This window comes from Pedobacter sp. GQ55 (assembly GCF_059758925.1).
In genome coordinates this window covers 1-115343 of the sequence record NZ_JCAXEI010000014.1, presented here as the reverse complement: position 1 = coordinate 115343, position 115343 = coordinate 1, and the positions used below count along the sequence as shown (strand labels likewise).

78 protein-coding genes and 2 pseudogenes (1 of these 80 running past the window's edge) are annotated in these 115343 nt (G+C 41.3%); 7 read left to right on the top strand and 73 right to left on the bottom strand.

The window, feature by feature from the left end; all coding sequences use genetic code 11:
- The 20 genes from AC6CH7_RS24245 to AC6CH7_RS24150 form a co-directional block, all read right to left on the bottom strand.
- Window positions 1-1547, bottom strand: partial view of a beta-glucosidase family protein gene (locus AC6CH7_RS24245; RefSeq protein WP_498265166.1) — the 5' portion only. Its footprint begins 652 nt before the window's first position; the window shows 1547 of its 2199 coding nt (coding positions 1-1547); it begins with the start codon at window positions 1545-1547; the stop codon falls past the left edge of the window.
- A gap of 251 nt (window positions 1548-1798) precedes the next feature.
- On the bottom strand, window positions 1799-5977 hold the full coding sequence (locus AC6CH7_RS24240; RefSeq protein WP_498265165.1) for a two-component regulator propeller domain-containing protein: 4179 nt from the start codon (window positions 5975-5977) through the stop codon (window positions 1799-1801).
- A 265-nt stretch (window positions 5978-6242) separates the two neighbouring features.
- Window positions 6243-7808 (bottom strand): carboxylesterase/lipase family protein, encoded by a 1566-nt coding sequence (locus tag AC6CH7_RS24235; protein ID WP_498265164.1) that lies wholly within the window; start codon window positions 7806-7808, stop codon window positions 6243-6245.
- Window positions 7809-7815: 7 nt separating this feature from the next.
- Entirely contained in the window at window positions 7816-9330 is a 1515-nt protein-coding gene (locus tag AC6CH7_RS24230) for a family 43 glycosylhydrolase (RefSeq protein WP_498265163.1), read from the bottom strand.
- 112 nt (window positions 9331-9442) lie between these two features.
- Entirely contained in the window at window positions 9443-10921 is a 1479-nt protein-coding gene (locus AC6CH7_RS24225) for a cellulase family glycosylhydrolase (RefSeq protein ID WP_498265162.1), read from the bottom strand.
- Between the two features lie 218 nt (window positions 10922-11139).
- Window positions 11140-13266, bottom strand: a complete 2127-nt coding sequence (locus tag AC6CH7_RS24220) for a beta-galactosidase (RefSeq protein ID WP_498265161.1) — start codon at window positions 13264-13266, stop codon at window positions 11140-11142.
- A 118-nt stretch (window positions 13267-13384) separates the two neighbouring features.
- The gene (locus tag AC6CH7_RS24215) at window positions 13385-14833 is read right to left on the bottom strand and encodes a glycan-binding surface protein (RefSeq protein WP_498265160.1); all 1449 of its coding nucleotides are present in this window, start codon (window positions 14831-14833) and stop codon (window positions 13385-13387) included.
- A gap of 24 nt (window positions 14834-14857) precedes the next feature.
- Window positions 14858-16447 (bottom strand): RagB/SusD family nutrient uptake outer membrane protein, encoded by a 1590-nt coding sequence (locus tag AC6CH7_RS24210; RefSeq protein ID WP_498265159.1) that lies wholly within the window; start codon window positions 16445-16447, stop codon window positions 14858-14860.
- A gap of 31 nt (window positions 16448-16478) precedes the next feature.
- The gene (locus tag AC6CH7_RS24205) at window positions 16479-19673 is read right to left on the bottom strand and encodes a SusC/RagA family TonB-linked outer membrane protein (protein ID WP_498265158.1); all 3195 of its coding nucleotides are present in this window, start codon (window positions 19671-19673) and stop codon (window positions 16479-16481) included.
- Window positions 19674-20278: 605 nt separating this feature from the next.
- On the bottom strand, window positions 20279-21298 hold the full coding sequence (locus tag AC6CH7_RS24200) for a DUF5627 domain-containing protein (RefSeq protein WP_498265157.1): 1020 nt from the start codon (window positions 21296-21298) through the stop codon (window positions 20279-20281).
- A 28-nt stretch (window positions 21299-21326) separates the two neighbouring features.
- A complete protein-coding gene (locus AC6CH7_RS24195; protein WP_498265156.1) occupies window positions 21327-23081 on the bottom strand; it encodes a RagB/SusD family nutrient uptake outer membrane protein in 1755 nt (584 codons plus the stop codon).
- Window positions 23082-23107: 26 nt separating this feature from the next.
- Complete coding sequence (locus AC6CH7_RS24190; protein WP_498265155.1) at window positions 23108-25906, bottom strand: SusC/RagA family TonB-linked outer membrane protein; 2799 nt, start codon at window positions 25904-25906, stop codon at window positions 23108-23110.
- A gap of 34 nt (window positions 25907-25940) precedes the next feature.
- Entirely contained in the window at window positions 25941-27758 is a 1818-nt protein-coding gene (locus tag AC6CH7_RS24185; protein WP_498265154.1) for a RagB/SusD family nutrient uptake outer membrane protein, read from the bottom strand.
- An 11-nt stretch (window positions 27759-27769) separates the two neighbouring features.
- Window positions 27770-30913 (bottom strand): SusC/RagA family TonB-linked outer membrane protein, encoded by a 3144-nt coding sequence (locus tag AC6CH7_RS24180; RefSeq protein WP_498265153.1) that lies wholly within the window; start codon window positions 30911-30913, stop codon window positions 27770-27772.
- Window positions 30914-31568: 655 nt separating this feature from the next.
- Window positions 31569-33980 (bottom strand): family 43 glycosylhydrolase, encoded by a 2412-nt coding sequence (locus AC6CH7_RS24175; RefSeq protein WP_498265152.1) that lies wholly within the window; start codon window positions 33978-33980, stop codon window positions 31569-31571.
- Window positions 33981-34023: 43 nt separating this feature from the next.
- Window positions 34024-34368 (bottom strand): sialate O-acetylesterase, encoded by a 345-nt coding sequence (locus AC6CH7_RS24170; RefSeq protein WP_498265151.1) that lies wholly within the window; start codon window positions 34366-34368, stop codon window positions 34024-34026.
- 5 nt (window positions 34369-34373) lie between these two features.
- On the bottom strand, window positions 34374-34913 hold the full coding sequence (locus AC6CH7_RS24165) for a sialate O-acetylesterase (RefSeq protein ID WP_498265150.1): 540 nt from the start codon (window positions 34911-34913) through the stop codon (window positions 34374-34376).
- A gap of 174 nt (window positions 34914-35087) precedes the next feature.
- A complete protein-coding gene (locus AC6CH7_RS24160; protein ID WP_498265149.1) occupies window positions 35088-39158 on the bottom strand; it encodes a hybrid sensor histidine kinase/response regulator transcription factor in 4071 nt (1356 codons plus the stop codon).
- A gap of 341 nt (window positions 39159-39499) precedes the next feature.
- Window positions 39500-40603, bottom strand: a complete 1104-nt coding sequence (locus AC6CH7_RS24155) for an endo-1,4-beta-xylanase (RefSeq protein ID WP_498265148.1) — start codon at window positions 40601-40603, stop codon at window positions 39500-39502.
- 181 nt (window positions 40604-40784) lie between these two features.
- Complete coding sequence (locus AC6CH7_RS24150) at window positions 40785-42464, bottom strand: glycoside hydrolase family 43 protein (RefSeq protein ID WP_498265147.1); 1680 nt, start codon at window positions 42462-42464, stop codon at window positions 40785-40787.
- A 735-nt stretch (window positions 42465-43199) separates the two neighbouring features.
- Here AC6CH7_RS24150 and AC6CH7_RS24145 point away from each other — a divergent pair.
- The gene (locus AC6CH7_RS24145) at window positions 43200-45278 is read left to right on the top strand and encodes a discoidin domain-containing protein (protein WP_498265146.1); all 2079 of its coding nucleotides are present in this window, start codon (window positions 43200-43202) and stop codon (window positions 45276-45278) included.
- Between the two features lie 130 nt (window positions 45279-45408).
- Here the strand turns inward: AC6CH7_RS24145 and AC6CH7_RS24140 are convergent, their stop codons facing one another.
- The 37 genes and pseudogenes from AC6CH7_RS24140 to AC6CH7_RS23960 form a co-directional block, all read right to left on the bottom strand.
- Entirely contained in the window at window positions 45409-45663 is a 255-nt protein-coding gene (locus AC6CH7_RS24140; protein WP_498265145.1) for a hypothetical protein, read from the bottom strand.
- A gap of 104 nt (window positions 45664-45767) precedes the next feature.
- Entirely contained in the window at window positions 45768-45950 is a 183-nt protein-coding gene (locus tag AC6CH7_RS24135; protein WP_498265144.1) for a hypothetical protein, read from the bottom strand.
- Window positions 45951-46132: 182 nt separating this feature from the next.
- Complete coding sequence (locus AC6CH7_RS24130) at window positions 46133-47407, bottom strand: purple acid phosphatase family protein (RefSeq protein WP_498265143.1); 1275 nt, start codon at window positions 47405-47407, stop codon at window positions 46133-46135.
- Window positions 47407-50463: a TonB-dependent receptor gene (locus AC6CH7_RS24125; protein WP_498265142.1), complete on the bottom strand. Its 3057-nt coding sequence runs from the start codon at window positions 50461-50463 to the stop codon at window positions 47407-47409. The genes AC6CH7_RS24130 and AC6CH7_RS24125 overlap by 1 nt, the downstream gene beginning before the upstream one ends.
- Window positions 50464-50573: 110 nt before the next feature.
- The gene (locus tag AC6CH7_RS24120; protein ID WP_498265141.1) at window positions 50574-51590 is read right to left on the bottom strand and encodes a FecR family protein; all 1017 of its coding nucleotides are present in this window, start codon (window positions 51588-51590) and stop codon (window positions 50574-50576) included.
- A gap of 60 nt (window positions 51591-51650) precedes the next feature.
- Complete coding sequence (locus AC6CH7_RS24115) at window positions 51651-52178, bottom strand: sigma-70 family RNA polymerase sigma factor (protein WP_498265140.1); 528 nt, start codon at window positions 52176-52178, stop codon at window positions 51651-51653.
- Between the two features lie 122 nt (window positions 52179-52300).
- Window positions 52301-52531 carry a hypothetical protein gene (locus AC6CH7_RS24110; RefSeq protein ID WP_498265139.1) on the bottom strand — a complete coding sequence of 77 codons (231 nt, stop codon included), beginning with the start codon at window positions 52529-52531 and terminating at the stop codon, window positions 52301-52303.
- Between the two features lie 142 nt (window positions 52532-52673).
- The gene (locus tag AC6CH7_RS24105; RefSeq protein ID WP_498265138.1) at window positions 52674-54884 is read right to left on the bottom strand and encodes an IPT/TIG domain-containing protein; all 2211 of its coding nucleotides are present in this window, start codon (window positions 54882-54884) and stop codon (window positions 52674-52676) included.
- Between the two features lie 30 nt (window positions 54885-54914).
- A complete protein-coding gene (locus tag AC6CH7_RS24100) occupies window positions 54915-58175 on the bottom strand; it encodes a TonB-dependent receptor (RefSeq protein ID WP_498265137.1) in 3261 nt (1086 codons plus the stop codon).
- A 33-nt stretch (window positions 58176-58208) separates the two neighbouring features.
- Window positions 58209-59216, bottom strand: coding sequence for a fasciclin domain-containing protein (locus tag AC6CH7_RS24095; protein WP_498265136.1), 1008 nt, complete (start codon window positions 59214-59216; stop codon window positions 58209-58211).
- The gene (locus AC6CH7_RS24090; protein WP_498265135.1) at window positions 59213-60544 is read right to left on the bottom strand and encodes a fasciclin domain-containing protein; all 1332 of its coding nucleotides are present in this window, start codon (window positions 60542-60544) and stop codon (window positions 59213-59215) included. Before AC6CH7_RS24090 ends, AC6CH7_RS24095 begins: the two co-directional genes overlap by 4 nt.
- 25 nt (window positions 60545-60569) lie before the next feature.
- A complete protein-coding gene (locus AC6CH7_RS24085) occupies window positions 60570-61646 on the bottom strand; it encodes a fasciclin domain-containing protein (RefSeq protein ID WP_498265134.1) in 1077 nt (358 codons plus the stop codon).
- Between the two features lie 32 nt (window positions 61647-61678).
- Window positions 61679-62893 carry a hypothetical protein gene (locus AC6CH7_RS24080; protein WP_498265133.1) on the bottom strand — a complete coding sequence of 405 codons (1215 nt, stop codon included), beginning with the start codon at window positions 62891-62893 and terminating at the stop codon, window positions 61679-61681.
- Window positions 62893-64599 carry a hypothetical protein gene (locus AC6CH7_RS24075; protein WP_498265132.1) on the bottom strand — a complete coding sequence of 569 codons (1707 nt, stop codon included), beginning with the start codon at window positions 64597-64599 and terminating at the stop codon, window positions 62893-62895. Before AC6CH7_RS24075 ends, AC6CH7_RS24080 begins: the two co-directional genes overlap by 1 nt.
- Window positions 64600-64601: 2 nt before the next feature.
- Window positions 64602-68081 (bottom strand): TonB-dependent receptor, encoded by a 3480-nt coding sequence (locus AC6CH7_RS24070; RefSeq protein WP_498265131.1) that lies wholly within the window; start codon window positions 68079-68081, stop codon window positions 64602-64604.
- A gap of 123 nt (window positions 68082-68204) precedes the next feature.
- On the bottom strand, window positions 68205-69179 hold the full coding sequence (locus AC6CH7_RS24065; RefSeq protein WP_498265130.1) for a FecR family protein: 975 nt from the start codon (window positions 69177-69179) through the stop codon (window positions 68205-68207).
- A gap of 72 nt (window positions 69180-69251) precedes the next feature.
- Window positions 69252-69863: an RNA polymerase sigma factor gene (locus tag AC6CH7_RS24060; protein ID WP_498265129.1), complete on the bottom strand. Its 612-nt coding sequence runs from the start codon at window positions 69861-69863 to the stop codon at window positions 69252-69254.
- Window positions 69864-69992: 129 nt separating this feature from the next.
- Entirely contained in the window at window positions 69993-70310 is a 318-nt protein-coding gene (locus tag AC6CH7_RS24055) for a hypothetical protein (RefSeq protein WP_498265128.1), read from the bottom strand.
- Between the two features lie 249 nt (window positions 70311-70559).
- On the bottom strand, window positions 70560-70892 hold the full coding sequence (locus AC6CH7_RS24050; protein WP_498265127.1) for a hypothetical protein: 333 nt from the start codon (window positions 70890-70892) through the stop codon (window positions 70560-70562).
- 19 nt (window positions 70893-70911) lie between these two features.
- Window positions 70912-71115, bottom strand: a complete 204-nt coding sequence (locus AC6CH7_RS24045; protein WP_498265126.1) for a hypothetical protein — start codon at window positions 71113-71115, stop codon at window positions 70912-70914.
- A 108-nt stretch (window positions 71116-71223) separates the two neighbouring features.
- Complete coding sequence (locus tag AC6CH7_RS24040) at window positions 71224-72843, bottom strand: IPT/TIG domain-containing protein (RefSeq protein ID WP_498265176.1); 1620 nt, start codon at window positions 72841-72843, stop codon at window positions 71224-71226.
- 63 nt (window positions 72844-72906) lie between these two features.
- Window positions 72907-73020, bottom strand: a pseudogene (locus AC6CH7_RS24035) (hypothetical protein); the annotation flags it as partial.
- An 81-nt stretch (window positions 73021-73101) separates the two neighbouring features.
- Window positions 73102-73371, bottom strand: a pseudogene (locus AC6CH7_RS24030) (IPT/TIG domain-containing protein); the annotation flags it as partial.
- A 105-nt stretch (window positions 73372-73476) separates the two neighbouring features.
- On the bottom strand, window positions 73477-76719 hold the full coding sequence (locus AC6CH7_RS24025) for a TonB-dependent receptor (protein WP_498265125.1): 3243 nt from the start codon (window positions 76717-76719) through the stop codon (window positions 73477-73479).
- A gap of 14 nt (window positions 76720-76733) precedes the next feature.
- The gene (locus AC6CH7_RS24020) at window positions 76734-77744 is read right to left on the bottom strand and encodes a fasciclin domain-containing protein (RefSeq protein WP_498265124.1); all 1011 of its coding nucleotides are present in this window, start codon (window positions 77742-77744) and stop codon (window positions 76734-76736) included.
- A 34-nt stretch (window positions 77745-77778) separates the two neighbouring features.
- Window positions 77779-79005, bottom strand: coding sequence for a fasciclin domain-containing protein (locus AC6CH7_RS24015; RefSeq protein ID WP_498265123.1), 1227 nt, complete (start codon window positions 79003-79005; stop codon window positions 77779-77781).
- A 21-nt stretch (window positions 79006-79026) separates the two neighbouring features.
- Window positions 79027-80106: a fasciclin domain-containing protein gene (locus AC6CH7_RS24010; RefSeq protein WP_498265122.1), complete on the bottom strand. Its 1080-nt coding sequence runs from the start codon at window positions 80104-80106 to the stop codon at window positions 79027-79029.
- Between the two features lie 24 nt (window positions 80107-80130).
- Window positions 80131-81327 (bottom strand): hypothetical protein, encoded by a 1197-nt coding sequence (locus AC6CH7_RS24005; protein WP_498265121.1) that lies wholly within the window; start codon window positions 81325-81327, stop codon window positions 80131-80133.
- A 13-nt stretch (window positions 81328-81340) separates the two neighbouring features.
- The gene (locus tag AC6CH7_RS24000) at window positions 81341-83065 is read right to left on the bottom strand and encodes a DUF4397 domain-containing protein (protein ID WP_498265120.1); all 1725 of its coding nucleotides are present in this window, start codon (window positions 83063-83065) and stop codon (window positions 81341-81343) included.
- Between the two features lie 2 nt (window positions 83066-83067).
- A complete protein-coding gene (locus tag AC6CH7_RS23995) occupies window positions 83068-86628 on the bottom strand; it encodes a TonB-dependent receptor (protein ID WP_498265119.1) in 3561 nt (1186 codons plus the stop codon).
- 167 nt (window positions 86629-86795) lie between these two features.
- The gene (locus AC6CH7_RS23990) at window positions 86796-87827 is read right to left on the bottom strand and encodes a FecR family protein (protein ID WP_498265118.1); all 1032 of its coding nucleotides are present in this window, start codon (window positions 87825-87827) and stop codon (window positions 86796-86798) included.
- A gap of 66 nt (window positions 87828-87893) precedes the next feature.
- A complete protein-coding gene (locus AC6CH7_RS23985; protein ID WP_498265117.1) occupies window positions 87894-88514 on the bottom strand; it encodes an RNA polymerase sigma-70 factor in 621 nt (206 codons plus the stop codon).
- Window positions 88515-88627: 113 nt separating this feature from the next.
- Entirely contained in the window at window positions 88628-88858 is a 231-nt protein-coding gene (locus AC6CH7_RS23980) for a hypothetical protein (RefSeq protein WP_498265116.1), read from the bottom strand.
- A 376-nt stretch (window positions 88859-89234) separates the two neighbouring features.
- Window positions 89235-90056 (bottom strand): hypothetical protein, encoded by an 822-nt coding sequence (locus tag AC6CH7_RS23975; RefSeq protein ID WP_498265115.1) that lies wholly within the window; start codon window positions 90054-90056, stop codon window positions 89235-89237.
- Window positions 90057-90068: 12 nt separating this feature from the next.
- Complete coding sequence (locus AC6CH7_RS23970; RefSeq protein WP_498265114.1) at window positions 90069-93368, bottom strand: TonB-dependent receptor; 3300 nt, start codon at window positions 93366-93368, stop codon at window positions 90069-90071.
- A 232-nt stretch (window positions 93369-93600) separates the two neighbouring features.
- The gene (locus AC6CH7_RS23965; protein WP_498265113.1) at window positions 93601-94614 is read right to left on the bottom strand and encodes a FecR family protein; all 1014 of its coding nucleotides are present in this window, start codon (window positions 94612-94614) and stop codon (window positions 93601-93603) included.
- 122 nt (window positions 94615-94736) lie between these two features.
- The gene (locus tag AC6CH7_RS23960) at window positions 94737-95327 is read right to left on the bottom strand and encodes an RNA polymerase sigma factor (RefSeq protein WP_498265112.1); all 591 of its coding nucleotides are present in this window, start codon (window positions 95325-95327) and stop codon (window positions 94737-94739) included.
- Between the two features lie 325 nt (window positions 95328-95652).
- Between AC6CH7_RS23960 and AC6CH7_RS23955 the strand changes: the two genes are divergently transcribed.
- Entirely contained in the window at window positions 95653-97170 is a 1518-nt protein-coding gene (locus tag AC6CH7_RS23955) for a ComEC/Rec2 family competence protein (RefSeq protein WP_498265111.1), read from the top strand.
- 355 nt (window positions 97171-97525) lie between these two features.
- On the opposite strand, the gene AC6CH7_RS23950 is transcribed toward AC6CH7_RS23955, so the two are convergent.
- From AC6CH7_RS23950 to AC6CH7_RS23925, 6 genes are all read right to left on the bottom strand, one after another.
- A complete protein-coding gene (locus tag AC6CH7_RS23950; protein ID WP_498265110.1) occupies window positions 97526-98251 on the bottom strand; it encodes a hypothetical protein in 726 nt (241 codons plus the stop codon).
- A complete protein-coding gene (locus AC6CH7_RS23945) occupies window positions 98238-98564 on the bottom strand; it encodes a hypothetical protein (protein WP_498265109.1) in 327 nt (108 codons plus the stop codon). Before AC6CH7_RS23945 ends, AC6CH7_RS23950 begins: the two co-directional genes overlap by 14 nt.
- A 523-nt stretch (window positions 98565-99087) precedes the next feature.
- A complete protein-coding gene (locus AC6CH7_RS23940) occupies window positions 99088-99762 on the bottom strand; it encodes a YecA family protein (protein ID WP_498265108.1) in 675 nt (224 codons plus the stop codon).
- The gene (locus AC6CH7_RS23935; RefSeq protein WP_498265107.1) at window positions 99749-100765 is read right to left on the bottom strand and encodes a hypothetical protein; all 1017 of its coding nucleotides are present in this window, start codon (window positions 100763-100765) and stop codon (window positions 99749-99751) included. Before AC6CH7_RS23935 ends, AC6CH7_RS23940 begins: the two co-directional genes overlap by 14 nt.
- Before the next feature lie 5 nt (window positions 100766-100770).
- On the bottom strand, window positions 100771-101262 hold the full coding sequence (locus AC6CH7_RS23930; RefSeq protein ID WP_498265106.1) for a Pycsar system effector family protein: 492 nt from the start codon (window positions 101260-101262) through the stop codon (window positions 100771-100773).
- Window position 101263: 1 nt separating this feature from the next.
- Complete coding sequence (locus AC6CH7_RS23925; RefSeq protein ID WP_498265105.1) at window positions 101264-101491, bottom strand: DUF2188 domain-containing protein; 228 nt, start codon at window positions 101489-101491, stop codon at window positions 101264-101266.
- Window positions 101492-101599: 108 nt separating this feature from the next.
- On the opposite strand from AC6CH7_RS23925, the gene AC6CH7_RS23920 reads away from it, so the two are divergent.
- The 3 genes from AC6CH7_RS23920 to AC6CH7_RS23910 are packed head-to-tail and all read left to right on the top strand — an operon-like array spanning window position 101600 to window position 103386.
- Window positions 101600-102268, top strand: a complete 669-nt coding sequence (locus tag AC6CH7_RS23920; protein ID WP_498265104.1) for an RNA polymerase sigma factor — start codon at window positions 101600-101602, stop codon at window positions 102266-102268.
- Window positions 102255-102611, top strand: a complete 357-nt coding sequence (locus AC6CH7_RS23915; RefSeq protein ID WP_498265103.1) for a hypothetical protein — start codon at window positions 102255-102257, stop codon at window positions 102609-102611. The genes AC6CH7_RS23920 and AC6CH7_RS23915 overlap by 14 nt, the downstream gene beginning before the upstream one ends.
- Complete coding sequence (locus AC6CH7_RS23910; protein WP_498265102.1) at window positions 102562-103386, top strand: ImmA/IrrE family metallo-endopeptidase; 825 nt, start codon at window positions 102562-102564, stop codon at window positions 103384-103386. The genes AC6CH7_RS23915 and AC6CH7_RS23910 overlap by 50 nt, the downstream gene beginning before the upstream one ends.
- A gap of 138 nt (window positions 103387-103524) precedes the next feature.
- On the opposite strand, the gene AC6CH7_RS23905 is transcribed toward AC6CH7_RS23910, so the two are convergent.
- Window positions 103525-104796, bottom strand: a complete 1272-nt coding sequence (locus tag AC6CH7_RS23905; protein WP_498265101.1) for a hypothetical protein — start codon at window positions 104794-104796, stop codon at window positions 103525-103527.
- 125 nt (window positions 104797-104921) lie between these two features.
- Here AC6CH7_RS23905 and AC6CH7_RS23900 point away from each other — a divergent pair, with 125 nt between their 5' ends.
- Complete coding sequence (locus AC6CH7_RS23900; RefSeq protein WP_498265100.1) at window positions 104922-106070, top strand: AbiH family protein; 1149 nt, start codon at window positions 104922-104924, stop codon at window positions 106068-106070.
- A gap of 130 nt (window positions 106071-106200) precedes the next feature.
- Here AC6CH7_RS23900 and AC6CH7_RS23895 read toward each other — a convergent pair whose 3' ends face one another.
- The 9 genes from AC6CH7_RS23895 to AC6CH7_RS23855 form a co-directional block, all read right to left on the bottom strand.
- Complete coding sequence (locus AC6CH7_RS23895) at window positions 106201-106998, bottom strand: GntR family transcriptional regulator (protein ID WP_498265099.1); 798 nt, start codon at window positions 106996-106998, stop codon at window positions 106201-106203.
- Between the two features lie 505 nt (window positions 106999-107503).
- Window positions 107504-108361: an esterase/lipase family protein gene (locus AC6CH7_RS23890; protein ID WP_498265098.1), complete on the bottom strand. Its 858-nt coding sequence runs from the start codon at window positions 108359-108361 to the stop codon at window positions 107504-107506.
- A gap of 15 nt (window positions 108362-108376) precedes the next feature.
- The gene (locus AC6CH7_RS23885) at window positions 108377-109627 is read right to left on the bottom strand and encodes a hypothetical protein (RefSeq protein WP_498265097.1); all 1251 of its coding nucleotides are present in this window, start codon (window positions 109625-109627) and stop codon (window positions 108377-108379) included.
- 277 nt (window positions 109628-109904) lie between these two features.
- On the bottom strand, window positions 109905-110516 hold the full coding sequence (locus AC6CH7_RS23880) for a BglII/BstYI family type II restriction endonuclease (RefSeq protein ID WP_498265096.1): 612 nt from the start codon (window positions 110514-110516) through the stop codon (window positions 109905-109907).
- A 42-nt stretch (window positions 110517-110558) separates the two neighbouring features.
- Window positions 110559-112208 carry a DNA cytosine methyltransferase gene (locus tag AC6CH7_RS23875; protein ID WP_498265095.1) on the bottom strand — a complete coding sequence of 550 codons (1650 nt, stop codon included), beginning with the start codon at window positions 112206-112208 and terminating at the stop codon, window positions 110559-110561.
- Window positions 112209-112210: 2 nt separating this feature from the next.
- On the bottom strand, window positions 112211-112534 hold the full coding sequence (locus AC6CH7_RS23870) for a helix-turn-helix domain-containing protein (protein ID WP_498265094.1): 324 nt from the start codon (window positions 112532-112534) through the stop codon (window positions 112211-112213).
- A 65-nt stretch (window positions 112535-112599) separates the two neighbouring features.
- Window positions 112600-113037 (bottom strand): very short patch repair endonuclease, encoded by a 438-nt coding sequence (locus tag AC6CH7_RS23865; RefSeq protein ID WP_498265093.1) that lies wholly within the window; start codon window positions 113035-113037, stop codon window positions 112600-112602.
- The gene (locus AC6CH7_RS23860) at window positions 113024-113782 is read right to left on the bottom strand and encodes a BglII/BstYI family type II restriction endonuclease (protein WP_498265092.1); all 759 of its coding nucleotides are present in this window, start codon (window positions 113780-113782) and stop codon (window positions 113024-113026) included. Before AC6CH7_RS23860 ends, AC6CH7_RS23865 begins: the two co-directional genes overlap by 14 nt.
- A 275-nt stretch (window positions 113783-114057) precedes the next feature.
- Entirely contained in the window at window positions 114058-114303 is a 246-nt protein-coding gene (locus tag AC6CH7_RS23855; protein WP_498265091.1) for a helix-turn-helix domain-containing protein, read from the bottom strand.
- 341 nt (window positions 114304-114644) lie between these two features.
- Here AC6CH7_RS23855 and AC6CH7_RS23850 point away from each other — a divergent pair.
- The coding region (locus tag AC6CH7_RS23850) for a sigma-70 family RNA polymerase sigma factor (RefSeq protein WP_498265090.1) at window positions 114645-115343 on the top strand (699 nt) is incomplete at its 3' end.

Here is a 115343-nt window from a genome sequence, read left to right as displayed (position 1 = left end):
ACTGCGTTACCGCTAAGCAGCACTACAGCCGTATTTTTGTTAACTTTCAACAACGCATCAATCAGTTTATCCTGACCAAAAGGAAGGCTTAACGATTGACGGTCTCCACCCTCACAATCCTGAAAATGATTTTTATTTAGCCCTCCGACAAAGAATACGATATCGGCATGCTTTGCAACATCGATGGCAGCAGCAATCAGCGAATCTGCGTTTAGCTTCGAAGGCTCTTCACGTCCGTATAGCGCCGGTCCGGATGCATAACCAAGGCTGTAAACAATATGATCTTTTCCGTATTTAGCCGTCAAACCCTCTAATGGTGATTGCTCATAGGCCACCTTGAGTGATGATGACCCGCCACCGACTACCAGACTGCGATTGGCATTTTCTCCGATCACGGCAATCTTTTTGTATTTACCTGCAGGAACCGGAAAAAATTGCTGTTCATTCTTCAACAGCACGATTCCCTCCTGAGCAATCTTACGAGCAGCTTCGCTGTGCTGGGGAGAAACGAAACGGCCAAAGGGCCTGTTGGCGCTCATGGTGGTCCGGAAGATTAAACGCAGTATACGACGAGCTTTATCATTCAGCAAGACTATGTCATACTTTCCTTCTTTAATTCCTTTAAGGAAGGGATTGGCCAGATAGTAATCTGAATAGGGGAACTTGCCCTTGGTTGTTAAACCATCGGTATAGGTACCCATTTCCAGATCCAGCCCATTCTTAACGGCCTGATCAGTATCATGAACACCGCCCCAGTCACTAATTACAACCCCATCAAATTTCCAATCGCCTTTTAGTATTTTATTCAAAAGCAAGTCATTATGGCAACAGTGCTGACCTCTGAATTGATTGTATGCCCCCATGATCGACCATACTTTCGCTTCCTGCACTGCTGCCTTGAAAGCAGGTAGATAAATTTCGTTAAGGGCCCTGTCGCTTAGATCAACATTGATATGGCCACGCCACTCTTCCTGATTGTTCAGTGCAAAATGTTTTACGCATGCCGCTACGCCAATGGACTGCACTCCCTGTATATAAGGCACCACCATACGGGAACTGAGGTAGGGATCTTCACCCAGATATTCAAAATTCCGACCATTCAATGGTGTCCGGTAAATGTTTACACCGGGTCCTAATAACACTGTTTTATTACGGTAACGCGCTTCTTCTCCGATGGATTTGCCATAAAGCAAAGATAATTTAGGATTGAACGTAGCCGACAGACAAGTGAGTGCAGGAAAAGCTGTACAAGAATCGTTTGTCCAATTTGCTCCACCCCATTCATCCCACAATACTTCCTCCCGGATTCCGTGCGGGCCATCATCAGTCCAAACTTCAGGGATTCCAAGACGAGGCACCCCTTTTGAACTGAATTTAGACTGGGCATAGCAAAGGGACACTTTTTCTTCAGTAGTCATCAGCGAAAGTGCACTTTCAACCCGCTCTTCTATGGGCTTGCTTGCGTCAAGGTAAATTGGCTGTTTCTGTTGCGCATTAACCAATAACGAGGCGCCTATTGCTGCGACAGCTAAAAATATTGATTTCATTAAGTTTATATTCTTTTGGTTTCAATTTCCGTTTCTTTCAAATCAGATGCTCATCACAGTTTTACAATAGATTTAAAAGTCGGCGTATAGCTTCCGGATTTTACCACGCAAACCTACAATCCGGTATGTTGATCATAGAGCAGTAATGTTAAAGAAGTAAGAAGAAATGTTAACCTAACGACAAGAGGTTCGGAAAAATTTGCTAGTCAGAAACGCCGTTTTAAATAGCCAAAGACAAGATAATCTATCTCCTAAGCACTCGAATCTCTTTTTTCTGCTATGTATTCGGAAGGGAGCACATTGTATTTTGCTTTGAAAGACTTGGCAAAATAATTAGGGGTGCTAAAGCCCACCATATAGCAAATCTCCGCAATAGTCTTATCGCTTTTTTCTAATAATACGGCAGCCTTCTCCAGCTTAGCTGACCTGATAAAGTCTACTGGAGTCTTACCCGTTACTTTCAAAGATTTTTTGTACAGAGATACTCTGCTCATGGCCATATGCTTGCTCAGGTCCTCAACCGATAGCTGAGAGTTGTGAAGATTTTCTTCAATGTAAAGCAGTGCAGCATTAAGGAATTTAGCATCATCCGATTCTATTTCCATTTCCGGAGAGGCCATGCTAATTTGCCTGGTATAGGTTTTTTTAAAGGTCTGCTGCAGCGTAAGCAGGTTCCTGATTTTGGAGTGTAAAATCTCGAAATTAAAAGGTTTGGTCATGTAATCGTTTGCTCCTGTGTCTAAACCTTTAATCTGCTCTTCTTCAGCAGTCAATGCCGTTAATAAAATAATTGGAATATGCTTTGTTCTCCCGTCGGATTTTAACTTTTCGCACAATTCATTACCATTCATTTCAGGCATACTTATATCAGAAACAATTAAATGTGGATGCAGCGCAAGTGCCTTTTGCCATCCTTCTTTACCATTTGAGGCTTCTTCTATCTTATAAAAAATCTTCAAGTTATCTTTAAGGTAAAACCTGAAATCCTCATTATCTTCAACCAACAAAATAACAGGTGCATTTTTTGTACGCAGACGTTTGTCAGTCGACTCTTTTTCCTCCTTATCTGATTTCCTGTTGGCCAAATCAGTATTGTCAGAATGATCTTTTTGCTGCTGCTCTGAAAGTGCCGCACATGCAAGATTTAGGCATACGGTAAAACAACTACCCAAACCAGGCTCACTTTCTACCCTGATTTCACCACCGTGCATCTTCACAAACTCTTTTGTAATGGAGAGGCCAATTCCCGATCCCTGGTTAAGAATAGAGGCGGAAGTTTCATTTTGAAAAAAACGCTCAAAGATCTTTTCCAGTTTCTCTTTTGGAATACCAATTCCTGAATCTGACACTTTTAACTCCAATACAACCTTTCCATTCTCTGTTCGACTCGGCAGTGTTTGTAATTCGACACTTACGTTCCCCCCGGAAGGCGTAAATTTAAACGCATTCGAAAGCAAGTTGAACAGTATCCGCTCCACCTTATCCTGATCATAAGACGCGTATAAATTGTCAATAGCGCTTTTGAAAGTTAATTTGATCTGCTTACGTTCTGCCAGATCATAAAAGGAATCAGTCACCTCTTTAATAAAGGACACGATTTCGCCATCACTCATATTTAACTGCAATTCCCGCTCTTCCATTTTACGAAAATCGAGCAGTTGATTTACCAGGTTCAGTAGACGTTTTGCATTTCTTTTTATCATGGTCAGCTGCCCATGCCGCTCCTGCTCTTTGGCTTCAACTAAAAGCTTGTCGACAGGAGCCAGAATTAAGGAAATGGGGGTTCTGAATTCATGGCTCAAATTGGTTAAAAATTTAATTTTCAATAGATCAAGCTCCCGCAACCTTTCCGCTGCCTTACGATCCTGCTCACGCAATTGCCTGGCCTGAATTCTTTCCTGTACCAAAGCAAATTCCCGCCTTAACTTACGGATTCCCCTGCTTCGGATAACCAGCAGCAGCAACCCGATTGCCAAAACATATAGCATATATGCCCAGGTTGTGCGCCAGAAGGGAGGCAAAATCGTAATTTTCAGTTGCGACTCCGCTAAGGGTACAGCATCATTTTCATTAAAAGCCTTTACGTGAAAAATATACTCTCCAGGGTCCAGATTGGTAAAAGTAGCTTTGCGTATGTCAGAAGGAACGGTAAGCCAACGCTCATCAAATCCTTCCAAATTATATTTATAGGTTATTTTTTGGGGAGTGAAATAATTGAGCAACGCAAATTGAAGTGAAAAAATATTTTCTTTATAGGTCAGGGTTAAATTCCTGAGTGCCGTGATTGCTTCAGGCAGAATGGTACGTCCGTTTACATTTTCGCCGACATGCACTTTATGGTAAAACACCTCTAATTCAGTCATGACCAGGGCAGAAGGAAACTGGGTGTTTTGGATTTGGCTTGCTCTGAAAATATTGAAACCATTTGGCCCTCCAAAAATCAATTCACCGGATTTCATTTTATATGCGGTATTGAAATTAAACTGGGTGCCTTGCAGCCCATCAGACTTGTTGTATTTGCTGTATTGGAATTTATAGCTTTTTCCTTCAGCAATTACAGAAATCTTGTAAAGTCCTTTTCGGGAACCATACCAAATTTGATGCTGCTCATCTTCAAGAAGTGCAAAGACAGTATTCTCTGGCAAACCAATATCCTCACTTAGGTTATTAAAGCTCCCTGTTGTGGGGTTATATATGCTTATACCTTCCCTTGTACCAATCCAGATCCACCCTCTCCCATCTTCTATAATTGAACTTACATCGTTCTGTATCAGACTATTTTCATCCTTACTGTCATTTTGTAATTGTTTAAATTTCGCAGTTTTATGATCCAGGATATTGACCCCCGCTGTCGTCCCAATCCAGATATTTTTGTTTTTATCTTCATATATGCAGGAAATTCCATAAGCGTTCAAGGTATTTTTCACTGATGGATTAAAATGTTTAAATTTTTCGGTGCTCCGGTCAAACAAATCTAATCCACCAGTTAAAGTGCCCACCCAAAGCCTGTTGTAAGAATCTTCCAATAATGCATAAATTCGATTATCTGACAGGCTGGAGGGGTCTTTTGTATGTTTGAAATGCGTAAACTTCCGTCCGTCAAATGAATTAAGCCCGCCTAAAAAAGTTCCGATCCACAAAACACCCGAATGATCCATACAGAGGCTGACCACAATATCATTACTTAAGGAGTTGTCATTTTCCGGGTCATTACGGTAAGTTTTAATCTCGCCAGTACTCCTGTTCAAATGTATTAAACCAGAGCCATTTGTTCCAATCCATAAATTGCCATTCTTATCTTCTGCGAAGGCATTCACATCCTTCTGTAGGGAGTTATTGTTGGTTAAATACTGATTTCCGGGAAATTTATAGATGCTTTTATGATAGTAATAGATTCCTTTTTTAGAGGTACCAATCCAGATAATACCGTTATTATCCTTATACAAAGAAGCTATGCTGTTGTCATTTAAAGCTCGCAGGTCATCTTCTCTACTTAAAATATAAGTGAATGTATTGGTCTGCTTGTCTAAGATATTAATTCCTCCATGATCTGTTCCTATCCAGATCTTCCCCTCATCTCCTTCCAAAACATAACTGACATTCTTAGAGCTTAGCCCCGAATGATCTTGTTTTTTTCCAAAATAGTGAAATTTGTTACTTGCTACATTAAGGTAATACAGTCCAAAAAGATCACCCGGACTATAAATAAAAATATTGCCTTCAGCATCAAGACTGAGTCTGACATTGAAATTATTCCCTTGTTCCCCCAGATGTTTGTTAACATCAAAATACCTGCTTGTTACCTTTTGCTGTTTTAAGTTAAACTTCTCCAGTATGCCATTGACATAGATAACCCATAAATTACCTTTTAAATCATCGACAAAATCACTGATCAGATCAGAAGACAGCGCATTCACTGCGCCACTTTTAGGGGCATAACTGGTGCTCGCATCAGTTATGGCATCGTAACAAAAAATGCCTTGGTTTTCAATGTAAAAATAGAATTTTCCCCTATTATTGGTTTTTATCTCCCTGAGGTACCCGCCAGGAATTTTATATTTTTCAAAGAGTTTATTCTGAAAACGCTCAAATTTTTCTGTTAAGGGATTATATATGCTGAAGCCACGATTGGATTTAATCCATAATTCTTTCCCGGGGCCCCCAAATATTTGGACAATATAGCCATCAGGTAAGCTTGTGCTGTCCTTCGAATTGTGCTGAAATGTTTTGAATTCATGTCCATCATAACGGCTCAGGCCGGCGGTGGTTCCAAACCACATAAATCCTTTTTGATCTTTATATATTGCATTGACCTGGTTGTCAGATAAACCATTAGAAATATCCAAATGGGAAAACTGGTAGACGTTTTCCTGTGCAAAAAGAGAATTACACAGCAAGAATGCACTGATCAGGGCTAAAAACCGAAACATATATTATTCTATTAAATTCTTTAGTCATTCTCCGGAATCCAGGAACAATTAAAGTTAAAAACCCAAACAGGTTATGATTGGTTGCGTAACATTGGTATAGCTAAGCTACACTTAAATCTAGGATTTTTTTCAACAACCTTCGTCTAAATCGTTAGTGAATGGGTTGTTAATACTTGGCGGCTGTTACTAAAGTTTAAACGCCAGCTATAGCAAAAGGCTATAAGCGACGTTTCAGAGCGTGCATATTGCAAATTCGATAAAAATCCTATTCCCGGTCTTTTCCATTTAAATCCATTCTCCACCTAAAATATTGATCTAGTACCTGAAGTGACTTTTCGTCGGGAACGGTCCCTACATGAGGTGTCTGCTGGAAATACATCACTCCCGGCCGGTCCGTTGTATACGCGGGCCATAGGGGAAGTTCCTTGCCATTGGGATTTCCGTATTTTACAAAGTTGATCCAGTAATCCCCCATCGCGGCTGAAATTCTCAAATCTGATTCGGACGTTTTCGGGTTCGAAGGATCGATATGCTGAAAAACATAGGAAACATCCTGTGCATGAGGGGAGCCGTGTCCATATTCAGGAGTGCCTTCGGGATAATTTGGATGCTGATCAAAAAAATAATAAAATACTTTCGATCTCCCCGTTTTTGACTGGAGCCGGGCCCATGTCCAGCTATGCCATCCAAAAGCAGCATCCCTTGATAAATTCCTTGCAGAGCGTGTAACAGAATTCTCGCCTACCGGATAGGCCTTAATCAAATCATTAGCAAATTTCCCGTAACGTGCTTTTACCCCATCAATATATTCTTTAGGGTTTGCTCCAGGCGAAAAGCTCAGTCCTTCATCAGAATTGTATCCAATAAGTACTGGCACATCATTGTATTTGTTTGCTTCGTATAGTTTATATTGAACATCAGGAATCACATGGCCATCTATAATGGGCCATGAACTGCCAACACCCCAACCCATGGGGAGTTTGTCGGCTTCCATCTTTCTAAGTTCTTCTATGGAGGAAGCACCTGCTTTTGCTGCATAACCTAATCCGTCATTCTCCGCTTCCTGAAGGGCTTTCATATTTTCACCCGGATATGTTTTAATACCGGCAGGACCAAAGGATCCACCACTTTGCGAGATGGCACTCCGGAAAAGACCTTTAGCAAGTGGAGAAGCGCACAGCATACTCACTGAGATTCCTCCCGCAGATTCGCCAAAAATGGTTACTTTTTTGGGATCGCCACCAAAAGCAGCAATGTTCTTCTGCACCCATTTTAGCCCTGAGATCTGGTCTAGCAAACCATAGTTTCCCGAGGTGTGGTCAGTTCCCTCCCCGGTTAATTCCGGATGCGCCAAAAAACCAAGTGGGCCTACCCGATAGGCAATACTGACAAAAATCACCCCCTTTTGTGCCAGTTTCTGACCATCATACCACGGTTCGGCGGTTGATCCGGAACCGAACCCTCCCCCATAGATCCATACCATAACAGGTAAATTCTCTTTATTTGATTTTGCGGGGCTCCATACATTTAGGTATAAGCAGTCCTCGCTTTTACCTGCAGCCGGGTTACCTCCTTGCATCGGTGAGGCAGCAAAATGAGCAACCTGCTTTACTCCATCCCACTTTACTACTGGTTGTGGGGCTTTCCACCGTAATGAGCCAACTGGCGGAGCCGCAAAAGGAATTCCACGGAATATACTTAGATTATTTTCTGATGTCCCCTGTATCCTGCCCCCTTCAACGTTTAAATGAACAGACAATTGAGCATGGCCTGTTAGGGCTGTGAATACCATCACCACGGCTATAACTGCACTATTTTTCCGTATCCTCATAAATTATTTATAAATCTAGTGGCGTAAATTTAAAATTTTTAAACGTTACACTTCCTTCACCTATCGCACACAAGCCAATTCTTAGGCTTAAAAATCCACTCAGCACGTTATGATGTATGGCAGAGACCTCAAGCGAAGTTTCTATTTTATTCCATTTAATGCCGTCTGTACTATAATACATATTTACCGTATTATTAATATTTTTAAGTCGAAGGAATACATGATTTTTTATAACGCTCTTTTCAGTTTGAAACTGCCAGCCACGTAAATTGGCAAATATGTTTTTATCGTCGGCCAGAATCCCTGAATAGGTATTGTTGTTGTAAAAAAGGACTAAACCACCTGTTGCTTTTCCTTCTATTAATAATTCCACGTCTGCCGTATATGAATGACCTGATGGAATACACAATAAGGGCGAGCTACCGGCTACATTATTTCCTTTTCCCTTAATGGATAGACCATTGTCAGATAAGTTAAACCTGCTGGTATCCAATCCTTCGAAAAATTCCCATTGAGGCTGTAATTTATTGCCTTTAAAATTATCATTCAATGTAAAGTCAGTTTTAAAGGGATCTAAATTTGGTTTCCTGATAGGTTTACTATCTACTATATCATCCGGCACTTTGTACCAGCCATCTTTTGTCCATTCTACCGGCAGCAATAAAGTCTGACGACCTTTATTGTAGAAGCCATCTTCATAAGCATGAAATACCATCCACCAGTTTCCTTTAGCATCGTCGAATAGCGTACCATGCCCTTTAGACTTCCATTTCTCAGACTGCTTTGTTGTTCTGATAATCGGATTATAAGGAGAATTTTCCCACGGGCCAGATAGGGATTTTGATCGTGCGGAAATGACCATATGACCTGTAGCAGGACCCGCCGTTCCCCCTTCAGCTACAGTAAGATAATAGTATTCCCCTCTTTTTATCAACTTGGGACCTTCCAGACAAAAGCATTCAATAGTCCAGTCTTTGGGTATAGGCCAACCGTTGTAAGAACTTTTTTGATTTCCTGTAATAGAAAGACCGTCATCTGACAAGGGCACAAATCCCCCGTTACTGAAAAACAAATACCTTTTGCCATGTTCGTCAGTTATATGGCCAGGGTCAATGTTGCCGATTTTAAGGTCAACCGGATCACTCCACTTCCCATCGACCGAATCCGCCGTTACCACGTAGTTGGTCCCGTTTGCCGGAAAATAGATGTAGAACTTATTTTTATACTTCACCAAATCGGGAGCATACACCGAGCCTACGTATTTATGCAGGGCATGGGTCAGTGGTTTCCAGTTGATCAGGTCTTTTGAATGCCAGATCAATAAACCTGGGTAGTATTCAAAAGAGGAATGGACCATATAAAAATTATCGCCATCACGTAATATGCTGGGATCAGGATAATCTCCTGCAAAAATGGGGTTCAAATAAAAGCCGGCGCCTTTTTCATTAGGTTGGGTCTGATGCTGTGCTTTTGCAAAAAAGCTGAACTGAATCAGCAAAATAGTTATTAATAGTTTGTTCATATTAAATTGTACTCAGGGTTTCCTTTTTTCATCTTCCTAAACGGCCATTTCGTAGCAGACAAAATTGCTGGTAACAAAAGCGTTTTTTGTATGTGTGAATTTATGTTTTTACTTAGTGCGTACCTGCAATAAGCGCATTTATGGTGCGTTGATCGAGCGCGCTGTTGTTTCTGCGGTCCAATGCGCCACCAGTATCCCAAAAGAAAGGCTTAAGACCAAATTGAATAGCCTGTTTGGTTACATAGGTATTCCAATAATCTACCGCATCATTATGTGTTGCCTGATCTAAAGGAATATTGTTAGGACCTCCCCGGCGGTAAGCGCCATACTCACCAATTATTACAGGGATTCCTCTGTCTATAAATTTAGATTTCATCAGGCCGAACACTCTCGTGTGCTCACTTTCTTCTCCCCAGGTTGCGTTACGATCAGGTTGAATAGTGGAGTGGTGCCCTGCGCCCCAATAGTAAAACATCCTACCCCAGCTGGCATCTTCTCCTAAGATTGTAAATTGAGCAGGCGTGTAGTTATGTACTTCAACCATCATGCGATTTGGAACCTGATCGGTAGGAAGCGTATTCATCAAATTGTTGGTTTTATCCATGTCAGTGCCTGGCCCCTGAACTACCAGTACCCGGTAACTGTTCCTGCCACCTGTTGCACGAACCGCATTGACAAATGTCTGGTGGTAACCATTAAGTATTTCCATTTGTTCCGCATTTTCGGCAGGAGGTTCATTGGCGCTCGCAAACATCAGATGCTCATCAAAATCCCGCATTGTGGTGGCTATCTGTTCCCAAAATGCCTTTTGCTTAGCGTTAACTGAGTCTTTCTTTATCTGATTGATATTATGATCCAACCAACCACCATCCCAGTGGATATTGAGCAAAACGTACATATCGTTATTTACACAATATTGAACCACTTCTTTCACCCTGTTCAACCAGGCCGGGTCAATTTGCGCCATTGACCGATCGCTTAAATGATGCCAATCCCAGGCACAGGGAAGCCGTACTGCATTAAAACCGGTCTGTTTTAAAAATCTTACGTACGATTCTGTGATCTGAGGGTTGCCCCAGCCCGTTTCGCCGCCAGGTGATTCCATTGTATTACCAATGTTCCATCCCAAATGCATTTTCGCCGCTAGTTGTACAGCCGTACTGGTCATACCCGTTTCATCCGGCGCTTTGGGCGACGTATTGTACGAGGGATACAGATCGCTTATTTGCGAAAGTATAACCCGCCTGGCCTGGCCATTGTCTGAAGTTATAACCAGCGTGGCATAACGGGAAGTTCCCGTACTATTGGGTACTACGGTTAATTTCAAAGCTGTACTGCCATCATTTCCCGTTGTTTGGTTTAATTGTAACCATGAAGAAGCGGGATTACTAATGCTCCATTTACTATTACTGGTAACTGTTAAACTGGAGATGCCTCCTTCTGGCTGAAAAGTGACTTCAGACAAAGACACACTGAGTTCAGGCTGAACTTCTTCTTTCTTTTTACAGGATGAAGTAACCACTGTTATCAGAAGTAGCAATACTAAGAAGAATTGCTGTGCTTTAATTTTTGTTTTCAAGGGATGATTCATTGATCTGATGTTTTATTGATTTTAAATTTTAGGAAGCGACGTTAGTGCCATAGGCGTTTTTGTCGGTTAGATAAACTTGGTTAGTTTCAGATCTTCATTTCAGTTAATTTGGCCATAAGGATCAAAACTAACCGGAGATGCGATGCTGAGGTAGATCAAATGTTTCTATTTGAGGAACAAATGTTAACCTACAGAGCTGAAGACCCCTTGATCCGTTTTTACTCTTCTTTAATAATCACGACATCCCAGGGAGCAAACTGAATTAATCCGTTTTTTTCAACCCTTGTGTTGGCTAAAATGCTTTTACCTGTTTTATACGGGTATTTAAACTCCATATTTTTATCTGAGAAGTTATAGTAAAAATGAATGGCTTTTCCTGATGTATCAAAGGCATGTTTAACCTTCAGTTTTTCCGGCAGATCTTGGTCAGTCCCAATCAATTTTAACGCTTCAAGCGAATTCCGCAGGACTTTCTTCAATACTTCAAGTGAGACCACTGTTCCAAAATAGGTAACCACTCCTTTACCGGCCTCATTCCTTGTGATGGCCGCATATTTTCCAAAAAAAGGATGATCATAAGCAGCAAGCGTTTTTGCCGTGGTTGGCACGATAAATTCAGCCCACTGTTCCGCAAAGTTCTTATCACCGACTTGAAATGGATCTGATTTTAAAGGGATACGATCACGAAGGTTGGAAAACTCGCTGTAGGTAAAGCCACAAATTTCACTTAATGCTCCCGGCATTACCTGATGACGAATTTTGGAATTCTCATCTGCAAAGCCACTTTTGAAATTGAGCATTAAATGGCCGCCATTTAACACATATTGATTCAGCTGCTGCAATAATTTATCAGAGGCAATATAAAGTGGTGGCACGATGATCATATCATACCTTTCAAAGTCCTTACCGTCGGGAAATACAAAATCAGCTTCAATATTCAAGTCATAAAGGGCTTTGTAAAAACGGTTATTGATTTTAAGGTAAGCATCGTTACCACTTTCATATGGTCCGTTGACAAACCCCTCCATGTTGTTATCAAAACGCTGCTGGATCAATCCATTTTGTGAATCAATACTGTATAAAATGGCTACCTTATTTCTTTTGGTAAGGTTTACGAGTTCTTTTCCTACTCTTGCCCTTTCGTTTCCAATACGGCTAACCTCGTTATAAATTCTGCCTGGTTTTAAATCGTGCGGTAAAATACCCCTCCAATACTGTTCAATCCCGGTATGAAGCGAATGCCAATGCCAGTAAGAAATCAGGTTTGCCCCACTTCCGATATGTGAATAAAAATTTAACCGGAGTTGGCCATCATAGGGAGGGAACTGATCTGCTGAGTTCCAGCCAATCGATGCTGCATTGGTTTCAGGAACCAGGTAATTGCCAGGTTTGAGAGATCTGGCGAAACTTCCAAATAGGGAAATCCTTAACCCATCGGATTTATCCTGATCGTAATGATAGATGTTCATACCAGGATAATCTATAAATTGTGCAATTGTCCGCTCATCGATATCATTGCGGAAAGCTCCAGGATGGTCGTGCATGATAAACTGATGGCCGCCTTTATATTTTTTTACCAGGTCAGCCTGTCTTTCCAAAAATTCGGTGGTCATATTTTCCTGAAATCTGGACCATTCTAACCTGTAGTTGGGATGCATAAATCCATCCACAGGCTGCAATTCATCCCATTTTGTGATCGCCTGACCCCAATAATTTAATCCCCATGCTTTATTAAGTGAATCAGGACTAACAAATTTCTTCTTTAAAGATGCTAAGAAACGACCAAATACGGCTGCGCCAGAGGCCCCTTTGGCATGTGTCTCATTATCTAACTGATAGCCAATCACCGCCGGATTATTTTTGTAATGATCTACGATTTGTTTGATGATCTTTTCACAATAGACCTTAAAAACCGGATTGGAAAGATCAACATTTTGTCGCATCCCGTATTTCTGCTGCGCTCCATTCTCGTTAATAACGGTTATTTCCGGATGCTTCTTATAAAGCCAGGCAGGAATGGAATAAGTTGGGGTACCCATTATTACTTTAATGCCGGCTTTATGCATCTTATCAACAACCCTATCCATCCAATCGAATTTGAAAACGCCCTCTTGCGGTTCCCACAACTGCCAGGTAGATTCTCCCAGCCTGACGAAATTAATCCCTGCTGCTTTCATCAACCGAACATCTTCATCAAGCCGTTCGGCAGGTAAATATTCATGATAATAAGCAGCACCATATAAGATATCATCGAACTTATAGGTTTGTGCTATGGCAACGGGCTTTAATGAAAAAAGAAGGATTGTAATGACAATTCTTCTGAAAATCTGACTGAAATAATGCATGAACTTATAAATTGATTTTACTAATAATAAGGTATGTAGCCGAACAGCTTTTACCTTATTGGTTACCCATAGAAAAAAGAGGCTGTCCAACCTTATGTGATGTGACAGCCTCTTCAACTTATTTAATTTTAACGATTCGCAAATTATCAACAGCGCCGTAAAAGCTGGCTGAAGAAGTGGTATAGTTATGTATATACATGATGCACGATGTATTTCCGGATTCACCTGTTAAATCGGCAATTTTGGTTAGTGAATCCCCCATACCCTCGCCAAGCTCAGGATGTGATGCACGGAACGATGTTAAAGGAATAGTTACTGTTACCCATCCTTTTGTACTGTACGGTACCGTGGTCGTAGCGTTTATTCGCCATGGCTCCCATCTGGCCATATATCCACCTACTCCACTTACTATATTAACCGTAGTACCTTTCCAGGTTTTTGGGATACTTACTTCAAATTTAAATGCCCAATGGCTAACCGTGTCGGCAATATTGGCTTTTGGCACCCACTGTATTGCATTCATGGGTATGTTAGTAGTCCAGGGCCATCCGTCCTCACTGTGCAGCCCATCAATATCCAACACAAAATAGGTGCTTCGATTGCCAGGGAAATTAGGATTGTCTTTAGTTTCTTTACCAGCACCCCAGCCCTGCCAATTAAAATTGCTATCCCAATTTGATATGGAGCCTGTTGCTACATCATTTACATGGTACACAGTAGTAGCCGTGCCAAACTGTGTCGTAACCGATACCGGTCCGCTTTGCGTTAGCGTTGGCAAAACGAATCCAACATGACTCCCATTACTGGATGATACAAATGAAGTAATCGTGGTGCCTGCAAACCTTAGCGTTTGAATACCTTTAAGATAGGTACCATAAACATAAACCGAATCACCCGGGTTGGCATTTTCATTGGTAATGCCTGCTATGACCGGGGTCGCAATTATTTTATGATTCAACACGCCGCTTTTGGTGATTATTGATATCCGATCGTCGGTCGTTGCAGCCGGCATCAAAAATCCAATAGAATTCCCGCTGGTGTCTAAGTTAAAGGATTGAATTGGGGTGCCCCTATACGAAAAGCGTTGAACAAAAAACAGGTCTTTTCCATAAACATAAACAGAATCGCCTGGATTGGCATATAAATTGGAAATTCCCACAAAGGTAGGCGCTGCCGGACCTAATTTAAAAGAAAACCTTGTGGAACCTGCTTTTGTAGTATACTCTACAATATAGAGTTTAGCGGTATCAATTTTTGAAAACTGCATGTCAGGTATTCGCACCACGGCACTGTTAGGCGCAAATAAAGCACTGTTAAAAGGAGCAGATACACCATTGAAACTTATTTGCGTAGCATTCTGCAAATTATTTCCGGTTATTACCACAAATTGCCCGTTTGGCGCAGCACTGTGCAAAACGGTATCATTAGGCGAGGCTACATAACTCTTAATACTCGAAATGACTGGAGCAGAACTGCTTTCAGTATCTTTTTTACACGCAGGTAATACAGCCACTATCATTAAGAAAAGCAGCAAAGAGTACAAGGTTAGATATGATTTTATTTTCATAACAATATCTTTTAATTTTTTTAATTAATAATATGGTACCGGTGGTTCTGCTAATTTAGGGGCCGTGGTTAGCTCAGATGACGGAATTGGCAACGTAAATGAAGCGATAGTTGCCGGAAGCGCGGACGGTAGCGCAGTGGTATCCCTTGTAGCTATTTTCGTTACAGGGTCATAAGTAAACGAAATCCGACCGTGAGTGGCATCCTGATCATTAAGAAACTTCACAGCATTAGCCGGATCGTAATAAGAATACCGAACAAGGTCTATCCAATATTGTCCTTCAAAAGCAAGTTCAACTCTTCTTTCAGTACGTAAGGCAGCAGGGGTCAGCACAGTCACCTTATCCACGCCGGCCCTTCTCCGCACCTCATTGAAATAGTTTAGCGCATCAGCATCGCTCGTAGTCGTATTATTGCCCAAAATAGCTTCGGCATATACCAAATACACATCGGCTAATCTAAGAATTGCATTATGTTCGATAGACGACCATCCATCCATTGTTGGCGAGTTATTGTCTTTTTCGTTGCCAATAACGTGTTTTTTCAGGCCCGTACCTGTCGCCTTAAAACCACCACCGGCTTGATTCAATTCGGGATAATGATCTCCGTTGAGCATAATGGTGGCTTTGCGCCTTACCGTATCCTTAGCTGAATACATCCGGTATAAATCATATGTTGGCTGTAAGGCTTGCCATCCACCTTGTCTTTGAGGAAGGACTTCCGTCGATGGCGAAAAATAAAATTGTAAAGCATTGCCATTTCCATAACCCACACCTGCGGCCCATTGAAGGGAAAATAGTGCTTCCGGGTTATCGTTGTTTTGCGCCTTGAAAAGATCATAATAACTAGGAAACAATGACAAACCACTATTTTTACACACATTGCCCGCATACTTTTTGGCACTGTCAAGCAAGGCCTGGTCGCGGCTGCCATTTTTGCCTAAACCCGCCATCGTCAAATATGCCTTGCCCAACATTCCTTGTGCCGACCATGTAGTTACCCGGCCTTTTTCGTCTGTTTTGGGAAGGTGTTGGGCCGCGTAAGTCAGGTCATTAGCAACGAATTTATAGACATCCGAAACAATGTTGCGATTGAGCAGAGGGTCTTTTATCAGTTTGCTGTTATCTTCAATAATTGGCACTGCACCCCAATATATCGCCAAATGATAATAAGCTATGGCACGAACAAATTTTGCCTCGGCTGTGGCAGCATTTTTATCTGCTTCTGAAATGGACGGATCAGCGTGCTGTTGTATGGCACTGATAACCGTATTACATTGCGCTACAGTGTTGTATAACCCAACCCAACCATTTGTCACAAGACCATTTTGTGCGGTAACGGTGCGCGTAAAAAGCTGTACGATATCGCCGCTGTACAGAAAGCTGCCGGTACCGCTCAATACATCGCCAAGCGGTATCAAGGCGCCATTGTTCCATTGCCACCAGTGTGCACCGCCGTAAAGGCTTGCAGTAGCCAATCGCAAATCTGCGGTGGTTTTATAAAAATTGTTAGAACTTATCTGCGAGTTGGACGGACGGTCCAAAAAACTCTTTTTACATCCGACAATTGCTGCTGCACATAGCAGGATGATGATAATTTTGTTAATTAATTTCATAAACATATGTTTTTAATCGGTGATCGTTTTATTATTTCAAGGCTATGTTTGCACCAATAGTAAATACTCTTGGCTGTGGATAATAACCGCTGTCCCAACCTGCCTGAAGCGGATCCCATGAACCAATTTCAGGATCCATGCCTTTATATTTTGTAATTATAAATACATTGGATACATTGGCATACACCCTAACCGAACGCACAGATATTTTTGATAAAAGACTTTCTGGCAAGCGGTAACCTAAAGTGATATTTTTGCACCGCAGGAATGAACCATCCTCGATAAACAAACTATTAGGACGGTTATTACCGTTGGTATTATCGTTTCTCAACCCTACAACTGTTGTATTTGGGTTGGTCACATATACGTTGTTAACATCGGATGGAGAGCCGTTGGGATCTACCAGGCCCAATCTTGCATAATTTAATACCGATCTAAAATAGGTAGTATGATTTTGCGGATCGGTTTGCGGTATAGCCATTTGATTGAATACCTTGCCGCCATAACTGCCACTGAAGAAAACATTCAGATCTAAATTTTTGTAGTTAAATGTATTATTGATACCATACTGAAATTTGGGGATCGGGGAACCCAAAAAGGTTTGATCTTTTGAGTCGATAATACCGTCGCCATTCAAATCCTTGAACATACGGTCGCCGTACCAGATACCACCGCCCGATTGAGAAATCGGATAAGGCTTACCGCTTGGGTCAGCAGGCCGGGCATGGTTTTGAAAATCTTCTGGAGTTGCAAAAATACCATCAAATACATAGCCATAAAATTCGCCAATGGGCCGGCCCACCATCGTTTTTTGAATGATATCGTTAATCACATAAGATTTCTTACTCAGGTTAGCATCAGTTCCTCCTGCACCTAAGTAAGTCACTTTATTGTTATTCCGCGATACAGTAAAACCAGTTTTCCAAATGAAACTTTTACCATTGATATTGGTAGAATTGATTTGGATGTCAAACCCTTTGTTGGTTATCGAGCCGACATTGGCAAAAGGCGCTTGCATGGATCCTGGCCCATAGCCCGCTACAGAACCAGAGTATCCTGGAAGCGGCACCTGTAATAAAAGGCCTTGTGTTCGGCGGTCGTAAGCTTCTAATGAAAAACTTAATCGCCCATTCAAAAGCGTTCCGTCAAGCCCGGCACTGTAATAATCAGTTTTTTCCCAGGTCACATCCGCGTTTGCCAAATTGTTTTGAAACTGAGCTATGCCTGATAGCCCATTGGCTATTGTTTGAAGCTGGGTTACAAAGGTATTACCCGGTATGCCCTGGTTATTGGTAAGCCCATATCCAAGCCTTAGTTTCAAATCATTTATACTCTCCACACCTTTCAAAAATGCCTCGTTTTTAATTTTCCAGGCAAATCCACCTGAATAGGTAGTCACCCAACGATTGTTGGACGGAAAATTTGAAGAACCATCGTTACGTATATTGGCGGTGAACAGGTATTTATCATTCCATGAAAAATTGATCCGGCCAAAATAAGATTCCTGTGCAGAGCCTCCCTTAGGGTTTGATAATGAATTATTGCCGAAGTTTGTGGCCGTGGTAGCATCGCCGCCACTAATTGCCTGCACATTGTCTGAGGGAAAATTCCTTCGTGCACCGCCAAGATTTTGAAAAGTGCTCTCCTGCGATTCATGCCCTGCCAAAGCATCAATATGAAATTTTTTGAAATTATAGTTGTAAGTTAGAAAATTGCGTATTACAACATAAAAATTTTGACCGGCGCTAGAGGAACCGAAGTTAGGACTTTGAGTACCTCTGCCAAAACTATAAATTGGCGAATACCTATCTTCTGTATTAAAATCGAAATTACCCGATAGCTCATTTCTCAGCGATAACCCTTTAGCCAATTGTATTTCGGCATACACATTTCCGAATATCTGATTTCGCTTTCTTAAGTCTTTGATAATTTTTGCCAATGCCACCGGGTTGGCAACAGGTTGTACCCAACCGTTGGGATTGGTAACCCCGCCCCAGGAACCGTCGGAGTTGGTTACCGGAACATCAGGGGTTAGGCTTAGCGCCGTACTAATTACATTACTGGAGGTTGCGTTTACTTTTTCATCAACATGCGCCAACTGAAGACTCGTCCCTATTTTTAGCCAATTAGTGGTTTTATTGTCCAAATTCAGCCTTACCGAGTATCTGGTAAAATCAGATCCAATAGCTATCCCTTCCTGGTTAAAATAGGAGGTTGACAGTAAATATTGGGTTCTGTCATCCCCACCATTTACAGTGAGTGTGTGATTCATCTGCGGAGCTTTCCGGAATAATTCTTTTTGCCAGTCGGTACCCTTACCTAAATATTGAGGATTGGCAAATTCGGGTCTTTCATCAAAGCCCCAGACAGCGGCCCGGTCGTTAATGAACGTGGCAAGTTGTGGCAAATCTACTGTAGGGAGTCTCTTAAGTATTTCCTGGTAACCGGCATAGAAATCATAAGTTATCTGTGGTGCCCCAGCTTTCCCCCTTTTTGTAGTGATCACAACTACGCCATTGGTTGCCTGCGAACCGTATATGGCTGTTGCCGAAGCGTCTTTCAATACATCTATTGATTCAATTTCGGCAGGATTGATGGCATTTAATGGATTAGAGCCACTACCGGGATTGTTTACCGGTGGAATAATAATACCATCTATTACATACAGTGGCGAATTAGAGCCACTTATTGAAGACACACCACGTATTTGGATAGACACGCCGCCTCCCGGCTGGCCCGATACCTGTTGAACCACAACCCCCGCAACTTTACCCTGCAGGGCCTGGTCAAAAGTAGTTGGCTGGGTTTGGCGTAAGTCGTCTCCCTTGATTGAGCTTATTGAGCCTGTAACATCTTTTCTTGCTACCTTAGAATAACCAACAACAACTACTTCATTCAGATTTGTATTGTCTACACTTAATACCACATTAATGACACTGCCGCTACCTACTGCGACCTCCTGTTGTTTAAAGCCCATCATTTTAAAAACGAGGACATCACCAGTATTTGCCCGTATTAAAAACCCTCCTTTTTCATTAGTAGATACGGCTGTATTTTTATTCTTCACCTGCACTGTAGCCCCCGGAATTGGGGCAGAATCACCTGCTGATACGATCTTCCCTATAATTTGCCGCTCCTGAGCATACCCCGTTAAGTGCAGGAGCACGATTGAAGTTACCAACCACAAAAAAATTGGTAATTTCCTGATAGAAATTGTTTGATTCATATTTGATTTATTTTGGTTTATTTGGTTGTAGTTATTGCTAACCATTGGATTAGTTTTTATAGAAAGAGTATGTTTAGTCCTTTCCTTTCTGGCAGAGCATTCAGGCCCGATAAGAAAATTGAAGAAACTAGAAAAACTTAGACATATTTTGCTCGGATTTATAATTAATAAATGATTTCAACATTTGCGAAAAGGTTGGTTTTATCAAATCTCCCTGCGATTTGATCGGTTTATTATTGGTTAGGTGAAAATCAAATATAGGCCCCGATTAAGCCCAGGAATGCTTCAAATGATAAAGAGAAGAGTACTTATGTTAACCTAAAATAAACGTCTCAGATCTACAGTTTTGACCATAAAATCGATACAGCATCACAATTGGAGCATATTTTCATAATGAACGCCTTGCAGGTTGGATTGGAGAGCTCACCTAGGTTGATAATCTTAAGGCATCGGATATTGACCGTATTGAATTCATAAATGGATGGTATGTCCACTCATATTAAAAGCATTAATTAATTTGGTAGTTTGGGAGCATTGCCCTTTAATGAAAATGCCGGATCGGTAACTCAAGGGTTACACGATCCGGCAAGAATTTAGTTTACTATTTACTTGTTATAATAAGGCGTAAAAAGCTGAAAACTCTCAGCCCTGTCACGCATCACTAAGGTATCTGCAAACACATGGATAGATGCGCCGAATTTCACCTGATAGTCGAGATATAGCACATCCCTTTTTTTATCTCCCCACATGTCGCCGTTTTTAACATACTTACCCTTTCCGGTAACCGTATAATTTACGGCTGCCGGGTTTGTGAGGGTACTATTACCCTCATTATCAAATTTGAGTACCAGCTGAAAAGGAAGATCCAGATTACCTTTGGACTTGCCTCTAAGTGAGATTAAAACTTCGTCCATCGATTTGGTGGCTACTGTTGATACGACCTGATCATATTCTACATATTTCTGGTGGTATACTACTGTGGTGTCCGGCGATTTTTCAGTACCTCTACGCAAATAAATCGCATCCCATGGGTTTTTATACTTAACTGCAAACAGGATGTAATCTTTCGGAGCAGTTGACCAGTCTGTAGGGATCAGGCGGTTTCGGCCAGAACCACTACCTGCTACACCGTTTAAAATAGAATCGGCATTCATAACTTTCGTAATCCGCAAGGGAATAACATAAGTGATTTTAGCAGCCAGGGGATCAGCAAAGAAAGCATCGGTTAATTGTACCTTTATTTCTCCCATCATTGATCCCGAAGGAATCGTAACGGTCATATCTGAAGGCAGCGAATAGTAATTTGATGGCATAGGCAACACCTGGTCGCCGGTTGCACTTTCCAGTGTCAGATTGTTAGAAAGTGAATTGTCAACAATTACATCTAGCTTACGGTCCTGCTTGTTGCTGTACACCCCACCCATTGTGGCATATATCACACATTGATGTGCGTTGTCCAGCGTATTGTCAGAAACATAACTCGTCCCCAGCACAATCGTTCTTACCGGGTATTGATTTGCAAAATAAACCGTGGTAAATTTATAATCCGGGAATTCTATATCACTATTTCGACATGAAGTCAATAGTGAATATCCTATAAGTAATACAAAAATTATTTTTTTCATTGATTTGTAAATTAGCTATCATTAAATATTACCAACCGGCATTTTGAATTAGACCCCATTTCTGCACTTCACTATCAGGTAGTGGGCCAAAAAGCATGTAATCATTGTACAGTCTCGTTTCTACGGGGTTAACCACGGAGCTGCCATCAGGATTAATGGTTATGCCTTTTGCCGGTTCGGTCAGCGGTTCTTTCCATCGCCTTAAATCCCAAAAACGGAATCCTTCAAAACAAAGCTCCAGGCGTCTTTCGTTGTGGATGAGTTTTCTCATATCCCCGGTACCCGATATAGAGGAGAGGAAATTGTCTGGCTGCGTAATTCCTGCTCTGTTGCGGATGGCCGCTATAACCTCTCCGGCAGAATAATTATGTGAGCCTTTGCCGTTAGGACCCCAGGCTTCATTAGCCGCTTCGGCATAAGCTAAATACAACTCTGTATAGCGGATATACGGCACATAATGCTTTTGCGTATTTGAATTTGCCGGGTCAACGCTCACATCTTCACGGAGCAATTTCCGCATATAATAACCGGTACGTGTTGAGGTGGGAATGGCATTCAAACCATCATCGGTGCTCCCTTTTTTCGTATAAATGATGCTGCCTTTAGATCCTTCCTTACTGCCGTTTACCACCACATACAAGCCCAGACGGGGATCGCGACCCGCATTGGGATTACCAGGATTGTAACCGCTGTTGGGATCATTAATAGGATAACCATTGGCCATAGGGAAGGCATCAACAAGATTTTGTGTGGGATTGACACGGCCATTTCCATATAGCGTAGGTGGGTAATTGTCCTTCTCCAGACTGTTTGCATCACTCACGTTTCTCCGCCATAGCATCTCTCTGGGATTCAATCCTGCAGAGAGTCCGTTTATTTCGCTTGCATTGCTGCTTGCATACCAGAGGTGACCATTTCCTGCAATACCCGATAACCCGCCATTCAAATCGAGAACCGCAGCGGCATCATCAGCAGCTTTTGCCCAGGTAACCGTTGTGCCTCCCGTGAAAGCGGGACTCGCGGCCAAAAGGGAAGCTTTCGCACGAATACCTTTCACGATTCGCGTGGTCATACGTTGGCGGTTGTATGCACCAAATACGCGATTGTAGTCCGCAATGGTAGTTTTACCGGCATATTTTGCCGGAATCTGGCTTACTGAGGCAATGTTCTCAAAATCAAGCGGCAAATATTGCTCCGCCAAGTCAAGATCCTTATAAATCTGTTGCACGCATTCTTCAAAAGTATTACGTGGCACCCTAAAATCAGACTTACTGTCTTGTGGGGCGGTAAGAATGGGCACGCCTAATAAACTTCCTCCCACCCAGCCAGCATGGGCCTGTAACAGATGATACATAAACAAGGCCCGCAGTCCATATGCCTCTCCTTTTGTCCGGTCATTAAACATTTCTTTGGTATACTGGCCGGTAGTGGCCCAGGTGACCCTGTCTGTTTCCGCCAATATTAAATTGAGGTATTGAATAGCAGCAAACGCCGCCGTCCACTGTTCCATCGGATTACTTAATGACGACCATTTCCCCGTTGCCATCAGCCGATAGGTATTGCTGGGATCATTGGAGACTGCATCATCGGTTGCTACCTCAGTGAAAGCATAATTTCCTCCGGGCAGCCTGACATAACCATTAAGCAGCAGACCCTCTGCAAATGCAGCGTCATTGTATATCTCGCTAAGATCACGGATATTTTCATCGGCAGGGGACAAAATTTTCTTACACCCTGAAAAAAATATAACCGATATCAATATAAAAACCAATTTCCTTTTCATATAAATTTAATTTGTGATAATCAACTTTAAAAATCAGCTTTAACCCCAAGATTGTAGAACCGTGTTTGCGGAGTTGAACCAATGTTCAATTCCATCACCGCTCTTTCTTTGGCAATCGTTAGCAAATTGCTGCCACTGGCATATATGTTTAATCCTTTTACGAAAGAATTCCTAAGTACCCTTCCCGGGAAGCTATAGGTTAACTGAACTTTGGAAAGATTAACCCGGTTAGTGCTGTAAGTCCAAAAATCAGAAGTCCGAAAATTATTATCACTCCCAAGGGTTGACAACCTGGGGTAAATCGCTGTGCGCTTTGTCTCCTCGGTCCAGCTGTCCCGAACAACCGCAGAATATTTAGTGGCACCTGAGACCCAGTAATAGCTGTTACTTTTAATCGAAGTCCCTCCAAATGATCCTGTTGCCAGGACAAACAGTGTAAAATCTTTCAATTGGGCGGTAACATTCATCCCTCCTGTGAAAGGATTGGTCCAGCGGCCAATCATTACTTCATCTCTGTCATCGATCACGCCATCCTGATTCTGATCTTTATATTTAATGTCTCCGGGCCTGTTTACCCCGAACTTTTGTGAGGCGTGGCCAGCAATATCGTTCTGGCTGGTAAAAAGACCTTCACTCACTAAACCAAATATGGCGTCTGTTGGCTTACCAGCCCTGTTTCTATACAGATCTGCGTATAACTCATCTCGTTTGAGGGCTTTTGTCGTTACGTAGGTACCTGCTACACCCAGGGTTAGTTTAAGATCTCCTAATTTTTCATGAATATTGAGCTGGATATCTCCTCCCTTATAGCTATTTGCACCAAAATTTGTATAGGGCACAAAGGAGGTCGCCGGAAAAGAAGTTAAAAAATAGCTGGGAAACAGCGAGTAACTCTGTACAGGGATTCCATCTTTTTTAATTAAGAACATACTCGCGCTGAAATCCAGTTTGTTTTTGAATAAAGCGCCCTCAATTCCCAGATTGACTTCCTTTCTCCTGGCGTAGGACAGGTTTAAATTCTCACCACGTGAAATTGTGGTGGCCTGATTGACATAGGTCCCATCCGCCCAGGAGAAAAAAGCGGTAGAAGAATAAACGGCATTATATAAGTAGTAATTTCTGATATCGAAGTCCAGATCAGTATGGATAATACCTGCAGATGCAGTCAATTTCAAACGGTCAACCACCCCTGAATTTTTCAGGAAAGCTTCTTCACTTAACAGCCATCCTAAGTTCACTGTAGGGGAAAAGGCTACACGTCTGTTAGGCGCTAGCCTAGTCGAATTGACAACAGCTCCACTGAAGTCAGCATAGTATTTATGATCATAGTTATAAGAAAATTGTATCCCAAGATTACTGTTTGTCCGGTATTGATAATCACCGGTCATGCGGCGCTGAAGGCCGGATGCGACTAAAATAGCGGATAAGTTATGCTTCTGCTTGAATGTGTTTTTATAATCCACATGAAAATTAAAATCGATCAGCTGATCACTCAGCGTATTGGTTAAGTTCTGGGTTCCGGTTTTACTGTCTTTATTAAACAAGGTCAGCTGAGTTATCGAATCGGCAGCACTGCTCCAGGTTGGAACATACACCGCATAGGTGTTGTTGACAGATTGATTATAGGTATTCGAATAATCAATGCTTACCTGGCCATGGAAAGATAGTCCTTTCAATACGCTTTTGAGGTCAACATCTATCCCACTGGTGTATTGAAACTGACGGCTCGTAAAGATGTTATAACCTGCAGCGTACGCATCGGCTATTGGATTGGTCAGGTATTGTTGGGTACCGCCCAGCAGATATTTTCCATCTATAATGTTGCGGCTGCCCCCTACCAGGTTTTGAGCGGCCTGGGCATTTCTTTCAATTAAGCTGATCGGGATCAACGGGGCAAAACGCTGAGGCTGAACAACAGCAGCCTGTGCCCAATAATCTCCTAACGCAGTTCTGTTGTTCGCAAACACCGTAGACACATTTATATAGGTGCTAATGGCATTGTTTAACTTCAGGTCAATGTTGCCACGTATGTTAAAGCGTGAATTTTGTTCATTCTTGCCTTCTCCAAAATTGAGCAATGAATTTTGACTTTGGAAACCAGCGAACGCATAAAAACGTGCCCGATCAGTACCTCCGGAGAACTCCCCGTTACCGGAATAGGTATTGTACACTTTTCGCAGATAATCTGAGGAGTAGTAATCCACATCAGGATAGCGGTACAGGTTAGCACCCGAACCATAATTTTTTATTGTGGCATCGTCATACATAGGTGCCAGACCATCATTTTTAGACGCCTGATTGTAATAAGTCATGTATTCCGCCGACCCTAAATATTCCGGGTAGGATTTCGGCACATTGATTCCGCCATTCACACGTATGTTCGATTGACGATCTCCAGCTTTACCACGCTTACTGGTTATTAATATTACACCGTTAGCTGCACGGCTTCCATATAAGACCACAGCGCTGGCACCCTTTAAAAAAGAGATTTGTTTGATCTCATTTGTCGTAATATCGTTCAGGGAACGGGGTACTCCGTCTATTAATACCAGGGCTGTTCCGATATTCCAGAGGTTACTGCCACCAATAAATGCCTCTGCGCCCTCCAACGGATTAGTCCCATAGTGCTTTTCCAGGTATGAGGATGGGTTTAATACGGAAATCGCGCCGGCCAAATCTTTAAAATCTACAGTTCGGTAAGCGACATGAACTAAAGAATCGATGCCGGAGGTGTCTGGTACTCTCTCTATAGTTTGACCTACAGCTCCGAATATAAACCCAAGGCACATCCCACATGAAACCAATATTATTTTTATGTATTTCATTATTTTTCCTTTTTAAGCTTTAAAAACTATGCTTTTAATAACCCGGATTCTGACCGAATGAAGGGTAAAGCGTTACATCGTTTATTTTCAGTGGTAGCCAATAATTTTTATCTTCAAACTTGCGTGTTAGCAGTATCGTCTCCTTTATATTAATTGGCTTCCCGTTGGGACCGCGATCAAAATCAATAGAAGTCTTTTCTCTGTATTTAAGTTCTCCGGCAAGGAGCCAGCGGCGCAAATCATTGTAACGGATTTCCTCTTCAAAACCAAGCTCCATTGCACGTTCCCGAATGATTTCACTCATGAATTTCGAGTTGTCTGAAACATATTTCTGGGCAACATCTCCCGCATTGCTGCGCCTTCTTATTTTATTGAAGGCTTCCTCAGCAGTGATATAATTTGGCCCATTGCTCTTGCCAGAGCCATATCCCTGTAAAACAGCTTCTGCATACATGAGGTACACATCGGCCAGGCGCATGTATGACAGATGCATATAATTGTTAGGAAAATTATCTACACTATTTGCAGTCATAGGGGTCAATTTCCGCAGTAAATACCCCGTCCGGCTTGTTGAGGAACTGTTGCGGCTGTGTCCGGTGTTCGATAGGTTAGCATACCGGTATTTTTCTTTATCTGCCGGAGCGGATCCCTTAATAATCTGATCGCCGTCAATGACGATGTCATTGTAGAAACGCGGATCCCTGTTGGTCCATGGATCTGCAGGATTGTATCCGGATTCAGGATCATCGATCGGAAGCCCGTTGGCCATCCCATAATTTTCTACAAAACGGGCGTTCGGAGACGAATATCCTCCTCCAATATTCCCTTCAACAAACACAGAACTCGGGCCCCATGGACATCCGGCAAACCAGGCACTATAAACGGGATTTTGGAAGATCGCTTCGGGAAATCCAGGAATAAAACTCCCACCGTTTGAATAGAAAAGCGTGCTGTACTTAGAGAAATCAACCAGTTTAACCCAGGTCTCCTGATTGTCGACCATTTTTAGCAACTCCGCAAATGCCTCAGCTGCTTTCTTGCAATAATCAGCATTGAACATTGCTGCACCTGTCGATGCTTTGTTCATCAATGGGCTACCTGCATATAAGTAATTTTTGCCTAAATAGCCCAATGCGGTTATTTTGGTAACCCGCAATTGATTTTTGCCTAAGGTGGTCTTACCTGCAGTTGTTTTATCCCAGTCCAGGGGTAATAATTCCGCAGCTTCCTTAAAATCCTTTGCGGCAAGCTCAGCTGTTTCCTGATAATTCAGGCGGGGCAATTCCAATTTTGAGCTGGCGGACAATACCTCATTAACGTAGGGAAGCCCGCCCCAGTAAGTCATCAGTTCAAAATGGAACCAGCCACGAAAAAACAACAACTGTCCTTTGATCAGATCCTTCTCTTCCTGGGTTCCGTTGAGCTTATCGAGATTAGCCAATCCTAAATTGGCCTTATGAATACCATACCAGGCATTGGGCCATAAGCCTTTTCCAAATCCACTGCCCTGATCGGAATTGTAACTGCCTGCATCCAGCCAGGAAATCCATTCGGCAGTTGTCCAGGACCAGGAATCCCCGTTATCGAACTGTTCATTTAACCAGGTTACGCCGGTCTTATGTACAATTTCGTCACCCAGAATCCAGTTGGCCGCCCAGGTCTTACTGGTAAACTCCGGCACACAGCTGTAAAGTTCTTCGGTGAAGCCCTGAAAATTATTAAAATTAATGAAAGCATCTGTCGGCGAAATATCGGCGCCGGGTGCTTTATCCAGATATTTTTTACAAGAAACCAGTCCTACTATCGCAAGAAAGACAAAAAACTTAAAAAATAGATTTGTGTACTTTTTCATATATACAATAGTTAAAAAGTGATGTTACAACCAAAATTAATACGTCGGACAGTGGGGTAAGCCGTAGATGCCCCATTGTCAACTTCGCGATCATCGGGCATTTTAGTCCATAACCATAGGTTATTGCCATTCACATAAACCCGCAAGGCACCCAGGCCCATCCTTTTTAACTGGGAAGACTTGAAGGTGTAAGCGACTTCCGCAGTTTTCAGTCTGACGTAGGATCCATCATATAAATAGGTAGTTCCATAATAAGGCATTTGAGAAGCATACCTGGGCATGGTCACATCGGCATTCAAATTCTCCGGACTCCAATAGGAACCTTGTTTATACACATTGTCGTAATGGTCCTGCCCGGAGAAACTCACCAATTGCAGGGAGCGATTCGCGTTGCTCACCCCATAGAACTGAACGAAAGTGCTAAACCCCTTCCATTCAAACCCTAACGTTGCATTATAACTATTCTGTGGACGCTGAGGATACCCATAAGGAACAATGTCCTCATTGTCAATAATGCCGTCCCCATTGTAGTCCACCATCTTAAGGTCGCCCACCAGTTTCTGGTTGTTGTTGGTATTGAGCTGGACAGTACCATAAACCTGGTCCCAGGTATTGGCATATCCATTACTTAAATAGGAATAGGTCTGACCAATTTGTTTATCTGCTCTTTTTAAATAATCATCCTTTAGCTGAGGATCGTCCGCTTCAATAATCTTATCCTTAGCATGGGTCATGCTAAAGTTACCCCACAAGCGTATCCCATTGGTCAGCACTTTATTCGCACGGACCTCGATCTCATAGCCTTTGTTGCGAACAATGCCCAAATTAGCTGTAGGTGGCCTGACGCCAAAGTAAGAAGGCACGGAACGGCTTGTCCCATCCAATAAAATACCAGTACGATAATCACTAAAGACATCCACACTACCCGATAAAAGATCACCGAATAGGGAATATTCGATCCCATAATTGGTCTTTGTGACCTTCTCCCAATGAATATCCGGATTACCAACACTGGTTTGGGCTTCACGCCACCAGGTATAAGGACTATATTGATCACTGGACGATCCCAGAGGTGTATTTCCTCCATAGGTCCATGTCGTAGCATAGAGCCAACGATTTGCAATGTTGTCATTACCCACCTGACCACGGGAAACACGAAGTTTCAGAGTATTAATGAAGGTCAGGTTTTTCATGAAATTTTCCTTACTGACCATCCATCCTGCAGCTGCTGAGGGAAAGAAGGCAAATCGGTAATTGGGGCCGAATTTCTCAGAACCATTGTACGCCCCATTGAATTCGGCAAAATATTTGAGCCCGTAATTATAGGTAACCCTGCTCACCCAGTCTTCGCGAAAGTGTTCAAATTCACTGCCGCCAGCATATTTATCCCTACTGAATAACCCCATTGCAGTGACTGCGTGACTGCCAAATGATCTGTCATAATCAACCACCGCCTGGTAGAATACTTTACGAAATGTTGAAGCATTCTGCACGGCATCAGTATTAGTGCTCCAACGGGAAGGTATCCAGTCAAATTGGTTCGTTCCTAAGTACTGGCTTAACGTTACTTCCCCTGTGACCGGGTTAATATACTGTTGTTGAATGGCACCATTGTCATAAATACCTCCCTGGGATATAAATGAGTTATCAAAAGAGAAAGTCCCTTTCGCGGACAGACCTTTTAAGATCATACCTAAATCCTGTTTCAAGGTAAAGTCCGTATTAATCCGGGTAGTGGTGGTTTTGCGGACACCATTGTTTGCCATAGTGGCCAGGGAGTTTACCGTTGATACCTGTTCTTGCGGATAGTATCCCCAGCCCCCATTGGTATATTTGGGATAATAGATATTTGGCGCATTGCTGTATATGCTTTGCCAAATCCGGTATTCCCAACTGTCTTGTCCCCAGGCGTCTTGTTTCACTCCATATGAGCCTGCAAGGTTCGTTGTCAGGACCGTAGTTTTAGTTAAATTAAAGTCCAGATTACTACGGACATTGATACGGTTAAATCCATATCCGGGTTCATATGATTTCCCATTGTCTAGTTTTTTAATGATATCACCTTCTTTTAAAAAATCTATCGCTGTAAAATATTTTACGAAAGCCGTACCACCGGAAACATTTGCACTCCCATTATAAGACATTACAGAATTCTTGATCAGCTCATCCCCCCAATCCACGTTCGGATAACGTTCTGCTTCTGCCTGGCTGCTGGGATTTCGGTATTTCTCCAATTCAGCTGAGGGCACATATTTACTCCAGGACGACGGAGAAAGGCCCAGTTCATGCTCAATGGCCAGATTCCGGATTTTTATGGCATCGTATGAATCGTATTTGCTGGCCAGCAAGGAAGGTATTTTCATAGTGGCATTGCCGGTAAAACGGATATCTGCCCTTCCTTCTTTCCCTCGTTTGGTGGTGATCAGGATTACCCCATTGGCGCCCTTTACCCCAAATACTGCTGTCGCAGATGCATCTTTCAAAACTGAGATGCTTTCCACAGAACCCACATCAACACTACTCATAGACCGTTCGATACCATCCACTAAAACCAGTGGATCACTGTTGTTCCATGTGCTCTGACCACGGATGAAGATTTTGGGATCTTCAGCGCCTGGCGTTCCCTGGGTTGCCACAGTAATAACACCCGGCAAATTTCCTGTTAATGCTGCTCCAAGACTCGAAACACCACCGGCCCGTTCCAGCACCTCCCCCTTTACTTGTGTGATCGCCCCGACTACGCTTTCTTTTTTCTGTTTTCCATAGCCCACGACGATTACTTCATTTAATGCCTTATTATCATCCCTCAATATAATCGCAACATTACTTTTGCCGGTAACGTTGACCTCTTGAGTCTCCATACCGACATAAGCAACCACAAGGGTTGTCATTCCCTGACCAAGTTCGATTGTGAAATGCCCATCTAAATTTGTTAGTGCTCTTGTATTTGTACCTTTGACGGTAATTGTTACACCAATCAGCGGTGTTTTTTGCAAGTCAACAACGGTGCCTTTGACTACCCGTTTTTGTTGTGCATTGACGGCATTGGTCAGCAGAAAAAAAACAAATATCGAAAAGCAAACTTTTTGTAATAATGCTAGTCTGAAAAATTTGACAAGACAGCCATGATTACACACTTTTGTGTATTTTTCCATTATTTAAAATCATTTAAGAGGATTTAATTTTGATTATTAGGTCTTCCATACACGTTATGGAATTTTAGTGTTGGTAATTTTTTCCCATCATACATTTGGTTTGTTTTTATTGGTTATTCTTAAATAAGATTCAGCTATTGCTCAGGGCATAGCGGTGCCAGCCCCAGTTCATTAAGTTGGTGGTCTCATGGAGATTGATCTGATGTGATCCTGTACTATGTTTTCATGAACATACTCACCCCTGCAGCGATACCATTATAGGATGCCACAAGTCAGTTGCCTCATTTCATACGCATCATCAGTCGAAAAGAATTAAAATAAAATACAGATTCCTGTTCATTGGCTCGTTTGGTTTAAGTATCCCTTCTATTTGAAGAAATCGAATTGATTTATATTTGGTTAACCTAATTTAGGAATGCATCATTTTTTAGGATGGCACAATTGTTTCAATTTATATGCGTGATGTTTACAGCCCTAAAAAGAGGGTTCAAACAGCCAAAAACAGCAATATTAAGCATGCCAGAGCACTAATATTCCAACAGATGAATTTTATTATACCTATTCACTGTACAAAATATTAATCCTAGCAAATTAGAAGGCTGCCTGGTGTTTTGATAAACTAAATTCCCTGCTACAATCAGGTACCGAAGGCCGGTTAGTTTATTTGAGATGGTTTATCTGAAATACGGAAGTAATTAAAGTCCGCATAACCACCTGTCTGTTTCCTGGCATAATTAAATAAAGCAAACCTGTATCCCATAAAGTGAGGAATGGTGTAGGTCATTTTTAGTGAACTTCCCAGGGTTTTCCAGATCTTTCCATCAAGGCTATACCAGAAGCTGGCAAGATCTCGCTTCTGGCTGAAATCACAGTCTACTTTAAAATAGACACTATTTTGCCTAAGCCGGATCTTCTGTCTTTGAATAGGTTCACCAGTTTCTGCATCAATGATCACAATATATTTATCGCTTCCTTCTACGGTCACACCAATCAGCCCGTATTTTTTTTGCAAAAGACCCAGACCCGCAAAATCACCATCCTTCAGTTTAGATACATCCAGTAAAGTCATTCCAGAGGAAAACGGACCAATCGTGCGTTGTGTCAACGTATTTCTGGCTGACAAAAAATCATTAGCTATACTGCCGTTCGTTAATCTTAAAAAACCTTTTCTCTTTCTTACCGACCAAAGATTCTGATCAGGATTATGATTCCATTGCCAAACCAAGGACAAATCAGCTTCACCTGGCCTGCGGTTAAATTCGTCAGAAGCTACAATACCTGGAATCAAGCCTTTGCTCGATGGCAAATCCAGTGTTTGCGGAACTTTCCCATCGACGCCTAATATCGGCCAGCCGTTTTGCCATTTAACGGGCACTAAATAAGGAATACGGCCTACCGCTCCAAAATCACGAAAAAGGTAGGCGTACCAGTCGCCGTTAGGCCTATCGATAAGTCCACCTTGAGCTACTCCTATATCCTGCATCCCAATCATACCTTCATAAGGACCAGTTATATCATCTGCTCTATGAATAACCACGGTTCTCATACCGCCCTTTGGCCAGGTGATATTAAAGAGGTAGTACTTACCCTTAACTTTAAATAATTGAGAACCTTCTGCCGGCAGACCAATGTTTTCCCCAGAAGGAAGACTTGCATTTTCTATAATGACGCGTTCGGGAACACCTGGATCAGGGCCCGATAAGTCAGGCTTCATTTCAACCAATTTGATCTTTCCTCCGCCATAGACCAAATAAACTTTACCATTATCGTCAAAAAACAACGAATGGTCATGAAAACCCGGTTTAAAAGAGGTTGCTTTCCAGGGTCCCTTTTCTATATTTTTTGTGGTATACACATAGGTTTTCCCTGTATTCTGAGCGAAGGTACTCACATAGAAAACACCTCCATGATAACGTAAACTGCTTGCCCAGGTTCCCTGGCCATAAGCCTGCTTACCATTTTTCAGATTGAGGTCATCCACATTAGCGAGGGTGTCATAGGCGTAACTTATAATACTCCAGTTCACCAGATCACTGGATTTCATAATGGGTACACCTGGACTCATATGCATGGTTGTGCTACTCATATAATATGAATCTCCAACACGCACCATAGACATATCCGGCACATCAGCAAAGACAACAGGATTTTGTGCCTTTTGTTGTGGAGCTCCCACACCCGCATATTTAGAAAAAGAAGAAGTATCCACCGGTTTAAATAACATTTGAGAAAACATATACAATCCATTTTTCCAAACTTTAAAATCATGGAATCCAGGCTCAATAAAATAGATGTGTGGCACGCCATTTTGCACAAGGTAATCATGAGTACGCTTACTGTTAATGATCAGGTTATCACTGGCGCCGCAGGATATAAATAACAGTTTGAGCATCCCCTTTGCTTTCACCGGGTCCGGCAACAATTCTTTAGGTGCTTTTGTATTCGGAGCTGATGAAAAGCCGCCAACCCATGCAAATTTTTGAAGATTACCCAACCCGAAATTTAAAGATTGCCCGCCCCCCATTGATAATCCGGCAATTGCACGATGCTCCCGATCTTTATGTACACGGAATTTCTTTTCAACAAAAGGAATAAGGTCGTTCAGTAAATCTTTTTCAAAAGTTGAAAATGCTTCAACTTTGTCTTTGGACATGATATTACCAATTGGGCGATCATCTTTCATGGCACGTCCGTTAGGCATTACAACAATCATAGGTGCTAGTTTCCCTGCTGCATAAAGATTATCCAGTATGACCTGTGGCTTACCACCATTTAACCATTCCCTTTCATCGCCACCAATCCCGTGGAGTAAATACAAAACAGGGTACTTTTTACTTTTAGAAAACCCAGGAGGCGTATAGATTATCGTCTTTCTGATGTTGCCTACAGTTCCAGAAAAATAATTCATGGTATCTATTTTACCGTGTGGTATATCAATATTTAAAACATCAAAACCCGAAGAAGCTGGTGCTACAATTTGTTGTGAAAGAGCAGGTTTATTGAACAAAAACAACATACCTGCTAATACTACCTTTCCTATACTTAAAAGTCCATTCAATTTAATCATATTTCGTTTTTTTTAGCTGTTTATTTCGCATGAACTATCCGGATTACAACCGCTTTTCACTATCCGCCAACAATAACAGCATTTTGTTGGCATATCGCCTACCCAGTTCCCTGTATCCTGCAGCATCAAAATGCAACTTGTCTGCAGCAGCGGTACATCCTTTGGAAGAGATGATATATGAATTTGAAATAATTTGAGGAAGTTTCCCAATGATCGCATTCATACTTGAGCAAATACCTCCCTGATCTGAATGCACCAATTCTCCGGCAAGCAATGGTACTGAGTTTTCTCTGAGGTTCAAATCTTTCAGCAAATTTCCATAAACAGTTTTAACCTTCGCCACCCATAAGCTATCACCGGTATTAGATTCCCCCTGATGCAATAACACCCCCTTTATGACACTTCCTTTTGGGCAATTTTTGCCAGTTCAACTAAACATCCATAAGGATTACCTCCATATTGATTGATCATTCCTACCATCCATTTCGGCGCCATAGCGCTATAAGACTTATATTGCTCTTTATCAAATAATTCAATTTTACACCCACCAACTGCAACATTAACCACACCCACTTTTACATTCTTTGGAAGGTTGGAAACCATCGTTTTTCCAAAATAATCAGCTGGAGTCAGACCGGTATTGCACCTGGTTAATGGAGGCACTGCAGTATACCAATTTCCTTTTATTCTATTAAGTTCCAAGCAATCCACAGCCTGTAATACTTTGAAACGATCACTTACATTTATGGTATCCTGTGCTTCAAACTTAGCATTGCCTTCCATATTAGATTGCCCGAAACATAGATAAATATGGAAATTTGGATCTTGCGCATAGCTTTTACTCATGTTTAACAAAAGCACTATCATAAAGAAAACCGTTCTTTTTATTGTCAATACAGATAAACCAAACGCTGAAATATTAATACTTCTCATTATTATTATTTTTAAATAAGCTGAATTTTCATCAATTACCATCTTTTGACAAAAACATCCACTCTAGTACGACATAAAACTATGTCATACCGTCTTTTTTACAGGGAAGTTTTAAATATTATTGTAGAAGAAATGTTCCAATGACTAAATTTATGATAGAAATTTAGTCCACTATTATTCCATTTCTCCAACTAAACCAACATCTACTTTCCGCCTTAAATGTATAAATTCAGTGGGTTGCATGTTAAATTTAGTCTTAAAAGACTTAGCAAAATAATTTGGAGTAGCAAAGCCAACCATGTATGCAATCTGTGAAACATTCAAATCGCTCTTTTCAAGTAATACTATTGCTTTATCCAATTTAACCGATCTTATATATTCGACAGGTGATTGGCCTGTTAATTCCAAAATTTTCCGGTATAAAGACGCCCTGCTCATTCCTACATGCCTGCTTAAGTCTTCTACAGATAGTTTGGGATTATTCAGATTTTCTTCAATATACAGGACTACCTTATTTAATAACCTATCGCTATGAGATTCTATTACCACTTCCTGCGTCTGAACTTTGATCTGCTTGGTATAAGTATCTTTTAGTGTTTTATTTAATGCCAGGAGATTCTTAATTTTAGCGTTAAGGATTTCAAAATTAAATGGTTTGGTCAGATAGTCGTTAGCACCTGTTTCTAGCCCCCTGATCTGTTCTTCTTCACCAGTTAAAGCAGTTAGCAATATAATCGGGATATGATTAGTCCTTTTATCAGACTTTACTTTACGGCACAAGTCAATTCCGTTCATATAAGGCATATTAATATCACTTACGATAACTTGAGGGTGATGTGCTAACGCCTTTTGCCACCCTTCATGCCCATTACACGCCTCATATATCTTATAGAACGCCTTTAAACTATCTTTTAGATAAAACCTAAAATCCTCATTGTCCTCTACCAGTAAAATTGAGGGAATTTCTATACTGCCTGCGATTTCCGCCGTATCATCAACTATTTCCTGCCTGGCTTCGGAAATAATGGAACTTGAAAAGTCTCTGGGTTCATCTGCAGCTTCTACTGTTGAAAAAGGAAGTTCAATGATAAAACTGCTTCCAAATCCAGGTTCACTTTGAACCACGATATTACCGCCATGCATTTTGACAAACTCCTTAGCAATCGATAAACCTATACCACTTCCCTGGTTCAAAATAGAGGCCGTGGTATCAATCTGGAAAAAGCGTTCGAATATTCTTTCTTTGTTTTCATCAGAGATGCCAATGCCACTATCGGAAACCTTGATCATCAATGAAGACTCCTGAGAACTAGTTTGAGCTTCGCTTCTTTCTATTTCCAGTGATATTGTACCACCAACAGATGTAAATTTAAATGCATTGGATAGCAGATTGAACAGGACACGCTCTATTTTATCTTGATCAAATAAGGTATAAAAGTATCTCAGCTGACTTTTAAATACAAGCTGAATCTGTTTCCGTTCGCTAATATCATTAAACGGTTCCAGAACGTCTTTAACAAAAGAAACAATATCCCCTTCTGAGAGATTTAACCGTAATTCCTGATCCTCCATTTTACGGAAATCTAGAATTTGATTAACCAGGTTTAGTAAGCGTCTGGTATTTCGCTTAACCATAGCCAAAGGGGCAGCAATATCAGCATCGCGCTTTTCCGTAAGTAACTTATCAATCGGGCCAATAATCAATGAAAGCGGCGTACGGAATTCATGACTTAAGTTTGTCAGAAACTTAATCTTCAGCTTATCTAACTCGCGTAACCGTTCGGCCTCCTTGCGCTCCTGTTCTATCAGCTGTTCTGCCTTCATTTTTTCCTGAATCACAGCAAATTTCATCTTCAGTTTTTGAATCCCTCTATGCCTGATATAAAGTAGTGTACCCGCAACCACACACACATACAGGATATACGCATATATGGTGCGCCAAAATGGAGGCATTACATGTATTTTTATGGCAGTTTCACCGGCATTCCAAAGGCCATCGTTATTACTGGCTTTTACATGAAATACATATTCGCCGGGGTCAAGGTTAGTATACGATGCAGACTTGGAGGTCCCGGCATCGATCCATTCACTGTCAAAACCTTCCAACCGATACGAATATCTATTCTGTTCAGGCGCAGTATAATTTAAACTCACATAACTGAGCGTAAAATTTTGTTTATAGTCTAAATAAATATCCTTAACAACCGAAATATGTTCCTTTATCGGCCCGTCGGCTGAGGCCACAATTGATGCATTTGACACCTTCAGATCAGTAAAGAGTACTGATGGCACATTTTTATTTTTCTTAAAATACTGAGGATTAAAATAATTAAAACCTTCAGCACCTCCAAAATAGATCTCTCCTTGTGATGAAATAAAGCCGGCACCGAGTACAAAATTATTATTTTGGACACCATTATAAATGGTGTAATTGGTAAACTTATGCGTTTTGCGGTCAAAACTGCTGATCCCTTTATTCGTGCTCACCCAGATTCGTCCTTGTCTGTCCTCAACTATTGCGTAAACAGTTCCATTATTCAACCCATCCTTTTCAGAAAATGTGATGAACTGATTTGTTCCGCGGTCAAATAAGCTTAAGCCACCGCTGAATGTTCCCACCCAAATATTCCCCAAACGGTCCTTCAATATAGACAGGGTAAGGTCATTGGGGAGTTTACTGTTTTGCTTGTTATGGACTACGAATTTATTGCTATCAGGATTAAAAACGGTAATTCCTGAGCCATAGGAGCCGATCCAGATCTTACCCATATTGTCTTCTTCAATAAACCTGATAAAGTTGTTTCCAGGATAATCATGTTCATTTATGGCCTTTGGATTGTTACAATATTTCACAAGTACTTCATTGTCTCCATCTAACACATTTACTCCTCCACCGTTGGTACCTACCCAGATTTTGCCGCTCCGATCTTCTTTAACACAAAAAATATCATTCGAATTTAATGCACCTGGACGACTGCTATAAGTAACTTGCCGAAATTTTCCGGTTTTTAAATCCATGACAACCAGACCACTTTTATAGGTCGCAAGATACAGTTGTTCCGACCTGGTTATTTCCATGCTCATGATGGAAACATCACTCAGTGTGCTGCCATTTGCCAAAGGATAGTCAAACCGTTTAAATAATTCCGTTTTACGATTGAACAAATTAAGTCCTCCACCATCTGTTCCTACAAAAATCTCGTCGTCCTTATATTCGGCAAATGAAGTTACAATAGAAGCATTCAATCCATTCTGATTGAAAATATTACTTTGTTTCAATTGAAAAAGATTAAGGTTGGTATCATATTTATTGACTCCTCCCCTATAAGCTCCCAGCCAATAAATACCTTGGTTATCTATATAAATGCAATTGATAGACTTCCCTGTAAGGCTATAAATATCCCTGGAATCCGCTTTATAGCTTTTAAAGATTCCCTTATTGATATCAAGAATATTTAAACCATCATCAGTACCCACCCAAAGCTCGCCATTGCTATTTACGGCCACACTCAGGACAATGCTATTGCTCAATGTACTGGGATCTCCAGGATTATGTCTGAAATTTTTGAATCCCTTTCCGTTTGAAGCGAGAAAACTAAGGCCGTTTTTTGTACCCACCCATAAGTTGCCGGAATGATCTTCAGCAATTGACGAAACAAAATTATCGCCAAGGCTTGAAGGGTTTGAGACCGCACTTGTAAAATGTTTAAATGAGTTTGTCTGTCTTTCGTATAAATAAAGCCCGTTATCAGATCCGATCCACATTCTATGTTTACTGTCCTCATAAAGACAGTTGAGCACAATGGAAGGGACTGGCTTCCTGAGACTGGGATTGATCGGTAACTTTGTAACTTTTTTAGTTTTTGGATCAAGCAAATCTAAACCGCCATAGGTCGCTATCCATATTTTCCCCGTGTAATCACTATTGATTGCACGTACATTGCCGTGGCTCAGTCCTTCAGGTGTATTTGCCGGGAAATTTATAAAGGAATTTTTTTTCCGGTCATATAAACTCAGGGAGCCTCCGGAGCTTCCAACCCATAAATTACCGGACTTATCTTCATGCAATGCCCTGACATCATTAGCCTGTATTCCCGATGGGTCATCTGATTTATATTTGTAAACAATAAAATTGGTCCCGTCAAATTTATTCAACCCATCTTCAGTTGCAAACCACATCAATCCGTACCGGTCTTTTAAAATTGCATTGACCATATTAGAAGAAAGGCCATCTTTTGTTTTCAACGAAGTAAAGTTTACTTTTTGCAGTTGTGCATATCCCGCAGATAATGTCAAAACAAAAAAGAGCAAACAACAAAATCTTTTAAAAATGGTCCGATTCAGCATGGTCTTTGGTTACCTAAGTTTATTTAAATAAGTATACCAGACAGCACAAATTTGGAACAGCTCCAAATTAAATAACTGTTAAGTGCTATAATTCCGATTGATGTATAGTCTCCAGCCGAAATGATTACATGTGGTATATTTGGTTTTCAATACGAATGTAACTACGGTATAGGCATCCAGCAGCTACAAATGTCTTTTTTTTGGCCACAAAAGTTCACATTGTGTTGCTGAAGGCCAAGTCATTTAAAGTCTGTTACTCCTGAATAAGCTTTCTTCCGTTGAAGCTGCTGATCAAATAATAAGGGGTAATTCTTCCTGCCCCGCACCGGATAATAGTCCAGCCAGCTGTACCGGTCGGAAACATTCCAGAAAGTCACGCTTGTAATGTTCTTTTTGTACTCCCTGAAGATTTTAAAAATTTTAGCATACTGATCAATTTGTTTTTGTTCAAGCGCTGATGTCAGCTCGCCGGTATCGCCAGCTTTTTTTTGCCTGTTATTTTTTTCCCATGGATAAATCGACATGTCGAGCTCTGTAAAATGAATTTGTAAGCCTAACGAGGAATACAATTCAATAGCCTCACGCAATTCTTTTTCAGATGGCTCAAAAATTGACCAGTGAGCTTGCAATCCTACCCCATGGATAGGAACTTTTTGCTCAATCAGTTTTTTGAGCAGGCGATAAATTTTATCCCGTTTCCCTGGCCGCTCTGTGTTGTAGTCATTATAAAAAAGTAATGCGTCCGGATCAGCAGCATGAGCATACTCAAATGCCTTTGCAATATATTCTTCACCACAGATCTTATACCATAGCGAATTCCTTATAAACTCATCGTCTGCATCACCTATTGCTTCATTGACTACATCCCATGCATAAATCTTTCCCTTATATCTTTTCACCACTGTAGTGATGTGCTCCTCAAGGCGCTTAAGGAGCACCTCTTTGGTAACAAGATGACCTTCTTGATCTTTGAACATCCAATCGGCAACCTGCTGATGCCAGCATAAATTATGTCCACGGATCTTTAGCTGGTGATTTTGAGCGAAGTTGACTATTGAATCTGCATCACGCCAGAAGTAAAAATCTTCTTGAGGATGTATGGCTTCCATTTTCATCGCATTTTCTGGGGTGATGCTGTTAAATTCTTTTAAAATAAGTTTCGCTTCATCACCTGATAAAGTTTTGCGGCTCACAGCAACACCAATAGGAAAGTAATCTTTATAGTAGTCCTTAAGCCCTTTAATGGTCGAAGGCTTTTGGCCGAATGTCCCGCAACTTATAGAAATCCCCAGAATAATGAGGATCAATGTCAGTGGCGCTGTTTTTAACTTATATATTTTCATACGATTTGAAATAGGTGCCAATTGGCTATTGAGTGCTCTCCATGGCTTTTTGTAATCCACCAGAAATGTGACTAACCACTTTCTCAATGGATGCTTGAATCAAGCCATGAAATATGGATTTATAAAAAACTCCATACTTATTTTTTTTATAAATCCATATTTCATGGCCCTAATCATTTAACTACTTTTTAAAGGTACTGTCATTCCCGCTATAATCAAACCACCTGTAGATGGCCTTATTCCCGGTAGTTTGCCCTTCAGATGTAGCATACATACCGTACAATACCCCAACAAAGCCCTTTGCAACTGCAGTACTCAAATATTTACCATCAAGGTCATCTGCCAGGGGTTTCCAGTCATTTTCTTTCAAGGCATACCAAAACGAGTAAACGTCGCGTTCGGAATTCACTTTAAAGTATACCGTCTTTTGAAAAGACGGCAGGACTACCTGCTTTAACAAATCCATTTTATCAGTGGTGGGATTACCCTTGAACAGTTGAATTACCTCTTTTCCCTCATCATATGATTTACACATAAAGTAGAAGTGGTTTTCATTTTGAAAAACCACCATTCCTGCTTTTTCATTGGCCTGTTTGGTTGAAAAACTCATTTCCGTTGAAGCTGAACTTGACAGGTGCTGCTGCCTTCTCCCAATAAAAGCAGGGTTTCCTTTTTCCAAAATTGTTTGTGGAAGCAGCTTGAGGGTCAGCGCGTTCTTATTTTCTTTGAAATTGTACCATGAGGGATTGTGTGTTCGTAAAAATAAAAACTCCCTATTAAGGCTGTCTTTAAATGCAACCCTGAAACTAAAATTTCCCGTAATAGGCAATTGATTGTTTTGCGTATCTTCTTTCCAGTTCGCTTTATATTCATATTGTACCTGCTCATAGTCCGGATTGATAACTGGCCAATCGGCTATCCATTTTACGGGTGCAATAAATGTTTCCCGACCGGTATTGTAAAAATCTCCTTCATAGGGGCGTACGCCCAAAAAAACGGCGTAAGTATTCCCATCCGGCCCTTCTACCAGGTCTGCATGGCCAACTGATGAGATGGGATTTTTTCGTTTGGGATCCAGATGCCTTTGCGTTAGAATAGGATTTTTTTCATACGGTATGAACGGACCACGGACGTCTTTACTTCTGAAAACCACTTCTGAATGGTTCACACTGGTCCCCCCTTCTGCGGCCATTAAATAATAATACCCGTTTCTTTTGTAGATGTGTGGGGCTTCGATCCAAACTGGTTTCTTACTGATGTCAACACCTCCGTTTACCAGAATCTTTTCCGTACCCACAGGTTTCAAAGTAGCCAGATCCAGTTCATAAATCTTCACGGTTCTATGTCCGCTGTACAATGACTTATAATCAGGTGGATCGCTATTGTATATGATAAAGACTTTGTCATCTTCGAAATACAAGGAGGGATCAATTCCCCTTACCTCTTTAAGGTAAATCGGATCGCTCCATGGACCTGCGGGATTTTTGGCCGTGATGATAAAATTGCCGCCCTTGTCAATATTGGTGCAGGTAATATAAAAGATCCCTTTATAATAATTTATTGCTGGAGCAAACAAACCTCTGGAAATCTGCTGTCCCATAAAATCCATTTGTGAAGGCCGGTCAATTGCACTGGTAATCTGCTTCCAGCTTTTAAGGTCTTTACTGTGAAATACCGGAATTCCCGGAAAATAAACAAAAGTCGAGGTGACCATGTAATAATCCGTTCCGACTTTACATATTGCCGGGTCAGGGTAAAATCCGGGAAGAATAGGGTTTTTTAAAGTCATCTGCGCCTTGGCATCCGAAAACAATATTACCAGTACTATTAAATAAGAAAAAATAATGTGCGTTTTTTGCATATATGATAAATTAATACACCAAAACTAGCTCAAGAAAAAAAAGAAAGTGACTTCATTTGTTGAATTTAAGGCTATTAATGTTTTGAGGGTCATAAAATATCCATACCATGCGTATCTCTGAACGGTTAATACCCCTGCCAGGATTTATTTCCACCAAGCGCCGGAAATTTCAAGGAAAAGCTCTTTTCTGTACCTGAAATATATCCTTCACCGCCATCAATATAATCCATTCGACGTATAAATTGATCACATTTTTATAATTCCATTTCGAATCCAGTTTTAGATAAACAATGTTGAGCAATTAAAAAGTTTGTCTTAAAATGCGTTTATTCAGGAGAAAAAACAAGAAGTAGCATTCAAAAAATCTGTTTTGTACTAAAAAAAGTCCGTTTAGGTAAAATATAGTATGGCCTCTGGTGTTAATTTTGTAGCAGTTCCAATGAATAGATTGCCAATAACAAAGCTGCTTACACCGCTGGTATTTAATCAAAAATAATAAGATCGATAAATGAATTTTGGCATAAAAGTCCTGAATATGGGAAAAAGATCAATGATACTTAGGAAACATTTGCAAGTTCCTGAAGTACTCCCAAGTGATTTCGTCAAAATTTTGTTTTCAAATTTGCCTTCAAAGCACTAAGTGTAGATTTCAATAAAAGCAGCCAAAAATCAATGGAATAAAAGCGCTAAAAACGCAGTGAAAATAGTGCGATATAAGAACCAAATAAATAACGTATGATGATTAAGAAGATTCTTTTAAGTTTACTTTTTTGCACAACCCTATCAAATATAGCAAAGACTCAGACCAATGCACCGAAACCTTTTGGTCCTGTTCCCACCGCACAGCAAATGAAATGGCAAGAGATGGAGTATTATGCATTTGTTCATTTTTCTACGAATACGTTCACAGATCAGGAATGGGGCTACGGCGAAGACGATCCGATAATATTTAATCCCACCGACCTGGACTGCAGGCAATGGGCTAGGGTTTGTAAAGAAGCAGGCATGAAGGGCATTATCATTACCGCAAAGCACCACTCAGGCTTTTGTTTATGGCCATCGAAATACACAGACTATTCAATCAAAAATTCTCCCTGGCAGAATGGCAAAGGGGATATTGTCGGCGATCTGGCGAAAGCCTGCAAGGAATATGGCCTTAAATTAGGTATCTATTTATCTCCATGGGACAGGAATAGTGCCGAATATGGACGTCCTGAGTACATCACTTATTTCAGAAATCAGCTGAAAGAACTGCTGACAAATTATGGTGAAATTTTCGAGGTATGGTTTGATGGAGCAAACGGAGGTTCGGGATATTATGGAGGAGCAAAAGAGACACGTACAATCGATCGAAGAACCTATTACGACTGGCAGAACACCTACAAATTGATCCGGGAGCTTCAACCCAATGCAGTGATTTGGAATGACAACGGTGACAGGGCAGACTTGCGATGGGTTGGCACTGAAGCTGGATATGTTGGTGAAAGAAATTGGAGCCTGCTGAACAAAACTGGCGATGTCCCATATGAAATGCTGCATCACGGTTTAGAGAATGGGGATTCCTGGGTGCCTGGCGAGGTAAATACTTCAATCCGACCGGGATGGTTTTACCATGGCTATGAAGATAGCAAGGTAAAAACCCTGCCTCAACTCCTAAAGACTTATTATAACTCCTTTGGGCGAAACGGGACTTTATTGTTAAATTTTCCGATTGACCGCCGCGGCAGGATTCACGAAAATGACGAAAAAGCGGCTATCGAGTTAGCAAAAGCAGTTGAGGAAGCATTTTCCGTTGACCTAGCGAAGAATAAAAAAGTGGCAGCATCTAATTCCCGCGGGAAAAATTATGGCGCAGATAAGGCGTTGGACGGAAACAAAAATACCTATTGGGCTACGGGCGACAATATCGCTGAAGCCAGCTTAACCATTGATTTCCGTCGTCCTACCCAATTTAATCGATTTTTGGTTCAGGAATATATCGCGCTGGGACAACGCGTAAAATCATTTAAAATTGAGGCCTTGTTAGCAGATGAAACATGGAAGGAATTAGACAAGCAGACTACAATTGGCTACAAGCGAATCCTGGTTTTTCCAACGGTAAGAGCGACCAAGCTTAGGTTTACCATTTTGGACGCCAAAAGTAATCCGGTTATTTCCAATATTGGTGTATATCTTGCTCCTCAGATCCTGATCGCACCGACAATTGTTCGCAATCAATCTGGCGCGGTTTCTATTCATGCCGCTGATGAGGAGTCAACTGTATATTACACCTTGGACGGAACAACGCCTACTGTTCAATCAAAGCGATACACGGCTGCATTTCAAACTGATGGAAAGTTAGTCGTTCAGGCAGTTGCATTTAATAAAGAAGGCGGAAAAAGCAGTCCGGTCGCCCGGGAAGAATTTGATCTTTCGAGAAAAGATTGGAAAATTCTTAACGCTGCAGATCCGGAATCAAATCAGGTTATCGACGGGAATCCAAATACTGCCTGGTACCAAAAGAGTGAGGGAAATGAACCTGTGGATATTACTATTGATATGGGACGGGAAGCTGACCTGAACGGGTTTCGTTACTTACCGGGGCAGGATCGAAACTCAGGCATAATAAGTACATACCAGTTTTTTGTTTCGACGGATAATAAAAATTGGATACTTGCCGATGAAGGAGAATTTGCAAATATCAAGAATAACCCCTTGTGGCAAAGCAAACAGTTCAAGCCCATTAAAGGACGTTATATAAGGTTGCGGAAACTGATGACTACAGATGCCGGCAATACTTTGGGGTATGCAGAATTGGACGTAACCACATTATAAAGGTTCAGTACACAAATGATGGAGACATTACAATATTTGTATTAAATACCAAACAAAAAACACACGACACACTCCACCACAATTGAGCGGGATAAGTTTGTCGTGGAGTGTATGGGGAGAACGAAAAATATTATAATCCGGAGGTAGTTCCACTCTCATTAAAAAGAAACCTCTCGACAAGATTGTCTAAATATTCCCTTGACAGCAATGTAGGATCATGGTACTGTTTTGTTATTGTCTCTTCATCCACAATGAGTTTGCCATTAGTAGAATGGATCACAAAAGTATTGTCCTGAACAAAACTGGAAACATAAGTGCCAATTTTCGGGGAGATTTCTGAGAGTCTGAACATTAATTCGTGGAAGATAAATACGGGATAATTCATAAGCCAAAATTAAATGAAGTAAACTTGATTTTGAGATTATCATTTTGTAATCAGCACTAATTTTGATTACATAAACTTAATGGTAAAAAACAAAGAGGTCATGCTCATCGGAAATAATCAGCTCCTCTATTTTTAGTATCGGAATCTAACAATTCGTCAGACTGCTTCTTCAACTCATCCAGCTTTTGATTAGTTTGCTGACTCCTTTTTCGTAGCTTATTTAGTCGTGTCAATAAATCGAGCATTTTTCTGTTTGCCAGGGGCTTTTTGTCATTTAACTTTTCCATAAGCCAAGGATTTGTTATTCCAATTTACAAGTAAATCATCAAACATTCAACACTTTAACACAAAACTTACCAAGGTTTGTGAATTAGGTAAACTAGTACCTCCAAAATGTAACAAAGAAATGGAGATGTAAATCGAAAAAAGCAAGAATCCAAACGAACTCTTGCTTTTTGGATTTACATCTTTACTTTTTTAAATCTGTAAATACTGCGGCTTTGTCTTTATTTGTTTTTTTAAGACTAAAGGAATCAAAGACTTCTCCGGAAGCCTTATATGCCGTGTAAATTAGTTTATCATGGTCAACCGATATGATTTGGAACAGTTGTGTATTTTCTGCAAATACATCCATCCACCTTGGTGTCACATCTATTTTGTACATTTTTGGCCCGGCTACTGAAACTACATACATGGGACCTCCTACCTTTCCTGAAACACCAGTAGGTAAATTCTGTCCACGACTGTAGGTATGATCATGTCCCTGCATCAGTATGTCTACATGGTACTTATCAAACAGCGGCTTAAACAGCGCTCTGAATTCTTTATTGTCCCTACCTTTTGCTGTGGAGTAGATTGGATGATGATAGGTGATCATGGTCCATTGTTTAGGATTGTTCTTCAACACCCCTTCCAGCCATATCGCCTGGGCCTTCATGGAGTTGGAATCCAGTACGATCATCTGAGAGTTCAATGAAATGAGACGAACATTTGCATAATCGATGAAGTATACAGATTCTTCCAAACCTTTAGGACCATTCTCAGGCAAGGTATATTGAGAACGCCAATGTGGATCCAGGGTCAGGGTCTTTTGTTCATCTCTGAAGTATTCATGATTTCCTGATGAAGGGATACTTGGGATCATCCCGTTAATGAAACCGCCACCAAAATGCCACTCTCCCCATTCATTATCATTGTTGGAGCGATTGATTAAATCGCCTGCATGAACAATAAAACGGGCATCTCCATGGGTGGCAAATGCTCTTCTGATTACCCTTGACCATTTTGACTTGATGTCATTCTGAGCATCGCCCAAATAAATGAATGAAAATGGTTTCACTGTTGCCGGTGCAGTTCGAAACTGAAACCATTCGCTCCAGTTCTTACCGTCCCCTACGCGGTAGGTATAAACCTGATCAGGTTTTAAACCGGTCATGGTTGCACTGTGGTAATTTGCCTTTTCATATTCTACTCCTTGCAGGGTGGTAGTCAGGGCAACAAATTCTCCGGAATTGTCTTTTCCGAGATCAGGTGAGCTGTCTTCCGTTAATACCTGGGCGTAACTTTTAAGGACAGTAGTGTCGGTACGCCAGGTAACCGATTGTGTAGTCATCGGGTCGTCCGACCAGGTCAGGATAATTCGATCTGGAAATGCTGAAGCTTTGAACGACTGTCCATTGGCCAATTGAAACCCTAAAAGGGCTATAATGACCATGATAATTTCTCTGGTAATGTTCTTCATCATTAAAAAGGGTTGTATTTAAAGCCTGCATTGGCCCACGTTGAAAAATATTTATGATCATTCGGTCTTCCATCGCCGTAATCCAGAATGGTTTGGGCATTGTTGATATTACTGATACCCATAAAGATGGTAAACTTCTTGTTGATCCGCTGAGAGGCGGAGAAATCCAGCTGTACTCTACCCTTTTCCATCAGGTCATTGGCTTGTTCTTCTGCAAGCTCACTGATAAAAGTTTCATAGAAATTAAGTGAGATACGCCCTGAAAAACCATATTTCTCGTACGACAATGAAGCATTACCTACCTTAGGACGCATGGAGGGCAGACGTACTGTACGTTCACTTACGATACCGGGCACTTTAAACTTCGACTGGATCTGCGTAAAGTTTCCATAGATACCCAAACCGTTTAAAAATCCAGGCAGGAAGGTTAGCTGCTGCTGCCAGGCAATTTCATAACCATACACATGTGCGTTGGCGCCATTTACGGTCTGCGTTACCTGATATTGATCAAACTGACCGCCCTGTTGGGTATAAATACTTTCATAAATATAATTTTCTATGTTCTTGTAAAAGATACCTCCGGAGAGTAAACCCAGTGATTTCAAGTAATGTTCAAACAGGAAGTCGACATTGGTGGAAGTAGCCTGATCTAAATCCGGGTTCCCTTTCTTCATTCGCTTTCTTCTGGGTTCAACTTCCTGCCATGGAACCAGGTCATAATAACCGGGACGGGAAAGTGATCTGGTCACTGCTGCCCGCAGGTTGGTACGCTGGTCAATGGCATACTTCAGGTTAAGACTCGGAAAGAAGCCATCAAATGCAGACTTGGTGTTCACTTTATTTGTACTTACATATTTACCCTGATTGTCGAAAGACACAATGTTACCCCGGTAGTCAAACCCTGTGCGCTCATACCTCAATCCGGTAATGATGTCAAGCTTATCCAGTGTCAATTTACCCATTACATACCCCGCTCCCATGGTTTCCTTACCACTGTAAGAATCCGGATCAGTATTTTGTCTGATATAGGTTTCATCACTTTCAAAAAGTGACAGGTTTTTCTGATAATAATCTTCCATCAGGTAACCATTGGCAATCGCTCCTGAAAGATCATACTTGCCGTTGAAATAATCCTTTCTGGAATAATCGGACAAAAAATTATCCATAGATACTTTACCTGTCTTCAGGGTATATTGGAAATAATCCCTGGTATGGTCATCTTCCTTATACCGGTAACGTCCTCCGAACTTAAACATCAGTTTATTCTTCTGGCTCAGGTTAAAAGTCCGCTGCACATTGAATGATCCCTGACCATCCTTGTCATGAGCAATCTGGTGTCTGTTGACATAAGAGGAAGTGGTATAATTGGCCGCATTGTTTACATCGCCATTTGTAAAGGCAAACTGCGGAGCACGCGGGTCGCTGAGGTCGATACCGGCATTCAAACCACCATAAGTAAAATATCCGTCATAGTAAATCGGCTGATCGTATAAACCGCTCGCATAGGTCAGGTCCAAATTCAGTCTCCAGTCATTGACAATCGCTTTAGTTCCAACTGAAAAGCTCAGCAAATCTCTATGGTAATCTCTGGGTGAACCACTGGCACCTATACTGATGTCTGAAGCGGTATTCTCATCGGTATATTCCCCAATGTTATAGCTTTTTGTGCCCCTTGTTTGTAGTTCGTAAAACTTGTTGTACGACGTTCTTGCATAAATTTGGATCTTTTCTGTAGGAAAAAAACTCAGTTCAGCTTGTAGTCCGAGGTTCTCACGGTGCAGGTCTGAGCCCTCCAGTTCAAGATTAGATAGCTTCATTTTTTCTACTCCTGCAATCTCATACATATCATAATCTTTCTGAACCCGATCTTCCCCTCTGTAGGTATTGCTATAATTTATGCCAACCAGGTAACCCCATTTGGTATCTCTGCGACTAAAATCAAATGAGCCATCAAAGTTTTGCTTACCCAATAGAAAATTGTTACCAAAAGAACCTTTCACCTGCATTTGCTGAGTGCCCGACTTTGGCGTCTTAGAAATGATGTTGACAGAACCGGATGTTCCATCGGCATCCATATCGGGAGTAAGGGTTTTGTTGACTTCTATAGCCTCAACCGTAGACGACAGAATACCGTTCAGGTCAATATCCCTGGAATTGGTTTGCGTAGAAGGCAGTCTGTTTCCATTAAGGGTGATAGACCCCATACTCTGATCCAGCCCCCTGATGATGATGTTTCTCGGCAAGCCATAACTATAGTCCATGGCAATCCCCGGCACACGCTGCATGGCTTCCCCAACGGTGGCATCAGGAAAGCGTTCAATCTGCTCCTGAGAAAGTACATACTTGATGTTGTCTGCGTTACGCATATTGCTCAATGCTATGGCCTCTCCTCTTCTAATCCCTGTTACTGAAATACCCTTCATTTCGTTGCTTTGGCTCTCCAATTTCAGTTCCATTTTTGCAGTTTCACCATCAGCGATATCTACAGTAAATGATGTTGTCACATAACCAATATAGTTCACCAGAAGCGTTGCTTTTCCCGGTTTCAGGTTATTGATTACAAAATAGCCATTGGCATCGGTAACATACTTCTGGTTGGTTTCTTTCAAGACCACAGTGGCATAAGGCAAAGTCTGGTTACTTACCTTATCCTTTACATAACCTACCACCGCGCCAGGCTTTGGGGCACGTATCTGCAGTTCAGCTTTTTTAAGTACAACCATCGTCCCGTCTTCAATAAGTCGCAGGTTGTTTTTTTGTAACAAAGGCGTCAATATTGTCCTCGCCGTTTTGGTCCCATCATGAACAGTTACTTTTGTATCGATCGTTTCCTTGTTCGTATACACAAAGCTGACCCCTGTTTTTCTTTCAATTTCTTTAAGCAGATCTGCGAAAGCCACATTGCGCATATTGATACTGATGCGTTTATCCAGCCCGCTTTGACCACGTACTGCAGAAGCCGCTACCAGCTGGATGGAGATTACTGAAATGATACTAATTACTAAGCATGCACGCATAATTATTTTCATAAGGCACTTAGCCTCATTAATTTTTTTCATAAATTTGAGTTGTTTAAATTTTTACGATTTAAATGATAAGATATAGTCCACGGTTCGCCGCCGTTTGGCTAAGAATTAGGGCCGTTCCTGCGCAAACAGGATCGGCTTTTTTAGTTATTGCTACTGCATGATCCCCCTCCTTCTATGTAAATGGTTTGTCCTACAAATTTTGATCGTATGTTCATAGAGAGATTTAATGTTTTAAGAACTTCGCTTATGGATTTGTTCGGGAATCGTGCAGTCAGCTTGCAACCTGTATAGTTAGTTTTTCCGGTATTGATCTTGATGTTATATTTCCTTGCTAAAGCTTCAAAAACTTCATTAAAAGGAGTTTGTTCAAAGATCAGTTCACCTGACACCCAAGAACCTACATCGCTACTGGAAATGCTTACCTTATGTGTCTCTGCCTTTTCCCTGTCATATATCAATTTTTCGTTTGGCAATAGAAATACTGCTTTCTTATCCTCAGATGTGGTTACACCTACCCTACCCGAATTGACGGCAACAACCATAACCCGTTCGGTATCATAAGCCCTTACATTGAAACTGGTTCCATAAACCGTAGTATTCATTCCTGCGCTACTGACCACAAAAGGGTGTGATGAATCATGGGTAACTTCAAAATATGCTTCCCCTTTCAGTTTCACCAACCTTAGCTTATTGTTTCTAAAGTCCCGTTTATAGTGAATTTCGCTTCCTGAATTCAGCCAGACGGCTGTACTGTCCGGCAATAAAACCCTGATCATCTTACCTGCTCCGGCACTTTTCGACACCCACTGCTCAGGTTGTGCTGAGTTTTGAGCTGATCGGTAATAAAAAAGCGCGGTCAGCAGGAAGATGCCGGTCATTGCTGCAGCCAGCCCGTACTTCCACCAGCGGGCAGTATTGTCTACCAGTGTGCGCTGAGATGTTGAGCTTGTTTCAGAAATTCTTTCCCTGACAGTTTCAAAATCCAGCTGCTTTTGAGCAGGTAACTTCCCTGTCAACTTCCAGAGCACTTGTATCTTTAAATATTCCTCCTGGTGTCCTCTATTTTCGATAAGCCAGGCATCAAGCGCGGCCGCTGACTCGGCTGTCTCTTGTTCAGACAAGCGTTTGACAATACAATCCCATAATTTATTATCCATAATTATCCTCTTTCAACAGTAAAGACAATTGTGCAGGCAGAAAATACGGGCTGTACTTGGTTAAGCTTCTGTTAACTTTTTATGAATTAAATGTTGGGACTGATCATAGATAAACTGCATACTTTTTGAAAGATGATCTTCTACAGTTCTAACCGAAATCTGCAGCAATTCCGCTATCTCTGCATAGCTGAATCCTTCTATTCTGTGCATTTTAAAAACCAGTTGCCGCCGCTCAGGAAGTTTGTTAATAAGAAAATGTAGAAAAACCAGTTGTTCAGATTCACTGGTAATCTCATCGGCAAAGGAAAGATCAGAAATTGCAGTGAGGTCATCCTGCTCAAGTAAAGTCAGTGCGTTGTGCTTATGCTGCTTCAGGTAGTTGAGCGCGGAATTTTTTATCGCCCTGAACAGGTAGCCCTTTAGGTTATCAGGCTTGGTTTTGTTAAACCAAAGCTGCACAAATAGGTCGTTCACTAAACTGGCAGCGGCTTCTTCATCCTTTACAAAATAAAGGGCATATTGATGCAGCATGCCACTCCAGCGTTTATAGAGCACCTCAAAATTAACCAGCTCTTTATTTGACCCCATGATATTACCCGCAAAACTCGACAAGGGATATAAATAAGATATTAATTGTGAGTTACTTTTAATTATTGTAAAAAAAACAGGGTGTATCATAATGACACACCCTGTTTTTTTGATATTGTTTTTTACAGGTTGTTTACTTCAAATCCACCGTAGCTTATCATTTCGGCGTTGTGCGACACAATGAGCTTAAGCTTCATTCTTTCGATAAGGTCTTTTGCCTGGGTGATGTTTCTGTGCAGATCGTTAATGCCCCTGATCTCAATCCCTTTGGCCATAAGTTTAAATTTGCTGGGCTCAAATTTATCAATGAATTTTTGCAGGTCTGAGCTCATGCTTACTTGTGTTTTTTCCATGTTAAATTTTTAATCTTGCTATAAGCGCAAAACAAGACAAATCGTTTAAACTCAATGGTCAGTCAATGTTATCTTATCGATCACAATTAACCTGATCGGTTTTTAATATCCGGGCAGTTTTACCTGCCCGGATTATCTTATTCTAATACGACACTTTTCTTATTGCTTTGTTTACCTTATCCAAAATATAGACTATGCCATCATCACTGATAGCAATATCCGTCAGTTCACCGAATTTGACAGAAGAGAATGCCCCATCCTGATACCCTTTTTCTGCTTTAAAAAGAGTACTAACAGTTTGTTTTTCCTGATCGACTAGACGAAGTGCATTATTCCCGAAATCTGCAACTAATAACTGGTTCTTACTATTCACGACAATAGATTGAATCTCCTCAAATCTGGCCGAACTATAATCTCCATCACTAAAACCGGGTTCATATTCAGATCCTATTTTAATTCCTGGATTTTTAGATGTACTAATAGCATAGCTGCTAGGATATTGGTATCCTATGTAGTAAATCGCTCCCGAAGCATCAATACCAATATGTTGTTTAGGCGGAGATATTACAGGGCTTCCAAAGGTATAATCAGGTCTGCCCTCAGCATCAAGCTTAAATCTCACTATGGAATAATCACTACCTACACCGGTCACATACAACATGCCATTAGTTAAATCTGTTGTAATTGAAGCTGGCTGTTCAATTATCCAAAAACTTCTGCTAAATGTACTCACTTGTCCGCCAGGAGTTATTTTCCTGATATTTGTTGTGTTTTTTTCAACTACATAAAGATTTCCCTGAGCATCCGCAGTAATACCAATTGGTCTGTTAAATGTTGCAGAGGTACCTGAGCCGTCGGCAATACCACCTTGTCCTACTGTGCTACCAGCAAATAGCGTAACCGTTCCGCTCTTACTGATTTTCATTACCTGATTTTTTTCTGGATCAGTTGCATAGATATCACCATTTAGGCCAACTGTTATAGATGATATACTTGCAGACAATCCAGACGTTAATGTAATGACTGACTGAATTGCGAAGGGTGCTGATGAAATAGCATCTTTTCCAGCTACGCGTATTTTTATAAAGCCTGTAGCAGCCCCTACAGGAACAATTACCTTTAATTGGGTTGCGCCGGCCGAGGTAACCTGCGCGGGGATATTGTTAAAAGTTACGGCATTATCAGCAGGTTTTTCACTAAAACCACTACCAAAAATAGTGACTTCCATCCCAACAGCGCCACTCTCAGGTGCTGTCCGGATAATACCCAAGTCTTGATTTGTAAATACCGGCCCCTCTGCTATCTGCCCGTTTACTGCAACATTTACTTTACCTGAACTGATATTTGCTGGTATTGTGAGCTTAATTTCCGTTTTACTTACAGAGGTTACTACAATTTCTATATTATTGATAAATACTTTTGTTTCGCCTGCGATTTCACTAAACTCTTTACCTGTAATGGTCATTTCTGTTCCAGCCAGGCCACTTAGTGGATTTACTACAATTATAGTGGGCCCTGGAACTACCGTAAAAACGGGGCCTTCTGTAATGATGTCATTGATGGTTACAAACACTTTACCTGTTTCTACCTCATCCGGAGCAAGCACTACCAACTGTTCTTCTGTTGCTTCCAGTACCTGTGCAGCTTTCCCGTTAAATGTTACGTAATTTTTGGCCAGTTCCGTTTCAAATCCGGACCCTTTAAGTATTAGCCTTGTTCCTTTTCCTCCCGTTTTAGGCAACATCTCATGAATGGACTGTACTTTAAATATTGGGCCGGCAGAAGATTTACCATCTACTTTCACAACTACTGCGCCACTGGTAGCACCGTCTGGTACAGTGGCAATAATTAAGATGTCAGTTAAACTAACAATTACTGCTTCGGTGCCGTTTATGGTAACTATAGCTGGTTTATCGGCACTGGCAAAACCAGTTCCATCGATCCGGATATTGGTACCCGCAGGACCATTGACCGGAAATATTTTCTGAAGGCTTAAATCCTGATAAGTATATGCACCAACCTGGTAGGTCTGTCCCTGATATTTAAGCTCCACATTACCACTTGCTGCCCCGGCCGGAACCCTTAACACAATAAAAGAGGGGGTAACACTAATTACATCGGCCGATATACCCGAAATGGTGGCCGAATAACCGGTTACATCGTTACCAAAGCCCTGCCCTTCAATAGTAACCAGCGTTCCTGCCAGGCCACTGTTAGGGTAGTAATTACTTACTTTAAATTCTGGTTTAGCGTCTTCTGAAAGCTGGTCTTTCTTACAGCTCACAACTGCGATAATCAGCAGTAACAATATGCCGGCGTATAAGCTGATTGGATATTTAATGATCCTTTCCATATCTAATTCTTTTCTAATTGTGATTTATTCTTAAAAAGTATATCTGACACCCAATTGCAGCTGGGCTCTGGAAGCATAATAATCTATGCTATATGGTTTGCCTGGCTTAACAAAATAAAATGCAGGATAGTTGCCCTGATTTTGCCCCGGAGGAAACAACACAGGACTTAAGCCCACACTGGCAGTTGAATTAAATGTATTTGGAGAAAAATACTGGATACCCCAACTTTTATTGATCAGATTGGTCAGGTTCATCACATCGGCGGTGATGGTGAGGAATTGTTTACCAGTACCCATGAAAATATCATGAGAAAGATGCAGGTCAGCCTGTACATTCCATGGTGTGCGCCCTTCATTACGCTCGGTAAAATTACCCCTCCTACTGCTCAGGTATTTATCCCCATCTATCAGTTCATTAAAAGCGGCTGCCTGTTGCGCTGCAGTGATGGTTTGCCCCTCACTTATCCGGTCTTTAAAGAAACGGATAGCTTCTTCTCTTTGTGGGATATAAGCCAGACTTAGCTGCTGTGGTAAACCCTGGATACTGTTATTTACAATTCCATAGGTAAACGGACTACCCGATTGTGCACTAAAGAACAATGAAACATTGCTTTTCCCCGCTTTACTCCAGGTCTTGTTGTAACTGATACTGCTTACAATCCTGTTCCGAATATCGAAATTGCTATTGGTCAATAAAGGATTATTAGGTATCAACGACTGGTTTAACTGCCAGTTGGATTCCATGGAGTTTCTTACCCCGTTGGATAAATCTTTGGAAGTACCATAGGTATAGGAAACTGAGGCCTGCAGCACATCAGCAATACTTTTACTAATGCTTCCTGTGACACTGTAGCGATAACCTTTCCCTGTATTACTCAGCAGATAGACATTAGAAAAGCGTGGGTCTACCGTACCGTTATACACCGGTTGCTGGTGGTTTTTATCGTAGCCATAATAGGTTGGGTTATCCTGTACATTCAGTTGCCGGAACAGCACGTCTTTAATGTTTTTGGTATAGATTCCTTCCAGGCTAAATTTCCATTGACCTGCTGTAGTATAGTCAATCCCTAAGCTCATCCTCATTACCTGGGGCATTACAAAATCGTTGTCTATCAAATCAACCTGCGTTTTACCACTATTGGGGTTATTGGTTACTGCACCGTTGGCTGCAATAAAATCACCAATACCATTAGCTCCGCCTTTCAAGGGGTTACTGCCTGCTATAAAAGGCTTCTGATCGGCCTTTTGATCAAAACCTCCATAGCTGTCACCCGTATTGTAAAAGGCATAGGCAATCCATGCCATCGGGACTCTACCAGTAAACAGGCCTGCCCCACCCCTTAAAATCAAGCTTTGGTCTCCAAGCCAATCATAACGAAAACCTACCCTTGGCGAGAGCTGTACTTTATTCAGGTATTTATTCCTGATCCGGCTTAAAGGTGTATAGTTATATGTATTACCAAAATATGGGTCGGGAAGCGCATTCCTTATTTTATCACTCAATTCCGGTCTTTGCGGCAGATCGGCCATATCCGCCCTTAGTCCGGGGATCACTCGCAGCTGATCCGATACCCGAATTTCATCCTGTAAGTAAACGCTGTACATATTGACATTAAAATCAGCCCCGGGATTGGCCAGAATATAATCACGGTTGTTATTGGTATAATTATACGCACCTCGTACACGGTAAGGATTATTGCTTAGATAATCTTCTATGCTCAGGTAATCTACCCGTCCGTTCCAGGCATTTACAAAACCATAGTTGATCTTATAAAGCTCATTATGTGTGCCCATGGTTAGGGTATGTTTGCCCAGGTTCCAGCTCAGATTGGCTGTGAGTTCCAGCGTACGCTGTTTCATGTCAAAGATACTCGCTTCACGGTCGGTACCCAGATAAATGGTGGTACCCGGTGTACGCCCTGCAATCTGCACCTGTGGTAAACTTGGATCGCCAAAAGGATTTCTTGAATCGTTAACAAAGGTATAGCCTACCAACAGGTTTCCGGAAAGGCCGTGTTCAAACCGACTTTTCAATTCCGTTACAGTAGAGTTCTGGTTATTCTTCTGTAAAAAAGCCATGCTGCTCAAACGGAAATCCTGCTGGTCCCGGTCCATATGTGAGGCTTCTGAAATAATAGTATTGTTCCGTACAACCAACTGGTGGTGATCATTAATATTCCAATCCAGGCGGTTAAAGAATTTATGCGATTTTGACCAGGTATTGAAATCGCCGGCAGTGCCAGCATCCATCAATCCTGAAGCACTGATTGCATTGGCATCGCTAATACTCAGAATCTGACTGGTTTCTGCAAGACCAGCCTTTAGCTGGGCAGGGTCCCGTCTTCTGGTGATCTCTTCATTACTGAAGAAAAACAGTTTGTCTTTGATTAGCGGAAAACCCAACCGCAAACCAGCCTGGTAATCGTAAAAATCGTTGTTCATTTTACCTAAATTACCTACCCGGTCTTTTCCGGTTACTGAAGCATTACGGCCAAACCCATATACCGAACCACTTAGGCTATTCGTTCCACTGCGTGTCACAGCATTCACTGACCCTCCGGTAAAGTTACCGATCTTAACATCATACGGAGCAAGGTAAACCTGCATATCTTCAATCGCATCCAGAGAGATCGGGTTGGTCCGGGTGGAGCTTCCTGCCATACCAGAGGTGCCCGACTGACCGCCCAAAGACGGACTGAAACCAATCGCATCGTTGTTAATAGCTCCATCAATGGTCACATTATTATAACGGAAATTGGTGCCGCCAAAACTATTGTCCTTAGTTGATTGAGGAACTAAACGGGTGATATCGGTAATGCTGCGTGATATAGTGGACATGTTACGCAGCTGACCTGCACTGATGTTTTTCCCAGTTCCAAAAGTACTGGCCTGTGCCCCGTTTTTGGTGGCTTTGATCACCACCTCACCTAGTTGCTGGGCCTGGTCTTTCAAAGCAAAGTTCAACAACACAGCCGCACCTAAACGAATTGTAATCCCCTCTTTTTTATCGGTGTTCATACTGATCATGGCTACTTCTACCGAATAAGGGCCACCAATACGCAGATTTGGCAAGTAATAGCGGCCTTTCTGATCTGTTGAAGTTCCATAACGCGTTCCTGAAGGCTGGTGAATGGCAGTTACGGAGGCACCCGGCAATGGCTGTCCGCTGGCATCAAATACAGTACCATTCAGGGTACCACTGGTTTGCTGCGAAAAAGCCAGGTATGGAAATAATGACAATAGTAAGTACACTATTGTCCCCCATAAGCTTATATATATAGTTTTTGTCATGTTATTTCTTTTCTGCACTATTCTCAATTTTGTTTATAGGGTACTTTTAAAAACTCCATCAATTACATGAAGTACCCCGTTACCAGTTAAAACATCCCGTTTTAGCACATTTACATCTACATCATTAGCTAAGCCATTCAAGGTTATGCCACTAAAACCACCAATCTGGGTATTATCTTCAATCAAGTTAATATTCAGGGTATTACCACCATCCAACGTAGCCTGTTTAATTGTTGTCGCCGATTTTGTACTCAGGATGTAATCGTAAATAAAGCGCCTTTCGCGAACAATGTGATAGTTTACCAAATGCTTCAGTACTTCCGGATCTGTTTCACGGATTTGTTCCAGTGTGGCAAAACCAAATGCTTTCATGGCGTCATTATTGGGCGAAAAAATGGTGAACACCTCTGTTCCGTTAATGGTTTTGAGCACATCTGAGGTTTTGAGCGCCTGATAAAATAGGGTAACCGTTGGTTCAGAAGCTACGGCATCTCCCAGCTTGTCTTGCGTATAGGGAGTAAGTACCCGGTCAATAACCTGCACAAGCCCGTTTGATGCAGGAACATTCTGTGCCACGATTCTTGACCCGTTAATGGTTAACACCGTATCTCCATTTTTTATCCAGCGTGTGGCATAAAGCTTTCCTCCCCTGGAACGAAGCTCCTGGTTAAACTGAAATGGAAGTTTGTTGAATTCATATCTGCCATCCAGAATGTGGTAATTGCCTATGCGGGATATCGTAGCCGCATCGGTTGTCATCACGCTGGTTGGGGTGTATCCGGCTAAATTAAAAGCTCCATCAGCTGGCGCGAGAATGGTAAACGGACCTTTCTCTTTCAGACCTTTATCCAATCTACCGTGTTTAAGTACTGTATTCAGTACGCTCAGGTTAAAATTATCAGCAATTACCTGACTAACCGAGTTATTGTCATCAGAAACACTCATATTTTCCTTTTTACAGGAAGTAATCAGCAACAGGCATATCATTGCCGCTAAAAGCCATCTTGTACTTATTATGGTTCGTTTAATTCTTGTTTTCATTTCTGATTTATTTTAAAACCCTTAGGTGTAAGAAAATGGTCTACCACATGAATGGGGCCCATCAGGGTTGGAATATCCGCTTCAACTATTGTTGCTGCCGTTCCATCGGGAACACCCTTTACCTTCAGCTGAACCCTCCCCGAAGCATCACGTGAAAAATCAAATGGCATATAAAAAGACCTGTAGTCACTTAATTCGGAAAAACCTTCAGGCATCACTACGCCCACCAGATAGTTACTCATCACGGTATTCGTCATGTCGTTGGTATAAAAGCCAAAGTCAAATGGTATCGAACGCTGGATCTTCAGATTGTAGCTGTTCACCATCAGGCCCAGATCTAAATGATAAGCCAGCAAGCTATCTGTAGCAAAATTACCCACGATGATGTTATTCCCGTATTGATCCTGTCCAATATGGGGCAATCCTCTTTTTATGTTGAATTCCTTTAAGTCTTCCACACTATTGAACCCTGCCGCTCTGAACACTTCATCCCGAGGAAGTAAAGCCGTAGTTCGGACCAGGTTTTCCGATTGGGTATCCCATGGATCTCTGGGGATGATTCCCCAATTGTAACGCGTCACAAAATCTTTCCTGTAAGTTGTAAAAATCCAACCATCTATTACGAGCTGTTCGTATTGTTCGTCGGTATATTGCAGGATAGCCAATAACGTGGAAAAATGACCATCCTCCTGCAGCATTTCCAATATGGTTTTAGTGGGTTTGGTTACCATTTGATCCAGTAACCACAGGTAGCCGTCCATTGCGGGAATAAACTTTCCTGTTCCGGCAACTTTACCATTCAGATAAGTTTTACCTTCTTTTACCTGCAGGCATTGCTGATAGTAATAAGGTGTTTTAACAGTAGAGAATACATCCGTTGATGTGCTTTTGGCAACCCGCAGTTCAGGGTTCTGAAGCATACTCGAGACAATATAATTATCGCTCTTACTATCCAGGGTTTCTTTGGTAATACGGCCCTGAATGGTATAGAACAGCATCAGTTCGTCCAGGTCATTCACTTCCATTTCCTGTATTTTTTGAGCGGTAAAGCCTGCATTTTCCATCGCAGCATCACTTGGGGCCAAAATGGTATAGGTACTTTTAGGATTACCTATGGCTTGCAGTCTGCTCTCCATGCTACTGCGTTGCCAGGCCTGGTAAAATAATTTCGCCGGCGATTTTGCTAAAACTTCTTTCAAAGTAAGCGTTACACTATCTGTATAAGGAACCTGCTCCCCTTCCGGAGGCAGGGTGAATTCCTGTTTGCGGCAGCCGTTTAGTAGCATGAGCAGTAAACAACTATATGTTAATAATTTTAGGTGTTTCATTTTTTTATAGATTAAATGGACAACATTACTTTAAGCCCTGCTCAGGTTTGATCAACAGGCCCGGCAGGTCTTGTACGATTCCGTTTTCACATAAATTATCCATTCGGTAACCCATCGTTGCAGCGTCAATTATGGATGAACCATACACCGTACTTGGATATTGTTTCTGATCAGCAAAGCTGATCTCATGCATATCGTAAGCATACCACTTGAAATAACGATTGCCATTTCTTGTGAAATTTTCGTAGGTATTCTGGCTGTTAATAATGGAAAAAGCACTCAGATCGGATAGAAAAAACTGCTTATCGTACAGGATATAGCATCCAAACAACCGGGCCGCGTCATATTTACCGGCATCAAGGGCATCAATATCACCTTTAGTAATACCCGCATCTGTAAAGGCCTGGTTATTGGGTGCAAAAATGGTAAAGGGACCTTTTTGGGCAAGCTCGTCCCACAATCCGAATTTTTTAAGCCCTGCAACGAAAATGCTAAAGCGTGGCCGGTCGGCCAGCCATTGCTGCACATTTTTTCCAGGATATTGTTTGATGACTTTGTCCATAGAATGTAGGATCCCATTGACAAGCTGAACATCTTTCCGATCAGCAAGAGCGCCATCAAAGTAAAGCTGGCTGGTCCAGGGATTTTCATCTGGATTGGCCGGATTAAGGGTAGCAAAAGAAGCATAAACAGGAATGCCAGCCAAGGTCTGATAGGCTATATTAATGGTGTTTACAGGCACATCCGACTGCATTAACCTGCGCGATATGATGTGTAAAGCCATGGCCTGTTTCAAACTGTCGTGATTGAGTTTTTTGATGTCTGCAACGGATTTTATCCCTAGCTCCATAAAAGACTTGTTGGTAGGTGCAAGCACTGTAAATGCACCCTTTTCATTTAGCTGTGAGATCAGTCCGGTATAATCCAGCGCGGCAAAGAACAGGCTGTAATCGTAATTGTTCTTCAAAAAATCGCCGGCAAGGCGAATATTTTCGTTAGATTTTTGTACGCTATAATCCTCATGTTTACAAGACTGAAAGCAGGCAAACAGCATTAGGATAAAGCAAGTATAAAGCAGATAGGTATATCTATTGATCTTCATGTGTCTTGTTTTTAAATTCAACATTATCCGGCTTACTTGTAAACAGGTGTAGGATATTTTCGTTGCACAGTACTGAGGTAAACATTGCTGTTTACAATCTCTATGGTACTTACGGTGGCAAAAGTTTGTGGATTGTTCAGACCGGAGTGTAAGCTCACCAATAAATTAGGGCGGGGAATTCCCATCCTGCCAATATAGCTCGATAAGGGAGCAGGCGGAGCAGCCTTTCCGTTCAGTAAAAAATATACTGAAGCATAATTGCCTGGAGTTGGTGCATCCGGACGGCTATTGATGTCAAGGCCCGGCGCTAAAAATTCTATATGTTGCCATATATCGGTCCGGATACCATCAGATTTGGCATCGGCCCACAATGGAAAGCTATAATATGGATTTACTTTATTGGTTTCATTGTTACGCACCACGCTACCCAAGTACCTGCTATCGTAATCCTTAACCACTGGAGATATTACGTCCCCTGTTTGTCGCTCAAATAAGGTAAGAAAAATGTTCATGTTGTTCTGAACACCGTTAATGAACAAACCAAGTCTATCCTTTCCGGGGATTTCCTTTGGTTTTAAACTGATATCAGCTTCAGTGAAACCGTTGGCGCTGTAATTATAAAAATTCACATAGGCCAGCGAATCAGAGAGAGCAAGCTTATGAAAGTTCTCTTCCCGAAGCAGAAGGCCATTTCTCTTTGTTATAAAATCCTTTTGCAGTACATGCAAGGTATATACTTCCTTTGCACTTAAATCTATAGTGGTATCTATCAGCACATCCTGCTTTAGCTTTGCTTCCAGTTCAAAGAAAGGTGTAGTCGTATATGGACGATAAAAAAACATGATCCTGAGTTTTCCAGATGGTACCTGCGCCCAACTGCTCATATCAAAGCCGTTGAGGATTGGCCCAACCAATACATTTTCTTTACCGGGATATTCCGGGTTATGTACAGAAGTACTATTGCCTACATGTGATGGATAAGGTGGGGCGTAAGCCTCTCGTTTGTCCAAAAAATCGCCTACCACCTTTCCCCCTGTTGGGATACCATCTGCACCCAGCACCGGATCAATAATCATACACAGCGAGGGGTACTTACTGTTCATGTTCTCCATGGTCTGTGCATAATTCAGGTCATTGAATACCCGAAGGTAGGCTGGTTGCTCGATTGTTGTATATTCAACCTTTCTGCAGCCTGCAAGGGCAAGCAGACCACAGCATAAAAAATAAAAATATAGGCTCTTTTTCATTATCTGTTGTGTTTAACAATAATTAGTTTTGCTTTATTTGCTTCAGCTATCCCAATACCGGTACGGCCAATAAGTGCTACGGTATAAAAACCTGGTTCCTGTGTCGGAACTTCTCGGCCAATGGTCTCGTATAATGCTTGATTCGCAATAAAAGCATCATTTTTAAGCACCACGATATCTTCTGCCCAGCTACCTGGAACAATCGTTGGCGAAGAACGGTAAACCATGATCTGGAAAGGCAGGTAACCGTAACGGACATAATTGATATAGGGATTTTCGGTTATCGCCATACCAGGCTTTAGGTTAACCGTTGCTTTTCTATTTGCCTCCAGTGTTCCATTGTCTGAGGTAAAAGTGATATAAGGATTATCCGGGGACAGGTTCAGGAAACGTGTATTGAATATAAAATCGTTCGATAAACTATTTTGGGCACCTCCATCAGGGCTAGGTATGCCAGCATTAAAACCACTCAGGTCGTTGGCAACAAGTACCAGCTTTGCAGCCCCCTGCTGATCAGGGTAGAGCCATGCGGAATAATTCTGGCCGGGGCGCAACTCCAGCCCGCTAACACTAGCCAGCACTTTTCCGGATGCATCCACAGCTTCTACCGTGGCCATCCCCTGAATAAACCTCGCATATGTGGAAGCCCTGCCGTAAGCGGCCATCGAACCCAGATCTTTTCCATTTACTCTAAACCCTAGGTTTCCAGTACCTGGTAAGGCATTTATGCCCTGCAAACGATAATAGGTATTATTTACGCCGGGATTTACATCAGTAATGATCCTGAAGCCATTCTGCAGCGCCCCTGGTTTCTGGTATATACCGTCATAATAACTAAAGTTATGGGCTGCAATTACGATGGTATATACGCCTCCTGGTTGAAAACCAGCAACGGGGGCAAAAGTAAGTTTAGCTGATTCTGCGCCTAACGAATTACGGATAGAAAGCGTAGAATTAGAGGGTGTAATGATCGCATTGTCCTTTTCAGCTGGTGCAGAACCTGGCAATTGCCTGCCATCGGGTGTAAGTACCTTGAACTGGTAAGCACCATAAGGTAACTCAACATAATCAGAGATCCGCTGTGCAGTGGTAATGTTACTGGTTTCAGGGGAAACCAGCGTACCATCGGCATAGGCCAGACTCACCGGGCCTTCCAGAGCCTCCAGTTGATCGACATCTATTTGCACATTACAGCGGGCACTAAGGTTCAGTATCCTGATTTTAAAGTGATCAGGCTTAGCCGGCTGTGCCACTCCCCTTTCTATCGCTACGTAGGCAGGTTGCCCCTCAGTAGAAGCCTGTGGCGAAATGGAATCTGTTAACAGGTAATAATCCATTGGATGTCCGTATTCTTCTTTTATCGGGATTTTAAGTCTTGAAATCCCATTATTAAAATCCATTTGAGCAGTTCCATCTGACTTAAATAAGTCTTGTGGTACCTGCCAGGTACTCCCCAACCAGCCATCTTTTGGAAAATATGGTGTAGGTATATAACGTTGCGCTTCATCTCCCACTTTCAGTATAAACTTAGTTAAGGTATCTCCATTAGCAACGACTTGATTATATGGGCTCAGGTTTACGATTCTTGTGGTAGAGAGTGCCCGGTTTGCAGCATTAAAGCGGTTATCTTTTTTTTCATTAAACCGTTCCTTTTTACAACCGATCAGGCAGATCGCCAGCAGAAGAATCAATAATATTTTATTCATGATTAAAACAATTTATAAGTAAAGCCCAACATAATTTCTCTTCCTCTGAGGTAGCTCCGGTTGATGTATTCCTTTCCGTACCATTTGCCTCCGGTTTCGGGATTAGCGTATACAGTTTTAACAGCGGGATCAAGGATATTTTTGGCATAGCCTTTAAAAAGAACCCTTTTACCCAGGCGCTGACTGAATACAAAATCAAGTACTGGCACCGGAAGGGTATACAGATCGGGCTCACCGGTTAGGTTGATCTGTACCAAACGTTCCCCCACCATATTAAAAGTGGTCGTAAGGTCAGTTCCAGATCTTTTATTGTTATAGTTGAGCCAAAGATTTACAGAATATGGTGCTTGTTCAAAAAGCGGACTGTTTTTTGGCGTAAATCGGTCCAGTGAACGGTTTGCCTCATAACGCGCCTTTGTTTTTTTGATATCGCTTTGGGCCAGCAAGAGGTTAGACCCCAGGAAAAAGTTGCGCATTCTGTCGTTTATGCGTCCAAGATCTTTAACCACTTCAAGTTCTATACCCCATACAGTACCTGTATTGGGGTCATTTTGAAATTGTATAGTTGGAAATTCTGGATAAACTGCTGCCAGTCCCTCTGTTTCCAGGTTAAACACCTTAACGAGTTGATTTTTGATGCGTTTGCCAAAGGCGGATATTGCCAATACCTCACCAGGATTTGGGAACCATTCCCATCTGAAGTCCAGGTTTTCTGTATGCTGGTTTTTTAAGTTTGGGTTTCCAACTACCAGTCCCATCTGAAAAGCATCAAATTCAAAAACATTGGTTATTTCACGCAACTCCGGTCTTGCCAGGGTGGTATTAAAAGCAGTTCTGAAATTCATATTCTGGTTAAGCGTATAGGTCGCATTTACAGAATAGTAAGGCTCATAGCCTGTTTTATAGGTCGAGTTAGGTTCAATGTTTACCAATGGTATGCCGCGGCCACCTCCCGGCCCTTTAATAGTAAGTGCGGGATCAAGAAAGACTCCTGATGTATCTACTGCCGAACCGATATCGGTTTTCTCGAAACGTACTCCTCCGGCTAGCCTTAAATTTTCGGTCAGCTTCAAGTCGACCATACCATAAAAAGCATTGGTTTCATAATAACCTTTGTAATTGTTTGGCGATTTCTGGCTATTGTACAGGAAGCCTCCAACAGGCATATGGCCCTCGCCACCCTGGTTGCTATTCGGTGCATGGACACCTATGATCTCGCTCCCCACTAAACGGTCCAGATCTCCTTCCACATCATAAAGAGGGATACTTTTATATCCGGAAAAGTTGGAACCAGGTAAAAACAATTGGTTCTCGGTAAATTTACGGTCACGGAAAAGGTAATTAACCCCCGTCTTTAATTCTTGTTTCTGGCCAAAGAATTTGAAGGGAATGGCCACATCAGCTTTATAATTGTAATTTGTTTCATCAAGGTTACGCCACCTGCGGCCATTAGGCTCTGCCTGGATGATGCCATAAACACCGAAACCATTTACATAACCTGAAGTAAGTGCATACAGATGGTCTGTATAAACCATTGCCGATTCCGTTCCACCACTACCGGATGCCTTGAGCCTTTCATAGTAGCCCCCTCCCTTCGGAGTATAGTCGGCAAGGCTGACAAAACGATAATCCGGATTATTTTGTCCGGACCGGGAAGTCGCAATGTTATAACTCAAGCGCGGCGAGTATTCGCCGGTTTTGAGTTTATGTTCTCCCTGAAGGTTAAGCGTATTGAGGCTGCGATAGGTTTGCTTAAGCGAATAAATGGTACTTGCAACATCGCCGGGCAGACCGGTATATTCGTAACTTCCTATAAGGTTTGTTGACGCAGTTTCTCCGCCCCAGCTACCCAGGTATTGCATACTGATTTCGTGTAATGGCGAAAAACGGTAGGTAAGCCCCGCCAATGTACCATAATTCAACGTTTCTATACCTGTATTTTCTCTGTATGACTGATATTTACCCATCACTAAACTATTGGGCGTAATGTAGTTGGGAATATTGCGAAAGCTGAACACATCCGGGTTACCTGTTACTACACCTTGATAGATACTGTACTGAGTCAAGGTTCCGTCATGGGTTGCATTGGTACGGCTATAGTAGTTACCTCCCAGGATGAGGCCTAGTTTATGTTTTTTAAAAACCGTAAAACTGTTGCCGTAAGTTGCCGAATACAATTGATTTAAGGGCGATCTTTTGTAACTGCTGGTCATCACCGGATCAAAACCCTGCATAATTTTGTTTACCCGTGCAGCCTCTTTCCAGCCATCAACGCTGTAATTACTGTTCCTGATCATATCTTGTACAGAACCCAGGCCATCAGGGTATTGCTGTGCCAGTGCTTTAAAATCTGCTGAAAGATTTTTATTATTGATCTTTCCGCCAAACATACCCATCTCACTATTCCAAAAGCTATTGTAACTACCACCAACTCCTATAGCAGAATTAAAACCTGTTTGGGTAATCACTTCAAAAGTCATGCTATCTGGTACCGATTTGGTTTTTAGTTCTACAATACCGGCAGCTGCATCGGCTGGTTTATCTGGTGTTACTGTTTTGTAAATGGTAATGTTATCCAGTAAGGATGCTGGAACCAGATCCAGAGGAATTGCACTGCGATCAGGATCCGAAGAAGCCAAACGAACTCCGTTCAGCTGGCCAATCACACTCCGGTCACCCAATCCCCGAATGGCGATATATTTGTCGTCTGTTATTGTTACCCCTGAAACCCTTTGCAAAGCTTGCGTAGTAGTTATACTTCCTGTTCTTTCTATTTGCTGGGCAGATATGGCATCCTGAATAATAGATGCGTTTTTACGTTCGTCTAAAACCGCTGCTTCTGTACGTGTATTGCGCCTGGCCTGTACCGTAACTTCGTTCAATGCGGTACTGGAAGGCGTCAGGACAACAGTTAAGTTGCTGCTGTTTTTGTCCAAACGGACTTCTTTAGTCTGGTATCCCATGTAGCTAAATACCAGAAAAGCATCTTCCTGCGGAACGGATATGCTGAAATTTCCGTTTACATCCGAAGTTGTTCCACCCTGGTTTCCTTTAATCCTTATGGAAACCCCGGGCAAAGTTTCCTTTGTTTGTGCATCAATTACCTTCCCTGAAACCCGCCGGGGTTCTTGTTTTTTCTTTAAGGTAATGAAACCATTGGCTTCATTGTAGGTAATATCGGTTCTTGAAAACAGGTATTCCAAAACGGTTTGCACCGTTTGATTGTTAAAAGATCTGGCGCTTACTTTTATGTCTCCCAGCTTTAGCAACTGGGCATCATAAGCGAATTTAATGTCTCGCTGTTCCAGCTGCTGAATTGCCTTCCAGGCATTCTGTTGATCAAAACGGACATTCACCTGTTGACGAAGGTATTGGGCCAAAACCGGGCCCGCGGTAAGCGTTCCACTCAACAGGGATATGGTGAAAATGGTTAAAGTAGCTATTCTCATAACTTGCTGCAATGGCAGTAAGAAAAATTTCATAAATTTGAGTGATTGGTAATTGTTAACGCGATTACTAAGCAAAAACAGGATAAGCTTCCTACGGCGCCTGTTTTTAAACATTTTCGCCGGTTTCCAATTAGTTTTGGGAACCGGCTTTCTTTTCTAATAGAGCTCTATCTCATTTCCATGCCTCCTTCTGTACTTAGTTTGGTGAATAGAACAAATTGCTTTAATCGTATGCTCAACAGGTGTTTTCTGATCAAGCTGCATGCTAAAACGGAGCTTTTCTATTTTAGGATTTCCGGCTTTAAGCACAATTCCGTAGCGGTTTTTCAGCGTTAACGCCAGCTCAGCAAATGATGCCTGACTCAGGTAAGTTTTACCTGCAATCCAGCTATTGCTCTGGCCGGCATTAATAGCAAGTATAGCATCATGATTTGTTTGCCTGTTGTAAACAATCTGTTGCCCAGGCATAAGTAGTCCTAAAAGTTTATTCTTGTGATTCACCTGTACCTTTCCTGTCAGCACAGTTACCCTTACCTCATCAATCTCACGGTACGACCTGATATTAAATGTAGTTCCCAATACCCGCGTAGTCAGGCCAGCTGTGTGTACAATAAATGGCCGGCTAGGGTTGTGCTTAACTTTAAAAAATGCTTCACCTTCATCCAGGACAACTTCCCGCTGCGTGCCATTATTAAAGTCTTTGTTATAATGTAGTGTACTTGCCGTGTTCAGCCATATTTCGGAGCTATCCGGAAGTATAAGTCTTTTCATACTTGCAGGTCCCGTTGTCACATATGCAGGAACCTGAGTTTCAGGTTTTGCTGAAGAACCGGCTTTATACCAGGCCCACAATCCCGCACTTCCAACCAGCAGTATACTGGCAGCAATCTTTAAATAAGTAAAATAATAGGTATTGGATTTATCTTTTACGGGCAAATCAATTTTTGCATGAATACCTGCGTGTATAGCATTTCGCAGTGATCGTCTGCTGTTGCTGTCTTTCAACGGACTATCTTCGCTGAGATCCTTGTCAAAAGAATCATACCAACGCTCAACAAGGAGGTTTTCATCCTCATCGGTATCATTGGTACTATAGCGTTTTAGTAGTTTTTTAAATATCTGTTCTTTCATTATCCTCTATAAAAAATTGCTTCTTTATACAGAGGAGTCAGCCAAACAGCCAAAAGCTACTTCTATTAATTGTTATTTATACGTTAATAAATCATTAACCACCTGAATCATAATAAGCACTACACCCAATTGCCCATCATTAAGCTTATGGCCAAGGTTTTTGTGCAATCGCTTACTGGCAGCGGTCAAATTATTGGATACTGTTTGTTCTGCCAGACCTAAATGGTTAGCAATGTCCTTAACAGACAAATTATCGAGTCTAAGCAGCAGCGAATTTTTCATGTTCTGGGGCATTTTTTCCAATTCTTCATCCAGCGCTTGCTCCAGATTTTTATAGCCGGCAAGATCATCTATTCCACCAGACAGCTCAGCCATCCGCTGCAATACCTTTTCAAATACCCGGCGTTTAACTTTCTCAGATTGAAAATGATTGATGACCCTGTACTTCAAGGCACCCGATAGGTACTGCTGGAAGCTTGTCTGGATCTGAATATCTCCACGGCGTTCCCACAGGTTGATGAAAAGTTCCTGAACAATATCCTGAGCAGTCTGCTCATCACCTGTTCTGTTCCAGGCCCTGGCATACATTTGTTCCCAATATTTAAGGTATAACCGGTCAAATGCCCTACGGTCATTCTGCTGCTGTACAGCTTGAAATAATAACTGATCCGTGGATATATCCATAGTGATACTACAAAAGTACTGGGTCCATATTAAGTCAGTGTTAATTATTCAATAACGGGATACACCTGACGGGGAATGACCAACATGACGGTGGTGGACCCGAGGCAAGGTGAAACAGATCTATTAGGATTAAAATGATGCTCTACCGCTATTTATGATGTTAGCCAGTTTTAGTTTATATATTTTAGGGCTATCTATAGAACAGCCTGTAGTTAAAGTGGCAGTCCCTGCGATATTAAAATCCAAACCCACCTTTTGGTCTACTATTTTTAAGGTCTCGGAGAGACCAGCTGCTTTTATTACATTGGTATACTTAACTCCATTAAGGGCAAGGGTATCACCATATTGCTGAGTTGGCGAAGGTGATGATACAATTTCAATTAGCCAATAATCTTTTGAAACATCCCCATTGCAATTCTCCTTTCCAATGACGTATCCACTAGCCATCTTGTAGGGTACTTTAAATGGATATTTATTGTTGCACCCCTCCACGGTAAAAAAAATTAGGAATAAAAGAATTAGTAGAATATTTTTTTTATTCAATGGATTTGAATTTTAGGGATCAATTAAACTAACAATAATAATCGACTGAAGATATCTCAAGCATTTTATATTTATCATCACTTACTATTAAGTTAATATTAAATTGTTATCGTAAATTAAAATGAATGCCTGAAAGCTTAGATTAGTGGTCGCCTATATCGGAGCGTGGTATAAGATCAGTTTTCCTTTTTTTAGTTTGTATTTCAATGGTGTACCTGCCAGTTGGTGATCAAGGATCTGCTTTAAGGAGACATCTTTGTAATTGCTCCCTTTTGCCTGATAGGGCGCCAACATCCTGACATCAAATTCAAACCTTGTGCCCACGCTCAACTGAAGGCGATAGATGACACTTTCCAGGATCTCTTTCTGGTAAACGATGATGTTGATCTTTTTTTCCAGCATCGTCACCTCATCATACCGGTACCTTAGATCTGCAGGCCAGTAGGTGACCATCCAGCATAACAACAGAATTATATTCTTAGGCATATGGGTTGTTCATTAATTGTCAGGGATGATTTTTATCGTGCTTTTCTGGCTTGAGTTCTGTCTCGTTCAGCTCCTGCTCTATTTTTTTCTGGTCCTTCCTGTTCCTGCGGATCAGGAATAGGATCAGGGCAATGACCAAGATCAGGACGGGTACGACAACCAGATAATTGATTTCCATAATGCTTTTATTGAACTGATACAGAACCAAATATAAAAACGACATATGAACTGTATGTTAACCATGAATTTTTTAATTGCTCAGGTGATGTGCTCGTAAATAGACCGGGCCGGCGACTGCCGGCCCGGAATTGAGCATAATCAAATTTGAAACTTATTTTAAGAACATTTTCCTGATCGCATTATTTCCTGCATCGACGATATAAATATTACCATCTTTATCAATAGCCATATCATCTCTAGTGCGGAACTCTGCCTCCATCAATCCCCCATCTTTATATGACCCACTAGTCGATTGACTAGAAACCGTGCTCAGTTCATTAAGCGTCATATTCAGCTTTCTGGTTGTTTGTTTAAAACCATCAGAGAAATAGAAATTGCCTTTTCCGTCGTAAATAAATCCTTTTGGAGCAGCCAGCATCGACTGGTTTTTAGGGCCATCGGAATTTCCGTATTCACCATTTCCTGCCCATCCACGTAGATTTGATCCATCCAGCAGGCCAAAACGACTAATGAAAAGATTGTCATTATCTGTATAGTACAGGTAAGAGCCGATAATCACCGGCCGTGATGCTTCATTGCCACCATAAAAACCGCTTACAACTGATCTGACTCCAGATTTATCAACTTTTGTAAGACTATACTGCGTTTGCACATATAAATCTCCACTATCATCAATAGCCAATCTACCAGGTCCATTGAGGTTTACTGCATAAGTATTTACCACACCTGCTGGTGTGATTTTACGGACACTGTTATTTATACCATCAACAACGTATAATATATCCTGCTTATCAATTACCACTCCTGAATTAAAGCTAAAATTAAATCGCGCTGCAGTACCTGTACCGTTCTGATTACCGGTTTCTCTTGTCGGGCTTCCTGCGAATATCGAAACAACGCCTTCTGGAGTAATCTTTTTGATTACATGGTTGTTAAGTTCCATCACAAATACGTTTCCACGGCTATCTACGGCAATACTTGCACCACGCTCACTAATATCCAGACCTGTTTGATTTGGCCCACCTGCTAAAGTCATTACCCCAGCGCGGTTGAAGTTAACCGGCGACAATGCACTTTGACCGGCATTTACTACTTTTACCGGGCCAGATGTTAAAGCAGGTGGTGTAATTACCACCAAAGTCGTAGCTGTTGCACTAACTACTTGTGCTGTTACCCCATTAAAGGTCACTGTATTTGCTGCAGCAGCGGCACTAAACCCTGTTCCGGTAATGGTAACCTGCGTACCTGCCAGGCCATTGTCAGGAATCATTTTAGAAATGCCTAAGCTCTGGTCTTTAAAATCAGGGCCCTGAACAATCTGATCATTTACATTCAACACCACCTTTCCATCACCTGTTCCACCTGGAATAGTTAAGGTAACCTTAAAAGGTGTTGCAGTAAGCACAACCGCACTTTTTCCATTTATAGTTACCTTGTTTTCATCTGCATGTGTGCTAAAATTTAACCCTAAAATGGTCATTTCAGTACCTGAAGGTCCGCTCAACGGTGTCACCGATTCAATTACGGGCATTGGGACAACTGTAAACACAGGACCGGTTGCTTTTTGATCATTAATGGTAACCGATACCGGGCCGGTCTGTACATCGGCAGGCGCAACAACCACCAGGTAATCTGCAGTTGCTTCAGTTACCAATGCCAGTTTACCATTAAAATCTACATAGTTACCGGCAATTACTTCATCAAAACCACCTCCAGAGATTTTCACGCGTGTACCTTTGCCACCACTTGCAGGCTTAATGCCTGATATCACCTGGAACTTAAAGGTTTGTCCTGAAGCCTCTTTCCCATTTACCTTAATGGTTACCGGGCCAGTGCCTGCATCTTCAGGTACTTCAGCTACCAGCAGGTTATCACTGGCACTAACTACGATGGCTATTTTCCCATTTATATACACTTCTGCAGGGCCTGTTGTACTGCTAAAACCCGCACCGGTAATGCGAACATGTGTTCCTGCAGCCCCGTTTACCGGACTGATCGCCTGTACACTCAGTTCCTGATAAGTATAATTACCAATACTGATGCTTTCCTCATTTACTTTCATTACAATGGCCCCGCTTGTTGCCGAAGCCGGTGCACGCATGACCACAGCGGTAGCGGTTGCGCTAACAATGTCAGCCTTTATGCCAGAAAATGTGGCCGATATTTCATTGGCTTTATTGCTAAATCCGGTACCTTCAACCGTTACCAGTGTGCCTTGAGCACCACTGTTTGGATAATAATCTGTAACTGCCAGAGGCACTTTAACCAGTTCTGTCTTGTCCTTCTTACAGGCACTCATCAACACAATAAAAAGGCTTAGCATACCGAGCCACTTATGCATCCCGGTATTAAATTTTCTTGAATAACTCATATCGTATATCATATTTCGATTGATCTGTATCACTTAAAAAGTATATCTCGCTCCCAGTTGCAGCTGTGTTCTTGAACCATAATAGTCAATACTGTAAGGCTTACCCGGCGATTTAAACTGGTACAATGGATATTCACCGGAATTTTGGGATGGCGGGAATAGTACCGGGGTTAAACCAACACTGGAAGTAGAATTGAAAGTATTTGGAGAGAAATACTGAACTCCCCAACGCTTGTTAATTAGATTGGTGAGGTTCATTACATCAGCGGTAAAGGTAATAAACTGCTTCTTCGTGGCACTCACAAACAAGTCATGAGAAACATGAAGATCTGCCTGTACATTCCATGGCGTACGTCCTTCATTTCTTTCGGTAAACCCACCACGTTTGCTCCTTAGATATTTATCTGCATCAACAAAACTGTTAAAAGCCTGAGCTTGTTCCGCTGCTGTTGCAGCGGCATTATCCTGGAAATAACGGATGGCCTCTTCTCTGTGAGGGATATAGGCCAGACTTACCTGTTGTGGCAGCCCTTGTATGCTATTGTTAACCACACCATAGGTAAAAGGGCTGCCCGACTGTGCACTTACAAACAAAGATACATTGGTTTTCCCCGCCTTAGCCCACATTTTATTGTAGCTAATGGTACTCACAATACGGTTTCTGATGTCGAAGTTACTATTGGCCAGTGTAGGGTTATTGGGTACCAGCGACTGATTCAACTGCCAGTTAGATTCCATTGAGTTACGCACGCCATTGGAAAGGTCTTTTGATTGACCATAAGTGTATGACACCGAAGCCTGCAGCTGATCAGCAACGTTTTTGCTAATGCTAGCCGTTAAGCTGTAACGATAACCTTTGCTGGTATTGCTAAGCAGATAGGTATTTGAAAAACGCTGATCTACTGTTCCGCTATATACCGGTTGCTGATGGTTTTTATCATAGCCATAATAGCTTGGATTGTCCTGCACGTTCAACTGCTGAAACAATACATCTTTAATATTTTTAGTATAGATGGCTTCTACACCAAATTTCCACTCACTAACGGTAGTATAATCCAAACCTAAACTGGTACGCAACACCTGCGGCATCACAAAACCATTGTCAATTAAATCGATCTGGGTTTTACCACTATTGGGATTATTAATCGTTGCGCCATTTTGCTGTATAAAATCAGCAATACCATTTGCACCACCGGCAAGCGGATTGCTGCCAGGTACAAAAGGTTTCTGATCTGCCTTCTGATCAAAACCGCCATAGCTGTCGCCATTGTTATAAAATGCATAGGCCAACCAGGCCATAGGTATCCGTCCGGTAAAGAGTCCTGCACCACCACGTAGAATCAGACTTTGATCACCATTCCAATCGTACCTGAAACCTACTCTTGGCGAAAGCTGTACTTTATTCAGGTACTTGTTGGTAATCCTGCTTAAAGGAGTATAGGTATAGGTGTTTCCAAAATAAGGATCGGCCATTGCCGTACGGGTCTTTTCGCTCAATTCCGGCCTGTCACCCAGATAAGCCATATCTGCTCTCAGCCCTGGTATTACCTTCAGCTTGTCAGATACGCGGATCTCATCCTGAAAATACAAACTGTACAAATTGATGTTAAACTTAGCCCCCGGGTGCTGTTCAATAGACGAACGGCTGTTATCTTCATAGCTATATGCACCACGAACACGATAAGGATTGTTGCTCAGGTAATCTTCAATACTTAAATAATCTACCCTTCCGTTCCATGCGTTTACAAAACCATAGGTGATGTTGTAAAACTCATTGTGTGTACCCATGGTAAGGGTATGCTTACCGATGTTCCAGTTTAAATTGGCAGTAAGCTCCAAGGTTCGCTGTTTCATATCAAAAATACTGGCTTCGCGGTCTGTTCCAAGGTAAATGGTAGTACCAGGCGTTCTGCCGGCAATTTGTACCTGAGGCAGACTTGGATCGCCAAAAGGATCTCTTGAATCATTTACAGCAGTAAAGCCTGCCAGTAAATTCCCCGATAGGCTATTACTAAACCTGCTTTTAAGTTCGGCCACGGTAGAGCTCTGGTTATTCTTTTGCAAAAAGGCCATGCTACTGAACCTGAAATCCTGCTGATCCCTGTCCATATGGGAAGCTTCAGAAATAATCGTGTTGTTTCTAACAGCAAGTTGATGCTTATCGTTGATGTTCCAATCCAGACGGTTAAAAAACTTGGTCGACTTTGCATAGGTATTAAACGACCCTGCAGTTCCGGCATTAAAGAAATTGGCAGCAGTAATATCAGCCGCATCTTTAGCACTTAAAATATGGCTGGTTTCGGCAACACCTGCAATCAATTGTGAAGGGTCCTGCCTGTGAGTAATCTCTTCATTGCTAAAGAAAAACAATTTGTCTTTGATGATGGGGAACCCCACACGAAAACCAGTCTGGTAATCGTAAAAGTCGCTGTTCATTTTCCCTAATGATCCTACCCTATCTTTGCCCGTTACCGTAGCATTACGACCAAAACCATATACCGATCCACTAAGAGAATTGGTTCCGCTTCTGGTTACTGCATTTACAGAACCTCCGGTAAAATTACCGATCTTCACATCATAGGGCGCTAAATAAACCTGCATGTCTTCAATTGCATCAATGGATATCGGATTGGTTCTGGTGGAGCTTCCGGCCATTCCAGATGTACCCGACTGGCCTCCCAAAGAAGGGCTAAACCCGATGGCATCGTTATTAATGGCACCATCAATTGTTACGTTGTTATACCTGAAATTGGCACCACCAAAACTATTGTCTTTACTGGCCTGAGGTACTAAACGGGTAACATCAGTGATACTCCTTGACACCGTAGCCATATTACGAACCTGATCGGCACTGATGTTTTTTCCTGATCCATAAGTACTTGCCTGCGCTCCTTTTTTCGTGGCTTTAATTGCTACTTCGGTAAGTTGCTGTGCCTGATCGCTCAACGCAAAGTTTAAAACAACTGCTGCACCCAAACGGATAGAAATTCCCTCCCGCTTATCGTTTTTCATGCTCATCATGCTTGCTTCTACAGCATACGGACCTCCAATCCGAAGATTGGGCAAATAATAATGTCCATTTTTATCTGTTGCCGTTGCATATTTTGTACCTGAAGATTGATGTATCGCCGTAACAGAAGCACCCGGTAGCGGTTGTCCTCCGGCATCAAGCACCTTTCCGTTTAAAGTACCGCTGGTTTCCTGGCTTACCGCGACAAAAGGCAGCAGCATACACAGGAGTAAAAATATTTTGTGAATTGTATTTCTTACTATCATCTCTAAAATCTTAGTTACTGTGTAATTTTCAATAGGCTTCCAATGGTATGCACTACCCCGTTCCCGGTAAGTACATCCTGTTTTGTTAATTGGATAACCGACGTATTTCCTGTTCCTTTCAATTCAATACCCATAAATGCGCCGGCTACCTGAGGATCAGGCTTAAGGAATACCTGAATAGATTTGCCATCAATCATGGTTTGGTCGCTACGGTTAGCGGCACCCGTGCTCAGCACATAATCGTACACAAACCTGCGGTCAGACAAAATATGATAGCGCATTAAACCCTGCAAAACTGCGGGATCCATGCTATTGATCTCTTCAATAGTATGCAATCCGAAGGCAGTCATTGCAGCATTACTTGGTGCAAATACCGTATAGGGCCCCTGGCCATTTAAAGTTTCCGTTAAACCAGAACGTTGCAAAGCCTGATGGAACAGGCTCAGTTCTCTGTCTGAAGCGATGGCTTCAATAACTTTATTATGGCTATATGGCTCCAGTACACGATCTATCACCTGAATTAATCCGTTAGAGGCACTTACATTTTTGGAGACTATTTTAGACCCATTAATGGTTAAAATGGTATCACCCTGTTTTACCCAGTGTGTTACAAAAAGTTTACCCCCGTTAGCAGATTTTACTTCCTGGTTAAACAGAAAAGGCAATTTGTTAAATTCATAAACTCCGTTCAGGATGTGATAATTCATGATAGCGGATACCCTGGAAGGATCCGCACTTAAGATGGCTGTTGCATTTCCAAAACCAGCATTTCCAAAAGCAACATCCGAGGGTGCAATAGCGGTATACAAACCTTCCTTGTCTGTCGTTTTAGCCAATCCAGTCCTTATCAGGGCGGTATTGTAAACAGAAAGATTAAAATTATCTGCTATAATCGCGCTGATCTTATTGTTATCGACAACTTTAACGGCGTCATCCTTTTTACAGCCGTTAAGGATCATACCACAACTGATCAGTATCAGGAAAATGCCCAATGGCCTTATTGATATTCTATGTAAATAATTCATGTTTCTATTGATCTTTATGAGCTAATGATACCGTTCAGAATTTAAAATCCTTAGGCGGCATTAAGCGGTTTACCGCATGTATTGGCCCCATTAAGGTGTTGATGTCTCCCTCAACAATAGTGGCAGCCGAGTGAGTGGATGATTTGACTTTTACAGTTACTTGTCCTGCTTCATTTTTACCAAAATCAAATGGCACATACATAATTGGAATGGTTCCCGAATACCCCGAGGTAGTCAGCGCATATCCCGACAAGAGTTTATTGTTCAGATCGTTCGAATAAAAACTATCCGGATTATCCTCTCCGGGGCCCCAACCATCCTTTTCTTTAAAAATCCTGCCCCAGCGGTGCATGGTCAATAAAGTATCCGTAGCATACCCGGTACCGACCTGCTCATAGGTATCCCAATCAAAATACGGAAGAGGATTACGGTGATTCAATGCCATCAAATCCTCTACAGTCTTAAATCCTGCCTGATGAAAAGCTTCATCGGTAGGAGCAAAAATAGACTTGAAGATCAGGTAATTATAGTCGATCGACAATCCTTTGGGAAATCGATCCCGATCAACTGCTCCCATCATAGCCTCATCCCAAAGCATATCAGTTTTGGTCATAATTTCCACATACATTCCAAAACGGCCATCATCCTGCAGAGCCTGTAACATGGTTTTTTCTGGTTTTTTCAGCACATGGTCTATCGGCCAGAAGGTTCCGTTTTTCGCCAGTGTAACTGCTGCGCTTCCGCTTTTCTTACCATTAATCAGCAGTTCGTTGCCTGATACATTGATGTATTGCCTGTAGAAATAAGGATCAGTCTGATACTGGTTATCGTATCCCTTTACTTGTATATAGGTATTTTCCAGTAAGCTGATACCAATCGTATTCTCTCCCCTTTCACTTAGGTCTTTAGGGTTAACAGCGATCGATAAAGTATGGTAAAGCAGTAAGCTATCCAATAATTCGGGGCTGGTATTATTTATCACCTCCAATGTCATTCCATCGGCAATAAATGCAGCATCACTTGGCACCAATAAGGTTAGCGGCGTATTATTGCCCCTTTTTTCCAAAATGCTACTCATCGTACTTCGTTTCCATGCCGCTTTAAAAAGTGTATATGGTGATGCCTCCAACACTTCATTCAGTGTAATAGTCAAATCTTCTGCAGGTACCTGCACACCTTCTACTTCAGGCTGAAATTCAGCTTTTCTGCAAGATGCCAGTGTTACAAATAACAGGCAGATAGTGATAAGTTTTAAATTCATCTTATTCATGTTATGGATCATCTAATTGTTCTTTCTTGCCTGCTCCGGAAGGATCAAGACCCCCTGCAGGTCTTGTACCAGGCCATTATCCGTAAGGTTATCTATCGCTTTCTGATCGTGTCCTTTTACATTGCTAATAATATCATAAGGGTAATTCTTATTGGTCCTTACTTCGACATTATAGCCAATAGATTGATCGTAAATATTGTCGAAGTTGAACCTACCGGCAGTAACTGTCAGGATATAAGTATCGTTAGCTACCGGATGGTAGTAAAAGGAATTGCTGTTCATGATGCTGAATACCACAAAATCCGACACAAAAAAGTGTTTCTTTCTCATCAGGTAACAGCCAAACAGGCGATCGCCCATATAACTATTTACATTTAACTCAGCAATTGCTTCAGCAGTCATCCCTACAGCTTCAAACTCCTGGTTTTTTGGAGCCAGTATGGTATAAGGCCCCTCTGTTTCCAATTCATCCCAGAATCCAAACTTCTTTAATCCGCTTACCAGGATGCTATATTCCGGTCTTGCAGACAACCAAGCCTGTACAGTGGTATTTGCAGTAGATTTCATAACCCTATCCAATACATGTAAGGTACCATTGGCCAGCGTTACATCTTTCCTGCTGGCAAGGGAGCCGTTAAAATATAGGGTATTGTTGTTGTCCCTGGTTACCGTTGAGGTATACAGCTCAGTACCCGCCATGGTACGGTAGCGTACATCAATCCCATTAAAAGGGATATCCTTCAGCATGATCCGTTCATTTAAAATATGGCGTTGCACCAGAAATTTTAGAGTATCCGGATTCATTTTATCAAAGTCAGCCGGGCGGTTAATCCCGAGAACATTAAAAGCGGCATTATTGGGCGCTAAAATGGTTAACTGCGTGGTGCTGTTTAATTCAGGTCCTATTCCTGTTTTCTCTATTGCCGCGGCAAATAAGCTGAGGTCATAGTTATTCTTTACAAAATCGAAGCCGGCTCTGAAATTTTCATTCGCCTTATCAATATGCAGATCGTCGTGCTTACAGGAGTTTAAAGCCAGTAGCCATAACGCCGACAAGAGGTAAAGATATTTCTTTAATGATTTGTATTTCATTGTTCTATTTGTTGGATTAAATCATTAGTAAATTGGAGGCGCATATTTACGCTGTATGGTGCTGAGGTAAACATTCCCATTTACAATCTCGATCGTATTTACCGTGGCAAAAGACCGTGGATTATAGGTACCCGAGTGGATGTTTACCAGCATATTGGGTAGTACAATTTCGTTCCATCGCGTATAATTCGGGTAGGGTGTTAAACAGTTTATAGAAGCCCAGTTTCCATCGGTTTGATTTACTGTGGGGCCATAAGGAATGTTTCTAATGTCCATCCCGGGGGCCAGAAAATCAAATCGTTGCCACATGTCAGTAAAAATACCTCCTGCGCTTGCATCGGCAAACAACGGAAAGCTGTAATACGGGCTAACTTCTAACACATCAGCATTTCTGGTTAAATTGCCCAGGTATTTCCCATTATAACCAGCTAATTTTGGCGAAGAAACAGTCCTGTTTTTATACAGGGTTACAAAAATGTTCATCTGGTCTTTAATTCCATTTCCCATGGCACCTTTACCGTATTCATTGCCTCCTTTTGCGTCGTTATCTGCCTGCCAGTAACCCTTGGCACTCATGTTATAGAAATTCACATAGACTGAGGAATCGGATAATGGCAGTTTGTGAAAATTCTCTTTCCGAAGATAAATGCCATTCCTTTTGGTCAAATAATCTTTCTGCAACACATGCAACGTATACACCTCCTTGCTATCTAATACCATCGTGGTATCAATCAGGAAACTCTTTTTCAGCTTAGCATCCAGGTTAAAAAATGGAACGGTGTTTTTTGGCCGGAACATGAAAACAACGCGGTGCTTACCTGAGGGAATCTGTGCCCAGCTGCTTAAATCAAACCCATTTAAAACAGGCCCTACCAACACATTTTCCCTGCCCGGATACTCCGGGTTGTTTACACTTGTCCCACTCCCGATATGAGATGGGTAAGGTGGTGCATAAGGATCACGCTGATCCAGAAAATCCCCTTTAATCTTAGCGCTGACCGGCATACCATTCTGATCCATTTCCGGATCAATCAGCATGGTTAAAAAAGGGAGCATTTCATCTTTATTATCGATCCCGATCTTATAATTCAGGTTATTAAAAACCCTCAGATAAGCTGGATCATCAATTTTTTTATACTCTACCTTGGAACAGCCCATTGCAAACCACAACAAGGCCATAGCAGGGTAAAGTATGATATTCTTCATTCTTGATGGTAACATAATGTTGTCTCTTTTATTTGGTGTGTTTCAGAATAATCATCTTTGCTTTCTGACCCGCAGGGGCTGATGCACTGGTGCTGCCAACCAAAGCAATGGTATAAATACCTGGCTCATGATTGGGTAAACCGCCTCTTACATATAAATCTGGTCGGGCAATAAGATGTTGTCCTGTTAATACAGGTATATCACTTGCCCAGCTTCCGGGAATTACGCCTGGCGCAGAACGGAAAGCCATAATTTTATATGGAATGTTATCCTGATCAATCTGTATGTAGGGTGCTTCGGTGGTAAAAACACCTGGGGTCAGGTTATTTACTGCTGCCGGATTCTTATTGTAACTGTGAAGAAAAGACTGTCCGTTATCTTTTGTAAAAGTGACATGCGGTAAATCCGGGCACAGGTTAAGAAAACGGATACTAAACGGATAGTCCAGTTTATTGCGCACATAAGTGGCGTCATCTGTGGCCGTATTACCCGGAATTACCCTGCTTAAATCGTTAGCTACCGCACTAATGGTTGCTTTACCGCTTGCATCAGGATGAATCCATAAGGTAAAATTAGTATTGGGATCTAGTGTCAGCTGATTTCTTGCCAATACATTTCCCGTAGCGTCTTTAGCCTCGATCGTATAATTACCCGTTATATAATGCTGATAAGCTGTATGCTCGGTATAGGCCAGTGCGTTACCCAATGCATTTCCGTTCATGGTTATTTTAACCCCATTTATGCCGGCAAGGGTATTTACCGCCTGCACCCTTGCATAGGTTACATTCAGCGGCTCACTGATGTCACTGATAATCGTGATGGCATTTTGATAATCTGAAACCTGTTCACCAGGATTACCATTTAAATAAGGGACATTAAAATTGTACGGGGCAACAACAATGGTGTAAATCCCTCCCGGCACAAAACTTTTAAATGCACTGAAAGTGAGGTGCGTGTCTTCAGGTGGCCAGCCGCGGGCAGAGGTAAGGGTTGATGTTGCCGGAAAAATCGGCATCTTAGTAGTGCCCGGCACCTGAATCCCGGCTGGGGTTAACACCTTTAGCTGCGCGGTAGTATAGGGCAGTTCGATATAATCAGAATATTGCCCCGGCAAAATGTTATTGGTCGTAGGATTTACCGGTGTACCATCAGCCCATGCAAGGCTCATTGGCCCTACCAGGTTCTCCATATCGCTTATCTGAATAGTTGAAGAAAGATTGAGTACCCTTACTTTAAACTTAGCTGGATCTGAAGGAGCAGAAACCGCACGCGGAATTTTTAAATATTTAGGCACCCCATCCACAGTGCGTTCTGTAGCCAGCAGGTAATAATCCATAGCCTGTGCTGCATCTTCCTGAAGATCGATCGTTAGCTTATCAGCCGGGGCATTATACCCGCCCATTTCGGTAAAAAAGCGAGCCTTGCCATTCTTTAAAAGCGATTGAGGAATGTTCCAGGTTGAACCCAGTTTACCACCATTTTCAGGAAAATATTTAGTACCGGACACGACTGTAGATATTGGATCGGTTGGTAAAAGATATTTACTGTTGGTCAGGGTATCCCCATCCATTATCACCTGGCTATAACCTCCCAGGTTTACAATACGCAGCGACGAGTTTTTACGGGCATCTGTGATCAGCCTGTTATCGTATTCAAAATCCTGCTTTTCCTTTTTACAGGAGCCTAGTCCCAGCAATATCAAAAACCCAAGGAATAATGGCAATTGCTGAATGTATTTTGTTAATTTCTTCATCTTTAATACAAATTATAAGTGAACCCCATCATAAACTCTCCCCCACGTTTATAGCTACGGTTCAGGTATTTATTTCCATACCATTTACCACCGGTACCAGGATTGGCGTAAACCGTTTCAATAGCAGGATTCAATAAGTTTTTAGCATATCCCTTAAAAATTACGCGCTTTGTTATGCGCTGACTGAACACAAAATCCAACATAGGTACAGGGCGGGTATACAGATCCGGCTCGCCGGTTAAATTAATCTGTATCAAACGCTCCCCTACCATATTAAATGTTCCGGTAAGGCTGGTACCTGATTTTTTATTATCGTAATTTATCCAGCCGTTAATAGAAAAGGGCGCCTGCTCAAACAAAGGGCTGTTATCAGGCGTATGCCTGTCCAACGATCTGTTGGCTTCCAATCTTTCCGGTGATTTTTTGATATCACTCTGTGCCAGTAAAAGGTTGGTTCCTGCAAAGAAATTGCGCAACGGGTCCCAAACCCTGCCCAGATCTTTTACGATCTCGAATTCTACCCCCCATACCTTACCCACATTTGGATCATTTTCAAATCTGATGGTTGGATATTCAGGATATGTGGCTGCTAAACCACTGGTTTTTAAGCTAAATACCTTATACAGCTGATTTTCTATCCTTTTACCAAACAGAGACACAGCGATAACCTCTCCACTATTGGGGAACCATTCCCATCTAAAATCCAGGTTTTGAGTGTATTGATTGATCAGTTTGGGATTACCCACAACCAGTCCCATTTGGAAAGCATCAAATTCAAATACATTGGTAATCTCTCTTAATTCGGGTCTGGCCAGTGTGGTATTAAACCCGGCCCTGAAATTCATATTTTCCCTGAAATTATAAGTAGTGTTCAAAGAATAGTAAGGCTTATAACCAGGTTTATAAACGGAGTTAGGACTCATTAAAGTAAGTGGAATATTGGTGCCCGGCGCGGTTAAGGCAGGATCCAGGAACACACCAGCGGTATCTACTGCCGACTGGATATTGGTCGATTCGAAACGAACACCACCGGTTAACCTTAAATCTTTGGTCAATTTTAAATCCAGCATGGCATAAGCCGCTTTGGTCTCAAAAAATCCGGTATAGTTGTTTGGTGATTTCTGGCTATTGTATAAAAAGCCCCCGATCGGGCTTGCACCTTCACCCATACCTGCAGTTGGTGCGTGAATCCCAATAATCTCATTACTCACCAAACGATCCAGGTTTCCTGAAACCGTATACAATGGCAACGATTTGTTGGAAGAAAAATTAGACCCCGGTAAGAACAACACATTTTCTGTAAATACACGGTCGCGGTTCAGGTAATTTACCCCGGTTTTTAGCTCCTGCTTTTGCCCGAACAATTTAAAAGGCACTGATAAATCTGCCTTATAGTTGTAATTGGTCTCATCCAGATTCCTGTAACGCCGACCATTGGGCTCGGCCTGAATAATTCCATAAGCACCAAAGCCATTCACATAACCAGAAGAAAGTGCATATAAATGCGAAGTGTATACCTGGTCCGGATTGGTGCTCCCATTGCCGGTGGTAGGGTTATCATAATACCCACCATTACGTGGGGTATAATCTGCCAGGGTTACAAACCGGTAATCAGGATCATTCTGACCTGCCTTAGAAGAGGAAATGTTATAACTTAATTTAGGCGAGTAGTCTGATTCCAAAAACTTATGTTCTCCCTGAAGGTTAAAGGTATTTAGTGTACGATAACTCTGTTTTAAAGAATAGATGGTACTTTTTACTTCTCCGGGCAAACCAGTATATTCGTAGCTACCATTCATATTGGTGGCTTGTGTTTCGCCTCCCCAGCTACCCAGGTATTGCATACTGATTTCATTTCGGGCATCAAAGCGATAGGTTAAACCACCTAAAACACCATAATTAAGTGTTTCGTTACCTGTATTTTCCTTATAGGTCTGGTAGCGTCCCATGTATAGATTGTTCGGAGTGATGTAATTCGGGATATTTCTAGGGCTGCTTACCTGCGGATTTCCGGTTACCACACCCTGATAGATACTGTATTGCTGAATATCACCACCCGAAATATCTGTAGTACGGCGATAATAGTTACCCCCGGCTATCACACCCAGTTTATGCTTTTTAAACAGTGTATAGCTATTGCCAAAAGTGGCGGAGTACAACTGGTTTAATGGGGCCTGTTTATACCTGGTAGTCAGCACAGGATCAAATCCCTGCATTATCCCGTTAATACGACCAACCTCCTGCTTTACTGCAGGGCTGTACCCGCTGTTGGAGATCATATTCTGAATCTGGTTTAACCCACCTTTATATTGGGTAGCCAGGTTTAAGAAATCAGCAGATAAGTTCTTGTTATTGATCTTATCCCCCAAAAAGCCCATATCGCTGTTATAGAAACTGTTATACTGACCACCTATCCCGATATTTGAATTAAAACCTGATTGAATAATTACATTCACCACCATGCTATCGGGTACAGACTTGGTTTTCAACTCTACAATACCCGCTGCTGCATCTGCCGGCTTATCAGGAGTAACCGTTTTATAAATCGTCACATTATCTAAAAGCGATGCCGGCACCAAATCGAAAGGAATAGAACTTCTGTCCGGATCAGACGAAGCCAAACGCACACCATTCAGCTGACCAACTACACTCCTGTCCCCCAGACCACGGATAGCCACATACTTATCATCAGTAACGGTTACCCCAGGCACTCTTTGTAGCGCCTGTGTAGTGGTAATACTTGCGGTCCGCTCTATCTGAACTGCAGAAATCGCATCCTGTACAATGGCCGATTTTTTACGCTCATCGAGTACCGCCACCTCCGTATTTGTCTTTCTACGGGCCTGAACAGTTACTTCTCCTAACTGTGTAGAGGATGATTTCAATGCTATTTTCAGCTCCTTAGTATTTGCATCAACCTTAATCTCTCTGCTCTGGTAACCGATGTAAGAAATCACAAGTATTGCTCCACCCTCAGGTACGGTAATGCGGAACTTACCATTCACATCCGTAGATGCGCCGCCGCCCATTGTTTTAATACGAATGCCTACACCAATCAATGTTTCTCCTGTTTTCTCATCTACAATTGTTCCTGTGATGATTATAGGCACTGGCTTTTTGGTAATTACAACATATCCCTCAATTACCTTATACTCCAGATTAGTATTGGTTAAAACTTTAGCCAGCGCGTCAGCCACAGTAATCTCTGCAGCATCTAAGCTTATTTTTTTTGTGATTTTATTTAACAAGCTTACCTGGGCATTGATCTGTATGTTCGATTGCTTTTCTATCGCACTTAAACAATTTTCAACACTTGCATTTTCCAGCTTAAGCTTAATTTTCTGATTCAGATTCTGACTACGCACCGAATTGGCACACAGCACTCCAATAAATGTGAGGTTGACAGCAATCAGAAGGAACGAGCATTTCATAAAGAAATAAATTTTATCTGTTACCAGATTGTTATTAGCCATCTCGCTAAACTTCTTTCTGATGATAATAGCACCTTTTAATAACATGCTAATAAATCGAAAAGAAGAACGCAGATGTAATCCTTTTTGCATATTTTTGATCATTACGGGTTTTCGCCAATGGCGGATATCTGTTAATATTTATCGCTGAGCTGATGCGTCTTCGAAAACAACCGGCTCTTTGATGATTTTTGCGTCCTCCTTTGCGGGAGGGCGTTTCTTTTTTTTAGTCCAGGTATTACATATCTTGTCCTTTCCGATTAATTAATAGTAATGTGATTGCCTTGAATATGATACTTAAATTGCCCCGAGGCACTTAAAATCTTCATTAGGGTGGTGATAGGCACATTTGCCGTCAGATTAACTTTTAACAACTTTGAAGCAGTTTTTTTACTTTTAAAACTGATTTCCATGGCATACCATCGCTCCAAAATATTCGCGATTTCTGATAGCGGGACTTGATTAAACACCAGCCGTCCGTCCTTCCATCCGCTGATATCCTTAACCACTGCAGAACCTAATGTTTTTATATGATCAGTTTCATTCCATGTGACGGTTTGCCCGGGCATCAATATGGCAATTGATTCTGTTTTGTTAGGGCTATGCCTATCCACGCGAACCTTACCTGTACTTACCGAAACTGTAACCGGCTTATTCATAAATGCATCCACTTTAAAAGAAGTACCTAATACTTTGGTTGTGATTATTCCGGTGTGAATAATGAATGGTTTCTTTGGGTTTTTAGTCACCTCGAAAAAGGCCTCGCCTTCCAGATCTATTTCTCTGGTGTTCCCATTAAATTTTTCTGCATAACGCAATTTACTCTCTGGTCCAAGATAAACCTGTGAGCTATCAGGCAGCGTTATAATCGTTCTGCGTCCGCTAGGGTTATGCTTTTCTACATAAGCAACCACCAATGGCTCGCTGCTTCTTTTGGATGTAATCACCCAAAGTCCGGCGCCAATAAATAATGTTGCCCAGATGGCGGCGTATTGCCAGTTCGTAATTCTTTTGATAAAAGGAATAGGCGTAATTTTCGCAAAGGTCGTTTCTGAGTTTAAAGATTCCCCATCAATCCGCTGATGTATTTTTCTTTTCCAGTCGGCCATCTGCCCATGGTGGTCTGTATTATCGGCACTGGTTATACCTGACCATTGTTCATTCCACACTTCATCAAATAGTTGCTGAGCATTCTCCTGCTTAAGAAAGTCTCTCACTAATTTCAATTCCTCCTGATCACAGCGGCCGGCAAGGTATTTTTTAATGAGGGCCTTATCTATTTTTAAATTCATTGTATCTATCCTTCACCTACAAGACACCAATAAACCTCAGGCAGGGTGAGTGGAAAGGAAAAAAAATTAAAAAAAGAAAATAACGGTCAGCAGGATGGTGATATCTATGTGCTCTTTCAGACTCTCCCGCAGATATTTGAGCGAAACCAGCATCTGGGTTTTGATGGTATTGACCGAAAGGTTCATGCTTTCTGCAATTTGCGGATAAGTCATTTGTTCTTCACGACTTAGTTTAAAGATTTTTCTTCGTTGCGGGCTTAGCTGGCTTAGTTTCAATTGATATACCTGTTCCAGCTCCTTGTATTGAAGACGATGATCTGCTAAATGGCCGGCAGTAGCCGCCTGCTCCGGCAAAAAATCAATGTCTGAGGTAAGCAGCTCCTTTTTGCGGAGGTGATTGAACATCACATTTTTCATTGCTGTAAACAAGTAGGCACTGAATTCTCCGTTAATCTCCAAATCCTTCCTTTTTTTCCAGATGTTGAACATCAGGTCCATAACCAATTCTTCGGCCACGGCAGCATTTTTGACGTAATTCAAGGAGAAATGATAAAGTTTACCAAAATACCGCTCAAACAACTGATCATATGCCCTCAGGTTGTCCTGGCGACATTCTTCAAGTAGCAAGTGGTCGGATAGTTTGTGGTAATCTTTTGTCATTCGCTGAACAAATAATTCTTTCAGCAAAACTAAATGTTTAAAAAACCTCCTGCATTACCATAATGTTAATTGTAAGATTGTTCTTGGGGCTTTGTTGAGCTCTGCATCTCAAACGACATTTCAACCCTTCCTTAAAAGCGCTATTTTGGCTTATAGGTCGCTAAAAGGCCTAAAATATCATCCTTACTGACCAGAGCAGGATTATTAAACTGCTTATCCAAAACATACGTTGGTATATCAAAAGAACCCCTGGTTGTAGTCACTGAAATACCTGCATTTATTTTTTTATAAGACTGATAATCACCTATTCCCGGATCATATTCCTGTGCCCTCATCAGCAGTTCATAAATTACATATACAGAGAATTTCATGCTATAAAATTACATGATTTAAATAACATTAAATTATCATTTCTTTAACAATAGGCATATATCCTCCTGAAAATGCAATTGTATTATCTGTATAAGCTGCAGATTCTTTTCACCGAAACCATGCTAAGTTCAATGTTTTGCTTTGCGTAAAAGTATTCTTCAGCTGTTTTTTGTTGCTGTAAAATTTTCAGGTTTCCCAAAAAGAACCTAACCTTAAAGACCGAAGCGCATTTTTGGGTTAAATGGCAAAAGCCAGCAAAAATTTGCTGGCTTTAATACCTTTTCGATTTTTAGGTGAGCCGGGCTGCAGCAGGCATCAACACGCTTAGCAAAGCGTATTCAGTCCGGGTTGTACCGGAAGTAATTCCAGACAGAATTAGCGAGGAAACAACTGAACAAGGTCATAAAACTCCAGATAGAAAGTCCCCGCACCAGCTTTGCGGTTGAGGTACACACTTTGTACCTTACCAGGGGAAACGCCCTCATATGGAATCTGCATATTTACAGCGCTCCGGTCCCTATTCTTATCTATATAATAATCTTTGGTTTTGGAGTCCCTGAGTACTACGAAGGGAAACAGTTCCGTACCACTTTGCTGCGGGGTGACCACGGGTACCGGGACCTGCAGATAGGGCGTCCATTCACCGGGCTTAACATTTTCTGCAATTGGAATGGTAGTGGTATTTACCACGATGAGTGGATCTTGCTTGGTACTGTCATAATAGTATTCAAGTACCTCAATATTTATGTCTACAGATTCCGCACCACCTTGCTTGTCCACATAAAAATTGGCGGTATACTCATCTCCCTGTGCATCCGGATAAGCATAATCTTTAGTGAGCTTGAGTCCGTCAAAATAAAAATTAGGAACAATGCTCTCTTTATCGTCTATTTTAAATTTTTGACGATAGATCGTTTCCCCGGTACTTTTTCTTTTCAACTCCATGTTGAGCTCGTCGGTTACAAAGGCTAACTGGTTTTCTGTCCTAACGGTTCTTACCTGCCCGTAATATTCACGTATTTTGACATTATCAAAATACTGTTCAATGGTATCTCCCAATACAAACCCGCTGATGTTAAAATTTTTATTAATCGCTTTTAGCGTAGGGGATATATGGGTACCGTCTTTTTCACATGCACTCAAGAGTAATACAGGCAGAATAGCCATCAAATATATTTTTTTATTTTTTCTGATCATGATGCACTTAAATTAAAAGTTATAGGATAATGAGAGACTGAATGTACGGCCGGTGTAGCGTGTAGAAGTTTCCCTGTCACCCACCTGCCTTTTGGTAACCGGATCTGTATATCCTTTTTCAAATTTTTCAGAGAAACCAAATTTATAAGCGTATTTATCGTTCCATTCCAGGTTCAGCTTATCCTCATTTCCTGGTTTCAGTTCATAGGTTGATGGATCATTGATAAAGTAACGGAAGGGAGCATCCAGCAAGTTGCTCATGTTCAGTTTAGTTTCCATTTTTCCTTTCAGGAACCTATAGCTGATCTGTGCATCCATTTGCGTACGCGGTCGTTCATACTCAACAAAAGCTGGCTCTATCCCGGTAATAAAAGTTTTATAGCCAGCGTGGTTCAAGGTAAGGTTTAAACCCAGTTTCTTGCCTACGTATTGTATGCCCGCGTTATACAATAATGGCACTTGCCCATACAATGCACGTGGATATTTCAGGTATTTATAATACATCGAATCCAGGCCGTCAGCGCTCTTCCCATACTGTATCTCTCTCGCCCTAACCTCTGATTTTTGAAGCGTGAGGTTTCCGCTAACGTACACATCCTTTAAAAATGGTAATCCGTCATACAGAAAACCTAAATTTTTCCGTAGCTCAAATTCCCATCCCCTTACTTTTGCCCAGTCAGAATTTGAAATGGTAATGTAGCCCCTTCCATTATTTTCATTGTCTAAGCGGTAGTACTCTGCCGGTTTATCAAAGTATTTATAAAAATAAGAAGCCGACAAAAGTTCGCCAGCACCCGGAAACAACTCTATCTTGGCATCGTAATTATCAATAATCGTGCTGCTAACCCCATTGCTCCTCACCACAGAGCCGTAGTTGGGGTTGAAACGGGAAAACCTTGAATTTTCCATCATTCCCGGACGAACTGCTGCCCTGGCATAGGATGCACGTAGGTTAAGGTCCTTTATGGGAGAATAGGTGATGTTTGCTGAAGGTAGAAAATACCAGTCTTTTTTTTCCGCAAAAAATATTTGACTGTTCTTGTCCGCCAGTTTACTCGCAGAGTTTACTAAAGTATCCAGTTTAAAATACTCGGCTCTGACACCCCACACTACTCTAAGGCCGGGCAGCAATTTATGATCTAACATGGCAAAAGTACCTGTATTTAAACTTTTAGCCTCAAATTTATTTGAAGTGTAATCCTGCTTAAAGTAGAACAAACTGTTTGCTGTATTTTCCATGCTCATGTAATTTCCCCACTCCTGGATAGGAAGCAGCTCGAGCGGGACAGTAGAATTGGGCCCCATTGCAATAGGTAGTATCTGCCAGTCATAAAATGCGTGCTTTTTTAAATAATTAGCACCCGTTTTCAAGGTGTGCCTGGTTTTGCCGAGCTGAAAATCATAGGCGGCACTAATCACACCATCAAGGTTATTTTCCTTATAGAGGTATTCATCACGGTGCATCGGACCGGCACCAGGATCGCTTATGGTCCCTATCGAATACATATAAAGCAAGGCATTTCCAGTTTCTCTTGGGTTCTGCGTGGCCGAAATGGCATCACGTTCTACAGATTTCAGGGAAGTCCTGGCAAGACTCCATTCGATAGTGAAGGATTTGACACGATGGGTGCCACTTACTTTATTCTGCAGTAAATCTGTGAATTTGGGTCTATCATCATCTGTTATGCTCGGATGTTTCGTGTCATCATCATTTTTCGGTCTTTCAAAAGTCCAGCCGGTATAACGGCTAAACTGGTTATCGAAGATACGTGTGTATAGGTTATAGGTGTTAATCTGGTGTTTTTCTGTTTTGAAACCACCGTTTAACAGTAACCCCAGGGTGGTATTAAACCTATAAATATTCCCGGTATTTATATCCGTAGGATCGTCCGAGCGCGTTGGAACCTGAGCCCAGTCTCCCCGGCGCATGCTGGAAACATAATCATTGGTCTGCGTGTTACGGTAACTTACCGAGCCTACAAAACCAAATTTCCGGACTTTGGCATCACTAAATGAATAGGTTCTGCCCAAACTCAGTTGGTAATTTTGTGAGGGTGCGGCTTTAAAACGGCGCGTACCGAGTCGCTCTGTTCCACCTATGCGTTTGTTCTGTTCAGCGACCTGGGGAGCTTTGATCTCATTTTCACTATCCTCCTTAGTTGGATCAAATTTGCCCACAAGGTTCAGCAGGCCAGTCGGAAAATGATCTCTGTTTCCATCATCAAATCCCAGGTAATCATATTTGCCGCGGCCATAACCCAGAAAATCCTTTCCAATGGTACGAGTGTTAAAAGAGTTACCGGCACTTATGGAAAGGAAATTGCTTTCAGGTACAGATTTCGTGGTGATCTGAACCAGACCTCCGGCAAAACCATAAGGCATATCTGCGGTGATGGACTTGGCCACCACAATGTTTTCGACCAGGTTTGTCGGGATCAGGTTAAACTCAAAATCACGCTCCTGCACATCTGTGCTTGGCAATGTACTTCCATTGAGCAGTGACACATTATACCGTTCGGCAATGCCGCGGATTACCACTTTTCTATTTTCGTTGGTGGATACGCCTGTAATGCGTTTGAGTGTTTCCCCCACATGTTTATCTGGCGTTGCAGCGATCTGCTCTGAAGAGATCCCGTCCGAAAGATTTGCAAGATTTTTTTGCTGTGCATATAAGCCAGCTACAGATGCTTTTTTATAACTCGATGTAATGGTTACCTCAGATAAACCCTTAGAATCCGGCTTCATTGAAATATCCAGCGCCGTGTTTATCCCTTCTCTAACCACGACATCTGTAATACGCTGCTTCTGGTAGGAAATATAGCTGATTTCCAGGGTATATGTCCCTGGCTTAAGGCTAATGCTATACTTCCCATCTACAGCGGTTTGTATCATTTGTCCGGTTTCTACAATTTTAATAGTCGTGCTGGGCATCACTTCACCCCTGTCATCTGTGATTTTACCAGTAATGCGCCCGGGCTGTTGCGGAACAGGCTTAGCATCAATAATGATGTAATTTTTAAAGAGCCGGTACTTAAGGTTGGTTTTGTAAAGAATGCTTCGTAAAACAGCTCCTGCTGTAATGTCATTGCTGTTTAAAGTGATCTTTTTACTTTCTTTTTGGAGTAATTCATCCGCATAGGAGATCCTGATACCGCTTTTTCGTGAAAGCGTAAGGAGGCCTTCTTCTACAGAAGCATTGTTAAGTTTAATCTCAATCTTTAGCTTGTCGAGGTTTTGACCCCATACATCACTGGCAAGCAGAACTCCTACAAAGGTGAGCTGGAAGACGGCAATAATCAGGGATAATTTCATTATAAATCGAATTGTTGGACGTAGTTTTCCTACATTATGCATATTTTTGAATGTTAATGTTGTTTGATAAAAGCACTTTAATTGTATCCGGGCCTGGCCCGGAGCATTTCACCTGCAGTACAGCGTCTTGGTAAACATGTTACTGCGTGTGATCACATTTTCCGTTTCCGGATTACCGGGAACGGATTTTTTGTTTAGTAAAGATTAACCGTTCATTTTTCTCCTTTCCATTTTATTCGTTGCCGGATATAACAACTTCCTGCCTTCCGTTAAAACGATATTTCAGGTCAGCTGTATTGCAGATGATGTCCAGCGCATCCGAAAGTGAGGCTGTACCATCTACACTCAAAGAGAGGCGTTTGCCAGCCGATGCAGACTTCGCAAAACTGATTTCTATATTATACCAGTTTTCCAGCTCATCCGCAATTTGTGCCAGAGAACGATTTTTAAAGGTAATTTCTCCTGAAGACCATCCCTGGATCCCCGGGATGTCCACAGGTATCCTTGCTGCCTTTCCAAGCCGCTGATCCCATGTTATTCCTTCACCAGGAACAAGCACCGCAAGTTCAGCCACTTTTGTATTTTCCTTCCTGGATACCCTTACTTTACCGGTTGCCACTTCAACAAGCAGCGGGTCACCTTTAAAGGCAGTGATTTTGAAAGAGGTGCCCAACACCATGGTCTGTATTTCACCAGTGTGGATTACAAAAGGCCGTTTGGGGTTTTTTGATATTTCAAAAAAAGCTTCCCCTTTAAGCGCTAGCGTCCGCTGGTTGGTGGCAAATTGCTGAGGATACCTAATACTGCTGCCTGCACCCAGGTAAACCACCGAGCTATCCGGTAGTGTCACCCTGGAACGGATCCCCCTTGGATTGCTTTTCTCTATCATCACGCTGGCTGCTGTAAAGGATTGTCTGGTCTTTACCAAATGTCCACCTAGCAAATATCCGCCAATGCCCAGCACTGCAAGGCAAGCAGCGGCATAGCCTATCCATTTTGTGTATCCTAATTTAATGGGCGGTTTTTTGAAATATTTATCTCGAAACACCTGATTCCACTCTTCCAAAAGAGCCTCATCAGCCTGCGGGGGATGCTCCATCGCAGAAAAGTCGGCTTCCAGCATCTTTTCCAGTGCCTGCTGCCACTGGGGATCTTGAAGAAAATGCTTCACACGGAGCAGATCATCAGAGGTACACTTGTCATTGATGTATCGGACTAAAAGTTCTCTGTCTATTTCTGTTTTCATGACCCGGGTATCAGAGCAAGTGCTCTATCTATACATACCGTAAGAAACAGGACTTATACCCAATGTAAAATGTTGTTTTTTCGCAGCAACACCGTAAGTGACTGATAATGAGATAAAAATATTTAACAAAAAATAAAGATTGCGATGACCGGCAGAAACAACAGGATGATATCCCCTTTTTTCCGCACTAAACTTCTAACCGTATGTATGGCATCAGTAAGGTGCCGGTTTACCGTTTTAGGCGAAATGTCAAGTTCATCCGCTATTTCCTTGTAGCTCATTCCCTGCTGCTGGCGCATTTCAAGTACCAGTCTTCTTTGAGGACTGAGACAATTCAGGCTTTCCTGATATAATGTATTAAGTTGGCGGTAATGGATTGGGTCATCTGCCCTTTCGGTGGACTCCGGCTCGGCAAGCATTTGGTCAACCGGTAAGAAAAGAAGACTTTTCTTACGAAAATTGTCCACCATAGCCGCCTTAAGCAGATGAAAAAGAAACGGCTCCAGACGCTGACTTGTGAGTTCTTCCTTCTTTTGCCATGCCTTGAACATGACGTCCATTGTGATTTCTTTTGCCAGCTCACTATCGTGGATATACCGGGAAGCAAATCTGAGTAGTTTATGGAAATGAAGTTTAAATAATTTGTTGAATGCGCCTTCATCCCCGTTTTTCCAAAGGCTAATTAGTTCGGGTTCGTTCGGGATTGGGGACATTCGACCAATGTTTATTTGTCCTCAAAAGTACATTAGAGAGATATAATAGCGCATTAAATCTATATTAACTATTTGTTATATCTAATCTTACCAACCCGAGAACCTCGGGTAAAACCTTCAAGAGCAGCATTGGTATTCCGATTCAGAATGGACGTAAACTTAATGTGCACAGCCTGTAAACCTTTATTGGATAAGTTTCCCGGAATAACTGCCGCTTTACTTAAAATGATTATACTTATGACACCTAAATTTAATATTGAAATCAAAAAATTAACTTGATTTATACATTGATATTCAGTAAGTTAGTTCCTTATTCTAAATTAACATGGAATTTACCTCTCTTCAAAAACAGGGTCACGGTTTTGCTGTGTTTCCTGAAGCCAGGATCTATAAGACCCCCGGCGTAAAAAGTATTCAACATTTGATATTCGGAGACTACATTTCTCCTCCCAAAGCCTCTGAATCCAAAAAATGGGAACCAGAACACTCGAAAGTCCATAAAGGCAAAGTTTGGGTTAACGTTCACTCCCGGCAACAGGATGGCTGGATGTTGTTATCCGACATTCAGCCGAACAGGGTGCTGGAAATCAATTTTGTAGATATCGGACAAGGCGACGGTTGTCATGTGGCTACACCAAATGATGAACACCTCATCATTGATGCTGGCGAAACCGATAACATGTACAGGTTTTTGCGCTGGCGATTTAACTTAGAGGGGATTTCAAAACCACTTCCCCCTTTTACAGCGGTGATCAGTCATTCAGATGAGGACCACTTCAAAGGTTTTGGAAAGCTATTCGCTAATCCAACTGATGGCCTCAAGAGGAAACTTCCGTTTAAGCAGATTTACCATAATACGATTATTCAAAGGTCAGGAAGTTCGCTTGGAGAATCAGCTGTCTTCCAGGATGTCAAATACCTGACGGATTTTACAGATACTAAGGAGAAGCTCACAGCCATCCTGGACAAGGCCGACAAAAAAAGTAAGTACCAGCAATTACTTTCCGATACGTTAAACACGAACACGGATATAAAAGTGGATGGGCTGTTTAAAATTATGGGTGAAGAAAAAATCATTTATGATGACGGTCTGTTAAAACTGGAAGTGTTGGCGCCAATTGCCGAAAAGGTCAAAATAAACGGAAGCGAGCAGTTCGCCCTGCGCTGGTTTGCTGATGATGTAGGTAAAACTAAGAACGGACATTCTGTTGTCATCATGGCGCATATCGGGAAGCTCAAAGTACTTTTGGGTGGGGACCTGAATTCGAAATCCGCCGATTTCATCATGTCTCAGTACAGTGGCCAGGAACTGGAAGTACTGAAAGTAAGTCTGGAGAGGGCGAAGACGGACCAGGCAAAAGCCAAGATTCAAAAACAAATTGATAATGTGGTGGAAGCATGTCGTCCTATTCTCGGCTGCGATGTAGCCAAATCCTGTCACCATGGAAGTCATGACATCACGAATGAATTTTTACGTGTATTGAATCCAATTGCCACGGTAATTTCCAGTGGAGACGAGGAATCTTTCTGTCATCCCAGACCTGAAACGCTTGGCGCCATTGGAAAGTACAGCAGAGGTGACCGGCCGCTGATCTACAGCACCGAGCTTTCCCGCTCCTCTCCAGAATACCTGACGCTAGAAATGATTAAAGTTAAAACCGATAAAGAAAAACAACGGCTGGTTTCTACTTATGGAATGATTGCATTGCGCTCAGATGGCAAAAACACGATCATCACTCAAAAGCTGGAGAAGCCTGCTTCACGCTTCGGTTTAATAGTTAAGTGGCAGATCGACAAATTAATATGGAATGATGAAAGGCAGGATTTTGTGTCTAAACATTAAGTATGCCATCAAAGCCTCCATAACTGCGCATTTCGGCATTAATAAAATGCACAGTAAGCGATAACACATGATAAAAATTTAACACTGGTTTAATAAACGGACTTTAGCTTTGCCGTATAAATATTTGGTTAGTATTATACGTTTAAGTTAGTTGACAATGAAAAGCTCGGATGGATATCGGAGCTTTTCATATTAGGTTTTTAATATGAAAGTAAACAGGGTTTTAATTGTATTTGTGGTGATCGCTTTAACAGCGCCAATCATTAATTTGTTTCGGTATATGAAGGTGGTCAACGACCCTTTGGAAGAGGAGATGCTCTGGATCTGAGAGACTAAGATCTGCAAGCTATTGTACTTACTTCACATTAGACTCACGAATATTTTTCGCCTTATTAAAAGTTGCCAAACAACTATCCAACGGCTGGCCTTGTTTATAAATGCAATCACAGAAGACTTCGCAAGCTGCCGGGTTTTTACTGCCGGCACACTGATTTCTGCAGGCAGCTTCAGAATTGCAAGGACCTATCTCAAATAAATAGAACGTACCGAAGATGATAGCGGCTAAAACTGCGAAGGAACCCCCAAAAAACAGGATCCGAAGGCGATTGCCCAGTGGCTTTTTTAACACAGGCGGCGATGCTACTTTGCGTTGCCCAAATGGCAAAACGTGTTTCAAACGGTCAGAGTCCCAAATTAATAAAAACAGGTTTGCCAGTACCATCATAGTAACGAGCCTGGTCCCTTCAAAGCGGGTAGCATAGGTCAGTACACAGATATTGACAATCATGGGAAAATACATCAGTGCACCAAGAAGGGAAGTTTTCGGAATCAGTAAAAATACAGCAGTGATGATTTGGGCAATTCCAATAAAAGTATAGTAATAGCCTGTTAGCTGTAAGGCATCGAAGTAATGCCCTAAAGGATTATTGGACGGCAAACCGGCGGCGAACCGTTCACCCATGACCTTAACAAATCCTGCAGGAAGAAAGCCGGCTGCTAACGCTACGCGGCAAAAAACAGCAAAGTTTTGAAACCACTTGTCAGACTTTGCTTCGTAGTATAGTTCCTCAAATCTGCCCATGTTTTTTACGAGGGATTATGTTACTCAACAGAAAATGAAGAATCAATGCGATCACAGTCCAGTATACAGCACAGGCAAGCATCCGAATTGGTGGTGCCGGGTCCGGATCATTTAATATTGTTGCCAGGGGCCCTACCAAAACAACTTTGACAGGATATATGATTGTAGCCAGGGTGCGCTTCCAGGCTATTGGCGAGTCAGTTCCCGGGAACCATTCTCCGTTTACGGGTTGCAACAGTAAATTAGTGATAATAATAAAGGCAAACGCCGAAACAAGAAAGATGACAACAAATCTTGTTCTTGAAATTTTCATAGTGTTGATTTTATACTTTGCAGTATGAAGTTAATTAAACAACTTTGAATTTCAAAGTGCTTTTAAAAATATATTAACAAACCCTTCGCTGTACAGTTAAACTGACAGTAGCTTTCGCTCGAAACTGATCTCATTGTTTTGAACAAAAATGGATGTCTTAAAAGAAGCGATATATTATGCGGAAAGCTGTATATTTCGCCACCATCCGGAAAACAAAAAAAAGACTTCAATTATTTGATTTTCAGAATTTTAGTTGATTACAATGTCAGTTTCAGCGGGACCCGGAATCTACGATGCAACATCTACAGGAACTTTTCAGAATAATCAGGGAAATTTATAAGAATAAGAAGCGTATGGAGGAAAATGAAAATGGATAAGTATAACACAGTGTCCTGAGAGATGTATAATTACGCTTAAAACAACGTTTTTATCCAATCAATTAGATTAAAGTACCTAGTAGAGAAAATCAAAATCACTCTACTAGGTATCTTGTGACTTGATTGCTCCAATGGCTGAAAATGTTCTATTCGGAATTGGAGGTTAAATAAATTTGTATATTTTCTATATCCCTTTTAATTTTTAAAGGGCCAAAGGATTTTATAATCTCAACTGCCTTATCATGACAGAATTTTAATTTCAGTCCGCTACCACAGCAGCACTTGTCATTTCTTCCCAAGTGTTCTTTATTTAATATCTGTATTAAAGTTTGCAGGGCGGCTTCGGCTGAAGGCATATTTAATTCTTCTAAATAATACTGAATTACACCTGCGGTGTGATGTGCATATTCAGCTCCAGCATATTCTTTATTTTCAAGCTTATATATTTGATTGGCAAAAAAAGAATATACTTTATCAGCTATAAAATCTCCGAGATTAATCCCTTTCTTAGATAAAGCAATAAGTGAATGCTCTACATCCAGACAACATACACCTTCCGGGGAAATATGCCAGTCAATATCCCGGGGGATAATATTGCTTTGTTCGATCACTATCGGTACGCAAAAAGGATAACCATAGGGAACCAACATTCTGATTTTAAAAGTGTTCCAATAAACACCCACGGTATCACAAATATCCAGTTCACCTATGATCACCCACATTTTGAACTTAGCATTCCATCCATAGGTTAGCTTAGGGAAACGCTCTTTTGCGACGACGAAATCCCGTTCGAAGAAAGATTTACCGTTACTTAGAATCATAGTACGGTTTGCTTGTCGCGGCAATTGGAGCGAGATTAGCAATGTTCCGATTGGGAAGCATAACCGCCTTTTGTTTTAATTGGAGTCCGCCAGATAAATCTGTTGCGATAAAATCCTGTCTCTTCAGGAACGATAGCCAATTAAAGTCGTACTGCGTGTAATTAAAATGCTCTAAGGGAATTTGAAAAATATAGCGGTCATTCTCACTTTTCGTGCGATGGCAAACTGGCGTATAAAATTCGGCTAATGCCGGACTTTCATTTTTAACATGGTCTCCAATTACAATTCCATTACTAACAGCAATGGATTGCATCTTACTGGCCAGGCTCGTGTGTAAGCTACAAGTTGTTACTTCACTTATCTCACCGATACCGGCCGTACCCCAAATGACATCTCTATCGTACCCCAGGTCGACACCTATTCTAGTGTAGATGTTCTCTATTCCCTGTTCGTTAAAAAGATTTTTCAGATCTTCTTTAACAAAATAAGTGAAGACACTTGAAAACTTTAATGCACGTTCAACAGCCAGCTTCGGAGTCATGTTTTTACCTCCGAAATACACGAACAAACCATCACCTTGTAAACGGTGTACATAGCCACCAAAGATAAGGCAGGTGTGTATCGCCGCACGTTGAATCGTATTGGTTATAATCCAGACTGTACGAGGCAAGTATTTTTTGAAAAGGTTTGTTGAACCTTTTATATCTACAAACATCGATACGATGTAGTGATCTTCCAGGCGCTCCGAATGCTTTAAATCAGCAAAGTCTGGATGCAAACCTAATGACTGGTCAAAGTTTGGCGTCAAACCAAGCTCTCTTGCAAAATCAGCCAAATTTGGTAACAAACGTTTTTCAGGAACCTGCTGATTAAATGCTTTAAAGTCCATGCCTTTAAGCAGGCTTCTTTCGGAATAAGACAAGTTCTCATAAAGTTTCCCTGATTTAGGATCCGCAGCTATAGCTGCGCGGATAGGTTTTAAATAGTCGTCGAAAATATGCATGTGTATTATTTTAAATTACAAAGTATGATTATGAATAAGGGTATAAATAGGTAGAACTGAATCGTGAACAATATTCCCGCGATTTTAAGTTTTCTGAACTTGCCTTGTAAACCACAAGCCAAAAGATGAGCCTGATTTCTCAAATCTTTAAGCTCATCTTCTTCAATACGCGGAGCAGCAGATTTTGCACAGAAGCTGGGGTTATCCATGCACCCTATTGCACCAAAAAAATGTAGGGAGTCAGTATCGTTCCCTAAAAAGGGAGTAGCCGCCATAACCACTATAATCATAGTAGCTACGCCCAGACCTATCAGCAGAACCATGAGGCTATGTGCCCAAAAACCACAATTAACCAGAGAACCTATTACAAAATAACCAGCTGCCAGCCCTCCAACGATAAAAGTACTTAACCCCAAAAATACAGAGCTTTTATTGTTGACACTTTCGTAGTAGTGATCAAACCGGTCTATGCAATATTTTAGTCTTTCTTTTTCCATGTTAACCTTTTATACCCTTAGGGTCGTTTCCATAAGAGTTTTTCTCCCTGAACTGACCATGCTTGTTTTGGATCGTTAACTCAGATTGATTTCTGATTGCCTGTTGTCTTCCAGCATCAATTGCTTGTTTTTGAGTGTCAAAAGTTTTTGTTACGCGCTGGTTGCCTTCCGTCCTGGTGGCCCAGTCATCGCCGTGCTTCACGACGAATACATTTTTGTTGCTTTTCATATACTTATATTATGTTTAATATTAACTTCACGTCACGGACGGTGTCCTACTGTTGGTACTAAATCCATTACCAACGGTTTTAGGTATATCAGTTGAACACAATTATTAATGGCCTGGCAAGACTTAGATTCCGAAAGTAGTGAAGACCTTGTTGCCTATCTCAGTTGGATTAACGACCCTGAGTTGGTGCAACAGGCAAAGGATGCCTTTCAGGCACTCTGTTTTCGCTTTCAGGGAGATATTGTGGAGAAATGCAGGGTGATCAGCAAGAACAGAGGTTATGATAAACACATAGCTGATGACATTGCTCAGCAAACTTTCGAGCGCTTCTTAAAATACCCAAATTTCGATTTCAGCAAATCGAAAGCAAGTAATTATGAAGCAGGTCTAAAACTATATCTATATAGGATCGCAGAAAATTTATTCAATGATTTCTATAACGAACAAAACAATACGAATCCCAACCCCTATCTTGGAGATGAAGATTTAGTCTACGATATGCCCTCAATTGAAAACATATCTGGTAAAACGGAACAGCTTAAGGTTTTAAGACAGCAATATGAGCTAATACAAAAAGCTTTGGACCGGCTTTCTCCAAAACACAAGATCATATACCTGACCTACCAGCAACATGCACAGCAAGGATTTAAACTACCCAGAACATTGACTGATAAACTCCGAGCGGAGCTGCAATTGACACAGGCAACTATACAGTATTATAAGAAAGAAGCGTTTGATAAAATTAAGGAGTATTTAGAAATTTATGGCTCAAAGTAAAGTAAATATCACCCCCGACAACATGTCTGAATGGCTAGCGTCTACCGGATTTTTATTTCCCAGAAATGAGATGGAAATGTCACGGTTCGATAAATTGTATGCCGATGAGCTGGAAGACGTTTCAGATTTCCAGGTTGACTGCGCCGCCATATTTAATAAAACGCTAAAACCAGCACATGTCATACCATTGAAAAAAGAAGCTGAAGAGCGAGATATCATACCTTTAAAAATGGTAGCAAGAAAGGGATCAAGCGTGCCACAGCATATTCTTGATAAGATGAAAAAGAATCAAAATGGAAGATCAAAGGACGATTCTGGAATACCGGAAAAAGGAACTGAGTAAAATTGCAGACTTTGTGTCTTCCCGATTTTCTGAAAGGAATGTTACGCTTCTGGAAGGGATTGTTGCATTTGAAAATATAAACCTTTATTTGGATCATTACGAAATTTTTTTTGACGGAATGCTGGTTTTTGACGAAGATGAATTTCATATCCATTTGAATATAGATAGAAAAAACACTTTGGAGACTTCCAGGGGCCGATTCAGTTTAAGCCATGAATTAGCTCACTATTACATTAACGAACATCGGATAGGGTTGCAAAGTGGCATCCTAGAGCCACATGGTTCTCTCACTAGCTTGAATAAGCATGACCTTATAGAACTTGAAGCTGATTTTTTCGCCAGCTGCCTCCTCATGCCCTACGATAAGATTTATTATTTTGATCAGGTAAAGAAGTTCTCATTTGAGAAGATCAAAGCAATTTCAGAAAGCTTCAATGTGAGTTTATTGGCAGCCACTATAAGATATTGCCAAATCTGTTTACACGAACTTATGATTGTGGTATCTCAAAATAACATTGTAAAATGGTACGATCGAAATAATCATTTTCCCAAATGGCCATTCCGATTCAAAGTGCATGGGCAAGTACCTCCCACAACTGTAGCCGGAGAGTTTTTTACGAAGCCGGGTAGTAAGTTCGCTTCTATAGAAGAAATCAATCCGGATGACTGGTTCTATCCTTATTCAGATGATCATAGGGCAAACCGAAAGATGAATGAGCAGTGTTTTTATGCAGACAACTATGGCTATGTGATTAGCTTATTATGGTTCAAATAACTTTGTTATTTGAACGTTTTCAGGTATTCTTATTCGATATCATTATTGTGAAAGTCCTTTTGGTGCATCCCCTGTGTATTTTGGAAAAAGTGGGGAAGCCGATTAAACTAAATCTTTACTATCCCATCTATGCGACTATTAAGAATTGAAAACCGTTTCGAGTTTTTGCTGCCAATGATCAAAAGCGCTATGTGTGACATAGCCATCATAACATAAATTCGATGTTTCAGCATCGCGTTTCCTTAGCGACATCCGCTTGCCTTTTCTTGGACTGCCAATATAATCGTAAATGGCCTGTACAACATTAACATAGTTATCGATATTAGCTTTGAAGATATAGGTAGCCCTGCCATGTACAGTGCTTTCCCATACCAAAAAAAGTTTTTCTTGACGTTCGACCGCAAAGATAAAGGTATCTTCTGTGCTGATAGAGTTGCCTGAAGGTATGATCTCAAAGGCAGGTATTGGCTTGAAATTCTCTGCCAGTTGGCTGGCTAAATATTCAATACAAATCAGCTCGCCATTTCCCGCCATAGCCATTTGCGTCAAGAATTGTTTAGAAACCGGCCCTATCTTTTCCAGCATGGCAACGGCGGTTATCGTTTTACCATTCTGAAAATCCTCAATTAGCTGTTCCTTAATTCGTAACAATGTTACCATTTCCTTCACCCTTTCAACATTTTTTATCTCGCGGATTTCCTTACCTATAAGCAGAATAGAGAGTGTTGGCAATTGCAGGTTCTTGATGTATTTTCGTAGATATTTAAATGATTTGCGGGATTCCGCAACGGGATACCCCTGCGAATAATTTGTGCCGTATTTTATTTTGATCAGGTAGTCTTCAAAAAGTACATCATGCCATTCGACGCTAACCCATTGCGAAACTTCTACTGGCAGAGATTTTACTGGAGTATTGGTAAATATCGCCTTTGCTCCCTGCTTGTTTTGCCGCAAGCGTTTTTTCGCACGCTTCTCATACTTTGTTAGTTTCTGCTTTATTCCCTCTGTGGGAACAGCTTCGTTTTGCATAATCTTTACAGATTTTAGGGCTGCTTCTTTCTTTTCGAGAAAGTATTTCTGCTCGGCTTTTACCGCACTTTTGATCTTATCTTCAAACAGATGATAGTAAGCAGGGTTATGTTTTTTGATCAGCTTGGCATAAGTTGACGCCTTTAATCTGCGATCGGTTAAAATTTCCTTCAGTCCTGGCTCAAGCACTTTGATCTCAGCGGCAAGCTGCTGCTCGTTGATCCCCAAAAAAACCGCCGCCTTATTAAAATAAGGCCTGAGCGCATTTTCCTGTTCCTTCTGTCGAGCCTTTTTAGCTTCACCCTCCTTAACAAAGCTGGTCTTGATATTACCCAAGGCATCTTTCCAATCCAAAGGAGCAGTTTTTTCGGTCTTCTTCATCGTTTAGCGTTAAAAAAGAAATTTAGGATTTTTTAATGAGTTATAAAAATGATTAACGGACCTGTTCTCATTGCTAAGAAACCAGACATTGATAAATCTTTATTAAATTCGAACAGAAAATAACAATGGACAAGTACTCAATTAACCGCCTCATTCTTCTTGGAAATGGCTTCGACCTGTCGCATCAGCTCAAGACCAGTTACAATGATTTCATTAAATGGTATCTTGTACAGGCTATGGAAATGGCCAAATTCCATCGGGAATATGTAGATGAACTGATGACGATAACCTATCCAGATTTCTATGGGATGGATTATCTGAGTAGAGATGGACTCAACACCGTTCCTGCATTGGTAGATTTTTTCTACGAAAAAGGATTTGCTGAAATGCTCGCCAGTAATGTGCTGAAATTTCCAGACTGGCAGAACGATTATGAAAACCCTTTCAAGTTCAAAGTGCATTCTGATCTGCTTGCTACACTTTTATTGACCTGTAGTCATTCAAATTGGGTAGATATTGAAAATACATTCTATGATCAGCTGAAACAGGCATTGCGCAATACCAGTCCTAATGAAAAGGAAAAAGAGATCACAAAACTCAACTATTCTTTAAGCATCATTATCCACAAACTGGAAGAATACCTATTAACATTGGATGTTACAACTAGCAGAGCAGATTATGAAACGATATTTAACAGCGGTTTTGACCCTAATGAATTTGTCGGGCTGACCTTCTCAGAGGAGCGAAATGCAGGTATTGGAAATATAATGATCCTTAATTTCAACTATACTTCTACAATCAATAATTATATCAAACAAAATAATGACCAGTCAATTGTAGTAAATTATATCCACGGTAAATTGGGCGACGAAGAAAACAGACCAATCTTTGGCTTTGGCGATGAGCTGGATAGTGATTATGCCAGTTTTGAACTCGATAGAACAAAAGGGATTTTTGCTTATATTAAATCGTTTTGGTACTTCAAGACCTCTAATTATCATAATCTGATAAGGTTCATTGATTCGGCACCCTATCAGATATATACCCTCGGACATTCCTGCGGACTTTCCGACCGTACAATGCTGAACATGATACTAGAGCACAAAAATTGCAAATCGGTGAAAATATTTTATCATCAAAACGGGAACTCCAACGATTACACTAAACTCACCCAAGAAATATCCCGTCATTTTAAAGACAAACAGGATATGAGAAGAAAGATTGTGCCATTTGACCGCTCTTTACCAATGCCCCAAACGCCAAATGAAAACTAATTCAGCATTAATACCAGAAGTATATCACCAGTTCAAAGAATATCGGTCAGGACCAGTTCCATTGAATGAGGAATTTACTAATTACGGAAAAGAATAGCGAATGGGCCCAAAAATCTCCAATTACCTATTATCAGACTCGTTTTTTTAGCAGACTCCGCAGTCGAATAGCTACTTGTCGACATTCGTGTTCATTAAATCTACTGAAATCCAACCGCATGTGTGAAATCGTTTGAACTGGCTTTTTTCTATTCAAGCTATACCACATATCTGACGGTGCAGTATTGACAATAATGTCCGTTGCTGGAGAGATCGCCTTAAAAAGACACCTAAAACATTCTCCCCTGTCGCGAATAACCATAAGATGTTCCATTCGGATATTAAATCTGCGCAGGTTCAAATGCTGCAAAATGGCACTCTGTAAAGGTTGTCGGCTTGTCTGCATAACTGCGTCTGCGCTAACTGTCAATGAGCCATCCCAGGATCCTTGACGCACATATTTTGCTAGCATTTTAGTAGGCTGGTATATCTTATCGAGTAATGGTACGCCCACAGATATAAAACCCATCCCCTTCTCTGTTCTCGAATTCATCTCCCGTAGATCAGATAAAGCAATTGCAACAGGCAACAATTCCGGCATGGATAAAGGCTTTATTTTACAGGCATCATTTGGCAGGGAATCCGCCACAAAGGCTTTGCCGCCCCTTGAATGCGTCAGCCAGCCAGTGGCAATTAACTTGGAGTAGGCCCGCAACGCGGTATTGCGGTTTACCTTATTCAGACGTGCTAATGTTCGGTGCGATGGAATACTTTCCTGCGGCTGAACCACAAGATTTTTAATACTATCAATAATAAACTCCTCAATCTGCAAGGAGTTAGGCTTCTTTCCAGTAAATGGAATAATCCACAACGACAAGTCATATTGGCGCATAATATGTTTCTTGGTTAGAAATGAAATTTAAGACTACGAAAGTATACTATTTCCAATCAATCCAAAAAATCAAAAACTGCCCTAGCTTTTTCTTGCATTGCAAAATGCGGGGAAGATTGGCGAATAAGAAAGGAAGGTAGGAATGTAATCAGCACATATTAATTTGATCGGGGCATGTAGGAACACTCCCCATTTATTGTTTCATAAAAAATGTTCATCAGGATAGCTATGTCCTTAACACTTACCTATAATAATATGACTAAACCACTATTGAGCAATTATCAGGATAACTTACTAATCAATTTGTTATTTTCCGTAACCCATAAGGTCACGAATAAATAACCCAAATTGTTACCACCTCCAAGCGATATGGATGATACCAGCAAACAAGCACAAATTTTTCCTACCGGTAAAACCATAGATTTTCGAAATGTTGAAAATAGCCCTGGAACGAGAAGAAATCACTGTGTTTTTGGTGTATGTGAATTCAAACTTTAGGCCCTTTTTAGTGCTCTTCTTGATCTTCGAAATCATATTCCTCATAGTCATAGGCTGACTCTGCCTTAAGCTCCATATTTTTTTTAAAATTTTTTAAATAATTGTAAGTGATCATTAAGGCTTCGTCTTTATGTCTATGAGTTGCGGGACGTATCAGAGTAAAATGGTCTTTTCCCGCAATTCTGTCAACGTTAGGGTCATCTTTGTAAGACGAGCTTTCAGCATCAACTAACCAGTCATCAAGACCTAACACCCTTTTGAAATCAATTTTATCATCGACCCGTAGATTGCTCCAATCAAGGTTTAACTCTTCGATGAAATCATTTCCTCTGCTTAACTGAGTGAGCTGTCTAGAGTCTCGAAAAAAATGTCGAAGGATGTGATAGCAAAAAAACAAGTAATAATTGGCATATAATGATCCGTGATGCGGGGTAGCATATGTTATAAGTGCCCTTACCTTTCCAACTGTCTTTGTTTCCTCTAGAAGGTTGACCAAATATTTTCTAGCGACCAGCCCCCCCATGCTATGCGCAACGATGACAACATGTTCATACTCTTCACAAAGAACGTTCACAGATGTTCGGAAGTGCTGCGACAACTCTTCTATACCAATACCGATCAATATTCTTCTGATCTTTGGTATTATTCTGATATACGGTATTCTACTCCAAAATTTTTGACTACCGTAGTATTGATCGTACTCTAATCCAAAGGAATCTGCTTCTTTCCACTTTTCTTTTAAATGATTTGAGAACGGGTACCATGTATCATAACTTCCAGCAAGACCGTGCACAAATAGTACAGCGGTATCTGGTCTATCTTCACCTATTGATGAAGGAGCCGTGCCTTTTACTAACTTAAACATATGATAAATAATGGCTTAAGAAATGATATTTTTCAATGATTCCACTTTTTTAATGATCAGGTCTAAAAGTGGATCGATAGCGTTCTTATTAGAATGGTGAATATTGCCAGAATTAAGCTGCCCGAGGCTATTAATCACCCTTTTTAGGATCTTTATAGGTGCGTGCATTTCTTGTTGATCTTTCAGTAAACCTTCCGAGTAAGACAAGGTTTCTAACAGTGTGGGTTCTAAGACCTTCTTCCAATTAGTATCAATATCCCTAATAATATCCGCATTACTTTTTTGTGGGTGCTCTTTCTTTATCTGTTCAAATGATCTTTCATTGTAATTGACGATTGAATTTTCATAGTCAGCTTTAAACTCATTCCAAATATATTCATGACAGAAAAAACTGTTGCTAGAAGTTGGTTTTGCGATGACACGCGCTCTTTGTACAGGGATTCCGAGCCTAATGTAATGAAAATATGCCTTTTTGAGATCACTAAGATCATCTTGGGTATAATTCCATTTTGCAGAAGTTCTGGACTTGTTGTAAGATTTTAAGTAATTATTTAGATCAACAAAATGCCCTTCCCTCTTGTCGAGGCGAGTATAATTTCCAGGAGTTCCTAAAAACAATAAATATTGATCCATTAATTCCAGAATTTTAAGCCACTCATCTATTCGACTTTCATCTTCGGCCATGGTCGTGCCGATCTCCGCAATATTAAATCCATGTCGATGATGCAATTCGTAACAGCGAAGGTATTTTTCGATCGGATTATAATCAACCTTACTATCCACTCCCATCTGATAACGAGTTTCAAGTGTGACGATCTCCTTTTCGTTATCAATTAATTTATCAGGAAGTACGATAGCGCTAAAATAGCCGGGAATATTCTTATCTCGGCTTAACTTATTCAATAGCATTGCTCTTCGATTGCCATCTATAATCACCCCGTCTATTGTAACAATACCAACCTCTTGCTGACCGTTCTTTTCAAGACTTTCTAAAGTTTTTTCATTTTTAGAGGTGGCTGAGTCAAATAAATATTGCTCAATTATCAACTTATCGTTGGCATCTTCCGGATTCAGTTCGTGAAATTGGGCTTCGTAGGATTTAGTATAACTTCGGATCCTGCCATTATGTGGGTTATATAATAGATATTCAAGTGGTATTTTCTTGACTGGTCGAGGACTTGAATCAGACTGGTAAATAATAGACTTTTTTTCACCCGTTTCTTCCGATTCCTCGATAGCGGCTATTCTCTCTTGCTGTGTAATCATTGATGGCGTTAAACTGTGCTTTAAATTTGATAAAATAAATTGACATTTTAGGCTGTAATAAATTAAAAGTTTATCTTAATCCTTCACAGAGATATCAATTTCTGAAGATCACCACCAAAATATAATCAATTAATGCAGTTCAATATCCAAGCTTGATGTCAATGGTCGCGCAGCTAACTTTCTGCTATTTCTGAAGGGACATTTTGACAAGGATGATGGAAAACAACTTGATGTAGAGAAGTTGCTTATCCGATCGTAAAAAATAAATGGGAATCTTTTATGGTTCTACACCGATCAAGATCAGCGGAACGGAGGGAACACCACGTCCTTGTCTAGCTAGGTCATATAGCGCTGCCTCATAATAGCCGGGACCTGAGGACATCATAGCCTGCATGCATTTCATCGGTAAGATCTCAACACCTAACTCAATAGTGTTTCCTACATAAAACGCAAGATGCTTAACAAAAAGATCATAGGCTATAAAACTATATTTTCCAAATTGAACCTCCACAGCAATTCTATTTTTGACAAAATCAGTCTGATTAAAAGATCTGATCGGTTTTTTTCCAGCCAGCTCTATTTCTATCTTTTGTTCTTTCTCAGGCAAATGCATTGTTTTTGTAATGAGATCGTAGTCATCAGTAACCCAATAGCTTGTCCTGCTTTCATACCATCCCAAATCTGCAAATCCCTCTTTGATTATGTCATTGATCTCACCAGGACTATATACAAGATTACCCATTTTTGTTTTTTCCTTACTGATCTTGGTTAAATATTTATCAAGATCTATGGAGTCGATAACACCAATGATCTCATCCCACATGTCCTTGTGATGATATTGTATCCATTCAAATCCGTTCAGGTGGGAATAGTATGCCCCTATTTTCATTCAGCTTTTTTTGATCCGTAAAATTAAGATTTTTTATTTGCTTTAAGCAAAGGTAGTGTCTAATTCAGGCGACAGAGCCGCAATATTCGAGTTGGACATGATCGCGTTAAAACAAGACCCCAACAAGATTCCGATAAAAACGTCGACATTGTTCTCAACCAATTTCTTATTATCGATCTTCCCCTCCTTGCTAACCAATTCTCGTTCGATGAATGTCTGAAGATCTTTAACATGCGCCTTATCAGAAACCAAATAATTTTTAAACAACTGTACGAAATCACCCAACTGATCTGTTAATGCGATAGGACTTACTAAGGATCGATCAACATTTGTCCAATTCTTCTGCAATTCATATGGCCTAACACTTTTGACAAATAGCAAGTAAGTATTCAACATTGATGTCAACTGTTCATCTTCAAGTAAGTTGACCTCTCTTACGGCCTTATAAAATAGTCCACTATCAAGTTCATGTCCTTTAATATTTTTTGAACTGCCATAAAAAAAACTGAAATTCCAACTCACTTTTTTTGTTTCCTTGTCAAAAGCGTTCTTAAGCTCAAATCTCACACCACTCCCGAATCGTAATCCAGGTATAGCAAGGCGAAACGAACGTCCTTCAGAGAATTTTGCCCCTTCATTGTCTGGTTGATGAGAAATGGCCATCTCGGCGCCTAAAACAAAACGCTCTGGCGCAACTTGTTTAGGGAGAACAAGATCATCTAGCTGAACGCCTTGCATACTTTGAGCAATATAAAAAGTCAATAAGGGTGGAACCGCATTACCTATCATCTTTATTTTTCCTGCATAGGTCTTACTAAAAAATTGATAGTTGATAGGAAAAGATTGAATGCAACCTCTTTCCCTAACTGTGAGTCTCCTTAAATTATCACTCGAATCTCTAACTATTATGCTTTCTCGAGATACACGTGTACATAAGGCTGTAACCGTCCTTGACGGTCTATCCAAGCGGTCAGGAAAACTCATTGCGTTATATACCGGGTGGTAGGTTTTTGCATCACGATTAATTCTCTCCTCTTCCGCAGAGAGATTTGGTTCCAATATATTGTCTGTAACCAGATTGCGCTCTAACGTTAGGCTATAGACCGGATCGGTTATTGGTTCTTGCTCTAGTTCATGCAAAACCTCTCCTAAATTAATCCTCGGTATCTTGGACGTGTAAGATTCAAAAAGATCGAAAGGAAATCTTCCAGCTATCATTCTTCTTCGATCTTGTGGCACTCCAAAATCAGATGCTTTGTACACACGAATGTCCCCGAATAAGTGAGCGAAACGCTCAAGGGAGCCTCCAGGAGCAATTTCGGTAGTTAATATGCCAGCAACCCTTGGCACATTCTCCATCGCCCAATACCTGGGTTGTAAATATTCCACTACTTCTAAAAACTTCTTAATATCTATTAGTCCATCTGCAATATCCCCTTTCCCTCCACGGTTAGCCAAAGAAAATTGAGTACATGGCGGACTTCCGACCACAAAATCGATCAATTCCGGATCGGGTAGGTCAGCATTGGTAAGTTTACGTATATCCCGTTCTGCATGATCTGATTGAAAATTTTTATTATGCGTCTGATTGGCGTCTTTCCACCATTCATACGAAGATAATACTGGTACCCCCGCCATCTTGAAGCCTAAGGTCCAACCACCGATTCCGCTATACAGATCAATAACTGCCATATCTATAATTGTTTAACAAGCTCCGTGGAGCGAATGTGAATTATTTTTTCTTTCGATACCTTAAGAATGCTTTCAAAGCCTTTCTCATCAGCAAGTAGTGCCGCGATCTCATCACTTAAATAAGCTTTCTTAAGGTCATCCCCTTTTACCGAAAACAGTCTCGAAATAACGTCAATGATCTCATCGACACGTTTTTTGGGGAATTTGTTTTCATTTTCGATCCGGCTTAACACTGCAACATCCATATCCAGTTCACTGGCAAGCTTTCGCTGGGGCCAGCTCTGTGATTCTCTTAATTCCCGGATCATTGAACCTAAAGTTGCCATTGACCTCAAATGTATTGATAAAATTTATGTTGACAAAATTTATGTTGACAAAAAAAATCAACAACCTATATTTTTTTTAGATGAGGAATAACTTGCTCAATCAAAGAATCTATGTCTTTATTTATTTGACATTCCCAAAAGATCAACACGGTCCAACCAGCGCTTTCAAGTGAAAACCTTTTTCTTTGGTCTCTTTCAACGTTCTTTTCTAATTTACTACTCCAAAAACCACTATTACTCTGGGGGTTCTGTAAATTACAGACCGGACATTTGTGCCAATAACATCCATGTATAAATATGGCTACCTTTTTTCCTGGAAAAGCAATGTCAGGCTTGCCATCTATCTTCCAGTGTAATCGGTAACCTATTATACCTACATTCCTTAAAGCTTTCCTAAATTTCACCTCTGGTCCGGTATTCTTTGATTTAATAGCACTCATAACTATAGATGCGTTAGGAGAGCTCGGGGCTGGAGATCGTTTATCTCTGCTATATTGCTTCATCTTTAATAAGCCTTTCCTCTCCAATACCAATTAATATGAAGGGACAGGGATTGCCGACCCCTCTATTTAGCCGTAAAAGCAATTTATCCATATGAGTGGTCGCTGCCCCATATTTTGAATAATATAATGCACCAGCAATTCTTTTAATGGATTCTTCCTTGGGCAAATCGATAAAACGTGCAATCGCCGTTTTTGCATTATCAGAAGAAGAAATAAACGTTAGCAATTTCGTCAAATCGAAGGGATGAAGTCTTTCCAAAAATCTGGTATAGACCTGTAATAATTCTCTTTGAAGACTAGCACCTCTAGTGATGATAATCCCTAAGCTAAGTTCACCTATTTGATGCAGTTTTCGAAAGTTCTCAAGGTCACGGTCATAAAATGGGTCTTTATTATTCCATTCGATTTCCAGCCCAATATTACCTTGATCAAAAGACTTATAGTGATCAACCTCGTGACTTTCTGATGTGAGTACTACTCCTCTAACGTGATGCTCACTTTCAATTACCGCTTTAGGCCAGCCATACTTATCTATTAAGGCCGCCAAAGCTTGGGTAATAGAGCTTCGACCACCTCCACCGGCGACAATCTGTGCCTCATTGATGTAAAATGATTCTAAGATATCTTTGAGTTCAGCTTTTGCATCTTTAAAATGGTCATTGATAATCGAGTCCGCAAATCGGGTAAAATAAATCTCATATCCTGGAATGTCGAGAATTGAGTCGTTTTTATAATAATTGGCCATATTATTAATTAGTCAGACTAATATAGGATAAACTAGTCAACATCTGTGACTAACTAGAGATATTAAGAATAACAAATAATTTTAGATTCAACTTCGTCGAAGAACGAATTGTTTGACCAGAAATACCTTGCTGAAGGCCTTATATTCTATTTTGGGAGATGCTAAAAACAAAAGAATTCTTAATACTTACTCAATAGATAGAAAAAACCACTTTTGGAAACGATTGCTACTATCAATAATTTAATTAGAGTTGTAATTTATATCCATTGTCTCGTTTACTCAACTGACGGCTTAAATTCGATCTCAAATAATTCCTTTGGGTGAACCTTAAAGGCCTTCGCTATTTTATGAATAGTTGCAAGCTTCACATCAACCCTCCCTTTCTCAATATTAATAAGTTGAGGATGCTCGATTTCGGCGATTAACGCGAATTGCCGAACACCAAATCCACGTTCTTCTCTCAAGGACTTTATGCGCTTGCCTAGTTTATCTTTCAACGAATCTAAATCATCAATACTCATGATGGAAGATCAGATTTGTTAAAAAAATATTTGGTATAGTTAGATATACCATCAGAAATTTAGTATATTAGTCTTATGAATCAACTATAATTATATATGTAATGTTATTTTTGTAATTCTTCTTAACTGATATTAGAAGCATTACACTAGAGTCTTGTACTGGAAAACTGGTAATTCGAAAGGACACAAGATGACAGTGAAGATGCTCACGCTAAATGGCGTGGGCTCTTTTTGTCGTGTCCAGGTATACCAGTACCTCCAGTACGATGAATTGAGCTTCACGTCATTTTGCGTTAACTCCGTTTATGACTCATATTAATTGCTAACTAACTTTTTTTAATATGAACTTCAGTACTTGTCAGATCAAGAACAAACAACATTATTTCGACAAATTCAGTCAGGGTGATGAAAAAGGATTAGCCTACTTTTATAACAGGCTCTACCCTTCTTTATTCTATAAAAGAATGCGGTACATTAAAGATGATATCAATGCGGCCTGTATTGTGAGCGAGGCATTTCTACGCCTCTGGTTAATTCGAAACAGTATCACCGACCCAAACCACATGGAAACTTTTCTCCACGACACGACAATCGATGCCTGCAAAGCCTACTACAAAACCTCTCGGCACAATTTCCAACGGAACATGCTCAGGCTTGATGAGATCGAAAACTATCAGGAATTCATGGGAGGCTATGATCCTGAAGAAGAATTGGATCAGGATGACATCTTCTATCAGGAAGAACTTGATGAACGCTTAAAACTGCAGTGGCAGCAAGTTGAAGCCGTCATACCAAACCTTACTGAAAATCAGCAACTGTTTATCAAGCTCTGCCTGAAATACGCTTTCAACTATGAGCGCATCGCCTGGCACATTGGTGGTATCTCTGATTATCAGGTCGCCAGCACGGTTGAAAAAACACTGGAAACCTTAAAGTCCATTCTGACCAGCTCGCAAAAACTAGAGGCAACAGGAAAAACCAACAAATTCAAATTCGAAGGTGACCTCTGCGAAGAGCAATCCAGGATCCTGCACATGCGC

What these genes read in the sequence shown, in the direction of transcription:
- AC6CH7_RS24240 (WP_498265165.1), bottom strand. Translation starts at nt 5,977, where the DNA reads ATGTTTCGGTTTTTAGCCCTGATCAGTGCATTCTTGCTGTGTAATTCT.
- AC6CH7_RS24070 (WP_498265131.1), bottom strand. Translation starts at nt 68,081, where the DNA reads ATGAAATTTTTCTTACTGCCATTGCAGCAAGTTATGAGAATAGCTACT.
- AC6CH7_RS24075 (WP_498265132.1), bottom strand. Translation starts at nt 64,599, where the DNA reads ATGAATAAAATATTATTGATTCTTCTGCTGGCGATCTGCCTGATCGGT.
- AC6CH7_RS23920 (WP_498265104.1), top strand. Translation starts at nt 101,600, where the DNA reads ATGGCCTGGCAAGACTTAGATTCCGAAAGTAGTGAAGACCTTGTTGCC.
- AC6CH7_RS23975 (WP_498265115.1), bottom strand. Translation starts at nt 90,056, where the DNA reads ATGATCAGAAAAAATAAAAAAATATATTTGATGGCTATTCTGCCTGTA.
- AC6CH7_RS23995 (WP_498265119.1), bottom strand. Translation starts at nt 86,628, where the DNA reads ATGCAAAAAGGATTACATCTGCGTTCTTCTTTTCGATTTATTAGCATG.
- AC6CH7_RS23855 (WP_498265091.1), bottom strand. Translation starts at nt 114,303, where the DNA reads ATGAGTATTGATGATTTAGATTCGTTGAAAGATAAACTAGGCAAGCGC.
- AC6CH7_RS23895 (WP_498265099.1), bottom strand. Translation starts at nt 106,998, where the DNA reads ATGCGCCAATATGACTTGTCGTTGTGGATTATTCCATTTACTGGAAAG.
- AC6CH7_RS24085 (WP_498265134.1), bottom strand. Translation starts at nt 61,646, where the DNA reads ATGAAGATCAATAGATATACCTATCTGCTTTATACTTGCTTTATCCTA.
- AC6CH7_RS24015 (WP_498265123.1), bottom strand. Translation starts at nt 79,005, where the DNA reads ATGAATTTAAAACTTATCACTATCTGCCTGTTATTTGTAACACTGGCA.
- AC6CH7_RS24010 (WP_498265122.1), bottom strand. Translation starts at nt 80,106, where the DNA reads ATGAAATACAAATCATTAAAGAAATATCTTTACCTCTTGTCGGCGTTA.
- AC6CH7_RS24140 (WP_498265145.1), bottom strand. Translation starts at nt 45,663, where the DNA reads ATGAATTATCCCGTATTTATCTTCCACGAATTAATGTTCAGACTCTCA.
- AC6CH7_RS24095 (WP_498265136.1), bottom strand. Translation starts at nt 59,216, where the DNA reads ATGAAAACAAGAATTAAACGAACCATAATAAGTACAAGATGGCTTTTA.
- AC6CH7_RS23935 (WP_498265107.1), bottom strand. Translation starts at nt 100,765, where the DNA reads ATGCATATTTTCGACGACTATTTAAAACCTATCCGCGCAGCTATAGCT.
- AC6CH7_RS24145 (WP_498265146.1), top strand. Translation starts at nt 43,200, where the DNA reads ATGATGATTAAGAAGATTCTTTTAAGTTTACTTTTTTGCACAACCCTA.
- AC6CH7_RS24225 (WP_498265162.1), bottom strand. Translation starts at nt 10,921, where the DNA reads ATGAATCATCCCTTGAAAACAAAAATTAAAGCACAGCAATTCTTCTTA.
- AC6CH7_RS24105 (WP_498265138.1), bottom strand. Translation starts at nt 54,884, where the DNA reads ATGGAAAGGATCATTAAATATCCAATCAGCTTATACGCCGGCATATTG.
- AC6CH7_RS24120 (WP_498265141.1), bottom strand. Translation starts at nt 51,590, where the DNA reads ATGGATAATAAATTATGGGATTGTATTGTCAAACGCTTGTCTGAACAA.
- AC6CH7_RS23945 (WP_498265109.1), bottom strand. Translation starts at nt 98,564, where the DNA reads ATGAAAATTTCAAGAACAAGATTTGTTGTCATCTTTCTTGTTTCGGCG.
- AC6CH7_RS23925 (WP_498265105.1), bottom strand. Translation starts at nt 101,491, where the DNA reads ATGAAAAGCAACAAAAATGTATTCGTCGTGAAGCACGGCGATGACTGG.
- AC6CH7_RS23970 (WP_498265114.1), bottom strand. Translation starts at nt 93,368, where the DNA reads ATGAAATTATCCCTGATTATTGCCGTCTTCCAGCTCACCTTTGTAGGA.
- AC6CH7_RS23870 (WP_498265094.1), bottom strand. Translation starts at nt 112,534, where the DNA reads ATGGCAACTTTAGGTTCAATGATCCGGGAATTAAGAGAATCACAGAGC.
- AC6CH7_RS24050 (WP_498265127.1), bottom strand. Translation starts at nt 70,892, where the DNA reads ATGCCTAAGAATATAATTCTGTTGTTATGCTGGATGGTCACCTACTGG.
- AC6CH7_RS24180 (WP_498265153.1), bottom strand. Translation starts at nt 30,913, where the DNA reads ATGGAAAAATACACAAAAGTGTGTAATCATGGCTGTCTTGTCAAATTT.
- AC6CH7_RS23860 (WP_498265092.1), bottom strand. Translation starts at nt 113,782, where the DNA reads ATGGCCAATTATTATAAAAACGACTCAATTCTCGACATTCCAGGATAT.
- AC6CH7_RS24025 (WP_498265125.1), bottom strand. Translation starts at nt 76,719, where the DNA reads ATGATAGTAAGAAATACAATTCACAAAATATTTTTACTCCTGTGTATG.
- AC6CH7_RS23955 (WP_498265111.1), top strand. Translation starts at nt 95,653, where the DNA reads ATGGAATTTACCTCTCTTCAAAAACAGGGTCACGGTTTTGCTGTGTTT.
- AC6CH7_RS24055 (WP_498265128.1), bottom strand. Translation starts at nt 70,310, where the DNA reads ATGGCTAGTGGATACGTCATTGGAAAGGAGAATTGCAATGGGGATGTT.
- AC6CH7_RS24190 (WP_498265155.1), bottom strand. Translation starts at nt 25,906, where the DNA reads ATGAAATACATAAAAATAATATTGGTTTCATGTGGGATGTGCCTTGGG.
- AC6CH7_RS24130 (WP_498265143.1), bottom strand. Translation starts at nt 47,407, where the DNA reads ATGATGAAGAACATTACCAGAGAAATTATCATGGTCATTATAGCCCTT.
- AC6CH7_RS24165 (WP_498265150.1), bottom strand. Translation starts at nt 34,913, where the DNA reads ATGAGAAGTATTAATATTTCAGCGTTTGGTTTATCTGTATTGACAATA.
- AC6CH7_RS23900 (WP_498265100.1), top strand. Translation starts at nt 104,922, where the DNA reads ATGGACAAGTACTCAATTAACCGCCTCATTCTTCTTGGAAATGGCTTC.
- AC6CH7_RS24045 (WP_498265126.1), bottom strand. Translation starts at nt 71,115, where the DNA reads ATGTCGTTTTTATATTTGGTTCTGTATCAGTTCAATAAAAGCATTATG.
- AC6CH7_RS23875 (WP_498265095.1), bottom strand. Translation starts at nt 112,208, where the DNA reads ATGGCAGTTATTGATCTGTATAGCGGAATCGGTGGTTGGACCTTAGGC.
- AC6CH7_RS24115 (WP_498265140.1), bottom strand. Translation starts at nt 52,178, where the DNA reads ATGGGGTCAAATAAAGAGCTGGTTAATTTTGAGGTGCTCTATAAACGC.
- AC6CH7_RS23910 (WP_498265102.1), top strand. Translation starts at nt 102,562, where the DNA reads ATGGAAGATCAAAGGACGATTCTGGAATACCGGAAAAAGGAACTGAGT.
- AC6CH7_RS23960 (WP_498265112.1), bottom strand. Translation starts at nt 95,327, where the DNA reads ATGTCCCCAATCCCGAACGAACCCGAACTAATTAGCCTTTGGAAAAAC.
- AC6CH7_RS24125 (WP_498265142.1), bottom strand. Translation starts at nt 50,463, where the DNA reads ATGAAAAAAATTAATGAGGCTAAGTGCCTTATGAAAATAATTATGCGT.
- AC6CH7_RS24110 (WP_498265139.1), bottom strand. Translation starts at nt 52,531, where the DNA reads ATGGAAAAAACACAAGTAAGCATGAGCTCAGACCTGCAAAAATTCATT.
- AC6CH7_RS24210 (WP_498265159.1), bottom strand. Translation starts at nt 16,447, where the DNA reads ATGAAATTAATTAACAAAATTATCATCATCCTGCTATGTGCAGCAGCA.
- AC6CH7_RS24200 (WP_498265157.1), bottom strand. Translation starts at nt 21,298, where the DNA reads ATGAAAAAAATAATTTTTGTATTACTTATAGGATATTCACTATTGACT.
- AC6CH7_RS24185 (WP_498265154.1), bottom strand. Translation starts at nt 27,758, where the DNA reads ATGAAAAAGTACACAAATCTATTTTTTAAGTTTTTTGTCTTTCTTGCG.
- AC6CH7_RS24230 (WP_498265163.1), bottom strand. Translation starts at nt 9,330, where the DNA reads ATGAACAAACTATTAATAACTATTTTGCTGATTCAGTTCAGCTTTTTT.
- AC6CH7_RS24090 (WP_498265135.1), bottom strand. Translation starts at nt 60,544, where the DNA reads ATGAAACACCTAAAATTATTAACATATAGTTGTTTACTGCTCATGCTA.
- AC6CH7_RS24065 (WP_498265130.1), bottom strand. Translation starts at nt 69,179, where the DNA reads ATGAAAGAACAGATATTTAAAAAACTACTAAAACGCTATAGTACCAAT.
- AC6CH7_RS24220 (WP_498265161.1), bottom strand. Translation starts at nt 13,266, where the DNA reads ATGCATTATTTCAGTCAGATTTTCAGAAGAATTGTCATTACAATCCTT.
- AC6CH7_RS23930 (WP_498265106.1), bottom strand. Translation starts at nt 101,262, where the DNA reads ATGGAAAAAGAAAGACTAAAATATTGCATAGACCGGTTTGATCACTAC.
- AC6CH7_RS24175 (WP_498265152.1), bottom strand. Translation starts at nt 33,980, where the DNA reads ATGATTAAATTGAATGGACTTTTAAGTATAGGAAAGGTAGTATTAGCA.
- AC6CH7_RS24000 (WP_498265120.1), bottom strand. Translation starts at nt 83,065, where the DNA reads ATGAAGAAATTAACAAAATACATTCAGCAATTGCCATTATTCCTTGGG.
- AC6CH7_RS24060 (WP_498265129.1), bottom strand. Translation starts at nt 69,863, where the DNA reads ATGGATATATCCACGGATCAGTTATTATTTCAAGCTGTACAGCAGCAG.
- AC6CH7_RS24150 (WP_498265147.1), bottom strand. Translation starts at nt 42,464, where the DNA reads ATGCAAAAAACGCACATTATTTTTTCTTATTTAATAGTACTGGTAATA.
- AC6CH7_RS24205 (WP_498265158.1), bottom strand. Translation starts at nt 19,673, where the DNA reads ATGAATCAAACAATTTCTATCAGGAAATTACCAATTTTTTTGTGGTTG.
- AC6CH7_RS24155 (WP_498265148.1), bottom strand. Translation starts at nt 40,603, where the DNA reads ATGAAAATATATAAGTTAAAAACAGCGCCACTGACATTGATCCTCATT.
- AC6CH7_RS23880 (WP_498265096.1), bottom strand. Translation starts at nt 110,516, where the DNA reads ATGAAAATAGGGGCATACTATTCCCACCTGAACGGATTTGAATGGATA.
- AC6CH7_RS24215 (WP_498265160.1), bottom strand. Translation starts at nt 14,833, where the DNA reads ATGAAAATAAAATCATATCTAACCTTGTACTCTTTGCTGCTTTTCTTA.
- AC6CH7_RS23940 (WP_498265108.1), bottom strand. Translation starts at nt 99,762, where the DNA reads ATGATTCTAAGTAACGGTAAATCTTTCTTCGAACGGGATTTCGTCGTC.
- AC6CH7_RS24080 (WP_498265133.1), bottom strand. Translation starts at nt 62,893, where the DNA reads ATGAAAAAGAGCCTATATTTTTATTTTTTATGCTGTGGTCTGCTTGCC.
- AC6CH7_RS23915 (WP_498265103.1), top strand. Translation starts at nt 102,255, where the DNA reads ATGGCTCAAAGTAAAGTAAATATCACCCCCGACAACATGTCTGAATGG.
- AC6CH7_RS23990 (WP_498265118.1), bottom strand. Translation starts at nt 87,827, where the DNA reads ATGAATTTAAAAATAGATAAGGCCCTCATTAAAAAATACCTTGCCGGC.
- AC6CH7_RS23885 (WP_498265097.1), bottom strand. Translation starts at nt 109,627, where the DNA reads ATGATTACACAGCAAGAGAGAATAGCCGCTATCGAGGAATCGGAAGAA.
- AC6CH7_RS23890 (WP_498265098.1), bottom strand. Translation starts at nt 108,361, where the DNA reads ATGTTTAAGTTAGTAAAAGGCACGGCTCCTTCATCAATAGGTGAAGAT.
- AC6CH7_RS23905 (WP_498265101.1), bottom strand. Translation starts at nt 104,796, where the DNA reads ATGAAGAAGACCGAAAAAACTGCTCCTTTGGATTGGAAAGATGCCTTG.
- AC6CH7_RS24195 (WP_498265156.1), bottom strand. Translation starts at nt 23,081, where the DNA reads ATGAAAAGGAAATTGGTTTTTATATTGATATCGGTTATATTTTTTTCA.
- AC6CH7_RS23980 (WP_498265116.1), bottom strand. Translation starts at nt 88,858, where the DNA reads ATGAAATTCTCTGTATATGTAATTTATGAACTGCTGATGAGGGCACAG.
- AC6CH7_RS24020 (WP_498265124.1), bottom strand. Translation starts at nt 77,744, where the DNA reads ATGAATTATTTACATAGAATATCAATAAGGCCATTGGGCATTTTCCTG.
- AC6CH7_RS24005 (WP_498265121.1), bottom strand. Translation starts at nt 81,327, where the DNA reads ATGTTACCATCAAGAATGAAGAATATCATACTTTACCCTGCTATGGCC.
- AC6CH7_RS24235 (WP_498265164.1), bottom strand. Translation starts at nt 7,808, where the DNA reads ATGAGGATACGGAAAAATAGTGCAGTTATAGCCGTGGTGATGGTATTC.
- AC6CH7_RS23965 (WP_498265113.1), bottom strand. Translation starts at nt 94,614, where the DNA reads ATGAAAACAGAAATAGACAGAGAACTTTTAGTCCGATACATCAATGAC.
- AC6CH7_RS23950 (WP_498265110.1), bottom strand. Translation starts at nt 98,251, where the DNA reads ATGGGCAGATTTGAGGAACTATACTACGAAGCAAAGTCTGACAAGTGG.
- AC6CH7_RS24135 (WP_498265144.1), bottom strand. Translation starts at nt 45,950, where the DNA reads ATGGAAAAGTTAAATGACAAAAAGCCCCTGGCAAACAGAAAAATGCTC.
- AC6CH7_RS24100 (WP_498265137.1), bottom strand. Translation starts at nt 58,175, where the DNA reads ATGACAAAAACTATATATATAAGCTTATGGGGGACAATAGTGTACTTA.
- AC6CH7_RS23865 (WP_498265093.1), bottom strand. Translation starts at nt 113,037, where the DNA reads ATGAAGCAATATAGCAGAGATAAACGATCTCCAGCCCCGAGCTCTCCT.